Genomic DNA, 114,800 nt, shown 5'->3' on the forward strand with positions numbered 1-114,800 from the left:
CACGTTGTCGTCCATGGCGGCGTGATCGACCCGGCTATGCCCGGAGATCAAGGCGGCTACGCCGCTGAAGCTACACCACGCGGTGGGACACGATCTTGGCAACTTCATCCGCCTTGATAACGGCAGGCTTCCCAATAAGATCAACAAGAGCATTGATCTTAGGCAGGGTGGCAGAGAGGGCTTCAATCTCAGAAGCGATAGCGGCAAGTGTGGTATTCTGGGTCATTGGTTTTTTCCTTGTATGTATTGAGGGGATTGAGATTAGCGCTGTGGAGTAGGCGCAAAGACGCCAATCTTAAGCTTCTCATGGCGGTAGGTTGCGATGGTACCTGTATCTGTATCAGCAGCGGCCATAAGCTTAGCAATAGACGGGCGGCCCGCTGGCTTACATTTAGCGTAATCAGGAAGCGGGATGCCGAGAACATCAAGGCATAAGCGGAACCCGCCACGGATACGGCTATCCACCTTTTCGATATGATCGATAACGCGAGGATCGTTGAGGCGGCTAAGGTCAATAGGAACGGGGTTCATGGTTGGTCCTTCAAATTGGCGGAGTAACTTAGTCAAATATTACAGACAGAGGCCCCTCTTGCCCGTAAGCAAAAGGAACCGGTTAGATTAACGATGTGGAAAGGGCGGCCTGTCAGCTACCAACAGGGCAACGCAATAGCTGACAAGCCTTAGTATCCGCGTCTATCATGGGCGCAACTCGACGGAATTTGGATTTGTCCGGGGTGATAGATACGGAGACTATAGGGAGAGGAGCGGCTAGCTTATGCGCCGTACATATTGCTAGCCATGAAGCGGACCTGTTTAGGTTCAACGCTCCTACATTCCTCAGATTAGCATAGTAGGTAGATCACTGGATAACCAATGACGAAAACCAGAGTATCTAGTTAGTAGCGATATAAAGGCACAGGGTATGCCTCGATATAGCTTACTATGCTAATCTGAAGGATGCGTATGAGATATGCGGATTAGGGCTGTAGAGTACCGATGATATATACATAGATATAATACTATCTATTATCTTCTTAGATTAGGAATACTGAGCTGTATCCGGTCGTCCCCTCGTCCTTCCTTCTACAGATAGATATCCGTATTGAGGCACTTTAGAGGAGCAACTACAGCTATATCATCTTCTTGAGTTAGATCATACGTCGCTTGTATTGCCGGTGTCCCGATACCCATGACATTGACTGCAAAGTCGTCACGCTCGTCGCCTTCCGGCTAACCATTGCTGGCTGTGGTATCATAGCATTTGCGTATGCTCTGCCGCTTTCACGGCTTACGTTCGTAGGGCTTCCTACCTTTGGCGGTAAATCATTAGTGTTCCGCCCGCGAGTAATTCGGGGCAGGCTGGTTTGTATTGCCTAATGGTACTGGAATAGGCGGATGAATTGATCCCGCTCGGGAGGTCAATGTTCCTCTATCCTAACGGTCCTGAAATGCCCGGACACGTTAATCCGTGGTTTTGTTCCATAGGGGACCAAAATGCCGGACGAGTTAATCCGCTTTCGCATCATCCCTGAATAAGCCCCTCTCAGACTCATTCCGGTAATCAGGCTGGGCAAGTACCCGGACCCCTCCTAATCGAGTCTGACGGGGCTGAGGCGGCGCATACGCGGGCCCTCCCGTCACTTGCCCGGTATCAGCTTGGGGAGTACCCCGATCATGCAGCGCAATACCGGGATACCGTGGCCTTCGAGATACCGAAGTGCGCCATCGTCTGACTGATCGTGGCCCCGTTCGCCTTACGCCAGTCGGCTACCTCTTTCGCATCAGCGGCCCACGGACGGCCCAAGCTAGCCTTGCCACGATGCGTCAGGCCCGTTGCAGCTATCGAGGCACGAGCCGCTACCCGGCCAGTCTCACACCGCTCCTTGATCCGATGCCGTTCCATATCAGCCATCTGGGCTAGGACGGCCACGATCAACTCGCCTACGCCACGCCCAATAGGTCCAAGGCCCTTCACGTCTAGCGTTACGCCCCGCTCTAGCAGGCGGCGAACCGTAGCCTGTACGTCCAAGGCATCACGGCCCAACCGATCGAGGGCATAGACGTACAGCGTGTCCCCTTCCCGAATGTAGTCCAGGAGCTTTCCGAAGCCGGGACGGTCTGCCGCCAACGTTGCTCCGCTTACGCCTTCATCGCTGAACTCACGGTCAAAGCCATCACCTAGCGCTTGGCGCTGGGCTTCAATGCTCTGGGCTTCGGTCGATACGCGGAAGTAGGCAATGCGGCTCATGGCTTCATCCTCACAAGATATGCCGGATATCTGAGGCATCCTCTTAACTCTGTCAAGTATGTTGTGAGGCATAGTGAGGATACCGCTGAGGCATGACTCACAAGCTACAACATGAGAGGCAGGCTGTAGAGGGTGATAGCGCTACACTAGGCTAGGGCTTGGCAACTGTGACACGTCATGCAGGGATGAAGAACCACGCGCGATAATGCAGGTCGCGCTAGGCGTGTCATAATCGCCCGAGGCTGTAACCGGGCATACGGGGTAAACCGTGCTCACTCTAATCGGAGTGACCCTCTCGCAAATCTCTATCAAAATTTGGCCGTAGCCGATCGTGATGTGATCAGAAACAACGCCTCGGGCAATCAGCCATAGAACGCTGATAGGCTATCAGTAGGCTTCTGCCTAAGCTTTATCGTATCTTTACCTATACGGTCCAATATATAGCCCCACTTCAAACCAGCTTTTTCTATGTATAGGCGCGCGGAGCCCGGCACTAACTTTAGTGTCGCGTCGACTTCATTAAAGCGCATAGCTTTGGTATTATCGACAGATGGCCTACTACCCATCCAGCTTTCAATGAGCGAAATGCAATCATTCTCATCGTCAGTTAATCCATGTTCCTCAGCAATAGGTTCCACTGCAATAATTGGTGTAGGCACGCGAGGGCCTAATTTGTTGATCCTCGTTCTAATGCGATTGCAAGCTGCACCGAGAGCCGCGAGTTGATTGCCGTCCTGCCTATCTATGTCGTATTCCGCTGGTGTAATACCAAGTAGATCAGTCGGCAAGTGTAGCTCTTCTGCATTTCTAGGCTTAATTATAAAGCAACGCTCTGGGCCCAATCTTCCAGCAAAAAGGCCAAGCTCAAAGATTACGTTATCTCGGACAGTTGAGACGATCCCTTTGCGCATATCCGTCAAATCATCAGGGGCCATAATGAATATAGCAAAGTCGTTAACGTCTAACTGGTCGACTAGGTCCGCCATCGTACTCCTAGACGGCTGGAACACCCCTTGCGTCCATACGGTGGCTTCTACGTCATAATTTAAGCCCTCCTGTACATCGTAGGCCAGATCAACGCGCTCCGCAGAGGAGCCAATAAAGACACGTGGTTTCATGCCCCAAACGTACCGTTCCGCCCCCACCATTGGCAAGCGTCAGAACCAACCGAACTGGTATCGACGCGATCTTGCCTCCTCTCGTACAAAAGGCTAATACAAGCGTCCCGACGCTAAATAATAGTCGTTATATTTCAATGCCTTAGAGGGCATTTAGTAAAGTCCTCTTCCGGGCACCATATCTCGCCAGGCGGGTGAGACGACGGTCAGCGCCTTAGGCGGACCGTCGGGCGACAGATCGGCAATGCCCCAAGCAATCAGATCTTAGCTCACGAATTACCGACCACCTCGGCAACCGAAGCCCGGTCCACCCCCGTCAGATCAGCGCTCCAGCGCCAGGCCTGCTGCCCGGGTTCGATGCACTGCGGCACGCGCGTCCGGCTTGAGCTGGCCGACCTCAGCCACACGCCGCCCCAGACTTCGGAAGGACTGTCAAGGACAGTGACGGGTTCGGGTCAACCGTCCTTCCTCCGCAGTAGCATTCAGGTCCATGGTATCGGTCCCATATTCATTCCACGGATCAATCAGGCCTGATCTGCATCATAGTTAATGAAGATATCGGACATTATCCCCTATAGTAAGTGTCTGCCCGGACCACTTCGCGATCTTCCTGGAGACTGCATCCAAGCCGGGGAAATTGCGTCTTGAGACCGTGCGGCACGGCTTTTGGAAGAAAATGCATAGCAAATGACATAATAGGTTCAAATCGGATGTTGATTATAGGGCGCTATAGGCGTAGGCGTCGATCAAAGACTGGAGCATATCATGTCCGAAGACATTATTGAGCTGAACGCTGTTGAATTGGCGACCGAACTGACGATCGCGTGGCTGACAAACCCCAATACGCGCACGTCCGCCGAAGAGGTTCCGTCGTTCCTCGGCAAGATGCACGACACCGTGTCTGCATTGCTGGGCACGTCGACGGAGGAGCCCGTGGTCGAGCCCGTCGCCGAATACACCCCGGCAGTCTCGGTCCGGAAATCGCTGGCATCGAAAGATCACATCATCTCGATGATCGACGGCAAGCCATACAAGACACTGCGCCGCCACCTGGCGACGCACGGCATGACGCCGATCGAATATCGCGAACGCTACGGGCTGAAGCCGGACTATCCAATGGTCGCCGAGACCTATTCGGAAAGCCGCCGTGCCATGGCCAAGAAGATCGGTCTCGGTCGCAAGCCCGGCGCCCGCAAGACCGAAGCCCCGGCTGCCGCGCCGCAGCGCAAGCGCAAGGTCGAGGCTGTCGCCGAATAAGCAACGCGGGTCGATCGATACGAGCGCCTGCAGGGGCCGGTGGTTCGCCACCGGCCCCTTTTCGCATTAGGCAGGTCGCACGCGCCACTGCCGCCCCTCACCGCCCCGGTTGACACCGGCCGGGGCGTCGCGCCGGACTAGCTGCCGAAACGACCCCGACGGTAGAGCAGGGTGATCGCGACGCGCCGGTTGCGCGGATCGCTCGGGTTCTTGACGATCAGCGGCTCGCGGTCCGCGACACCCTCGATCCGTTCGAAGCGCGCCTCGGGCGTGCCGCCGGCGAGCAGCCGCCGTCGTGTCGCCTCGGCGCGGCCCGACGAGAGCATCCAGTTGTTCATCGCGCGCGGATCGCCATAGGGCACGCTGTCGGTGTGCCCGCGGATCATGATCGGGTTCGCCGACCCGGCGATCGATCCCGCGATCATCCCGATCAGATCCCCTGCCCTGGCGTCGAGCGCCGTCGTGCCCAGCGCGAACATGGAATAATCGGCATCGTCGATCAGGTCGATGCGCATCCCGTCCTGGGTCGGCACGAAGCGGATGTGGCTCGCGAGACGCGACAGGTTCTTCGACTGTTCGATCTGGCGGAGCACCTTGCGGCGCATCGCGTCGAAATTGCGGCGATCCTCCGCATTCAGCGCGTCGAGCCCCTTCTTGTTGCCCTTGGGCCCGGTGCCGGTGTCCGCGCCGCCCGCGCCCGCATTCGGAATGGCGATCTGCGGCAGGCTGGTCTGCCCCGCTTGCGGACCGATCTTGTTCTTCGACAGGATCGATTCGCCACCGAGCAGCGCACCGCCGCCGATCCCCAGCGTGTGCGTGTCGATCAGCGTCGGCGCGAAATAGTCGGCAATGCCCTTGCGCTGTTTCTCGGTCGTCGCGCCGAGGATCCACAGCAGCAGGAAGAACGCCATCATCGCGGTCACGAAATCGGCATAGGCGACCTTCCAGGCACCGCCATGATGGCCGCCATGGCCCTCGATATAGACCTTCTTGACGATGATCTTGGGCGGCTGGTTCGCCCCGTGCGGCGCGCGTGCCATCCTACTTCCCGCGCAGCCCGTCAAAGACTTCAGCGAAGCCCGGCTGGTTGCGGTGCGCGATCCCCGAGCGCGCCGCCTCGATCACCAGCGGCTGCGGATGACCGTGGAGCGAGGCGATGATGATCTGCTTCACCACGCCGTAGATCGAGGCATCGGCGTCGAGCACCTGCTTCAGCCGGTTTGCCAGCGGCGCGACCATGCCATAGGCCAGCAGCACGCCCATGAACGTGCCGACCAGCGCCGACCCGATCATCGAGCCGAGCACCGACGGCGGCTTGTCGATCGATCCCATCGTCTTCACCACGCCGAGCACCGCCGCGACGATACCGAGCGCGGGCAGCGCGTCGGCGAGGCTGGTCAGCGTGCCGTGCGCGCTTTCCTCCTCGTGATGATGCGTCTTGATCGACTGGTCCATCACCTCCTCGACCGCGTGCACGTCGAGCGTACCGCTCGACACCACGACGAGGCGCAGCGTGTCGGCGATCAGGTTGATCAGCGCGTGATCCTTCAGCAGCTTGGGGTATTCGGCGAACACCGCGGAGGAATTGGGATCCTCGACATGCGGCTCGAGCGCGATCGGCCCGTCGACGCGCAACATCTTCATCAGCTTGCTGACGAGGAAGATGACGTCGAGATAATCCTGCTTCTTGTATTTCGGGCCCTTGAACACCTTCATCAGCCCGCCGCCGAGCCCTTTGAGTTCCTTGCCCGAATTGCCGATGATCAGCGCGCCGGCGGCCGCACCGCCGATGATAAGCATCTCGTGCGGGATCGCCTCGAGCACGGGGCCGAGCGCCCCGCCGGTGAACGCGAAGCCGCCGAACACCATGACGAGCAAAACGACGATGCCGATAATCGGAAACATGGTGCTGGAAATTCCCCCAAAGCCCGGAACGCCGGCCCTGTCACCGGAGGATTAACCGGATTTCGTAGCCATCCGGTTACCGGACCCGCCCGATCCGCTCTATAAATGCGCTCAGCGAAGATAATCGAACAGCGACAGCGCGCTGAGCTTCGAGAAGCTCGCCTGAGTCGCCGACAGGATCGTCATCGTCTTCTGCAATTCGGTGATCGTTGTCGTGATGTCGGTGCCCTCGATCGACTGGCGGGTATCCTCGCGGTCGACCGCGACGTCCTTCAGCCGGGCGGTTTCCAGATCGACCCGCGACGCGCGCGCGCCGAGCGACGCCTGGATCGACGACACCTGTTCCGACGCCGCCGACAGATCGTCGAGTGCGGTATCGAGCGCGGCGGGATCATAGCTTTCGGCCTGGAGCGCGGTCGCGATCGCGCTCAATACCGCCAGCGTGTCCTTGCCGTCGGCGCGCAGCACGCGCGACGCCGATTCGTTCGCCTGGACGCTCGCGCCGTCGCCGACCGGGATCGGCGAGACGCTGGTCGCGGCCAGCGCATAGCTGCCATCGGCCTGCTTCACCGCCGCGGGACCGCCATCCGCGCCGCCGAAGATCGGCTGGCCGCGCAGGTCCTTCACGTTCGCGAGACTCGCGATCGTATCGACGATGCCCGCAATTTCGACGCCGATCGCCTTGCGCGCATCGCCGCTCAGCGTGCCGTTGCGCGCCTGCACCGTGAGTTCGGACACGCGCTGCAATTGCGCGGTGATCGCGCTGAGCGTGGTGTCCGACTGTTTCAGCACCGATGCGGCGGTCGTCAGATTCGCGGCATAGGCCTTGTCGTCGACGGCATCGCGCGCGAGCCCCGCCAGCCGCTGATAGGCGGCGCTGTCGGACGAGGGCGCGGTGAATTTGATGCCGGACGAGATCTGCGTCTGCAACGCGTCCGCCTGCTTCGACAGCGTATTCATCGCCTTGGCCGAGCGTTCGTAGAACAGGCTGGTCGCGATCTGCATAAGGCCTACCGGATCTCGAGGATGGTCTGGAGGATGTCGCGCGCGGTCTGGATGACGCGGCTCGACGCCTGATAGGCCTGCTGGAAGCGGAGCAGGTCGACCGCCTCGCTGTCGAGGTCGACACCGCTGCCCGAATCGCGTGCGGTCACTGCGCCGTCGCGGATCGCACCCTGCGCATCGCCGACCAGCCTGCGCTGTTCGAGCGACGCCGCATTGCTCGTGATCATGTTGGTCAGCCGCTGTTCGCTGCCCGTCGTCGGGTCGCGCGTCGCGAGCAGCGCGGTCAGGTTCGACGCATCGCGCGCGCCGCCGGTCGCCCCCGCCGCGGCAATGCCGCGCGGGTCGGTCAGCGCGACGGTGATGCTGGTCGGCGTGTCGCCTGTCTTGAACAGCGCCGCACCCGGATTGCCGTCGAGATCGCGCCCCTGCGCCTGGATGGCGTTGACCTGCGTGGTGAAATCGGTCGCGATGCCGTTGAGCGTGTCGCGCGCCGCGACGATCTTCTGCGCGCCCTCGGCATAGCCGGCCAGCGCGCCACCCGACGGCGTCACCGCCGATGTCGTGCCCGTCCGCTGCACGACGAACCCCACCGCGCCCTCGTCATTCTTCAGATAGCTGACATTGCCCGCATCGGGGCCCGCCACGAATACCGGGCCGCTCGCGCCGCCCAGCCGCACCGTCGCACGGCCGAGATCGTCGAACTCCGTACTGATATCGGTGATCGTGCTCATCTGCTCGAGCAACTGGTCGCGCTGGTCGCCGAGCTGCGCGGCGTTGGTCGATCCCTTCTGGCTGCGCGCGATGCCGTCATTGACCTTGGCCAGCGCGGTGCCGAACGAATTGAGCGTCTGCGTCGCCTGCCGCGTCGCGGTGTCGAGATCGGCCGCCGCGGTGTCGAGCGCCTTGCCCGTCGCGGTGAACGCCGCGGCCGCGCTGGTCGCGGATTCGAGCATCACCGACCGCGCCGGGACCGAGGTCGGGTCCGCCGACAAGGTCTGCGCGGCGGAAAAGAAGCTGGTGAGACGATCGCCGAGCTTGTTGTCGGTCAGCGACGTCTCGATCCGCCCGAGCCAGGCCGCCGCGGTCTCCGTCCTGGCAAGATCCGACCCGGCGTTGCGGACCGCGAGCGAACGGAACGTGTCGGCCGATCGCGAGATGCCGGTGACGGTGACGCCGTTGCTGCCCGTCGCGACGCTCGCATTGATGCCACTGCCGATCGAGGTCACCTGGCCGAGATTCGTCGTCCGCCGGGTATAACCCGCGGTGCCGGTGTTCGCGATGTTCTCGGACACGGTATTGAGGGCGGTCTGATACGCCCGCACGCCCGACGCGCCGATCGACAGGAGGTCGCTCATGGCGACGGCTCTGCCGCGCCCGGGTTAAGATCGGATTGCGATTTGGCGAGGAAATCGGTCATCGCCTTGCCGATGCCGAGCGGCGTGTGCTCGGCCATCGTCTGCGCGACGCGCGCGTCCTGCATCTCGGTAAAGGTGTCGAGCGCCTTGGATTCGAACAGCGAATCGCTCAATTTCGCCTGGCGCATGCTCTTCAGCATCATGCCGGTGAAGACCGCCTCGAACTTCTTGCCCGCCTTGTCGAGATTGTCGTTCGACTTGAGCCGGCTCGTATCGGTCGAGATGCCGCCCGCATCGATCGGGCCGGGGGCTGCGATCGGGCTCACAGGACGATCAACTCGGCCTTGAGCGCGCCGGCTTCCTTCAGCGCCTCGAGGATCGCGACCAGATCGGCGGGCGACGCGCCGATCGCGTTCACCGCCTTGACGATGTCGGCAAGCTTGGGGCCGGGGTTCAGCAGGAACATCGGGCGACGCTCCTCCTCGACCGCGACCGCGCTGTTCGGCGTGACGACGGTCTGGCCCTGGCTGAACGGCGCGGGCTGGCTCACCTGTGGCTTCTCGTCGATCCGCACCGTCAGCTTCCCATGCGTCACCGCGGCAGGCCCCACGCGCACCGCGGAGTTTATAACGACCGTACCGGTGCGCGCATTTACGATTACTTTTGCCGAGGGCTCGGCGGAGACCACGTCGAGATTCTCGATCGTCGACATCAAGGTCGCGCGGATATCGGCGCCGACGGGCGCGCGGACCGCGACCGAGACCGCGTCGATCGCCTGTGCGCTGCCGAAGCCGAGCTTCGAATTGATCGCGCCCGCGACGTTCTGCGCGGTGGTGAAATCGGCGCGCGCCAAGTTGAAGGTCAGCATCGGCGCGCTGTCGAACCCGGTCGCAACCGCGCGCTCGACCGTTGCGCCCTCGGGGATGCGTCCGGTCGAGGGGATGTTGACGACGATCTTCGACCCATCCGCACCTTCCGCGCCGAGCCCGCCGACCGCGAGATTGCCCTGCGCCATTGCATAGATCTGGTTATCCGCGCCGAGCAGCGGCGTCATGATCAGGCTGCCGCCGCGCAAGCTCTTGGCCTTGCCCATCGACGCGACGGTGATGTCGAGCCGCTGGCCGGGCTTGGCGAAGGGCGGCAGTTCGGCGGTGATCATCACCACCGCGGCGTTCTTCATCCCCGGATTGGCGTTGGGCGGCAGCTGCAGCCCGAAGCGCGACGCGACGGCTTTCAGCGACTGGACGGTATATTCCAGATTGTCGTCGCCCGTGCCGGGCAGCCCGACGACGATGCCGTAGCCGGTCAGCTGGTTCGACCGGATCCCCTGGAACCCGCCCAGATCCTTGATCCGGTCGGCAGACGCCGGTGCTGCGATCAGGAGCGAGGCGAAAAGGGCGAGCAGGAAGCGCATGGTCACGGCCTCAGAAAGGGCTGACGACGGAGAAGAAGCGGCTGAGCCACCCCTGGCGGCCGGCGCGGGCGACATCGCCCTTGCCGGTGTACGAGATCTGCGCATCGGCGACCCGCGTCGACAGCACGCGGTTGTCGCGGTCGACATCGGCGGTGCGCACCAGCCCCTTGATCTTGAGGAACTCGTCGCCGCGGTTGAGCGTCACGCGCTTCTGCCCCTGAACGAGCATCGTGCCGTTGGGATAGACTTCGGCGACCGTCACGCTGACCTCGCCCGACAGCGAGTTCGCCTGGTCGGCGGCGCCCGCGCCGTTGAAGTTGCGCCCGCCGCTGATCGTCGCATCGGCGCGGTTGAACAGGTTCAGAGCGCCCGTCGTCGGCGGAGTGATGCTCGCCGAGCCGCTGCTGTCGAGCTTCGAGCCCGAGGATTTCGACGCCGCGGTGCGCTCGACCAGCACGATCGTCAGCGGATCGCCGACTTTCCGCGCACGCCAGCCCTCGTACAGCGCGGCATAGCCGTCCTGCGCCTGGAAGATCGATCCGGTCGCGGGCGACGCCACCGGCACGGGCAGCGGCCGTGCGACTGTGAAGTCCTCGGGCGGCGCCTTCTTGCCGAACAGCCTGGCCTGCGCCGACAGCGGCGCGAGCGTGCCGGCGACAATCGCGAGGAGCGCGATCGACGCGCGCGTGGGGATCGGAAATGCCATGATGCGCCCTGCGATCAGATGTTCTGGTTGACGTATTTCAGCATGTCGTCGGTTGCCGAGATCATCTTCGAATTGACCTCATACGCACGCTGAGTCTCGATCATGTCGACCAGCTCCTCGACGACGTTGACGTTCGACGCCTCAAGCATCCCCTGCCGCACGCGACCGCGGCCATCCTGCCCGGCGACACCCAGATTGGCGGCACCCGACGCGGCGGTCTCGACCAGGTAATTGTCGCCCGTCGCCTGGAGCCCGGCACCATTGGCGAAGCTCGCGACCTGGATCTGGCCGATCTGCTGCGCTTCTGACTGGCCGGGGATCGTCGCCGACACGGTACCGTCCTGGCCGATCGTGATGTTGGTCGTGCCCTCGGGCACGGTGATGCCGGGCATCACCTGATAGCCTTCGCTCGTCACCATCAGCCCCTCGGGGCTGCGCGAGAAATTGCCCGCGCGGGTGTAGCCGAGCGTGCCGCCGGGCATCTGCACCTGGAAATAGCCGTCGCCGTCGAGCGCGAGGTCGAGGCTGTTGCCGGTCGTCTGCATCGACCCCTGCGTATCGATCCGCGCCGTGCCCTGAATCCGGACGCCGGTGCCGAGGTTGAGCCCGGTCGCGTATTTGGTCTCGGACGTCGACTGCGCGCCCGGCGCGGTCACGACCTGGTACGCCAGCGTCTCGAACGCGGCGCGATCCTTCTTGAACCCCGTCGTGTTGACGTTGGCGAGGTTGTTCGAAATGACCCGCATGCGCGTATCCTGGGCATCGAGCCCGGTACGCGCGATATGCATGGCGGAACTGCTCATGGCCTAATCCTTCCTTAGCTCGGCAGGCGCATCAGCGATGCACCGCTTTCATCCATGTCCTTGGCGGACTTCAGCATGTTGGCCTGGACCTCGTAGCTGCGCTGATTCTCGATCATGTCGACCAGCGCCTGCGTCATGTTGACGTTCGATCCCTCGATCGCCCCGCCCTGCACCTTCGCATCGAGATCCTCGGGCAGCACGCCGCCACCGCGCACGCGCAACAGGTTATCGAGCCCCTTGACCGTGTCCGACCCCTTGGTGTCCGCCAGCTTCAGCTTGTCGATCACCTGCGGCGCATTCGCGTCGCCACCCTGCGGCACGATCGAGATCGTCCCGTCGCCCGCGATCGAGAGCGTGTCATAGGGCGGGATCGTGATCGGCCCGCCCGATCCCATCACCGGAAAACCGTCGCCGGTCTGGAGCACCCCCGATGGCGCGATCTCCAGGTCGCCGCGCCGCGTATAGGCTTCGGAGCCGTCCGACGCCTGGACCGCGAGCCATGCGGTCGCGCCGGTGACCGCGACGTCGAGCGGCCGGCCCGTGGTCTGGATCGCCCCCGGCGCGCGGTCGGCGTCGGTCACTTCCTCCGACGTCGGCGCGCGCGCCTCGAACTGCTGGCCACCACCCTTCAGGTCGATCCGGTCGAACACCACGCGGTCGGCGCGGAATCCGGTGGTCGACGCGTTCGCCATGTTGTTGGCGATCGCCGACTGCGCCGCCATGTGCGCGCGCAGTCCCGTCGCCGCGGTGTAGACCAGCTTGTCCATTCAGGTTTCTCCGTCCGCGCCCTGGATCAGCTGCGGATGTTGAAGATGGTCTGCGAGATCTGGCTCGCGGTATCCAAGGCCTTCGAGTTCGCCTGGAAGTTGCGCTGTGCCGCGATCAGCGAGACGAGCTCTTCCGTGATGTCGACGTTCGAGCGCTCGATCGTCCCCGACATCAGCTTGCCGAAGCCGTTGACGTCGGCGATGCCGAGCTTGGCCTCGCCCGAGATGCCGGTCGCTGACCAGTAGCTGCTGCCGAGCTGGCGCAGACCCTCGGGGTTCGAGAAGTTGGCGAGCATCACCTGGCCGAGTGCCTGCGTGTCGCCGTTCGAGAAGCTCGCCTTGACGATGCCGGACTCGTCGATCGTCACGCCCTGGATCTGGCCGACCGCCTTGCCGTCCTGCGCGCGCGCGGCGACGTTGAACGCCGATGCCAATTGCGTGGTGTCGAGCCCGAAGGTGAAGCCGAACTGCTGCGTCGTGCTGCTGCCTGCAGTGGTGAACGGGTCGAACGCGACCGCAGTGGTCGGTGCGGTCAGCTTGCCGGTGGTGTCGAAGTCCAGCTTGACGCTTGCCGCACCGTTGGTGGTCATCGGCTTGTCACCGACATAGCTGAACACTTCCCAGCTGCTCGTATTGCCGTTGGCGGCATCGGGCGTCGTCGTGCGCTTGAAATAATTGGTCAGCGTCTGCGCATTGCCGCTCGCATCATAGATCGTCGTCTGTGCCGACTGGTTGTAGCTGGTCGGGTCGAACCGGTCGAACGTCGTCGTCGACGGGATCGCGGCATTGGCGCTGAGATTCAGCGACATCGACACGTTCGCGGTCGGGACCGCCTTGCCGCTGGTGGCGGGAAGCTGAAGGCTGACCGCGGAATCGAGCCCCGATGCGACGACCTTGCCCGACCCGTCGACCGGATAGACCTGAAGATGGCTGCCGTTCGAATCGACCACATAGCGATCGGCATCGACCAGGAAGCCGCCATTGCGCGTATAGTTGACGTTGAGCGACGTCGTGCTCGGCTTGACCACGAAGAAGCCGTCGCCCGACACGGCGAGATCGAGCGCGTTGGCCGACTGGATGAGATTGCCCTGGCTGAACTGCTGCCGATTGCCCTGCACCACGGTGCCCGAGCCGATCTGCTGCGCAGGGTTCAGCGACACGCTCGACGCGATCACGTCGGCGAATTCGGTACGGCTCTTCTTGAAACCGTTGGTCGAGACGTTCGCGAGGTTGTGCGAGATCGTCGACATTTCGGTCTGCGAGGCCTGGAGGCCGGAAAGCGAGGTATAGAAGGACATCGGGTTACTCCTGGAATTCTGGCAAGCAGCGGGCGATCAGCCGATCTGGCGAACCGCGGTAACGGGGACCTCACCGAGGCCCGGCAGCGTGAGGATGGCGGCACCGGTCGTCGTTGAAACCGACTGGACCGGCGCCCAGACAAGGTTCTGTGATGCAACGGTCGTGCCATTATTCTGAGCGTTGACGATGACCTTGAACGGCCCCGTCCCGGCATCCTCGCCGGTCGCGGTCTTGCCGTCCCAGTCGTAGTTAACGGTGCCCTTGTCGGCGCTGCCGAGCGACATGGTCTTCAGCACGCCGCCATTGGCATCGGTGATCGTGACGTTGACGTTGCTCGCCGCGGCGCCGAGCTCGATCCCGCCGGCCAGTCCGCCACTGGTCCGACCATAGGCCGTGTCGCCTGCGGTCAGCACGGTCTTGCCGACATAGGCCATTGCATCGCTGGCGCTGGTCACGTTCAGCTTGTCGGCGATCGACTTCATCGTCGTGCTCATCTCGGAAATACCGGCGAGGCTCGAGAACTGCGCCATCTGTGCGACCATCTGGGTGTTGTCGACCGGGTTGAACGGATCCTGATTCTGCATCTGCGCGGTCATCAGCTTCAGGAAGTCGGACTGGTTGAGCGTCGTCGAATTGGATGCCGTGGTCGTCGTCGCGGCGGTCGTCGCGCGCGTGATGCCGAGGTTCGAAAGCGTGGAGTCGAAGGAACTTGCCATGATCAGCGGCCTAGCTTGAGGGTATCGATGATCAGCGACTTCGCAGTCTGCATCACCTCGACGTTGTTCTGGTAGCTGCGCGCGGTCTCCATCATGTCGACCAGCTCGCGCGTTTCATCGACCGCCGCCTCGAAGATGTTGCCATCCTTGTCGGCCATCGGGTTGTTCGGATCGTAGCGCTTGGCGGGGGCCTCGCCGGCGGTGACGACCTTCTCGACATCGACCGTCGACATGCCGCTCGCGGCGTCGAAGCTGGTGCGGAACACCGGCTTCATCGTCTTGTACGCAGCCTCCGCAGACCCCGCGACGCCGCCCGCATTGGCGAGGTTCGACGCGGTGGTGTTCATCCGCAACAGCTGCGCGGACATCGCGCGGCCCGCGACCTGGAAAATCGTCATCGGCGCATTGGCCATCGCTTAGTCCCCCTTCAGCGCGCGGGTGACCTGGCTGATCCGCCCGTTCAGGAACGACAGCGTGGTCTGGTACTGCACCGCATTCTCGGCGAACGCGGTCTGCTCCTGGTTCAGCTCGACGGTGTTGCCGTCCATCGAGGTCTGCGTCGGCACACGGTATTTGGTCGCCGCGTCGATCCCGCCGGCGCCGTCCGTCTCGAGTGAAGCGAGCGCCGACTTGAAGTCGATGTCGCGCGCCTTGAAGCCGGGGGTCGAGGCATTGGCGATGTTCGACGCGAGCACCCCCATGCGCTGCGATCGCACCTCGAGGGCCGCACCATGAACGCCGAACAGCGAGTCACCTGACACTGGACCGAACTCCCGCGCTGGATTGCGCAAGCCTTCCAAAGCAATGCCCGTGCCAGTTGGCGCTCGCCGACCGGATAATGCCGCTTTGCCGCCCGGCGGCAAGCACGCGGCAACCCGGCCGGCAACGCCTTGCCGCCCCGGCAGAGGTGGCGGCAAGCGCGCCGGCAGGCATGGTGCCGACCCGTCGCGCAGCCGGCACACCACCGGCCCGCGCGAGTCCGCTCACCGGGGGATCGCGAACTGGCCCGGCCCTTGCAACGACTTGCGGGACATGATCACGCTCGCCCATCTGCTCGACCCTGCTGCCCTCGCCATCGTCGGCGGCGGCACGATCCTTGGCGTCGCCTTGCGGACACCGCTGCGCGATCTGGTCCGCGCGATCGCGGCGCTGAAGACGCTCGGCCGCGCCCGGCTCGACGGCGATGCGCTGCTCCAGCAGATCGTCGCGCTCGGCCGCATCGCCCAGCGCCACGGCGCGATGGCGCTCGACCGCACGGTCGTCGCCGATCCCGACATCGCCGCCGGTATCGCGGCGATCGTCGACGGCGCGACCGCCAGCGACGTGGCACTGCTGATCCGGCATCGCCGCCATGTGCGGATCGAACGCCACGTCGCCGCCGCCGAGGTCTGGGCAGGTGCCGCCGAACTCGCGCCCGCGATGGGCATGGTCGGCACGCTGATCGGGCTCGCGCAGATGTTCGCGACGATGAGCGATCCGACCGCGATCGGCGGCGCGATGGCGATCGCGCTGCTCGCGACGCTCTATGGCGCGCTGCTCGCCAACCTCGTCTTCATGCCGGTCGCCAACCGCCTGCGCGCGCAAGGCCGCAACGAGGCGTTCGAACGTGCCCGGATCGAGGCGCCACTGGTCGCGCTCGCCGCGCGCGAGGCCCCACGCGCACCGTTGATGAGCGTCGCATGACGGTCGGTGATTATCCCGAGCCGCAGCCCGGGCGTCCGCTCTGGCTGATCACGCTCGCCGATCTAGCCCTGCTGCTGGTCGGCTTCTTCGTGCTCCTCCAGGCCACGCAGACCGCAGGTACCCGTCCGCTCGCGCCCCGCGCGCTGGCGGCCGGGTTGCGCGAGGGTTTCGGCGCCTCCGTAACGCCAACCGTCGACACAGCGCGGCCGAGATCGCTCGCCCCTTCCGCGCCACGTGCAGTGGCCCAACCCACGGCCCTGCCCGTTGCGGCGGCCGGCATGCTCGACTTCGCGGTCGGTTCGGCCGCGCTGCCGACGTCACCCGACGCGCTGGCGGCCTGGGCGCGCGACGCGGTGCAGGACCCGCGCGTCCAGATCACCGTCACCGGATCGGTCGACGGCTCGCGCGGCGATGTCGACCCCGTCACGCGCAGCGCGGCGATCCTCGCCTCGGACCGTGCCCGCGCCGTCGCGGCCGCGATCGCCCATGTCGCCCCCGGCCGCGTGACGCTCGCGACCTCGCCGACCACCGGCCGCCGCGCCGCCATCGTCACCCAAGCCTTTGTCGGCGAACCGCCAAGGACCCCCTCATGATGCTCGCCCTGTTGATGATCGCTGCCGGTGCGCCGTCCGCCGGCTTCCAGGATATCGCCGCACTCGATCGCGCGGTCTCGGCATTCACCGGCCGGCCGATCGGTGCCGAGGGTGGCGCGCGGACGACGGTCGATTCGCGGTTGCGGCTCGCGACGTGCCCGACCGTCGCGATGTCGTGGCGGACCGAAGCGCATGACGCGGTGGTCGTCGCCTGTGCGGGCCCCGCCTGGCGCATCTTCGTCCCCGTCATCCGCCCAGCCTCGGCCCCCGGCGCGACGCCCGTCACGACCCGTGCGGCCTATGCCCCGGTCGTGAAGGCCGCCCCCGTCATCCGCCGCGGCGATCCGATCGTGATCGAGGCTGGCACCGACGGCTTTTCGATCAGTCGCGAGGGCGTCGCGCTGGCGGATGCCGCCCCCGGCGCACGCTTCATGGTCAAGGTCGACGACACCCGCACGCCGGTCCAGGCGATCGCGGTCGCCAGCGGCCGCGCGACGCTGCCCGGCTGGACGAATTAATTTTGTTAAAGCTTTTCGCACGCCGGCCGTTTCTCCCTCTGTCAGCAAGAACCAGAGGGTGCAGACATGGTGGAATCGATCGGCTCAAAGCCGTTGACGGGAGGCGAGCGCAGCGTCGCGCGCATCGCCGCGACGACGCCTGTTCAGCCATCCGCCCAGCCTCTGGCGCAGGCGCCCGACCGTGCGGTCGAGGCCGAACCCTCGGCAACCTCGTCGATTGCGCTCGCGCGGACGATGGCCGCCGCCGCCCCGATCAACGAAGCGCGCGTGGCCGCGGTGAAGAAGGCGGTCGCCAACGGCACCTTCCCGATCCTGCCCGCGACGATCGCCGACCGGCTCCTCGCCTTCAAACTGGAATGGGCACCGAATGACCCGGCGTGACGCCCTGGTGCGCGTGATCGACGCGCTGCATGCCGAGATTGCGGCGCTGAAATCCAACGATGTCGCCGGCTTGGAGCGCGCGACGACGCAAAAGCTCGACGGCATCAATGCGGTCGCGACGCTCGGTACCGGCCCTGCCGGTCCCGAATTGCGCGAGCTGGCGGACGAGGCGAACCGCCTCAACGAAACCTGCCGCATCTATACCAACCTGATGGCGGCAAATGTCCGCCGCCGCCTGCAAACCTTGACCGGCGAGGGCGGCATTGCCGGCTATCGCCCGCGCATGGGTGCGGCCTACGCCTGATCCGCGCGGCCGGGCAAGATCTGGCACGCCCCTTGCTGTGTAGTGTCCTGAAACAGGGACATTACTCGCGGGATGACCGTCAATCCTATCACTACCGGCCGGATCCAGTCCGCGATCGCGCTTGCGAGCAGCAAGACGGGCGTGGATTTCGACTATCTGCTCGGCCAGGCGAAGCTCGAAAGCGGGCTTAACGCCAATGCCAAGGCGGGCACGTCGAGCGCGTCGGGTCTGTACCAGTTCATCGAACAGAGCTGGCTCGCGGTCGTCAAGAAGCACGGCGCGGAGCACGGGCTCGGCTGGGCAGCCGACAGCATCGGCCAGTCGTCGGGCGGGCATCTGGGCGTTGCGGATGCGGGCACGCGTCAGGCGATTCTCGCGCTGCGCAACGATCCCGCCGCCGCCTCGATGATGGCGGCCGAACATGCGTCGGACAACAAGGACGCGCTCGAGGGCAAGCTCGGCCGCACCGCGACCGGCACCGATCTGTACATGGCGCATTTCCTGGGGCTCGGCGGCGCGTCGAAGTTCCTGACGACGATGCAGGCCAATCCCGACGCGAGCGGCGCCGCGCTGTTCCCTTCCGCCGCGCGCGCAAATCGCGGCGTCTTCTACGAGTCCAACGGTACGCCGCGCTCGCTGTCGGCAATCTACGAGCGATTCTCGACGAAGCTCGGCGCCGCCGCCGCGGGTGCTACCGGTTCGGCCACGACCGGCTCGGTCCAGTTCGCCGCGCAGGCGCTCGACATGGACGGCAGCACGGTCGTCACCGGCAACAATGAAAGCGCCGAGGACGCGCTCGCCTGGGCGACGTCGACGATTGGCCGGTTCGGCACCCGGAACGCCGGGTTCAATGCAGGCCAGAATTCGGCAAGCCTGCTGCGACCGACGCCCGACACCGCGCGGCTCGCCTATCTGATGCTCGCTAAGATGGGGGGCTGAACCAATGAACCGCCTGCTCTCCAACGCCCGTGCCTCGGTCCTGCCGCTCGCGATCCTGATGCTCGTGCTCGTCATGGTCGTGCCGATCCCGGCATTCATGCTCGACATCTTCTTCGTCGCGAACATCGCGATCAGCCTTGCGGTGCTGATGGTCGCCCTGAACGCGCAGAAGCCGCTCGATTTCTCCGCCTTCCCGACCGTGCTGCTGTTCGCCACGCTGTTCCGCCTCGGCCTCAACGTCGCCTCGACGCGTATCGTGCTCGTCCACGGCCATGAGGGCGAGAGCGCGGCGGGTCACGTCATCGAGGCGTTCGGCACCTTCCTGATCGGCGGCGATTACGTCGTCGGCATCTTCGTCTTCGCGATCCTGATGATCATCAACATGATCGTCGTCACCAAGGGTGCGGGCCGCGTCTCCGAAGTCAGCGCGCGCTTCACGCTCGACGCGCTGCCCGGCAAACAGATGGCGATCGACGCCGATCTGAACGCCGGCCTGATCACCCCCGACGAGGCGAAGGCACGCCGTATCGAGGTGTCGACCGAGGCCGATTTCTACGGCTCGATGGATGGCTCGTCGAAGTTCGTGAAGGGCGACGCGGTCGCCGCGATGCTGATCCTCGCCGCCAACATCATCGGCGGGCTGATTCTCGGTCCGGTCAGCCACGGCATGTCGATCGCCGACGCCGCGCACAATTACATTCTGCTCGCGATCGGCGACGCGCTCGTCGCGCAGCTGCCGAGCCTGATGCTGTCGATCGCCGCGGCGTCGATCGTCACGCGCGTCACCTCGGACAAGGATCTTGCCGGCCAGATCGGCGGCCAGTTCGGATCCCCGCGCACTTGGACGCCGGTCGCGGTCATCCTCGCGCTGCTCGGCGTACTGCCCGGCATGCCGCACATGGTCATCCTGCCCGCCGCCGCGATCGCCGGGTTTGCAGCCTGGAAGCTGCGCCAGATCGAGCGTCGCCCCGCCCCCGTCGTCATCGCCCCCGTCGAGGCGATCGACCAGTCGAAGATCGGCTGGGACGAGGTCACCGACGGCATGCAGGTCAATCTCGACATCGGCTACGGCCTCGTGCCGCTGGTCGACGACCGCCGCGGATCGCCGCTGATGGGCCGCATCACCGGCGTCCGTCGCCAGCTGTCGAAGGAACTGGGCTTTGTCGTGCCGCAGGTCCGCGTCCGCGACGACATCAATCTTGCCCCTTATGTCTACCGCATCATCGTCAACGGCGTCGTCGTCGGCGAAGATAGCGTGTCGCCCGACGACATGCTCGCGCTCGACACCGGCCAGGCGTTCGGCTCGCTGATCGGCAAGACCACCAAGGATCCGACCTTCGGGCTCGACGCGACCTGGATCTCGACCGCGGACGCGGATGCGGCGACCGGGGCTGGCTATCTCGTCGTCGATCCCGGCACCGTGGTCGCGACGCACCTCAACCACCTGCTCGGCCAGAACGCGTCAGAACTGCTCGGCCCCGACGAGGTCCAGGCATTGCTCGACGGGCTGAAGGAGCGCGCGGCGCAACTCGTCACCGCGCTCGCGCCGATCCCGATCACCACGTTGACCCAGGTTCTCAAGGGGCTGCTCGCCGAGAACATTCCACTCAAGGAATTCCGCAGCATCGCCGCCGCGATCGCGGTCGCCGCCCAGCGCAGCCAGGATGCCGAGGAGATCATCGAACTGATCCGCCCGCGTCTCGGCGCACTGATCATCCAGAAGCTGTGCGGGATGCGCGAGCCGCTCCGCGTGATGACGCTCGAGGGGCATCTCGAAGGGCTGCTCGGCCAGGCGATGCGCGCCGACCAGTCGCGCCGCCATGTCATCGAACCCGATCTCGGCCGCCGCATCGTCGAGGCGTTGCAGAACGCCGCGCAGCCGCTGATCGCCGAGGCCAAGCCGTTCGCACTCGTCGTCCAGCCCGCGATCCGCCTCGCGATCCGCAAGCTGGTCCGCACCTGCCTGCCCGACACACCGGTGATGTCGTTCTTTGAAGTGCCCGAGGACAAGGCGGTCGAGGTCGTCGCGGTCATCGGCGCACCGCAGCAGGCACTGGCCGCATGAGCGCCGAACCGATGACCGCGGCGTTCGACAAGGCCCGCCCCGCGCGCGCCGGCGAAATTCCGACGGGGCCCCTCACCTATCGTCCCCAGCAACGCCCCGGCGGCGACCCCGACCAGCTCGTCAAACAGCATCTCGCCATGGTCCGCCGGATCGCGTGGCACGTGCATGGCAGCATGAGCAGCATCGTCGAGGTCGAGGATCTGGTGCAGGTCGGCCTCGTCGCGCTGGTCGAGGCGGCGGCCGGGTTCGAGGAGCGCGGCACGCCGTTCAAGGCCTATGTCGCGACCCGCCTGCGTGGCGCGATGATTGACGAACTGCGGCGCCAGGCGACGACGACGCGCGGCGCGATGCGCCGCCGCCGGCAATATGCCGAAGCCATTTCCACGCTCACCGCCCAGACGGGCAACGCCCCCGGAGACGCCATGATCGCCCAGCATATCGGCGTCAGCATCGACAAGCTGCGCAGCGACTATGTGACCGCGGACGCGATCCGGTTCGATTCGATCGACGAGGTCTATGCCGACGACATGCCATGGTTCGCCGACGACACCCCCGACGCGTTCGAACAGCTCGCCGACAGCGACCTGCGCGACGCGCTGATCGCCGCGATCACCGCGCTGCCCGAACGCGAGGCGCAGGTGATCCAGCTCTATTATGTCGAGGAAATGAACCTCGAGGAGATCGGCGCCGTCTTCGACATCGGCGCCGCCCGCGTCTGCCAGATCAAGGCCTCCGCCCACGCCAAACTGAAACGCGCACTCGCCCGCAAGGTCTGACCGCAAGCCGATCCTGTTCCTCCCCCGCCAGGGGGGAGGATAATCCAGATGCGACGACCGAATGCCGCCGAACCGCGGCCTGCGGATCATGCCGCCGCGCGGATACCCGCCCCCTGCCCGATCGCCATCAAGACCATAGCGTCAGACAACGCGCTCGCGCGCGCAACCCGCCGCCGCCCCAACGCGCAAAACCCCGGCGGCCATGAGGCCACCGGGGTTCGCTGCGCCCCGTTACCGGGGGGCGATCCGACTGGCGCCGGCACCCGATCGGGGGCCGGTGCCGGCGCCGGGATCGGATTACTGAAGCAGCTTCAGCACGCCCTGCTGGCTCTGGTTCGCCTGGCTCAGCATCGCGGTCGACGCCTGGCTCAGAATCTGCGCCTTGGCGAGCGCGGTTGTCTCGGCCGAGAAATCGGCGTCCTCGATGCGGCTCTTGGCGTCCGACAGGTTGGTCGAGTTGGACGTCAGGTTGTTGACCGCCGACTGGAGCTGGTTCTGGCCTGCACCCAGACCGGCGCGTGCGGTCGTGATAGTGTCCAGAGCCGCATCGACGGTAGCAATCGCGCTATTATCCGTTGCGGTCCCCAGGTTGAGCGCCGTCGCCGCCGTGATCGTGGTATTGTCGGTCAGCTTGGTCAGCGTGAGGCTGACTTTGTCGGCAGCGTTGGCGCCAGCCTGAATAGTTACGACGCCAGCGGCCCCCGTGGTACCGTCAAACAACTTGTTGCCGTTGAATTCGGTATTTGCGAGCGTGCTCGTGATCTGCGCAGTCAGCGCCGTGACTTCCGCCTGGATGTTCGTCTTGTCTTCGGCGCTGTAGGTGCCGCTCGACGACTGCACGGCGAGCTCACGAACGCGCTGCAGCATGTTGGTGACTTCGTCGAGTGCGCCTTCGGCCGTCTGCGCCATCGAGATGCCGTCATTGGCGTTGCGGATGCCCTGGTTCATGCCGCGGACCTGCGCCGTCATCGAAGTCGAGATGGCGAGACCGGCCGCATCATCCTTGGCCGAATTGATCCGCTTGCCGGTCGACAGGCGCTCCATCGCGGTCGACAGCATGTTCGACGCGCTGGTCGAAGCATTGGCGGCGCGCAGTGCCGAGACGTTCGTCGCAATAACACTCATGATCAAACTCCTTCATGCCGGCTACCCCGCCGCCCCCGTGGCGAAGGACCGAGCCGTCAGGATGGGTAACGGCCGGCCTGCGCCGGGCTTTAGGGAAAAAAATCCGCCCCTCGCGCACCGGCGTGGCGCGCTCCCGTACACGCGCGCGCGAACGCGCCCGGAAATAGTTTGCCGCGACGCGGCACGATTTAACCGCGCCTTTACCCTCAAGGCCGCATTCCCGAATCGTCACAGGGGGACTTCATGCGCTCGATCTTTCCATCCGCTGCCGTCACGGCGCGCAAATATGCGCTCGTCTCGTCCCTGCGTGCGCAGGGCTTCGGGATCGGATCGCTCGACACCGCACAGCCGGGCGCGAACGACCTGTTCCTCGTCGCCGAGGGCGAGGCCGTCGCCTACCCCGCGCGCACCGTCGTGATCGGCTCCGAAGGCCGCAGCGTCACCCCGTCGCGCAACGGCGCGCCCGCGCGGATCGGCTTCGCCGCCGAGGATACCGCGGTCGGCAACGGCTTTGCCCGCGCGCTGATCGGCGGGCCCGACATGCCGACCGCCGCCGACCCCGAATCGCTCGCACTGCTGGCGCTGGCCGAGCGCGTTGCCGCCGCCGACATCACCGTGCTGATCAACGGCCCGACCGGTACCGGCAAGGAAGTGCTCGCCCGCGCGATCCACAATGGTTCGCCGCGCAAGGCCGGCCCGTTCATCGCGATCAACTGCGCCGCCCTCCCCGAATCGATGCTCGAGGCGATGCTGTTCGGCCACCAGAAGGGCGCGTTCACCGGCGCATCGTCGGGCGGCGAGGGCTTTTTCCGCGCCGCGAACGGCGGCACGATCCTGCTCGACGAGATCGCCGAGATGCCGCTGACGCTGCAGGCCAAACTGCTGCGCGTGCTGCAGGAGCGGGAGGTGGTGCCGCTCGGCGCGACCGTGCCGCAGCCGATCGACGTCCGCGTCATCGCCTGCGCCAACCGCGATCTGCAGGGCGAGGTCGCCGCCGGCCGGTTCCGCGCCGATCTCTATTACCGGCTCGCGGTGTTCCCGCTGACCACCAAGTCGCTCGCCGAGCGGCCGCAGGATATCCCTGCGCTCGCCGCGACGATGATCCTGCGCCATGCCGGCAACCGCAACGTCATTCCCTGGCCGTCGCGCGCGGCGATCGAGGCACTGATGCTGCACGACTGGCCGGGCAATGTCCGCGAGCTCGAGAACGTGATCCAGCGCGCGCTGCTGTTCTGCGGCGGCGACACGATCGAGGCGAGCCATATCCTGTTCGATCGCCCGGTGACGATGACCTTCGCCCCGCGCCCCGCGCCGGTCGTCGCGCCCATCGCCGAACCGCTCGTGCCCGTTGCCGAGACGCCCGCCGAAACGCCGACCGACACGCTGGGCACCATCGTCCAGATGAGCGAGTTCGCCGCGATCCGCGAGACGCTGAAGGCCTGCGGCGGCAGCCGGATCGAGACCGCGCGCCGGCTCGGCATCTCGGAACGCACGCTGCGCTACCGCCTCGCCAAGGCGCGCGAACAGGGTGAGGACTTCGCCCGGGTGATGTCGGCATGAGCGGCGTCAGCGGAATCGGCGGCGGCGCGATGAGCGTCGACCGCGTCATGGCGCTGCGCTCGCAGATTCTCGAGCGCAACCAGGCGCTCGCGCGTGCCAGCCAGACCGGCCCGATGGTCGCGCCGACCGAGACGAAACCCGTCAGCTTCGGCGACACGATGGAAACCGCGCTGAAGAGCGTGAACGAGGGCCAGACCCAGGCCGCCAAGCTCAGCGAAAGCTATGAGCGCGGCGAGACCGTCGACATCGCCAAAGTGATGCTCGCGCGCCAGCAGGCGTCGGTCGGGTTCGAGGCGACGCTGCAGGTCCGCAACAAACTCCTGTCCGCCTACGAGGACATCATGAGCATGCCGGTGTAATGATATGAGCACTGCCCTCATCCCCGCTTCGTCGGCCAATGGCCTCCCCGAGAAATTCGCTAACCCGCTCAAACAGATAAAGTCCGCCTTCGCGCAGCCCGCGGTACGCCGCTCGCTGCCGATGGTGCTGATGATCGGCCTGATCGCCGCCGCCGCGCTCGCGTGGATGACGCTGTCCTCGCCGACGCAAAAGACGCTGTTCACCAACCTGCCCGATGCCGACAAGGCCGCGGTCACCTCCGCGCTGACGACGGCGAACATCAAGAGCCGGATCGACGATTCGACGGGTTCGCTGACGGTCGCCGAGGAGGATTACTCGCGCGCGCGGATGCTGCTCGCCGGCCAGGGCCTGCCCAAGGCGGCACCCGGTGGTTACGCGATCCTCGACCAGCTGCCGATGGGCGTCAGCCGCGCGGTGGAAGGCGAACGCCTGCGCCAGGCGCGCGAATCCGAGCTCGCCCGGTCGATCGAGGAGATCGACGCGGTAGCCGAGGCGCGCGTGCATCTCGCGACGCCCGAAGCCTCGGTGTTCGTCCGCGACAATGCCGCACCCTCTGCCTCGGTGATCCTGAAACTGCAGGGTGGCCGGTCCTTGAGCGACGCACAGGTCGCCTCGATCATCAACCTCGTCGCATCGTCGGTACCCGGCATGAAGCCCGATTCGGTGACGATCGTCGACCAGATGGGCGCGCTGCTGACCAAGCCGGGCGGCGTCGACGGCGTCGGCGCGGCGGGCGACAAGCGGATCGAGATCCAGCGTCGCGTCGAGGACAAGTACCGCACCCAGCTGATCCAGCTGCTGACCCCGCTGGTGGGGGCCGGCAACTTCACCGCCGAGGTCCAGGCCGACGTCAATCTCGACGAGACCCAGGCGACGCGCGAGAGCTATGACAAGCAGGGCGTGCTGCGGGCCGAAACGGGCAACTGGACCGGCAACCAGAAGGACGGCGCCGCGACCCCGGGCGGCATCCCCGGCGCGCTCAGCAACACGCCGCCCGCGGCCAGCACGCTCCAGGCACCGCAGCCCGCGACCGGCAATCCCGGCATGCCGCAGCCCGTCGCCGGCGGCCCCGCCCCCGACGCGATGAAGCAGTCCGACCAGTATCAGCGCGCCTATGACCTGGGCCGCGAGGTGTCGGTGACCCGCGCCACCCCGGGCAGCGTCAAGCGCCTGTCGGTCGCGGTGCTGCTCCGCGATCCCGACAAGACGCGCCGCACCGCGATGGAGATCAACCAGATCACCGACCTGGTGAAGAGCGCGGTCGGCTTCGACCAGACGCGCAACGACAATGTGACGGTGATCAGCCGCAAGTTCGCCGGCGCCGATGCCGCCGCCGATACCGGCCCCGCCTGGTACGACAATGCGTGGCTGCCGGTACTCGCGCGCAACGGAACCGCGATCGTCATCGCGCTGCTCGTCCTGCTCCTCGGCGTTCGCCCGATCGCCAAGGCGCTGATGAAGAAGCGCGAGGACGCGACTTCGCGGCCCGCCTTCGGCCAGACGATCGAGGGTGCCGAGGGCGAGGATGCCGAGGCCCTGACCGGTCCGGTCGTCGTCCCCCCGGTCAGCCTCGACCAGCTCGAAAGCTCGCGCGGCTATGACGAGCGGGTCGGCGCGGTCCGCGGCTTCACGCGCGACAATCCGACCCGCGCCGCGCTCGCCGTGCGCGACATGATCAAGGCGGATGCACGCTGATGGAGGGCTTGCGCACCTATACCGGCGTGGAACGTGCCGCCGTGCTGATGATGCTGGTGGGCGAGGACGAAGCCGCCGCGATCCTTCAGAAGCTCGACCCGGAGGAGGTTCGTCAGCTTGGCGCGGCGATGTTCAAGGTCGCCGATGTCTCCGAGCAGGAGGTCGAGACGGTGCTCGACGATTTCGTCGACCGCGCACGCGAGCGCACGACGATCGGCTTCGACCCCCGTCCCAAGATCGAAGCGGTGATGAACCGCGCGCTCGGCCGCGAAAAGGCCGAGAGCGTGCTCGCGCGGATCACCCCGGCCGAGGCGGCGTGCGAACTCGAACTGCTCGACTGGCTCGATGCGAGCGAGATCGCCGCGATGATCGAGAAGGAGCATCCGCAGATCGCCGCGGTGCTGATCGCCAATCTCGACGCGTCGGTCGGCGGCCAGGTGCTCGAACTGATGCCCGATGCGGTCCAGCCCGACATCCTCCACCGCATCGCCCGGCTCGGGCCGATCACGCCCGAGGCGGTCGACACGCTGCGCACGCTGCTCGCCAACCGCACCGGCACCGGGTCGAGCGGCCAGGGCGTGACGCTGGGCGGCACGCGCGAGGCGGCCAAGATCCTGTCGGGCGCGCGCAAGGCGACCGAACAGCGCGTCATGCCCAAATTGTTCAAGATCGACCGCGACGTCGCCAAGGCGATCGAGGAGGCGATGTTCGTGTTCGACAACCTGCTCGAGCTCGACGACAAGAATCTGGGCACGCTGATCCGCAACGTCGATGGCGAGATCCTCACCAAGGCGCTCAAGGGCGTCGACGAGGCGGTGCGCAACCGCTTCCTCGGCTGCATGTCGGCGCGCGCCGCCGACGGCATTCGCGACGAGATGGAGTCGCGCGGACCGATGCGGCTCGCCGAGGTGCTCGAGGCGCAGAAGGCGATGATCGCGACCGCGCGCGGGCTCGCCAAGGACGGCACGATCATGATGGGCGGAGGCGAGGACGATTATGTCTAAGTTTGTCGGGGCATCCGGTTTCGTCGCGGGTTTCGCCGCGCGCCACGACACCGCGGCGCAGCTGCTCGCGCACGCCTTCGCGCCGCCGATGGGCTTTGCGGCGGCCGATATCCGCGATCGTGTCGCCGCCGCGCCGCGCCGCGCGACCGGGTTCGCGCCGCAGGGTGCCACGCCCACGCCTATGTCGGCCCCGACCGCGCCGCCCACCGGGCCGAAGCATTTCAGTCCCGCCGACAAGGACAGCAATCCGACGGAGGGCTGGGATCCGCTCGACCCCGCCAGCGAGACCGAGAGTTTTCTCGATCCGCTCGCCGCCGCGCATGCCGCGGGCTATGCCGAGGGCCTCGCCGCCGCAGCCGCGGTGGCACAGGGGAATGCCGCGCGCGACCAGGCGCTGCTCGCCTCGCTCGCCGCCGCGCTCGCCACCGACCGGCTCGACCGCGACCGGGTCGCGACGCAGCTTCGTCAGACCGTCCTGCTGCTGGTCGGCAAGCTGGTCGGCGAGATCGGCATCTCGCCCGATCTGCTCGCCGGACGGATCGAATCCGCGACCGAACTGCTCGCCGATTCCGCCGAGGCCGCGTTGCTGCGCCTGCATCCCGACGACGTCGCGCTGATCGAAGGCACGCTGCCCAAGTCGATCTTTGCCGCCGGCGACCCCAATGTCGCCCGCGGCAGCTTCGTGCTCGAAAGCGCGTCGACGATCGTCGAGGACGGCCCCGCCATGTGGCTCGACCAGCTCGCCAGCGCGATCGACCGCGTCGCGGTGCCCGCGAAAGCCGCCTGAGTGCTGAATCGCTTTACAGCCGACTATCTCGAAACGCTCGGCAACGCTGATTTCGTCGCGGCCCCCAGGGTGTCGGGCCGGCTCGCCTCGTTCGACGGGCTGCTGATGGAGGCGGTCGGGCTGACCCTGCCCGTCGGCACCGTGTGCAAGGTCGGTGAGGGCAGCGCGAGCGTCGAGGCGGAGGTGATCGGCTTTCGTAACGGGCGTACGCTGATGATGAACCTCGGCGGTCCCGCCGCGCTCTTGCCGCGCGCGCCGGTCAAACCGATCGGCCCTCCGGGCGAGGCCGAGGTCGGCGCAGCGCTGCTCGGTCGCGTCGTCGACGGCGCGGGCAAGCCGATCGACGGCCTCGGTCCGATCCGCGGGGCCGGCCGCTGGCCGCTCGCGGGCAAGCTCCAATCGCCACTCGACCGTGGCCGCGTGCTTCAGCCGATGGACGTGGGGGTGCGCGCGATCAACGGCCTGCTGACGATCGGCCAGGGTCAGCGCGTCGGCATCATGGCGGGGTCGGGCGTCGGCAAGTCGGTGCTGCTCGGCATGATCGTCCGCGCCGCACAGGCCGACGTGATCGTCATCGGGCTGATCGGCGAACGCAGCCGCGAGGTCGCCGACTTTCTCGAGACCAAGGTCGCCGGCGCCGCCCGCGCGCGCTCGGTCGTCGTCGCGGTGCCCGCCAACCACTCGCCCGTGCTCCGCATCCGCGGCGCGCTGCGCGCCACCGCGATCGCCGAAGGGTTTCGCGACGAGGGCAAGAAGGTCCTGCTGATCATGGATTCGCTGACCCGCGTCGCGCATGCCGGCCGCGAGATCGGCCTCGCGCTCGGCGAACCCGCCTCCGCACGCGGCTATCCGCCGTCCGCCATCGCGATGCTGCCGAACCTGATCGAGCGCGCGGGCGTCGACGTCCATACCGGCGGGTCGATCACCGCGATCTATACCGTGCTGGCGGACGGCGATGACGGCAACGACCCGGTCGTCGATTCGGCGCGCTCGATCCTCGACGGGCATATCGTGCTGAGCCGTCAGCTGGCCGAGCGCGGCGTCTATCCGGCGATCGACATCGGCCCGTCGGTCAGCCGCGTCATGACCGACATCGCCGACGGGGCGCATGTCCGGGCCGCGCGCGTGCTGCGCCGCAATCTGGCGACCTATGAGGAGAATCGCGACCTCGTGCTGATGGGCGCCTATCGTGCGGGTGCCGACCCGGCAATCGACAATGCGATCGCCTGCCACGGCGCGATCATGGAGTATATCCGCCAAGACTCGGACGAGAAGGTGTCGCTGGCGGATTCGGTCGCCGAGCTGGTCGGTGTCTTCGGTGGCTGACGCCCGCGCCAAGACGCTGGCACGGATCCACCGCGTCCGGACCTTGCAGCTCGGCCTGACCCGCGCCGACGAAGCCCGCGCGCACGACAAGGCCGCGAGCGAACAGGCACTGTCCACCCGGATTTCCGGTCTGGCCGCCGCCGTCGCTCCCGTGGAACAGACCGCGGTCGCGGTTTCGCTGGGGGCGTCGGCGCATTACCGCGAACGCCTGCAACAGTCCGCCGACGCCGCGATCGAGCGCGTCCGGTCGGCGGAATATCAGGTCGCGCGCGCCACCGACGCGACCCGCGCCGCACAGCGCGACCAGAGCGCGGTCGAAAAACTCATCGCGCGCGCACAGGCCGATGCCGCGCTGAAGGAACTTCGTGCGCTCGAAGAGGCTCCCTCGGTCAGGACGATCCGGCACGATCCTTGCTGAGTGCGGTGCGACACGCTCGTATCCGAGAGACTGCATGATCCAGCCCGCGCTTGCGCTTACCCCGTCCCCTGCCGCGCCCGCCGCACCCGCCACGCGTAGTGCGGAGCCGACGGCAGCGTTCGGCGTGGCGCTGGCGGGAGTGATCGACGCCGCGGGACGCCGTGACGCGGTGCCGCTCCTGCCTGCCGCGACCGTGACGGCGAACCCGGCGCGGCAGCCGCTCGCCGCCGACGGCAATCCCTTGCCGGTCGCAGGCGAGCCGGCCATGTCCCTGCCGCCTGGCTCTGACGGCCTCCCGGTCGGTGCGACGCCATCATTGCCGCCACACCCGGACGGCGCATCGCCCGCGGCGCTCGGACCCGATCTGCCGCCAGCGCCGCCGCCCGAATTTGCGCCCCTACAGAGCACGCCGCCGCTGCCGAACCACGCGCTTCGCGCCAGCCTTCGTGCGGCCACGCGCGACGGTGCGGATCCGGCGTCCGAACCTGCCGATACCGAGCAGCCTTCCACCGACGCCGAGCAGGCGCCGCTCGTCGCAACGCCAACCGCACCGACCCCCATCGCCATGCCGCTGCTCGCGGTGCCAGTACCGGAGCCTGTTCCAGTGCCGGTGACTGCGGCCGTCGCAGATGCTGCCCCCCCGCCCTTGCCCGCGCCCGCCGCGCCATCCGCCGGCCTGACCGAGACCCCGAAAACCCTCGGCCCTGCAACCACGCCCTCCGCAATCCCCATCGCCCCACGCGCGCCAGCGCCCGCGCCGCCGCCGCCGCACATCACCGACGCCGCGCCGCTGCAATCCGGCATCGCTCCGGCCCCGCCCGCCCTGTCGATTGCCGCCATTCTTGCGCCTGATACGTCTGCACCGGTCGCGTCCACTATGACCGCCGTGCCGACGATGATCGAGGCGGATGCGCTCGCCCGTTCGGTCGAGGACTCGCGCAGGATCACAGCGGCCAATGCCCCGCAGCAACCGCAGGGCCAGCCTCAGGCCCAGTCGCCGCTCCAGCCCGGCACCATCGCCTCGGCAGCGCAGGTGTTCGGCGCGGCGATCCAGGCCGCGTCGCGGCGGCGTGACGAGCCGGACGAACCCGGCGGTGCGCCGACCCTCGGAGCGCTCGCCCCGGTCATGACCGCCACCCCGGGCATCTCGACACAGCCGCCGCTCGACATGCGCCAAGACCGTTGGCCGAGCGCGATGATCGAGCGGATCGACATCCTGCGCGACGCGGCAAACGCGACCGACACGCGGATCCGCCTGATCCCCGATGCGCTCGGCACGATCGACGTTTCGGTCCGCAAGGACGGCGACACGCTGCACGTGCATTTCGCCGCCGAACAGGCCGCCACGCGCAGCCTGTTGCAGGAGGCGCAACCCCGGCTCGCCGAACTCGCCGATGCCCGTGGGCTGAAGCTGTCGCAGGGCAGCGTCGATACCGGCGCCGGCCAGCAGCAGCAGCAGCGAGCTGCGACGCCGCACCAGCCTTCGGCGCCTGCGCGCGCCCGCGCCGGAACCGCGACCGCCGCCGATACCGATCCCACCGACACCCGACTCGCCTGACCCGAAGGACTGCCTAGATGAGCGACAAGACCGAAGCCCCCATGCCCAAGAAGAAGGGGAAGATGGGCAAGATGATCATCGGCGGCGTCGCGCTGCTCGTCCTAGTGGGCGGCGGCGTCGGGGCTGGCGTCTATGCCTCGAGCGCGGGGCTGATCGGCGGCGGCCATGCCGCGGCCGATGACGGCAAGCCGAAGCTCATTCCGAAAAGCGAGCAGAAGTCCGCCGGGGCCGAAGGGGACGGCGAAGGCGGCGGGCATGGCGGCGGCGAGGATGCCGCACCCGAGAATCACGGCATGGCGCCGCCTGCGGGCGAGGGCGGCGACCGCTATGCGTCGACCTATTATGCGCTGGAGAAGGAATTTACCGCCAACCTCCAGGACAGCGCGCACTTTATCCAGGTCGGCGTCGCCGTCTCGACGCCCTATGACAACAGCGTCATCGACCATCTCAAGACCAACGAGATCGCGGTCCGCTCCGCGATCCTGATGGCGCTCGGCGAGGCGACCGAAGACGAGGTCTTCACCGCGCAGGGCAAGCGCAAATTGCAGGGTGAACTGGCCAAGGCGATCAACGCGACGCTCAAGCAGAAGGAAGGTTTCGGGGGGATCGGTAACGTTTACTTTACCAGTTTCGTCGTTCAGTGAGGCATGGTTAACGCCCCCCCAGAAACGACGATGCGCGAGCGGCGCGAGCGCGATCGTCCCCAGGCGGCCCATTCGGGCATGCTGGGGTCGGCCAAGCTCAATCCCTTCGGCGACCTGCACACGCTGCAGCATCTGTCCGCCCGGTTCGCGCGGACGTTGCGCGGCGTGTTCGAGCCGATGCTGCGCCAGGAAGTGCGCAGCTGGGCCGAGCCACTCGTCGTCCAGCGCTTTGCCGATTACCGGGCGGAGCGCGGCGACGGGCTGATCGCCTGGCTGCCGATGGTGATGACGCCGGGCGCCGCGCAGGCGCTGTGCGTGATGGACGGGCGGTTCATCCTCGAGCTGCTCGACCTGTTCTTCGGCGGAACGGGCGCGGTGCCACCGGTGCTGCCGGCCGAATTCTCGCCCGCGGGCGAGGCGATGATCGCGCGGATCGGCCAGCTGATCGCGACCCCGCTCAAGACCGCGTGGGAGCCGATGGCGCGGTTCGAGTTCCAGCCGACCCGTGTCGAGGTGAACCCGGCGATGATCGCCGAGCTCGACGGCGAGGATGCGATGATCGTCACCCGCTTCGGACTGGCGACGGGGGCGGGCAAGCCGGTCTTTCTCGACCTCGTCTATCCGGTCACCGCGCTCAAGCCGCACGCGCCGTCGCTCACCACCAAGGTGCTCGGCAAGACCGCCGAGCCCGATCCGGCCTGGCGCAACGAGCTGACGCGCGCGGCGATGAACATCCGCTTCCCGATCCGCTCGGTGCTCGCCGAACCCGTCGTGTCGCTGCAGATGCTGATGGACCTGAAACCCGGCGACGTGATCCCGATCACGATCTCGGGCGACGTCCCCGTGATGGTCGGCAACGATCGGCTCGGCTGCGGCACGGTCGGCACGTCCAACGGCTTCGCGGCCATCCAGCTCACCTCCATTACCCGTATCGACGAAGGATTCGCAGCATGACCGACATGGCCGGTACTTTTCCGGTCGACGCCGCCGTGGCCGCCAATTTCAGGCTGCTCCAGGACGTCGACGTCAAGCTGACCGTCGAGATCGGCTCGACCAGCCTGACGCTGCGCGAACTGCTCGCGTTGAGCGAGAGCAGCGTGATCGAGCTCGATCGCCAGGCCAACGAGTTGCTCGACGTGTTCGTCAACGGCACGCTGATCGGTCGTGGCGAGGTCGTCACCGTCGGGGAGCGGTTCGGGGTGCGGATGACCGAGCTGGTCAGCCCTGACAAATCGCTCGCGGCGCGCGGCTGATCCGATGCTCTGGTCCTATATCCTGAAACTCGTCATCCTCCTGCCGCTCGTCTGCGGGCTGATGGTCGGCTGTCTGCTGCTGTGGCGCAAGTTCGAGAGCCGGATGCCCGGCAAGCCCACGTCGCGGCTGATCGGCGTCAAGGAAACGATGATGATCTCGCCGGGCCTGCGCCTCGCGGTGATCGATTTCGAGGGCCGCCGGCTGCTCGTCTCGGTCGGTCGCGGCGGCGTGCACCTGATCGACAAGGTCGACGCATGAGCCTGATCGTTACGCGCAAGGGTTCGGGCCCGGCGCTGATTACCGCTGTAGAGGCCAGGACGCAGTCGCGTGGCGCTGCGTGGCTGTGGGTCGGCCTCGCGCTGCTGGTCGCCCTGTTCCTCGCCATGCCGGCCTTCGCGCAGGCCGTCCCCGCCCCTGCCAGCCCCGCGGTCGGCGACGCGGTCGACCGCGCGCTCGGCCAGCTCGGCGGCCAGGCAGCGGGCAATAGCGGGCAGAGCGGCTCGCTGTCGCTGTCGCTGCAGGTCCTCATCATCATGGGGCTGCTCACGGTCCTGCCGGGCATCCTGCTGATGATGACCAGCTTCACGCGGATCATCATCGTGCTGGCAATCCTGCGCCAGGCGCTCGGCCTGCAGCAGACGCCGCCCAACCAGGTGCTGCTCGGCCTGTCGCTGTTCCTCAGCTTCTTCATCATGGCGCCGACGATCACCCAGATCAACACAACCGCGATCCAGCCCTATGCCGCGGGCCAGCTCGCCGGCACGCAGATGATCACCACCGCGGGCGTCCCGCTCCACGCGTTCATGGTCAAGCAGACGCGGATCAAGGACGTCACGATGTTCGCCGAGATGGCGAAGTCGGGCCCCTATGCGTCGCCGCGCGACATCCCCTTCTCGGTCCTGCTGCCGGCGTTCGTCACCTCGGAGCTCAAGACCGCGTTCCAGATCGGCTTCCTGATCTTCCTGCCGTTCATCGTCATCGATCTCGTCGTCGCGACCGTGCTGATGTCGCTCGGCATGGCGATGCTGTCGCCGACGATCATCTCGATGCCGTTCAAGCTGCTGCTGTTCGTGCTCGTCGACGGCTGGGCGCTGACAATGGGCAGCCTCGCCAACTCGTTCGCGACCTGACCCGGTGGATGCACCCACACTCCCGTTCGTGCTGAGCGCAGTCGAAGCACATGAGCCCCAGGCCCTTCGACTTCAGCTCGAACGCCTGCCTTCCAGGCAGTCGATGGGCTCAGGGCGAACGGAAGCATCATAAGCCATGGACGCGCAATATTTCCTGACCATCGCCAACCAGACGATGTGGGTGCTGGCGCTCGCCAGCGCGCCCATCCTGATCCCGGCGCTGCTGGCAGGGCTGATCCTCGGCATGATCCAGGCGGCGACGTCGATCAACGAACAGACCTTGTCGTTCGTGCCCAAGCTGCTCGTCGTCGCGGTGTCGATCATGATCTTCGGCAGCCTGATCCTCGGGCTGCTGAGCGACTTCACCGTCAGCATCTTCGAACGCATCCCCGATCTGGTGAAATAGGCAGGTGCTCGGCTTCGGCCTCTCGATCGAGCCGCAGCTCTGGGCACTGATCTTCGTCATGGTGCGGATCGGCGCGACGTTCATCGCCGCGCCGGTGTTCGGCAACGTGTCGGTGCCCGTCACGGTCCGCGTCACGCTGTCGGGCGCGATCGGCTTCCTCGTGCTCGCCGCGCACCCGGTCCAGCCGCCACAGCAGATCTTCGCGACGGCGACCGTGCTCGCGGTCGCCGCCGAGGCGCTGGTCGGGCTCGCGCTCGGCTTCGTGCTGCAGATCGCGTTTGCCGCGCCGGTGATCGCCGCGGAGATCATCGGCGGGTCGATGGGCCTCGGTTTTGCATCCTCGGTCGATCCGCAGAACGGCCGGTCGAGCCCCGCGCTCGGCCAGTTCTTCTCGATCATGCTGACCTTGCTGTTCCTGTCGATGGACGGGCACCTGGTGCTCGTCGAGATGCTCGTCAAAAGCTATGACGTGATGCCGCCCGGCGCCGCATGGCTCGGCGTCGACCGGCTGCGGGGGATCGCGTTCTTCGGCGGCTATGCGTTTCTCGCCGGTCTGCTGCTCGCGCTGCCGGTCGGCTTCCTGCTGCTGTGCCTCAACATCGTCGTCGGCATGATCAGCCGCGCAGCACCCGCGCTCAACCTGTTCTCGGTCGGCCTGCCCGCGAGCCTCGCGGTCGGTGTCGTCGCGCTCGCGGTCGGCTTCCCGGCGATGGGCGACTATATGGTCGTGATCATCCGCGAAGGCCTCGAAGCCACGCAGAGCCTGGTGCTCGGCTGATGGCGGACGAATTCGGCGAAAAGACAGAAGCCCCGACCGACAAGCGCAAGAAGGATGCGGTCGAGAAGGGCGACATCCTCCGCTCGCGCGACTTCGCGACCGCGCTCAGCATGCTCGCGGGCGTCGCCTGGCTGATCTATGCCGGCCCCTCGCTGATCGCCGCGTGCAAGGCGGTGATGGCGTCGAGCTTCCAGTTCGGGCGCGCGGACGTCGAGGATTTCTCGCCCTGGCGCCCGCTCCAGGAAGCGGGGTGGAAGCTTGCGCCGTCGCTGGTCACCCTGTTCGTGGTCAGCCTGGTCGCCGCAGTGCTCAGCCAGGCGGGGCTCGGTTCGCTCGGCTTCAACGGCAAGCTGCTCGCGCCCAAGTTCACGCGCATCAACCCCGCCTCGGGGCTCAAGCGGATCTTCGGCCCGACCGGCTGGATCGAGCTCGGCAAGTCGCTGCTGAAGGTCGCGCTGCTCGGCACGATCGGCGGCTGGATGCTGTGGCAGGCCTCGCATACGACGATGGGGCTCGCCTCGTCCGCCGATCTCAACCAGGCGCTGACGACGCTCGGCGGGACCTTCTCGTCGATCCTGATCGCGATGGCATTCGGGCTCGTCGCGATCGCCGGGATCGACGTGCCGATCCAGATCATCCGCCGCCTCGGCAAGATGCGCATGTCGAAGCAGGAGGTGAAGGACGAGCACAAGGACAATGAGGGCAATGCCGAGGCCAAGGGTCAGCAGCGCGCCAAGATGCGCGCAATGGCCAGCGGCAACATGCGGAAGGCGGTCGGCGAGGCGCACGTCATCCTGACCAACCCGACGCATTTCGCGGTCGCGCTCCGCTACGACCGCGGCAAGGACCAGGTTCCCGTCGTCGTCGCCAAGGGCCGCGGCGCGACCGCGCTGGCGATCCGCGAACTCGCCGCGGAGACCCGCGTACCCGTGCTCGAATATCCGCTGCTCGCGCGTGCCGTCTATTATACGAGCAAGGAGAACCAGGAGGTTCGCGACGACCTGTACATGGCGATCGCGACCGTCCTCGCCTTCGTCTTCGGGCTGAATGCAGCCGCAGGCGGCACGCCGATGCCGCAGCCCGCGATCACCGTGCCGGTCGATGCGCGGTTCGACGAAAACGGCGTGAAACTTCCCTAAAGATCCGGCGGCCGCGGTCGTTATTCCATTCGAGCGCGCAAGGATTCCGGCATGGCAATTTCGACGACGAGCAGCACCGCGACGCCGACCCCGGCGGCAACGCCGACGCCGACCGCGGCGAGCGTGACGAAGAACGCGGCGCAGTCGCTGCTGACCTCGCTCAATGCCGGCTCGGGGATCGACACCGCAAGCCTGGTGCCCTCGCTGGTCGAGGCGCAGTTCGCGGCCAAGACCGCGCAGCTGACCGCCAAGTCGAAGACGATCACCACGCAGATCTCGGGGCTCGCAACGCTCAAGAGCGCGATCTCGGGCTTCTCGACCGCCTATGCCGCGCTGGTGAAGGGCGGCACGCTGACCAGCCAGCCGACCAGCTCCAACACCGCTGCGCTCGGCGTCAGCGCGCTGGCGGGCGCGAAGGTCTCGGGGCTGTCGTCGACCATCTCTGTGAACCAGCTCGCCGGCGCGCAGACGATCCGCACCACCGCCGCGGTCGCCGATCGCACCGCGGTGATCGGCTCGGGCAGCTTCACGCTCAACTTCGGCACCGCCACCTATGACGCGGCAGGCACCAAGATGACCGGCTTCACCGCAGGCGGTGGCACCGCGGTGACGATCGACGTTACCGACGCCAGCCTCGACGGCATCGCCGCGGCGATCAACGCGAAGGGCGCAGGCATCACCGCCTCGGTCGTGACCGATTCGAACGGCAGCGCCTATCTGTCGATGAAGGGCGCGACCGGCGCATCGCAGGCGTTCACGATGACGGCGACGACCGATACGAGCGGCAAGCTGGCCGCCTATAATGTCGGTCCCGGCGCGACCAACACCAGCGTCACGGCGGCTGCACAGAATGCCAAGCTGACCGTCGACGGGATCGCGGTCGAGCGCGCGAGCAACACGATCAACAACCTGGTGACAGGCGTCAAACTGCAGCTCAACGCCGTGTCGACCGGCCCGGTCACGCTGGGCAGCACGACGCCGACCAGCGCGCTGTCGCAGGCGGTATCCGACGTCGTCGAGACCTATAACCAGGTCATGGCGACGCTCACCGAGCAGACCGACCCGGTGACCGGCGTGCTGCGCGCGGACCCGGCGGCAAAGACACTGTTGTCGTCGCTCAAGGCGCTGACGCTGGCGCCGCTGTCGGGCGACACCGGTGCCGGCAGCCCAACGACGCTCGCGCAGATCGGCGTCGCGACCAATCGTGACGGCACGTTGCGCGTCGATGCCGCCGCACTGTCGAACGCGATGTTGACCAATTCGACCGCGATCGAGACGATGCTGAACGGCTCGGCGGACGGCAAGGCCGGGCTTGGCGCGGTGCTGAACGCGATCACGACCAGCGCGACCAATACGACGATCGGGCTCGGCGCCTCGCAGACGCGCTACACCGCGGCACAGTCCGCGATCGCCGATGCCGAGGCCAAGATCGCGGATCAGTCCGCGGCGATGACCACCCGCCTGACCCAGCAATTCTCAAGCATGAATTCGCGCGTGTCGTCGTACAAGTCGATCCAGAGCTTCCTCACCAACCAGATCGCCGCCTGGAACAAGAGCGACTCGTGATGTACGCAACCACCCTCACGCGCGACCCGTTCGCCACCTATCGCCAGATCGACGCGGTCGGCCGCACCACGACCGATGGCCCGGGCCTCGTCCAGCTGCTTTACAAGGAATTGGTCGCGGCGCTGCGTGCCGCCGCCTGGGCCTCCGACAACCGCCAATATGCGACCAAGAGCGACCGCGTGACACGCGCGACCGCGATCCTGTTCGCGCTTGAGGCGGGGCTCGACTTCGACCGCGGCGGCGCGGTGTCGGAAACGCTCGCGCGGCTCTATGCAGGCGCGCGCCGGACGATCGTCGACGCCTCGGTCGGCCAGGACGGCTCGATCTTCCGCACCACCGCGGACACGCTCGACGAGATCGCGCAGGCCTGGCGCACCGCCAGCGCGGCCTGAGCCGCTACCGTTCGAACCAGTGCCGCTGGACGAAGTAGATCACGATACCCAGCGCGATCACCAGGCAGCCGCCCGCGATCGCATCGAACGCCCAGGGCTCCTCGGCAAAGGGCAGCCCCTTCACGTTCATCCCGTACAGCCCGGTCAGGAACGTCAGCGGCAGGAACACCATCGCCGCGACCGAGATGATCAGCGAGCGATTGTCGATCTGCTCTGCGCGCAGGTCGGTCAGCGCCTCGTGCGTCAGCGCGGATCGCTCGCGGATTGATTCGAGCTCTTCGGCCATCCGCGCCGCGCGGTCCGCCGCCGCCGCCAGATGCAGCCGGTCGTCGTCGCGCAGCCAGTCGCCCGGCAGCGCGGCCAGTTTCTCGAGCGCGGCACGCTGCGGATTGAGAAACCGGCGATAGCTGATCGCCGCCACGCGGACCTCACTGACGGTGCGGCGCAGGGCGAAGACATGCTTGGCGTCGAGCCGTTCCTCGCAATCGTCGAGCTCGTCGCCCAGCGCCGCCACCTCGGGGTCGAGATCGGTGGTGATGGCGGTCGCGAACGCGGTGATCAGGTCGCCGGGATCGCGCACCCGCCCCGCCTCGACCTCTTTTTCAACCAGCGGGATCGCGACCAGCGGCTTGCGCGTCAGCGAATAGACGCGTCCCTTGACCACCCAGATGCGCAGCGACGCGAGCAGGTCGGACGAATCCATCTCCTCGTTCGTCCGCCCGCGCAAGTTGAGGAACGCCCCCTCGCCGACCGCCTCGCAGCGCGGCCGCGTCTCGGTCGCGGTCAGCGCGTCGATCACATAGGATTCGAGCCCGGCCTCGTTGCGAAGCCAAGCCTGCGCCTCGTCCTCGGTGGTCGACAAATGCACCCAGACCAGATCGCCGCTCGCGGCCGGCGCCGCCTCGACCGCGAGCCGCGACGCGACTCCGTCAGCGACCTTGAACCCGAACCCGCTCACGTGCGCATCGCCACATCGACGACCAGCCCCGAACCCTGCGCATCGGGCGGCGCATCGCACGGGATCCGAGCGGCATCCGCGCGCGCGCGATCGAGGATCGCCGGCGGCACGTCGCTGCGGTGATAGACGCGGTCCGCGCTGGCGAGCGCCCGCGCGTGTCGCAATGTCAGATCATCGGGATCACGCGATGCGAGTGTCATCCGGACGATCGTCCCGTCCTGTACCGATCCCCCTGCCAGCCAGCCGGCCACGTCGCGCGACGATCCGAGCGGATCGAGCACGCCCCCCGGCGCGAGCGCATCGGCCAGCGCACGCCGTCTGGCGCCGCTATTGGGGAAGCGCGTGCGCATCGCCCCGCGTGCGCGCTGCAGTGCGCTTGCCAGCCCGCCCAGATCCGCCGGCACCAGCGCCTCGAGCCGCTGCCGCAGTGCCGCCGCCAGCCCGGCCGACGCGCCGCCGGTCCCGATCGCGATCAGCACCGGCTCGCGGTCGACGATCGCGGGCAGCGTGAAGTCGCAATGCTCGGACCGGTCGACCGCGTTGACGAGCACACCGCGCGCCTTCAGCCGCGCGACCGCCGCGAGCGCCTCCGCCTCGTCGTCGATCGCGACGATCGCCAGCGCGGCCATGGCGGCCTCATCGGTGACGACATGCGCGCCGGCCCGGTCGAGCAGCCGACGTTTCGCATCCGCCGCCTCGCCCTCGCCCAGCAGGATGACCGGGCGACCCGCCAGCCGCACGAACAGCGGCAGGCTGTGCAGGCTCACCGCTTGAGCCATTCGGGGACGCGCTCGGCGGCCAGGATCGTCTCGGGCTCGATCCGGTCAGCGACCACCGCGAACCGGTCGCCATCGACCAGCACCTCGGGCACCAGCGCGCGGCTGTTATAGGTCGACGCCATCGTCGCGCCGTACGCGCCTGCGGTGCGGAACACGCCCAGATCGCCCGACTTCACGACGTCGATGTCGCGCCCCATCGCGAAGGTGTCGCCGGTCTCGCACACCGGCCCGGCGATGTTCGCGGTCATCCGCTCGCCGCCCGGCTCGACCGCGACGAAATCATGATAGGCATCGTACATCGCGACGCGCGCGAGGTCGTTCATCGCCGCATCGACGATCACATAGGGGTTGGTGACCCCCGGCTTTACCCAGATGACCTCGGTCAGCAGAACGCCGGCATTCCCTGCGATCACGCGCCCCGGCTCGAACATCAGCTCGACGTCCCAGCCCGCAGTCGCGCGCACGACCATCGCACCGTACTCGGCCGGGCTCGGCAGCACGTCGTCGGGCTTGTAGGGCACGCCGAGACCACCGCCCAGATCGACCCGGCTGATGACGTGCCCCGCCGCGCGCAGTTCTGCGACGAGTTCGCCGATCCGCGCATAGGCCGCCTCGAGCGGGGCGAGATCGGCGAGCTGGCTGCCGATATGGATCGCCACCCCGCGCAGGTCGAGCCCCTCATGCTTCGACAACCGGTCGAACATCGCCGGCGCCTGGTCGATCGGCACGCCGAACTTGTTCTCCTTGCGCCCGGTCGAGATCTTGGCGTGCGTGCCCGCATCGACATCGGGGTTCACGCGCAGCACCGCCGGTGCACGAATGCCGCGATCGCGGGCGAGTGCGGCGAGCACCTCGCCCTCTTCCTCGAGCTCGAGGTTGAACTGGCCGATCCCGGCATCAAGCGCGCGGGCGAGCTCGTCGCGGGTCTTGCCGACGCCCGAAAACACGATGTCCGACGCGGGGATGCCCGCCGCCAGCGCGCGCGCCATCTCGCCCGCCGACACCACGTCCGCACCGTAGCCCTCATCGGCCAGGACGCGCAGCACCGCGACGTTCGGATTGGCCTTGATCGCATAGGCCAGATGCACGCGCCCCGCGCCTTTCAGCGCGTCGCGGAACACCTGCGCGTGACGGCGGAACGTCGCGGTCGAATAGACATAGACGGGCGTCCCGACCGCCTCGGCGATCGCGGGAAGCGCGACGTCCTCGACATGGAGGACGCCGTCGCGATAGTGGAAATGGTCCATGCTGGCCTGTGATCAGTTGGAAGGCGGCAGGTTGAATTCGTCGCTCCGCCGCTCGCGCGAGCTGGTGAGCAATTCATCACTGCGTTCGGGTCGCTGCTGCGGCGTCGGCGTCAGCAGCGCGGTCGGCGTCGGTGTCGTCTTCGCCCCGTAAGGCGCGACCGGCAGCGATTTGCCAGGCGCGGGCTCGAGCCCGTCGGCCGCCCCGCAGGCGGTCAACGACAGACCCGACAGGGTCAGTCCGGCGAGAAGGATCAGGCGTGTCATTCGCTCGTCTCCCGTGCGGCGCGGATCGCGGCGCGTACATTGTCGGGTGCGGTGCCACCGAAGCTGGTCCGGCTGGCGACCGACGCATCAACCGACAATACGCCGTACACCCGGTCATCAATCCGCGCATCGATCGCCTGCAGATCCTCGATCGACAAAGCGTCGAGCGCGATGCCCAGATCCTCCGCGCGTTTCACCGCACGCCCGGTCACGTGATGCGCCTCGCGGAACGGCAGCCCCGCCTCGCGCACCAGCCAGTCGGCAAGGTCCGTCGCGGTCGCAAAGCCCGCCTCGGCCACCGCGCGCATCCGCTCGGTCCGGAACGTCGCGCTCTCGACCATCCCGGTCATCGCCGCGATCGACAGCGCGAGCAGGTCGTGCGCCTCGAACACCGGCGGCTTGTCGTCCTGCATGTCCTTCGAATAGGCGAGCGGCAGCCCCTTCATCGTCACCATCAGCGCGGTCATGCACCCCATGATCCGCCCCGAATGCCCGCGCACGAGCTCGGCGGCATCGGGATTGCGCTTCTGCGGCATGATCGAGCTGCCCGTCGACCATTGGTCGCTGAGCGCGACGAAGCCGAAGGGCTGCGACGCCCAGAGCACGAATTCCTCCGCCAGCCGCGACAGATGCAGCGCGCACTGCGTGGCTGCTACGAGGTAATCGAGCGCGAAATCGCGGTCGCTGACCCCGTCGAGCGAGTTGGTCATCGGACCGTCGAAGCCGAGCGCATGCGCGGTCATCTCGCGGTCGATCGGGAACCCCGTCCCCGCCAGCGCCGCCGAGCCGAGTGGCGAGCGGTTCATCCGCACGCGCGCATCGGCGAACCGGCTGACGTCGCGCGCGATCATCGCGTGATACGCCATCAGGTGATGGCCGAGCGTCACCGGCTGCGCGGATTGCAGATGCGTGAACCCCGGCATCACGCTCGCGGCATGCTCCTCGGCACGCGTCAGCAACGCCGCCTGGAACCCGCCGAGTGCCGCGAGCACCTGGTCGATCGCATCGCGAACCCAAAGCCGGAAATCGGTCGCGACCTGGTCGTTGCGCGAGCGCGCGGTGTGCAGACGCCCCGCGACCGGACCGATCGCCTCGGCCAGCCGCGCCTCGGTCTGCATATGGATATCCTCGAGGACGAGGTCCTCGGCGACGCCATTGGCGGCATAACGCGCCGCGACCTGGTCGAGTCCCGCGGCGATCGTCGCGGCGTCGTCGGGCGAGACGATACCCTGCGCGCCGAGCATCGCGACATGCGCCTTGGAGCCGGCGATGTCCTGCTTCCACAGTCGCTTGTCGAAGGGGATCGAGGCGTTTATCTCCCGCATGACCGCGGCCGGACCCTCGGCGAAGCGTCCACCCCACATCGCATTGGAGCCGTCCATGTCCTCCCCTTCTCTGCTCTCAAGGGCGTCGATCGTCTGTCTCCTGGGTAGCGCAATGCTGATTGCGGGCTGCGATAGGAAATCGCCGGCTCCGGAGCAAGCAAACGCGGCAGGCGCCGCAATGGGCAATGGCGCCGCATCGGACGAAGTCGCGGCCTCGCCCGACGAAGCGACCGGCACCCCCGCCGCCCCGGTCGACAAGATCGACCGCAGCCACAAGGGGGAAACGGGGCCGACGTCCAGCTTCACCGCCCCCGATGGAAAGTCCGTCACGCTCGCCAGCTTCAAGGGCAAGCCGCTGCTGCTCAACCTGTGGGCGACCTGGTGCGCGCCCTGCGTCGCCGAGATGCCAACGCTCGATGCGGTCGCGGGCAGCCTGAAGGACAAGGTCCAGGTCATCGCGGTCAGCCAGGACCTTCAGGGTGCCGAGAAGGTCACGCCGTTCTTCGCGCAAAAGGCGTTCACGACGCTGAAACCCTATCTCGACTCCAAGGCCTCGCTCAGCATCGCCTATCAGGCGAACCTGCCGACCACGATCCTCTACGATTCGGACGGGCGTGAAGTCTGGCGCATGCTGGGTGGCTATGAATGGAACACCCCCGCCGCCGCAAAGCTGATCGCCGAAGCCCGCTGAACGCCCCGCACGACGACGCGCCGCTCCGCCGCGAAAGCCGGAACGGCGCGTCGGCGGCATTCAGGCTAAGCGTACCCTTCTGTATCACGCGTGTCGCTTGTTCTGCATCTCGTCCGTGCGCCTCATCTCCCCATCGGGATCCTAAGGAACATCCGACGCCAGACACGAAAACGTCTGCTGCCTGCTTGATGACTAGCCTGCGAGTATCGCGCGGATGCGATCGGCCATATCGGGATCGACCGGGTTGTAGACGATCATGCCCAGGTCCGGACGACCATCGACCGCAAAGCCCGAATATCCCAGCTCCATCGCGCCCAGAACGGGGTGGTGCAGCCGCTTGGTGCCCTCGCCGTGGAAGCGCACGTCATTGTCCGCCCATAACGCCGCGAATTCGGGACTGGTCGCGCACAGCTCGGTGACGAGCTGGCCAACCTCGGACAGCGATTCCCTACCGCGCGATTGCCGAGAAGATCGGCAAAACCTTCGGCCTGCCGTGACGTCGGTAAGCGCAGACGAAGCCGGCGCGCATTTCGGCTGGCTCGCTGCCTTCGTGTCGAAGGACATGGCGGCGTCGAGCGCGCTGACCCGCGAGCGGCCGGGCTAGAACCCCGACGGGCCGACGCTGCACGCCGACATCCGCGCGATGACGGGCAGGACGTGACACCACGGGCGGCGAGGAAGCGGTCATCCCAGGATCCGCAACGCTTCGGCATGGAGTGCCGGAGTCGCGGCGACCAGCACCGCGCCGCCTTCCTCGGCCCTGCCGCCGTCCAGGCGCGTGACGACACCGCCCGCGCGCTCGATGATCGGGATCAGCGCGACGATGTCATAGGGCTGGAGCGAGGGCTCGATCGCGAGGTCGATCCGGCCTGCCGCGATCATCGCCATCGCAGAGCATTCGCCGCCATAGCGGATCATCCGAACAGCCGCCTTCAACCGTGCGAAACCGGGCGCGAGGTCGTCGCCGAAATGCTCGGGCGAGGTGGTGTGCAGGATCGCGCGATCAAGGCTGCCGACGTCGCGCGTCGCCAGCGGGCGGCGCACACCGTCCCGCTCGGTCCAAGCGCCGTCGCGATCCGCCCAGAAGCGTTCGCGCGTGAAGGGCTGGCTCATCATCCCCAGCTCGGCCCGGCCGTCGACCGTCAGCCCGATCAACGTCCCCCAGACGGGCAGGCCACAGATGAACGGGCGAGTCCCATCGACCGGATCGAGCACCCATCGAACACGCCCGCTGCCCGTCAGCCCGAATTCCTCGCCGAGGATGGCATGGCCGGGGAAATGCGCACCGATCTCGGCGCGGATCGCGACTTCCGCCTCCCGGTCCGCCTCGGTCACGGGGTCGAAGCTGTACCCCTCCTTCACCTTGGTATCGACCGCGATGTCGATGCGGTAGCGGGGCATCGTCTCGGCATCGGCAAGGTCGGCAAGGCGATGCAGGAACGCGGTGTCGGGAAGGATCATGATCTACGTCCATTGGCGGTGGCGGCCTTCGCGCACAGCGGCACGAAACACAGAAGGGCCGTGAGCAGCCAGAAGGCGGCGGGCAGGCCGATGCCCTGCGCGACAAAGCCGATCACGGCGGGACCGGCGAGAATCCCGGCATAACCGATCGTCGTGACCGCGGCGATCGCGAGGCCCGCCGGCATGACGGTCTGCGTGCCGGCCTGGCGGAACAGGATCGGCACGACGTTCGACGCACCAAGACCGATCAGCAGGAACCCGAGGAGCGCGACCGATGCGACCGGCGCGAGCAGCATGACGCCATAGCCAAGCAGCGAGAGCAGCCCGCCCCACAGCATCGTCCGCCGATCCCCGAGTCTCGCGACGATCGCATCCCCGGTCAGCCGCCCGGCGGTCATCGCCACCGCAAAGACGCTGTAGCCGAGTCCCGCCTGCGTGACCGGCAACAGGCCCTTGCCGCTCAGCAGCAACGCCCCCCAGTCGAGCATCGCGCCTTCGGTCAGGAAGGTGATCGCCGCGAGCGCCGCGAGCAGGATCACGATCCCGCGCGGGATCACGACCAGCGGGGCCTCCTCGGTCCTGGGGGTCGGGATCAGCCGGGGCGCGGCCAATGCGAGCGTCGCGATCATCAGGACCGATGCTGCGACGGCCCCGGCGACCGGACTGATCCTTAACGACAGGACGGCGGTCAGCAGCGCCGATCCGACGAAGCCGCCGACGCTGAACAACCCGTGAAACCCGGACATCAGCGGCGTGCCGACCTGCTTCTCCACTTCGACAGCATGCACGTTCATGCCGACTTCGATCACGCCGAGGAACGCGCCGAACAGCAGCAGCGCGACCGCCATGGTCGGCACCGTGGGCGCAAAGGCGAGGAAGGGCAGCAGGATCGCCTGCCCGATGCCGCCGACGAGGATCGCCGGTCGTGCGCCGAGCTTCGAGGTCAGCGGCCCCGCAAGCTGCATCGCGCCCACCGAGCCGAGGCCGAGACACAACAGCAGCAGCCCGAGCGATCCGTCCCCGACCGCCAGCCTCTGCTTGGCAAGTGGAACGAGCGGCGCCCAGCAGGCGAGCCCGAAGCCGGACACGAGGAAGGCCAGGCGCGTCGCAAGGCGCGCGCCGGAATTTTGAATCGTCACTGGCGGATATCCTTGGATCAGCGCGGGTCGGCACGCGCGATGGTGGCGCCGGCCTTCGTCAGATCGCGCACAAGGTCGGCATCGGCGTCGTGCTCGACGACGATCTGCGTAAGGGCATCGACGCCGAGGACCCGGTGCGGGGCGTGCTGGCCGAGCTTGTCGTTCGTCGCGAGGACGATCGTGCTGCGACTGCGCGCGGTCAGCGCACGTTTGAAATTGGCGTCGGCCGGGTCATAAGCACTGACGCCCCCCTCGGCGGAAACCGCGCACGCGCCGAGGACACACAGGTCGATATTGAGCCGCGCGATCGCCTCGAGCGCCGTACCATCGACGGCGCCGCCGACCATCCGGTCGATCATGCCCCCCACCACCAGCAGATCGATGTCGTCGCGATGCTGGAGTGCCGCGGCGATCGTCACCGAACTCGTCGCGATGGTCAGATTGAGATAGGACGGCAGCGTCTCGACAAGGGCGAGATTGGAACTGCCGTTGTCGATGAAAACAAGGCTGCTCGGTTCGATGTGTCTAACGGCGGCGTCAGCCAGCGTCCGCTTCCTGTGCACATCTTCGCCGACGCGCTCGGCCATCGGCCTCGCCCCTTCGACGACGGGCAAGGCGCCGCCATAGACGCGGCGACACAGGCCCTCCGCGGCAAGACCCCGCAGATCCCGCCGGATCGCATCCTCGGAAACGCCGAACTCCTTGGCAAGCGCACCAGCATGAACCGGTTCGCCCAGGGATAGACGGGCAAGGATCGTATCGCGACGGCTGGACGGGATGTCATTTGGCATCCGCTGTTCCTAACCCTCACACCGTGCATAAACAAGATGGTTATCGATCAATCATGCATGATCGGGCATCGTGTCCACATCGGTGAGACTGATTACTCCCGATGTCCCATCTCGCGGATGGGAGATCGGGAAGCCCTGTCAGGGGCTTCCGATCGGGACCGGGTAAGCGCCTCAGGTCACCCCCCTCGACTCACGGTACACAGCCTCAATATTGTTTCCGTCGGGATCATACATGAAGGCCGCATAATAGCCCTCGGGATAGCCATCCGAACGCAGACCGGGTGCGCCGTTATCCACCCCTCCCGCAGCCAGCCCGTGGCGGTAAAAGTCTTCGACAGCTTCGCGCGATGTAGCGCGGAACGCCGTGTGTTGCCTCGCGCCGGTTGGATGGAAAACGTCGAGCCAGAACGCGGGATATTCGGTACCGAAAGCGACGCCTGCCAAGTCGGCGTCGCCCTCGTCCGCCGGCCCCATAGTCGCGTTGATCCGCATGACGACTTTAGCCCCGAGGGGGCGAAGTGCTGCTTCGTAGAACCGCGCCGATCGAACGATGTCAGTGACACCGATGCCGGTATGATCAAGGAGCCAATTGGAAGCGTCTGCCACCGGATCTCTCCACCAGATTGCTGCTCGTTATCTTATCAGATCATGCCCGGCAAAATCGTCGCTTCGCAAGCTCAACTGGGTTCGTCGCGCCTCCCAAAGTGCCTTAACCTTCGGCAAAGACGCCGCGTTCGGTGTGGCTAGCTACGCCCCCCCTCAGATGCTGCCGTTCCGCTTGCCGCTCCGCCCCGAATATTCCGCGTCGTCCCCATTGCGAATGGTCGACCGATATGGAATTCTACAGCGATGATGACCAGCACTGGAGGATGTCAGTGTGGCGCGGTGCGGTTCCGGATTGACGCCGATCTGGAAGACGCCTCCATCTGCCATTGTCGAATGTGTCAGAAGGCAACGGGCGGACTGTTCGGGCCTTATGTCGGAGCGCCCTTGTCTGCCGTGACCTGGACCCGTGGTCAGCCCGGTCACTTTCAGAGTTCGAACAAGGCTCGTCGCGGGTTTTGCCGGGATTGTGGCACGCCGCTCACCTTCGAATATGGTGAGGGAAGCATCTGTTTCACGCTCGGTGCCATGGACGAACCACGCCTGGTTCATCTGACCGAACAGCTCGCGTCGTCCGAGCGCATCGCCGACGTTCAGGCATTGGCGAATCTCCCCGAACACCCGCTAGATGAGCCACGAGCGGCGGAGCATCTGGCAGGAATTAGATCCCTTCAGCATCCTGACCATGATACCGTTGCGTGGCCACCGAAGACATAGACCGCAGTCCGCTTTCTTGCGGCTCCGATCCGTCGCTTGACGCAGCAGAGCATGCGCCTGCAATCTGCTGACACTTCCCGCGATGTAAGGACAAGATGATGGTTCTCATGTTCGCGCTCCTGCTCGCAGCACCGCAAGGATGCATCGATACACGCCGCGAATGCCGCGCCTGCACGACGACCGATGGCAAGCAGCGTTGCTCGAGCCTGGGCATAGCGTGCCAGCCTCTGACCCGCCTGTGTCGCCCGAACACCGACAGAGCCGCTACGGAACGCCCAAAGACTGCAAAGCCAGACCACCGCTGAGTCCGCAGCGATGGTCCAAACCGACAATGGGGCATCAGCAAATATGCGGCAGAACTGCACCCGGCCGATCCCACAGGACGGCACGCCGTCGCATACCTCTGTCATGGAGGTTCGGTCTAGGCGTCGAGAAGGTGAAGCGTGTCCTTTGACACATAAACCTGACCGCTCACGTCAGAACAGAACATGATCTGTCAAAACCAGCTGACAGAATTGTTGACCGATCACGCAATTTTTTGACAAGATTTTGTCCTAGACGATCACCCAAGCCCCTGCCCTCCGGCATCTCGCGTGGCGGATTGGCGAATTATGGGGTCGAAGCAGTAGCAAGCAGCGCCTGGTACGAGCGGCATGGTGGCAATTGACTACCCGGCGGCTTCGCGCCCCGATGTACTCTCGCTCACCAACAAATAACATGGCCGCGATTTATCACTGACCGAGGTTGAAGCCCGTAGCTAACGCACCGCACCTGATCGCGCTTGCCATTCCGATCTTCCGCCAGAGCATGTTGAGACATGACACGGCCCCGTATCATCCTGATGATCGTGCGATGGCCAAGTCGGGTGCCGCCCTTACCATTTTTGGCAAGACGCTCACCTAGGCACGCCCGATGCGGGCCAAAGCTGTCGCCGCCTCTCTTAACTCCGCTATGAAGGGCGAGGCTTCGGCTACGCTGCCTTCTGCAGATCGCTCAATTTTTGAAACTCTGTGAGAATGTCGGCGTGATGCTGCGCCAAGTAGCGGACTATGCGGACGTTACCAAGCAATCGGTTCACGTAGCCGGCTGCAAGCATCAGGTCGAACTGATCAGAACTGTAGGTCTGCTCAACCGCGCGCAGCTGCCGGTCGACGTTCTCGCTTTCGCGCTGCATTGTCGCCACCTGATCCTCGGTTAGGCCGGCCATGCGCCGCGGCTTGCCGGCGACGAGTTGATCATCGGGTGTGGAGGCGACTAGCGAACGGGCATAGCTTACCGAGAACCGGTTCATAGTGACCATAGCCATGGCGGCTTCGACTTGGCGGACGGGCTTCATAAAACGAAGCTCGGTGAACACGTGGATGGGCACGTGCCGGTCTTTAAGTAGCTCAGCCGCCTCAGGGCAAATCCCAACCAACAGGTTCCGCTTCTTTCGAATGCTGGCAATGTCGACGTTCAGCGCCCGCGCGAGCCTTTCCTCAGATACCCCCTTCTTGACCGCGTTCAGGATCATCCGATGCTCTTGAATGGTCGCGATCCGGCTGACTCGCTTGTTATAGGTGAAGGCTTCGTCGTCGGTCGCAACTAGGCATACGAGCTCAGTGTCGCCGCGCTCCCGCACGATCTCAACACGCAGATGTCCATCAAGCAGATGGTAGCGTTCGGGATCGGTTGCATCTCGAGCGACCACGGGCGGCTCGATGATACCGACCTCGGCGATGGAAGCGGCGATCTGCCCGTACTTTACCGACTTCTTCACCGACGCGGAGATCGTGCGAAGCGGCATGATGCAGTCAATAGGAATGCGAAGGCTCGCCTCCTCAAAAGCCAGCTTGACTGGGATGGCCGTGTGCCGACTGCTCACGACGAGGCTTCCATGCGATCAAGGTGCAATGCGAGATTCTCGGGCATGGTCCCGAGCCCCTCATCCTCGATTAGGGCCGTAAACTGCTCGCTGAGACTAAGCCGGCGCAGCGCCTCGGTAACAAGAAGAAGTCGGTCACGTGCAACGTTAGCCCTTCGGATCAGGCCGCGCTTCCGATCGACGTCTTCCTGGTATGCACGGATCAGCGCTGCCGGCGACAGTTTCTGGTTAACTGGCGGCTTACCGGTCTGCTGTCTTAGGTGCTTACCACGCCGGCGCCGCTCTTCGACGATGCGTTTTGCCGCCATCAGCTTACGTCCGCGCAGCGTTCCCTTTTCATAAGCCAGTTGAAGAGCACGCTGTACGTCGTGATCTTCCGCCTCAGCGATATCAACGGCAACGCTTAATGGAATAGTCCGCGCTTCGACCGAACGTAGCAAGCGCTGTTCGCCTTTTTCGAGGAGGCGACCGACGCCACTTACATATTCGAGCGTGAGGCCGGTCTTGCGAGCAATCTGGGGCAAGCTGTGCCCGCGCTTGCGCATGCCGCCGATGTCCTGGAGCAAGTCAATCGCACTGTGCTGGCGCCGGGCACAATTCTCGACCAGGCTGGCGATCAGACAATCCTCGGGATCGGCTAACACGACGAGGGCAGGCACCTCGATCTGTCCGAGTTCCTGATACGCTTCAAGGCGTCCTTGACCACAAACGAGATCGTAGAAGGGCCCGTCTGCCTCCACTCGACGCGTGACAGTAATCGGTCGTTTGAGCCCGACTTGAGCGATATTGTCGACGATTTCCGTAAACGAACGCTTGTTGCGGACTCGCGGATTAACAACGGTAATCCGCTCGAGCGGAATCCATTCCACCCGCTGAGCGGGGCGGGCGGTGCTCATGCGGCAGCCCTCCACAAACGTCGCGCCGCCATGCGGTGAAAGGCGGACAGATCGTCAAACCGATATGCGTCGAGCGACAGGCCGTTATGCTCACATAGGCGCAGCACGGCGTCACCGATGTCGAGCCGGGGCAGGAGATAGTAGTCGCGGGGAAGCTCGTTACCCGGTGCCATACGTACCGCAACCGTCAAGTCGGGTTTGAGTGGAGTATCAAGCCTGACCTTCCAGCGGAGTGTACCTGCCGCGGTCTGGGCACAGCGCACCACTACTAGCGACGCAGTGAACTCGCCGTTGATGGTGAGTAGGTCGGTGTCAGCGTCGCGAACAACGGTGCCGCCGGCCTGCTCCAGCGCGGCCATTGTATCGTAGACAATCGCGGGATGGAGCTGCCGCAGCTTCCGATTGATTTCTAAATAGCGATAGTCACGATCGGGGGCGAAGCCGACCAGCTCGTAGGCGCGCAGCAGGCTGCCGAAGCGGCTACGATAGGCGCTACTTGACGGTGCCTCCTCGGCTTCGTCGATGATAAGACCGGTCAGCATACCCTTGGTGCTGAAGATAGATGCCAGCAGCGCAAGCATCATCTCGTCGCTCAACCTTGCAGAGCGCGCGTCGATGATGGCGCGTGTTCGCGCGAAAACGACCCGGTCGACGACGGGCGTGAACGCGCCCTCGGCCCTGATCCACTCATCTTCAGTGTTCAAGACGTGCTTCCGTTTGAGCTTAAATGATGTGCGCGCCCAGACGTTGTCGCCGACATATTTTTCGTTGATGAGTAGCTGGTGGACGGTGCCCCTGGTCCAGGCGCGTCCAAGATCGGTGACGAGCCCGCGCTTGTTGAGCAGGTTAGCGATGTCACGCTCCGACTTCTCCGCATCGGTGAACAGTCGATAGACTTCTCGGACTAGGGCCACCTCATCAGGCGGCCCTGGCACGAGGATGACGCGATCGGTCGCAATGCTCTTGTGTTCACCGCGGCCGAGCTCGCCCTTAGGTTCGCCATTCACGTCGACGAGGAGCCGGCGCAGCCCGAAGCCGGCGGCACCGCCTTGGCGGTAACCGCGCCGTATAAGGTTGGCCTGTCCCGCGAACACCTTAACCGAAAGCTCGCGGCTGTATTCGGCTGCCATGGTGCGTTTGACGGTCTTGATTATCGATGAGCTGATGCTGCCGTCATTGCGAAACTGCTCAGCGCAATATTCGACCTGAATGCCGGCAGCGCGAATACGCAGTTCATGCGTAGCGGCCTCGTCCGGATCCTGGAAGCGGCCGAGCCTGCTTACGTCGTAAACGAGCAACGCCTGAAAGTCGGTACGCCCTGCCTCGATGTCAGCGAGCAGCAGCTTCAGACCTGTGCGGCCAGAGAGATTGAGGCCACTCTTCCCATCGTCCTTGTAGGTGTGGACGATCTCATAGCCATGCGTGTCAGCGAAGCGCCGGATCGCAACCCCCTGGTTGTCGGTCGAGTATTGCTGATGCTCGGTCGACATGCGGACGTATTCAGCCGCTCGTATGCGTGGTGGCACCGGTGACTCGTCATTGTCGGGTGTGTTCCAGTTGATAACCATTAGCGGCCTCTCACCAAAGGCGCGCGCGCCCGCCGCCGCCACTATCCTGAAAGGGACGGCAACATGTTTCCGAAAACCGGCAAGGGATTTCAAAATGAGGGAGGGAGGCTGACCGAAGCCGCTTATATTGCTGCGATCAGCGAAGCCCTGCGGACCGAGATTGGAACAGGCGCCGGAGCCTCTAAGCAGATTCAGCGATGGACAGAAGCGTCCGACCGTACGGCGCGGAACTGGCTGAGCGGGAATGTCGGACCCAGCGGCCATCATCTGGTGAGGCTAGCGCGCGAGTCCGATGCTGTGCTCTCTGCCGTGCTCACCATGGCTGCGCGACCTGAGTTGGGACTTGCAAGTGATCTGCACGCGGTGGAGGTTGCGCTCGCTAAAGCAAGCGGAGCATTCGAGGTACTACGCCGACGGCGAGCTCTCGGAACGCGGTAGCCCGTTTCATCGCGTCCCGGCTTCTGCATCCGAATCGTTACGACCGTCCATCTCGAACCGCCTGATCAGAGCATCGGCCTTTTGAAGTATACTTATGAGAGACGCCCGTGCGAGAAGAACCCAAAGCCGACCAGGGACTTAAGTTTTCGTCTGCGCGGTCCAGCCGATCCGTGCAAGCGTCCCAAGTAGGGTGGAGCGCGGCACTTTAAAGGTTCGGCAGACAGACGCCTTACTGGCCCCGCCATCTAACGCGGCCGTAATTCGTTCGAGTGTTTCAACGTCAATCATCGGCGGGCGGCCGCCCTGGCGGCCCCGGCGTTTGGCCGCGGATAGTCCCGCCATCACCCGTTCGCGCGTCAGCGCACGCTCATATTGTGCCAATGCGCCGAACATAGAGAACAGTAACTCGCCGTGGGGAGTGGTTGTATCCATCTGCTCAGTTAGGGACCGGAACGCGATGCCTCGCCCCTTCAGGTCTGTAACGATCGCCAAAAGGTGGGGTAGCGAGCGTCCGAGCCGGTCGAGCTTCCAAACGACCAACGTGTCGCCTGCGTTCAGATAGTCGAGACAGGCTTTAAGCCCCGGTCGATCGTCACGCGCGCCTGATGCTTTGTCGGTATGAAGATGACGATGATCGACGCCAGCTGCAACCAGCGCATCGCGCTGAAGATCGACCGTCTGGCGATCGTCGGCCGACGATACCCGCATGTATCCGACCAGCATGTACGACAAACCCTCAAAAGCATGTTTCCACACAAACTATCAAAGCGACAGGGTTTGTCGATTGTTAAAGCCTACGGGGCGTTTGGTTTGGCAAAAGCTTACGCCCGGGTGTCGCCTATCATGTGTTTCCCGTCATCACCTTGGATAGCATCTAGTGCCTGCAATATACGCCAGTCGCCATCGACGTTTCACAGCGCGGTTCTTCTCACAGATGTCGCGAAAATCGGGTTAAGCGACGAAGGGCTGCAACGATCATACCGCTGTGGTTCCTACCACGGTGTCAGCTAACGAGCAGACCCGGTAAGAGCTGTTCGGCCTCAGTACGGCTGAACAAGCCCGAAGCCTGAGGTTTAACTCCATGAGTTCTAGCGAAATTGCCAACTGCGCGCCGGTACAAACCTAATTTTCGGCTCATCTCACTCGTGCTGATATACCTTCGGGCTAATTCATGGGCCGTATCCATAGTTATCTCCCGAAAAGCGGGGCCGGGTCCAAGCAGGAACTCCGAATGGCGACTAAAATGCGGGGGGCTGATGTTCATCATTTCAGCAAGGTCGGATTTTGTTACCATGCAGCCGCTCCAATCCATGCCTTCGGTCTGCTGAAAACATTCGAGTGAAAGAATGCTCTCAGATCTAACCGTTATACGTTGCGCCAATGGCTCGTCCCCATCAACCGAGCTTGCCGCCAAGTCGCCCTCCGCAATCGCTTCAAGCACTCTCGCCCAAGGCTTTGAATACCCGCCAATCCCCCGCAATGCCTCTGTAAGCCTAATTGGATACCCCCCTTTTGACGGGCTTAAACGGCGAGACAACTTGCCGTGGAAGGCCTCCAAACTGTCTCGGCACACTGCGAGCTGCTGAGAGTCTCCACGGCCCGGCGGTACGGATGCAACTGCTACCAAGCCGAGATGAGCCAATTCGCGGATAGCGTACGTCGGCGTACCGAGCATCTCGGCGGCATGAACTAAACGCAGGCGAGTCTTTTTGCGGGTGAGCATTGGCGCCACCGCTTCTCGATCGACGAGAACCTGCAACCTGATCCCGTCGAGCGCCAGGAACGAAGGCAACTTGCCCGCTTTGCGCATTTCGAAAAGGGTTGGCCGGTCCGCACCGGTCAATTTCGTCATTTCCGCGATGGTAACGCCACTTGAGCGTGCGGCCCGGCATCGCTCAACGAGTTGGGAAAGAACCTTCTGGACGACAGGCGACAGTCGCGGATCGTCGCGATCGCACAGCACCTGATAAAATGCTTTGCGGGTACTCCCACCTTTCTCGCGACCACCGACGTTGAGCTTTTCGGCGACATGCTGCTCGATCGCGCCAGGCCAGCCAGCTAGAAAGGGCCATGTCGCTGCAAGGGCCGGAACGACATGGTTCCGAGCGCTGTCGAGACAAAGCGATCTGTCGCCGAACAAGGAAGTCACCCGCCGGTCGACGACTGGAGCGAGCGTGCAAGCGAGTTGGAGATGTCCACCGTTCAACTCGGCCAAATCAGGTGGCAGATGACACCGGGCGATTCGTCGCCTGTCCGGGTCATGGTGTATCAAGCCGACGAGCATCCCGAGGCATTCACGCAGGTTTTCGGGCACTGGTATTGCCTGGGCACGCGTAAGTGGTTCTGCGCAATAATCACATAGGTCGATGCCTGCCGTGCGTCGCCAGATCTGACGGCGACGGCAGGACGGGTTCGGACAGTGCTCTTCAAGATACTCCCATGTTTCAGTGCATATCGGGAGTTGGCGGACCTGCCATAGGCCACGATGATGCGCGGACATCGACAATGCCTTGGGTGAAAAGCGCCTGTAGGAAAATTGTAGAAATTCCCGAGGTACGACCGTCCCGAAGAGATTGAGCATTCTTGCATCGGGTGACCATAGCGGGGAATGCAACCGGGTGATTTCAGGACTGACCCCCAGACAGTCGGCAAGGATTTCCAGACCCGTATCGTCGCAGAAGGAGGCATGAGGGCGGTCCGATTGAATGTCACCCGTGACCTCGGTGATCTTCGCCATTCGCGGCATGTGATGAGCCGCCGCAACGCGCGCGACATAGCCATCCAACGATTCCCCCGGGATTATCGGAAGAACGCGCGTTACGCGCCAAGGCGAAAGAGCGGTGCTCATTGCCCAGACTGCCTGAGAAACGGGTTGCTCAGGCAGAAATCACGGGGGATGCAGTAGCTATCGACTGCCTCTGCCAAATCGTTCCGATCGATGGAGCCCCGGCCATCGTGCAGGGCAACCGCCATGGCGGCACGCACGATCTTGCAGATGCGCCGCACCCTGCCCGCCGATGCTTCCCAAAGCGGTCGCGCAATACCCTCGTGCGTAAGACCCGACAGGCAAGCCAGAATGCCTGCATCCACCATCGCATCGTCCAGATCGGCCAGGAAGCTAACGAAGAGGGCGCGGTCCCCTTTCGTGTCCCAGCGTAGCGGCGACAGATCGATGTCATCGTCAAGCCGCTCCATTAATTCAGGTACTTGGGCCAGGACCGAACCGGCATCTTCCGAGCCGACAAAGGCTACCGGCGCGATACCAGCGTCCATGATCTTTTCGCGGATCGCCGTGGCGATCGAACGGCTCATTCGAGGTCTACGTGCGGCGCGGTTGAACTCATCGAAGACGACGATCTGCACACCGCAGCGCCGCATCTCAGCGATCGCTCTTGGCCAGCGCGCCTTTTCGGTGCCAACATCCGGCCTAGCTGCTCCGAGAGCCTGCAGGATTGAGGTTGGCAGGGAGTCGGTCGTCCCTGCCCCAGCTGTCTCGACATGGAGCAACGGTTTGCAGCCCTCGTCGGCCGATATTTCCAGGAGACGGCGAAGTGCAACGATGGACTCGGTTTTGCCGCAACCATGGGGCGCGACAAGCATGGCTCCCCCGCAAGAAGCGTGTGCCGGACGGCCTATCGCTGCAATGCGCATCTCATCAAGCGCTGCAACAACCGCCGTCTGAGGTGGGTAATCTACGCGAATGGCATCAAACCGCGCCTTGGCCTTGCCGACGCGGGTGGCTGCGTTGGCGGTCGTCTCCTGCTCGGGGGCAGAGCTGAACCGTTCGGTCATTGGTACCCCCCTTGGTCATAGGCAGCCGGCGCTTGCGAGCCGGGGCGTCGAGTTCGATTTGCCCCGTCGCAGCATGCTCACGGCGACGTTCGAGCGCCGATTTGGCCGGTTTGGTACGCGGATCAGGTCGTGATGAGAGGATGTCCTGGTCGAGCGAGGTCAACCGTGCGCGGTCATTGGCGATGAAATCACCAAGCGTTACCGAAGAGGGCGTCGCGTGAGCCAGATCAACGATGTTTCCTGTAGTTTGCCTTATGCGTGGCACTTCGATGAGGGTGGCCAGGCGCTTTCGTGAAGCTGCAAGGTCGCCAGGGCTGATGTTACGGATAGCGTCAATGAGATGCCCGCGGGCGTTCATCCGCTCCTCTTGCGTGTTGAACGCCAACCCCTGCTTTTGCGCCTCGCGTTCGATCTGCTCGTGCAGCCACAAGGGCATGCCGCTGCTGTACTTCTCGTCGGCACACATCAGTTCGACATATTTCCGGGTCTTGCGGTTCCAGACATGGATGCGACTGATATCCATACTGTCGTAGCGGAACTCGACGGTCGCGGTGGCATCGCTGCGCCGCTGGCGGCGCGGCTCGATGGGCACAAGGTCGCGCAATAGTTCCGGCACCCCCTGAATCTCATGATAGCGCAGGTTGAAGGCACGAATGCCGGAGGGGGAAAGCTGCGCGCCGGAGCGCACCTCCATCACGTCGCGTGCAAACGAAGCAAAGTCCGCGAAGTCATTGATGCCGAAGCGATTGATATCACGTTCGAATACAAGCGCAGGCTGCTGGCTACCCAGGCCGTCATGCGGCTCGACATTGTAGGATGCTATGATCTGGTTCGCGATCGCCTCCAGCTCATCGAGCATGACGATGGCTTGAGCCTCGGCGTCGTAACCCCAACGTCTGGCATCGTTCAGCGTTAATGCTCGCCCTGGCAGCAGACGGGTTGTCTGATCATTCAGGGTTTTGATCGCACGCTCGCCGATCGCTCGGTAGGTTGGCTGCTTGATCGGACAGAACCGAACGGAAAATCCCGCATCCCGCGCTGCCGCTTCGAGCGTGTGGCTACGAAATTCGACGGCGTTATCGAGGATCAGGCAGCCCGGCTTGCCGCAAAGCATCGCAAGAACCGGATATCGGCTTGTCATGGCCGGCGGGGGACGTTTGGGCAGCACGATGCGCCGCAATATCTCGCTGACCGACCATCGGCACGGATCTTGGAAGGTTATCAGATGGCCGACGATGGCGCGACTTTTGACGTCGATAGCGAGTGTCAGCCACGGTCGTCCAAGAACCATCTGAAGGGCCGGACATACGACATGTACGTCGAGCCAAGTGTGATCCACTATCACATACTGCATGACGAAATCAGCCGCGAGCGGCTTGCCCGCTCCTGACCAATCCTGCTTGACGGCCTCTACCTCTATGGAGGTAGCCAAGGTCTTGTCCGACTCTAGTTCGTTGAAACGGCGTCGCACGGTGCGCTCTGAGCAGACCTCAAAAGGCTCGTGCGGCTTGTCGATGGACGGGTGACGCCCGTCATTCACCAGATTGAGCCGATAGGCATAATCGGCATGAATGTCCGCGACGTGGCGCCCCGCCTTCCTGCCCTCGAGCACGCATGTCCAGAGGAGCTGCTGATCGATGCTGCCGTTCGGCGAACGCACGATGCGCCTGCCGGACAGCGGGACCATGTGACGAGGATGGCGATTTCCGATGCTGCCGCGGTTCTTTCGCCAATTCTTCACCGACGATGCGGAAGGTTTTTGTCCGAATCGATGGGCCAACTCGGGCGTCCAGCAGTCGTCGAGGGCGGCTTTGATCGCACCAGTGCCTTGCGGAACGCCCCGTTCGTCCAGCATTTGGCAAGCGGTCGCCATACGCAAAGCGCGGGAAGAGATCGCGCCCGCCTGATCGCGGGTCCATTCTGCGCTATCGTTGTAATTGCGGATTGTGTCGGATGAACGCGGCGTTCGAGTCACAGCATCTCCACCGTGCTGCATAAGCTGGAATTGCTCGACGGTCGGCAATTCGAGCGATCCGTCCTTCTGCTCGTACTTGAGGATCTCGCCCGTGATCAGGTGGGTAAGCTGGACGCGGCCGTGAGCATAGGCAGGATGATATTCGGCTCCGCGAACGTCGACGATTGCGCCGGGAAAAAAGCGGATGTGCGCCATGGAATTCTAACCTTTCGGAACGCGCCGGTAGGTGGCCGGCAGCGAGATGATGCCGGCGACAGGCGCTTCGGATATAGATTGGATAGTGGCCCAGACCATTGAGGTGACCGGATCCTGGGCAAATACCGGCGCCTCAGTGGATGGTCACCGGCGTCGTATCCAACAGCGAACGGGTAAGGTCGATTTCAATGCGCCGAGCAACCGTTAGCGCCTGAAGCACGGCTTCGCCGGTGCGTGGGCAGTTAGGCGCGATCGCTTTGACGGCGCTTCCGAAGGTAGCATCCGTCCCTACCTGCCTTTCGTGAGCTCTTAGACGCTCCAGATGCTCCGGTAGGATCGTCACGAACCTGCGTGAACCAAACAGCATCACATTGCGCCGATGAACGAGACTGTCCCATATCTGGTGACGAAGGATGACCTTGAACCGGATGCCGTGCTCATCACAAATTTCGTGGACCGCCGTCAGCTTCGCGCGGTACTCCGGGTCGGCAAGGTCACGCTGATCTCGATGAACGTGACGGTGCCATCAGGTGCAACCAATTCGACGTCGATGGTGTAAACCTGCTTTTTACCTCGCCGCGTGAATTCGAAACGTACCGACTCCGATGCGACCCGAACCACGGCGAAATCCACCTCGGCGCGTGTCAGGAAATCGTACTGCGCCGCACCCTGCCAATGGAGAACACGTCCGGCCTTGCGGCTTGTGTACCAGCCATTTTCATGGGCGAGTCCGCCGTTGAAGGTGCGCAGGGCACCTCCATAGTCAGCCCGGATCATTCGGACATGGTGCGCATCGCTATGTTTGTCGCGGGTGAACTTGGGTATTGAGCCGCTGTTCGGGTCCAGAACGGGCTCCGGTAGGTGATCGTGGTCTGCGGTATTGATTGTCATCGATCGTTCCTTCGATCTCGCAATCGGATGCGATAGACGTGAGGGGACATGGTCCGGGACGGCCTCGAACCTTGACAGGTTTCACGGAATGAAGGAGATCAGCGCTCGTAAGGTCTCTGATCTTCTATGGGCCTCGCTGGTTGCACCCGGCGGGGCCTTTTCATTTCCGTAGCTTGGGAATGTTTCCGCGCGTCAGCGCGACCATCTGCTACGACATCATCGATCTCCTCCATCCGGTTGAGGATAATGCGAGGGCCAAAGCTGGGCTGGGGTGAACGCGGCCGCTTCGGCAATGGCCTCTTCCACCCGGCGTGAGCGCACCAGGCCTTTGGAAACTCTAGTGACTGTACTTGGACTGACGCTCAAATCACGGGCAATCTGCGACAACGAAGTCCCACGGCGTTCCAACGCCCATTTGATGTGCCCGTGCCAACTTTCGCCGCCCATTGCCTGCCTCACTGGGAAGTGATTTGCGCCAAGTCGCAGCGGCAGTTTGCCCTCACGACATGTATGCGATTCGAATCATGATTCGACCTTCCCGTCAAGCGCAACAAATTAACGCAAACTATTGACGGCTATTTACAAGGTTATGATACGTAGACTTAATATTCGAAAAGGTTGTTTTTGCTATGCAAATAATCTTTGTATTAAAATGTGTGCCTTACCTTTTGTGATTAAATATATTTTATTGTCCTATGATTCTAATTAGCGAAATATTGCGTTTTTAGAAAAATGCCATCGAAGTCTGTTGGTATTTGGCAAAACCATCTTTTGCTCGAACATGTTCTAGCAAATGTTAAAACTTATACCGCACGTGACGGGCCTAGATATCAGCTGTTTTTAAAAGCTGACTTCGGCAATGTCTCAGCCTATCGAAAGACGATTTAAGCCACTGTGAATAGGCCTTTTTTAGATGTTGCCGGAGGTGGATATCCGGCGGGGCGGCTGTCTACGTCAAGATTGATTACGGAGCCTGGTGGAGAACGGCCTAGCCGCTTACGGGCGCTTCGGCGGAGTAAGCGGACGCTTGTTCATCAAGCTCCCGATGGCAGCTACGCGCCCATAATTGGCTGCTGTGGCGGCGGGTGTGCAACAGGGGGCGGTGGGGGCCAAGCGCCTCTGGGCGATGCGGCGTGCGCGCCTCTCGCCTTGCTACACGACGCGGCTTGGGGATGTGGTGAAAGCGCAGGCGTGACTGCTTACTGAAATGAACCTCACGTCGGTGGTTCCGCCTTAAGCCCCAGTCTGACATGATGGAGCATGACGATAGGAATCGACGGCTCAATTCTAAGTGCTAGCGCTGACTATCCGCTGCATCGGCTGGGCTGGAAGTCGTTTCAGGACCTGTGCGTCAGTGTGGCAGAGGAGTGCCTTCGCCGACCCGTGCAAAACTTTCTGCCATCGGCAGATGCAGGGCGTGACGGTGCGTTCGTAGGCAAGTGGGACGGCGACGATCCAGCGTCAGGCGAATCGACCATCCAATGCAAATTCACCTCCAAGGAAGGCTTGAACCTTAGCCTCTCAATGTTGTCCGACGAACTACCGAAGGCAGCCAAACTTGCGGCAAAAGGTCTAGCGCACGACTATATTATACTGACCAACCACCCGGTCACCGGTGCAAGCGATCTTGCCATCCGGGAGGCTTTCCAGAAGGAAGGTGTAGGGCGGTGCCGGATTTTCGGTAGCGACTGGATCAGCCGCCAAATTAAGACGTCACCGCGGCTCCGGATGATGGCTCCGCGCTTATATGGAATGGGCGATCTCACTGAACTGATAGACGCGCGCGCCTACGAGCAGGCGCAGTTGATCCTGAGCGCAATGGGAAACGATCTGGAGCGATTGGTTGTGACCGATGCTCACCGTCGCAGTGTCAGGGCGATAAGCGAACACAACCTTGTGCTGCTCCTAGGCGCACCAGCGGCCGGGAAGTCTACCATCGGGGCTAGCGTTGCGATCGGCGCGGCCGACATTTGGCAGAGCAATACCATACGTGCGACCTCGCCCGAGGACGTCCAGCGGCATCTCGACCCGAAAGGCTCCCAGTTTTTTTGGATCGACGACGCTTGGGGTAATACCCAGTATCAACAGCAAACGGCAGAGCGCTGGAACCAGGTCTTTCCCCTTATGCAGGGTGCTATGCGCCGGGACACGCGGTTTCTGATAACCTCTCGTGACTACATTTGGCACGCAGCGCAACGTGACCTGAAGCTCAGCGCCATACCAACGCTGCGCCAAAGCCAGGTTATCATCAATGTTCAGGAGCTTTCGACCGCTGAGAAGGCACAGATGCTCTACAATCATCTAAAAATGGGCGATCAGCCCGCCGAATTTCGAGCAGCCGTAAAGGATTTGTTGCCGACCTTGGCTGAGCGCAAAGATTTTTTGCCTGAGACGGCCCGGCGCTTTGGTTCACGATTCTTCGCTGACGGCTTAAAGACGGATGCAGCGAGCGTCGAAAAGTTTTTTGCAAAGCCGCAGGACTTTCTCTTTGACACGGTGGTATCTCTCTCGATCGACTGCCGGGCAGCGATCGCGACCGTTTTCCTGAATGGCGGGACCGCTCGGTCTCCCGTCAGTTCAGAGAATATCGCTGCAGGCGCGACGGCCTTCGGCGCGGAGCCTGGGGCTGTGCGTGCACAGCTGGAAGCCTTGGACGGAAGCCTACTGCTGTTAGCGCAAGACAAGGCGGGCGGCTTTTGGACGTATAAGCACCCAACCGTCAGCGACGCTTTTGCCAAGTATCTCGCTAGCAAGCCTGAATTGGTGGAAATTTACTTGCGTGGAGCTAAGCCCTACTCAGTCATCTACGAAGTCGTTTGCGCGGGTATATCAATCAAAGGGGCTCCGCTCGTCATTCCCGATACCTTGGTCAACATGCTTGTCGAGAAAATTGCAGGGATCGACAAAGGCTTTCTCAGAACCTTCGTAACATACCGTGGAAATCGGACGTTTACCGAGGCGGTGATCGAGCGACGGCCGGACCTGATGAGTGGGTTAAGCAGCTTTGTCACTCCCATCAAGGACGATCCCGACTCACAGTTGTTGGCGCGATTACATGCCCTCGGTTTGCTGGATGAAGAAACTCGCGCCAATTTCGCCGCAGCCGTAATTGATGCAATTGCCGACAGCGCAGACAGCAGCATCTTCGAGGAGTCTGGCCTAAAAAGCGTTTTGAATACCGATGAGTTGACCATCGCTCGGCAGACAGCAAAAACGGAAGTTCTCGATAAGGTTGGCAATCACGTGGCTCGCCTGAAAGTAGAATGGGATAAAGAATATCCACCTGAAGATTATTTCTACGATCTTGAAAAGGCCGTTAAAAAAATCGCAGAAGACGTGTCAATCAATGACACCGCTGCGCTAGCGGCGCTTGGAAAAGCGGTGCAGATTGCCGTCGCCTCTATGGAAGAAGACTATGAGCCTGCGTCTTCCACATCCGCGCCTGTAAGCAGTTCGACGCCGCGGTCGTCAGGCCTGGCTGCACTCTTTCGCGATGTGGATGAGTGAAATTTTAAGGCAGCGCGAGCGTATGCTAAATAGGTCGACCCGGCCCTCTTCGATCAGAGTGATAGCTTATAAGCTTGGCCGCCCATCTATATGAGTTCGTATCGTTGTCTTGGATCGCGGACAGCCAGAGAGAGGGCATGGAGTCATCCCGCGCAATGATCATGGACACCCACGGCCCGTTCCAGCAGGTCGATGTCGAGGAAGTGAACAAATACATGTTAGGCGAGCGGCGTTGGCTTCGCAGCGATTCCGAGGTGCTGTTTGTGCAGGATTCGTCAGTTAACTAGGGCATCCCCAGGCTTCATTATGACTAGCCGGACCGCTTCTCCGGGCCCAAATCGTCGGGGACCAGCGGAGGCCTGCCCTGGCATCGGCGTAAAATAGACGAGACATCTCACTGGCTGATCCGCGGGTACGCAGGAGAGCTGTCATATCAGGCCGCCTCGCTGTCTGGATTGAGATCGATCGCGGCCCAAGCAGGCAATTGATCGAGATCAGCGAGTTCCGCGCGCAGCAGCCCGTCGTAGACTTCGGGAAACAGCCGTTCAGCCGCGTCCCATATCGGATGGCCTACGGCAACCTGCTCCGCTTCGGCGCGGGCTTTCCCGAGCGCGGTCTGGAGTGAAGGTCGGGTCAGCACATGCCGTGCGGCTGTCCCGGCAAGCATGGTCTCAATCAGATCGGCATAGCGCTTGTAGAATTCGCCGGAGAGGCGGGCGTTGAGCATCTCCAGCAAGGCGTGGTCGCTCTTGTAGCGCGTCACATAGACCTGCTCGCGGCCGGTCTCGGCGCTGCGCTGGATCGAAAACAATATCGCCATCAGGTCGAGGAAATGCGGGCGACCGCGCCGCAGATGCTTGCGATACCAGGCATCCTTCCAACCCGAGAGTCTTGGCACGAACATGCGGATTGAATCCCAAGCCGGGCCGAACTGGTTGTCGATCGGTGCGTCCTCGAAATCGAACGGTGCTCCAGCCTCAAGGATGTCGAGCCATTTGGCGCGGCCGGCAGCGCAGTGGTCGAGAAGCTTCTTCGTGCGGCGATCATCAAGAAACATCGCGCGGCCATTGCCGCGATCGAGATCGGTGAGTGCGACCAGGCGGGGTTTGAGCCAGCCGCCGTCGCTTTCTAGATAGCAGGACAGCACCAGCCCGCCGCGTTCGAGCGAGGCGGCATGAGCGACGGCATCGAATAGGAAGGCGTTGCCGCGCTGGAACCTGACGACATCGCGAAACCCTTGCGGCAGCTCGTCGGCGAGATCGCTGAACACCCAGATTAGCGACACGCCTTCGCTGCGATAATGGAGGTGGCGGGCGGCGATCTCGAACGCGAAGGGCTTAGAGAGCTGCACTTCGACGGCGAACTTTCCGATATTGCCCAGATCGGCGAAGACATCCGGATAGCGGCCGCGCTCCTCGATCGCGGGTTTCAGATATTGGTCCACCGTCACCTTGATGGCGCGCGGGTCCGCCCGGAAGATGTCGGCGATGGTGTCGCACATCCAGCGGTGCCGGGCGCATTCCTGCTGCCCCCTATATTGCGCGGCGCGCGCGTCGTCCGGGACGAGGGGTTTGCCCTGATACCAGGGGCAGTCCGGCTCGGCGTCGGCGTAATGTGCGAACAGCGGGACATTGCCCGCCGCCGTCGCCTGCGCCTTTATATAAACCGGGCTCTTGCAGATCAGGCACCGCGCGAGCGGTCGATCGGGCGCGCTGCTACGCCGCAGGTTGATCTCGCCACGCAGATGCTCCCAGGCGGCCGGCTCCATCGCCATCAAGGCATTGATCGTCACCTCACCGCGTGGCGCTTCAAAAATCGCGGACTGGATCGTGCGCTGGCGTTGCATCTCGCATTTCCAACTGTTGATATTGGTGCGGCGACTCGCAATAGTGTTCAATATTTGTTCTCACGGCATCGCACTTGAGTCAAACCTAGACCAACCGGGCAGCGACCCAGCATCGCGTCGAAGGTTTCGGAGTTTGCGGTCGGGCTTTCTGAAGGAGAATCGTGACGATGGCCGAAGGCGCTTCCCGCGAACAGCAATGGGACTTTTATGCCCGCCAAACTGACGTGGCGAAGAAGCGTGCGATGAACCGACTCACGCTGATCAATCAGATCGAGGCGCTCGTGGAAGCGGGCATGACCAAGTCCGCCGCGGTCACTGCGCTCTCCGGCCTTGGCGATGCAAGCGCGGCGAGCATCTGGAGCTGGCTCAGTGCCGTCGCTGGGATCAACCGGCATGATCGCCTCGCCTATCTCGTGCCGCGGTTCAAAGGGGGAGGGTGCCCCGCCGCGATCGAGACGCGGCTGCTGGATCGTCTCGCCGCCGACTATTTGCGGCCGGAGCGACCGAGCTGGGCCGCGTGCGTGCGCCGGGTGAGAGTGTTCGCCGAGAGCCAAGGGATCGCGCTCCCGCATGCGCGCACGCTCTGGCGGCGCCTCTGTAAACTCTATGACGGCCCGACCATAGCGCTGCATCTTGGCGAGCAAGTGCCCGCCTGGCTGGTCCGACGATTGCCGGCAAACGACCGCTAGGGCCGCGCTAGGTCCAGCGCGTCGGTATCGCCGTTGCGACGTCGGAGAAATAATAGTGTAGTCGGTCGACCTGCTTCACCGCTGACGTGCTCTCGTCATACTCGAATGCCCAGGGATCGAAGGCGCAAAGATTGATGCCGCTGCCCACCGAGCTCCGGTAAATGACGCCCTCGAAGCCGTGACGAATGAGGACATCGGCCAGGAGCTGCGTCGCGGCGTAACGATGCCTCTCCTCAGGGATCACCGGCGCACTCAGCAACGAGTCGATGTGATAGATCAGCGCGAAAAGGTCCAGGCGGGTTTCGGAGGACGAGAACGGCCCGATCGGGAGATCGAACCGTGCCACACGCAGATCCTTTCGGGCGCGAAAACCGCCCACCGAAATCAGATGGCTCGGATGCGGCCGAATCTCCGCCAGCGCGGTCTCGATCTCCGATGCGATATACAGGACGGAAACGCCTTGCCGGTTGGTTCGCCCAGCGGACGCTCGCGGTGGCAGCAAGGCCCCAATGTCTGACCCCTTGAAGGGGTATGCCACGCGGGTGATCTCGTTGAAGCCGACATGGGTGAGCCTCTCGACGACGCCGATCCGGCCTCGATACCAGAGCGAACCCGAGGATACCTCGGCGGCAATGTCACCTTCGATACGCGCCACCAGCGCTTCCATCGCAGATTCGACCTCATGAAAATTCTGGCGCTCAAGCCGACGCTCGATGTCGTCGAGTTCTGAGTTGCGCGTTTCGGGAATGGAATATTGAATGAGGCGGCCAGTCTCGTCGCTGCCTGCGTAGAGGCAGATGCCCTTGTCGGAGTCTGGATAGATGTCGCCCTCCCAGGTGATCCGGTGGATCAGGTCGTCATTATAGTCGGGCGACGTTGCGACCCCGACGATTGGGTTCTTCTGGTTGAGCAGGATGTCGTCGATCGAGGTGCCGCCCCAATGGCCGTTATAGTCCTCCTCATTGAAGTGGAGCCGGATCAGCGCGCGGATGAGATTGCGCAGCGGCTCGAATTGCGCGGGGTTGAACACGCCCTTGTCGGACGACGCGCAGGCGCCACACACGCCCTCGGTTATGTCGCTTTCGACCAGCGCCTTCACCTCGGGATGCTTGGCGCAGGCCGCGCACAGGCTGACCTGCTCAGGCGCCCAAACAGGTTCGTCGCTCATTATCGTCATGCTTCCAGTTGGTCCTGTTTCGGCTTTCTGGCGCGCATCTAGCTGTCACCGCCGAAGGGGCTGGCCGGCCGCTCAAATCCAAAGGCGAGCCAGAAGGACCGTAATAGCGGGAGCAGGGCGGCGCGGTTCATTCGTTCGATCATCAGCGGCGGGAGCGTCGCCTGGTCCCGCCACGCCGGGTCTGACCAATATTCGCTCGAGACGACCAGACGGTAATCCTTGATGCCGGTGATCGTCGCCATCACCAGCCAAGGGCCGTCGATCCCGTAGTGGTTGAGCCAGGAGGCGCCCGAAATGGCGGCATCGAGCAGCCCGTCTTCGAACCGCTGCGGCCAGACCAGCTTGGTCTCGGACTTCTTGAGCTCGTCGACCACCCGGCCGATCGTCCAGACCATATCGGTGCGGCCGGTCCGGTGCGTAACCGCATAGGACCTCACTGCGCCCTGTTCGCCAGGATTGGTGTGCAGCAGCACCCCTTCGATCATCCGGATCGCTTCCATGTGACCCGAGGGCTTGTGCGGGGCTAGGGCATGTTCCGGGGTGACATCGAGGTCGCGCGCCTCGCGAAAAGTCGTGGTAGGGATCAGCGAGACGATGGCGGTCGGTTCGCCGCCAAGGAAGATCGGCAGATCGCAGCGCAGCGCTGCATCGACCGCTTCGAGATGGAGCGCGCGGAGCCGCGTCGGCAACGCCTCGCTCGCTGTGAAAGCGTCACGCAACTCCTGCGTGTCCATCTCATATTTGCCGTTGCTCTTGCGGCCAAAGAAACGATTGGTGCGCGCGAAGATGACTCGATGCGGCGCGATCGTGCTGGCGGGCACACGGATCAGCATCACGCCGCCTGCTTCACCGCAATCGATCCAGCGCAATTTGATACCGGGCAGGCGAGGCTCGACGCCGGCGAGTAGCACTTCCTCCCAGCGCAACACTTCCTTATCGGGGTTGTCGATCTTCATACCGGCGATGATCGTGGCCACGCCCTTGGGCGCGTCGATGCCGAACAGAATGTCGCTGCCCTGCGCATTGGCGAATGAGGTTACATCGGCGAGGAATTCCTTGCGATCTTTCTCGCTATTGCCGGGCAGGTCGCGCTTGAACTCGAGGGTACGGCGCTCGGCGACGCCGTTGGCGATCAGCGCCTCAATATCGCTCTTGGCGATGTCCTCGAAACTGCGCGGTATCATGCTAGGGAGGCTCCGGCGGTGTTGGCTAGTACGGACATTTGGCTGCGCAGGCGAGTCCATTCGGGGACCTGCTGATCCTGCCGTAGGCGCAGGCGCCGCCATTCGAGCGCGGTGTAGATGTCATCGAGGCTGGGATCACTCTCCACCGTCAGCGCTGCCGCAGCTTCGCGCAGGAACCGCGGCCCGAGGCTCGCATCGTCGAGCCAGGCGGTCTGCCACCAGGCGAGGATGTCGCCACGCGCGCCAGCCATGGTCGCGAGCGAGGGCAGGCGATCGCGCTTCTCATGCTGGTTCACGCGCCGGTCGCTCGGCATCAGATTCCAGAGATCGCCGCACGGCCAGGCCGACCACGGTAAGCAATGATCGATATCTAGCCGGCCGCGATTAAGCGTCGCGCCCGACCAGACGCAGGTGATCGGTGTCCCTTGTTGTTGAAGCCGTTCCGCCGCGGCTCGGCCGAGAGCGGTGTCGCGGAGCGGCTCTTCCCAGACCAATGCCGCCTCGGCCTGCCCGTACGGGATGGCGCGCGCCATGCGATCGCCGTAGCCGCGCATCAGCCGCGCCCACTCGTTGACGAGCACGGGCTCGATCCACGCGCCGAGGCGGGTGAGCGCGCGCCAGATATGTCCGGGCACGGTCAGACTACCCCATAGGCGCAGCGTCTCGACGTCGAGCGAGAGACTATTTATAGTTCGCGGCGGCCGCGTCCGGGTCGCATCGAAAATCCGCCGCTCGCTGGCCGGATAGCGCGTGAAGTTGACAGGCATGTTGGTGATCGTGTTGGCGGCTTCTGTGATCGCCGCGGCCACCGCCGAAGCGCGGGGGCCGGCGAAGCTCGCACCGGGGCGCAGATCGAGTGCACCGACCTGGTCCGCTAGCAGGGCTCGGAAGCCCGCTTTAGCAAAGCCGAGGCCGTCAGGTCCGCTGTTCTTCGGCGCCTGGGGCAACTGCGCGCGCACCAGCGGCACATACATGCGGATCCAATTGAGCGCGACTAGCCCCAGCGGCACCTCGACCACATCGGCGTCGGTGTCCGATGGCCGGGCGGCGGCGTGCGCCAGGTCGGCGATCCTTGCGACCGCGCGCAGCAATGCCAGCTTATAGGTCGAGGATTTGTCGTCGCCGAGGATGATGCCGCGGAGCAGCGGCAGCGCGCCGCTGCTGTCGTCGGGCATCCGGAGTACGACATGGGTCCATCTAACGTCACCCCGACCGATCCGGTCGCCGCTCGGGGCCGCGCGCAGCACCGCCACGCCGTTGAAGCGCGCCAGCGCTTCGACCTCGCCCAAGCTGACCGCGAACATGGGCCGGTCCGGTGGTGGCTCGCCGTCGCGAAGCGACAGGAGCAAAAGCCCGCCGGGCTTCAGGAGCGTGGTAAGCTTGCGGAACGCGCGGGCGCGGTCGGCCGGCGCGATATGCTGCCACACCGCCGACACCAGGATCAGATCATAGCCGAGCCCGAGGCCATGGACCTTGCCCAGACCCGGCAGGCGATCGTCGAGCCAACGAATATTCGGCTCCGTGTGCCGGCGCATCGCTTCAGCGCGCATCGCACTCGCAGGTTCGACCGCGACCACCCCATAACCAAGGCTGGCCAGCCAGGCGGCGTCACGGCCCGATCCTGCGCCGATATCTAGCGCGAGCTTGCCGGCCCCGGTCTCGGGCAAATATGCGAGCACCGGGTCATGGACACGGACCAGTTCGGGATTATCGTAGCGCTTGGCGAGCTCCGCCGCATGTGCATCATAGACAGCAATCGACGAGTCGCTTGCGCTCATGCTGGGGCACTGGTCCGGTATATGAGCGCTTCTAGCCGGGCGGCGATCTGGCGGAGCCGCTCGACCCCGTCTGTGTCACCGGCAAGTGCCAGGGCGCCGATCCGGTCGGCGACGAAGCGCGGCGCGGCTTCGCCGCGCAGCTTCTCGAGCGCGAGGGCTTCGGCCCAGCGGAATTCACCCGGTGTCATCATTGAGGCGCCAAGCTATCAGATTCGCGGTCGCGCCCATAGCGGGCATAACGCAGACCTCCCCAAGCGCTGACCGTCGTCGCGAAGCCAGTGTCCGGCTGTTCGGACGAGTCCGCTTTCGAGAACCACTAATGCGCCCAAGGTGTCTGCAAGTGGGTCTTCGCGACGTTGATGTCGAGCGGGTGATAACACGCCGCTGATACACGCCTGCGGTGAATTCTTCGGCGCGGCCACGTCGGTTACGATGTCGAAAGAATCAACTGAGAGGATAGATGTTTTTCAGCTCAACCCCGCTGCGGCTGTTCCCGTCCAGCTCGATGACGCTGAGGGGCCGCACTGACCCTTCGGCCGTTTCGACGCTGTCTATGCCAGCAAATTTCTCGATGAGATGACGCGCCAAGGCCCGGCTCGATGTGGTGATGACCAGATTCACCGACCGGCTTTCCTCGAGCACCGTGGCCCGCAGAATGTCGAGCAGGCCGACGCGATTGAGGTCGTCGAGATGGGCCACCGGTTCATCGAGGAAGAACGTCCCGCCGAGGCTGCGCGCACGCGCCAGGAAGAGGGCAAGTGCAAGGTCCTGGCGCTGTCCCTGGCTGAAGTCCTTGCCCGGGTCGAGCTGTGCGTCGCCGGCATGCGCCAGCCAGTGGAGAAATTCGCTGTCCTCGCCGAGATTGATGCGATCATAAACGCGGTTGGCGTGCATGCGCGCGAACAGCGGGTTTACCACCTTGGCAAGATCCTGGACCTGCCGCTTGCTGATCGTGGTGTAAGTATCCTGAAACATCGCCTGCGCGCGCGTCGCAGCGGCAATACGCGCCGTCATCCGCGTCTGCTGCTCCAGCGCGGGTTCGATGGCGGCTCGTAGCGAGACCAATTGCGCACGGCGCGCTTCGGCGGTCCAGGCGGCTCGCGCGGCTTCGATATGCGCCTCCGCGCGGGCGAATTTGTCCTGCTCGTTCTTCAGCTCGGTCTTGAGCTCTGCAAACGCAGCCTCGCTCCAGGTCTGCTCCGGTGCGGCGACGTCCCACAAGGCCTGGAGTTCGGCCAGCTCGCTTCCCTTCGCCGCCAACTGCTCGCGGCAGTCCCGCAGTCGCTGCTGGATGCCGGCATATTCTGCGCGCAGCCGATCCCGCAGCGTTGTCGCGTCCTCACTGTCGCGGGCCAATCCCGCCAGATGCAGCTGCAACACATGATCGCGTGCGCCGATCTGAGCCAAGACTCGTTCGACCAGGTCGGAAAGCGGTGCCTGCTCTGGGAGCAACTGCGCTGTGTCGACGGGAACCATGGGACGCGCGATCGCGATCTCTTCGTCGAGCGCAGCGAGCGCGTCGGCGATGTCGAGGCGCAAGCGCTGCAGGCCCAGTTCGCCCGCAGAAACCGACGCCGGCAGCCCTGCACTCTGCAGCGAAAGTGCGCGGCGTTCCGCGGCGTCCGCAAGCGCTGCACGCTCACGGTCCAGCGTGGCAAGCCTGGCATTTGCCGCCTGCGCGGTCGTCAGCTTCTCTGTCGCCATTCGGGCTGCTTCCATCGCAGCCTGCGCCACCGCTTCGGCCTGGTTTGCAAGCTCGGGGATAGTCGAAAGCGCCGCTGCGATTGCATTGCGTAGCGCATCCGCGGTCTGCCAGTCATGCGCGCAAACTGGACAGCTGCTTGCTGCATGGCCATGATCATGCGCGAGCAGGTCGCGCGCCGCCGATTGAAGCCTGGACAAGGGTGCAGCCGCGGCGTCGCGCTGCTGGTTCGCAGTTGCCGCCAAGCGTTCCGCATCGGCAGCCTCGGCCCGCAAGGCAGCGAACGCCGTTTCGGAGACAGTGGCCCCACTGGCAGCCTCGCGCTCGACGTCGAGCAGACGCAGCCGTTCGGCCTCTCGGTCAGCCTGTTCCAAGCCGGCGGAAAGGGCAGTCAACAGTGCGCGGCGCTCAGCGCGCGCATCGATGGTCCACCCTGTCTCGGGCAGACCGGCGCGCAGAGCGCCAAGCGTGACGGGGACAGGATCGAACACCGGTGCCCTGTGTATGATCGAGAGCATCGCAGCGCCCCGCCGCGCCAGCCGGTCGCCAGCCGCCGCGAGCGCCTGACTCGCGGCGGTGACGCTTTGGCGTTCGGATTCGCTCGCGGCGACCTTGGCAGCGGCGGCCTGACCGTTCTTGCCCATCTCGGCAAGTTCGGCATCGAGCTTCAGCTCTGTTGCCTTTGCGGCGGCAACGGCCTGCTCGAGCGCCGTGCGGCTGGTGCGACGAACCTCTACCGCACTGAGGGCATTGCGCCGGCGTTCATTCTCATGCCGGCCGCGCCGTTGCAGCGCCGTCAGCGCCTCCAGCCTATCGGGGAACGGCGCATCGGAAGGGGGCATATCCGCAGCCGTCGGTTCGAGCAGGACTTCGGCTTGCGCGGCCTCGCCGATCGCCGACGCCGCCGTCGTAGTCGGCGACGTACTGCGCTTGAGTTCCTTTTCGATCGCGTCGGCCTCGGCCGACCGTTGCTGGGTTAGCTGAACCTTGGCGCGCAGCCTCGACGATAGCTCGGCCGCATATTTCTCGAACTGCCGTTCGGCGTCGAGCAGATGTCGGATCCCCAACAGATCGGCAAAGACCTGCGTGCGCCGCTCGATCGTTTCATCGTCCGTATCGACCAGGGCGGCCAGTGCCTCCGCACTCAAGAACCGGGTGCCCTTGAGCCAGCGCTGACGCAGGCTGATCGCAGTAAGGTGATGGGCCTCATTGGCAGCGGCGGCCGGTGCGAGCAGCGCTAGGAGATCGTTCGGCCGTTGCGGCACCATGAGCCCGTCGATCTCGAACGCCGCCGGGGATTGGCTGCCCTCGGCGATGCGCGAAAGTTGATAGGCCTTTCCGCCGACCCGGACATTGGCAGCGACGTGGGGCTTGTGCTCGAGCCCGGTAAACTTCGAGCGCAACACCTCGGCGTCGAAATCCTTCTTGTCCTTCAACCGGTCGACCTGGCCGGTCAGCAGCCACTCCGCCGCTTCGCACATCGTTGTCTTGCCGGTGCCGTTGGGCGCAAACACCAGCGTCAGCGGCGCGCGCAGATCGAACTCGAGCACCTCCCCGATTCCGCGAAACGCACCGACCGTGAGCGACGAAAGGCGGACCCCGCGCGTCATGCCGTTTCGTCCTGGATAACGGTCGCGGGCAGGCCCAGCGCGGCGAGGTCTTCCCACACCGCCTGAGCTTCACTGTCGATCTTGGGCCACACCAGCTCGCCACCACTCGACGGCATCGTGTCGGGTAAACCAACGACGGTCACGTCGGCCACGCGCAGCCACGTACCTGCAGCCTCATCGGGGTCAGCCTCGCCCGCTGGCCAGATCAGGTGCTTGCGGCAAACCTGCGACGACAATTCAAGGCGCCTAACGTCCTCACTGGCATCCGCTGCCGGTGCGGCCGGCAACGCAAGCACAAGATAGCCGTCGATCGGCCCTCGCGATTGCGCCTCGCCGCGCACGAGCATCTCGTCGAACCAGCCTTGCCCATCGCGGGCGGCCGCAATCACGCCGGCAGCATCGCTCGCACCGCACGGCCACAGGACAAGTCGGGCATAGCTCGATGTCCACAAAGTCGTCCCCGTCGGGACCGCATGCTCGCCCGCCGCCACGGGCAAGTCAGCTTGCTGTAACCCAACCTTCGCGCAAAGCTCGTCGACCTGCGCCACGGCAAGGTAGAGATTTCCGACGGCAGGCTGGATATCTGTCATTCCGCAACATCCTCGGCAAAACATGCGTCGATCTGCCCAAGCAACGTCGCGACGCGCCCGGCATCGGCGCCTTCTTCGAAATCGGCATAGACGTCCGCGACGTTGGCGAGGCCGAGACTCGCAACCCGCCGCAGGCTTCGCGCCGCGGTGAAGTCGTCCGCGCGCGCGGCGAGCGATCCGCCTGCGGCCAGTTCGGCACCCGACGAAGGCGCGGTGCTGATATCGTCACGGCGGTCCTGCGGGATCTCGCCCGCGACCAGATCGCCGTTCGGTCCCGCGCCCAGCACGATCAGATCCGGATGTTCGCCGCCGGGCAGCATGCGCCACGCGGCAAGATCGCGCCGCATCGCCAACCGCGACTTGTCGGGCGAACGCCAAACCAGCAGATGCTTCTCATTTGCCAGCCGCAATTGGCCGGTCAGCTTGGGGTTGGCCTGCCAAGAGATTCCGTCGATCGACTTAAGTGTGGCAACGGCGTGGATACCCGCCTTGAACGCGACGCTCGTCTCCGCGACGTGGAGCCTGTCAGGATCTTGCGGCCGGGCGGGAGCGACCCCGCTCAACGTCGCATCAAGCAGCGCTTCCGGCGTCGGCTCTGCCGCCGCGTGCAAATGCTCGACGAGCAGATTGAGACCAAGCTGCACGCGCGGCGCTGATGTGGCAACCGGCGGATAACGGCGCAGGAAGCGCGCAATCTCGCCCGCCGCGGGCGGCGGCGTCGGGCCAGTAAGTGTGGCAAGCCCGGCATTGCCGATCGGGCAACTCATATTGCCCCGCCAGGCGAACTTGCCCTTTACTGGCGTAAACGGTCCCCATGTCACATGCCCGGTGGTCGCGCAGGCTTCAGTAACCCGGACCACACCGCCTGCGATGCCCATATCATTGAGCGCGCGTACTGCCGGCAGATCGTCCTGCCCCTTGGGCAGCGCATCGAACGGAACGTAAAGACCGCTCAGACTGCGCCATTTATCACGGGCTTCATCCGCTTTTGGTGCATCCGCAGCAATGTTGCACAAGGCGACTGCTCCCGGCCGCCCGGCGAGCACCGTGTTGAGCAGCGAGTTCACCGCGGCGACCCAGTTGACGTTGTACCCGCTCTGCAGCAGCGATCCTACCACTAGCGCAGGTCGGTCGGCGGTAGTCGCTGCAAGCGCGTGCAGGATCCGCGCTTGCGGCGAGCCTGCATCCTGCGCCGCCGGCTGCAGCAGATCCGCGCAGATCAGCGGAAAGATATCGACGTCGCCGAAAGCGAGATGGAGGATGGCGCGGCCTTCCTGAAGATCGGGCAAGTTTACCGCTTCGACCGACTGCTCCAGCACATTCTTGAGATAAGCAATGCAGTGCGTGGCCTCGCCTGGCGCATGCAGCCAGCACCATCCACCGTTCACGCGCTGGATATCGCTGATCGCGCCATCGGCTTCGCGCCAGCCAAGGTGGCGTTGCGTGGCTTCACCGGCACCTGCGGCCTGCCAGTCGAGCACCGACTGGCCGATTGTCGCGCCGAAACCGGCCAGCAGGATGATCGGGCGCGTCGACGCACGAACTAGCGCGTCGATCGCGGCCCAATCGCCCGACCCAAATGTATATTCTGGAGCGACGACCAAAACCGGATCCGCGCCCGGGATCATACGCTGCAGCGCCGGCACCGCATGGTCCGGGCCCCCTACCAGCAGATCGCGCACCGCGCCGATCGCCAGAGGCCGGGGATGATCGCCGTCGACCGCGGCCGCCGATGACGGCAATTGCAGCAGACAAATTCCGAGGCGGCTGGCTGCCAACAGCGGAGCCGCGACATCTACCCGCGTGACGCGATCGGAAAAATGGAAAGTGACGTCGGGCACTTACTAGGGTTAAACTCGCGTTTTGGGAGGGATGATCTTAGCGCGAAAGAAAATCTGCGTCATGCGTCATTGACGTTGGATTTACATACCGAAGCGGCACCGGACATTAAATGCCCATAGACGTCAGCTAGCACGCATTGTCGATTCAAAAGCAGTCAGTCCGGTGTCGGCCAATTCTGTCGTTCGTTGATCCCGATTATGCAGGCGCCAAGTGGCGGCTCTTGGCAAGATTTTCCATTCGACACGTCGCTGGCGAGCGGCAGAAAAGTCCTCACTTCTGGTCATTCCACGGCCGTTCGTCGAGACGTCGAGCGGACATTAACGAATGGCAGAAGTTGGCCGTTCGAAAGGGCTGCTCGAATGACCGCAGATAGGTCTCGGTCGCCTCGGCACATTTCGACCAGCTCAAGACATTCAGCGTTGGCGATGGGAGCGTCGGCTTTCGCTGAAACTCGCCATTCGGCTTCAGCAAACCGGCCGGTCGGCTTTGCGCCCCAATTTCGGCCTTTCGGAGCGAGCTTACGCGATCAAAAAAGCGGTCATTTGGTCAATGCCTGTCGAACAGATTTCCGCGGACGCCGACCGGACTTTTGCAGTCCGATCACCTCCACATCATACCTGTTTGCGCTTGTCCCTCTCCGCTTCCGCGACCTTTCGAACATCACTTCGCTGATCGCCCAGCGCTGCCGTAAGTGCGGCATCGTCCAGGTCCCCCAAAGCGATGCGCAGTTTCAGCAGCGCCTCGAGCGGACTTGGCCCCTGGACATTCTTGTCCGGCTTTTTCGCCTCATGAGCTTGCCAATCGGCGTAGGACGCCGCGGCAGGCGTCGCATCGATTACCTGACCGTCCTCGACCAAAGCTAGCCCGAGCTCCGCTGCCGCGGTTACCGTCGAGGCGTAGCGATCATCGAGGCCCAGTGCGATCGCGGCACTGAGACCTTCTGTCACTGGCGGCCTGAGGCGCTCCAGCACGCCAAAAATATACTCAGCGCCCCATGGAAGCGGTGACGAAAGGCGCTCGACAAGCACCTCGGTTGCACTCTTTGCCGAAAGTTTTGCGTGGGCGATCTCCGCCCCAGCCCAAAGCGAAGCCCCCCGCGCACCCGCCAATATCCGGCGCGCATCATCCTGGGTAATCTCGACCGACTCCAAAAGGTTGCCCGCGACATAGGCCAGCCATTTCGACCCGTGCCGGACAGCGGTTTCGAGGTGCCCCTTCTCCATGGCCAACGCGCTCGCCTTGTCCCACTCAAGCCTTGGCATGTCGATGGTCGGGAAATGTAGCGCGTAAGGCTTCGCGATCGGGTCGAGATCGAGGAAGCGGACTACTTCGCGCGCCTCCTTCGCCAGCGTTGCACCGTCGATGGTCGAGATCGCCACCATGGCCCGCATCGCGGTTTCAACCGCACTCTCGTCATACGGGTCGGACCACTGGCCCAAATCGCGCTCGTTCACCCGACCGAACTGCGACAAGGAATAATATCCGGCGAACTGGAGAAACCGTTCAAAAGGATAGTCAGGCTTGGGCTGAGCGCTGTCCTCGTCCAGGGCCACGGCAACCGCGAGGGCGCGCAGCGCTCTGTTATGCGCTCGGCACTCGTCCTCAGGCGGATTGAGGAACCGATCCATCAGACTTTTCCCGCCTGTTTCCAGCGCGCGTAACGCGCTGTAACTGAGCCCGTGCGCACCTAGGATACGAGCAATGCGCGACTGGGTATTCGACCCCTGGAAGGCCTCATGCCGCAGATATAGCTCTGCAAAGGCTTCCATGGCAGCGGGCGGCTGAGCTTCGAGCGCCGCGATGCCGACGGCGCCAACCAGATCTAGATCGTCCGTCGGGCGCAGTACGAACATCCCACCTTTGCTATATCGCGAATCGGTATTGGGCAGCAGGTCCGCAAGCGCTGCCTCGAGACGATCCGCGCTGAACCCCGTCTTGTCGGCGGAGACGCTACAGGCCCAGGCGGTCAGCCGGGTGGGGAAGTCCTTGGCTCTCAGTCGCTCCGCCGCCAGCGGCAGGACAACAGTTGACCGCCGAGCCGCCAGCTTCATTACGGCGACGCCAATCGCAAACTTCTTCTTCGCCCCCGCTTCGATCGCATCGAAGGCCATGATCGCGAGCTCGCTTGCGACCGTGTCGTCGGTCCGCGCGTCCGGGTCGATCGCCACGGCAAGCGCGCGTTCCACTTGCCCGTCATATCCAGCAGAGCCGCGCGCCAGGAACTGGCGTGCGATATCGTTCCCATAGCCCAGCCCGCTGGCAAACGTCGTCACCTCGGTCCAGTCCGGCAATTCAATGATACGCGCCAGCTCGCCTGCCCGGGCCTCCGGTTCCATGCCCACGATATGACGCGCGGCTGCGAACTCGGCGAAGGTCTTATGCACGAAGGTCAGCATCTCGACGCCGTCATGGTGAACGGCCTCGATCAGCCCGGCGCGCTCCCAATAGCGAAGCGCAGCCTCGACAATGCTGGTCGTGGCGAGCTTGGTCTTGCCCAGCGCGGTCGCCAATTCCTGTGCGCCGCGATCCACCAGGCTGACCTTTGCGACAAGCGGGTCCCCGACCACCGTCCAGCCCAGCACGTCGAGCACATAGCCTGCGATCTGCGCCGACAGATCCTCCGGGCGCTCAATCCCGTCGCCGCTTTCGAACAACGCGATAAGCTGTTCGTAGAGTTTGGGCCGTGTCTCCGGAAGACGCCCTTGGCGATGGAGAAGCGACGCCGCCATGCCGAGAGCCAGCGGACTTATCGCTATCGCATTCGGGTTGGATGTGCCCTCGAGTTCCTTGCGCGCGAGTTCGTGCGCTTCCCCGCGCGACGACTCATCGGACAGAGCAGCCAGCAAACTGCCGAGATTGTACGAGCCGGAACTGCTGCTCGGTGCGATGAGCCGATAATGCTGCCACTTAGAAAGCTGCGTCGATGTGTATCCGATCGGCCTCGTCGTGACGATAATTCGCGCCCTGGGATGGCCCACCGCATAGGCCTGGATTCCAGCGGCCACCGCTTCGTGCCGGGCGCCGCAATCGTCGAGACCATCCGCGATCACCACGATGTCCGAAAGGCGTGCGCGATCGAAAGCCTCGACCGTGACAGGCGATCCATCTAGACCGAGCGTCTTGAGCGCGGACTCAAACCCTTCGCCGCGCAGCATTGCCGCAGCCACCTGCTTCAAAGAGACGAGCAGGACCGGATAACCGTCCGACGCGTACTCATATGCCAATTTTGTCGCGAGGGTCGATTTGCCGAGACCGGGTCCGGCCTGGATCACAGCCCGGCGGCGAAAGCGTCCCGTCCACTCAGCGTCATATTCCCGGTCGGAACGCGGACCGCCCAGTGACCCGTCGTGATAACGAGCCAGGGCTTTGTGGGCACTTTCGGCGGTTGGCAGCTCGAACGGTATCTTGACCATCAGCATGTCGAGCAGCGCCGACAGTGGGAGCCGTTTGCGCGTCGCCGAAAGCGTGAACCCGTCGCGGGTCTCCATGACCCAACGCGCTAGACGTGAGGCAATTCCCGCCGCACCGTCACTGTCGCTCAGCACAATGCCGTTCGATGTCAGCAGACGGATCAGGCGCGGCATGTCGGCACGGCCGCGCTGCTCCATCATAGTCACGGCATCTTCGTACAAAATCTGCCAGACGTGATCCGCGTCCGCCGCAGTTTTGCACGTCGCGGCGAGCAAAGTGCTGGCCAGCCGTCGGTCCACGTCATCTGCGGCCAGCCCGTGCACGACCTGCACCCGCAGCCGGGAGCATACCCGCTGAGGATCGAGCCCGTCCTTTAGAAGCCGTGCGAGCCAGTCCTTGCCGATCCCGGACAGCATGTCAGTACGCCCCTGGCCAATCCGCTCGATGTCTCGGGCCAATTCTCCGCGAACCGTCCCGCTGCTGTCGGGAGCCACAGCCAGCACACCATAACCGAGGCTGCCGCTCGCCAAGGCCAATGCAAGGGCGTCGAGGGCTTCCCAAAGCGCTGCGCCTTTCTGCAGGCCCTTCTTGGCCTGGACCTCCACGACACGACCGTCTGCGAGCTCGAGACGAAGATCATCTCCCGGGCCCTCGGATTCAGCCCAGATCGCGATAGGCGTGTCATCGACTACGCCCCGCAGCCAGCCAAGCGGCTTGCCCGCCAGAAGATGGGCCGCCGCGACTGCGGTGAGGGTCGCCTGGAAATTGGTGCCGCCCGCGGCGGCAATTCCACCGCCCGGCTTCTTCGCCTTGGACGCAGTCTTCTTTACAGGGACGGATGCGCCGGATTTCTTTGGTAGGGCCATGGTGAATTCTCGATAACGACGTGACCGCGCACGGTCACCGCAGTGCAGGGTGGCCGGCCGACATACTAGGCAGGCGGTGGGCCGGATTTTGATTTGGGTGAACGGCCTGCGCGCTTGGGCGCCGGCGCCTTGGTGTTCGCCTTGCCGGTCTTTCCAGCCTTTGGCTTGGCCTTCACCTTGACGTTGCGCTGACCGTCAGGCGAGCCGGTGACGTTGATCACGTAGACGTCGATCTGGGATCTCCGACCTTCAGGAATACGATCGATCAGCATCCGTCTGAGTTCGCCAGGGCTCGTCGGCATGGTCTCCCCGGCCGGGTGCGCCGGGAGGTTTTTTCCGGGCACGTCTCCGAACCACAACACGATATAGACGCCGCGCCCGGATGCCCGCCAATCATGCGTGTAGCGCGCGTCGAGCTGTTCGACCGGCGCATCCCAGACATCCTTGTGCCACTGCCCCTTGATCTCGACAGGGAGCCCGAGCGGATCCTTGGCAACAGAAATGTCGGCGCGGGTTTGCCCGGGCATCTGCTCCTCGGGTCCGAAGCGCACCGATTTGGGAAGCTCGCCCGAAATCTGCTCGATCAAGCGGTTCCGGCAGTAGTTCTCGATATGCGGCTTTTCATCCTTCCAATAGACAACCCAGCTGTCGAGGCCGCTTCCCTCCAGCTTCCTGCTCAGCAGCGCGATCCTATCCCCGAGGAATGCGCGCAGATCGTCCACGCTCTGCGGATCGTCCTGCATCGCGACCGCGCGCAAAAGGACGACGTCGCTTGGCCTGTAGTCATGATCGCTACGCACGCGTAGCTGAAGCTTCGCAGCGTGCCGAAGCGACTCTTCGTGACCATTTGCCACCGTCTGACCGAGATGCGCTAACATATCAGTGGCAGCTGCCTCGGGCATCGCGCCCAGCTGATAGATACAGGCGTCGATGAAGCGGCTGGCGTCCCATTTGTTCGTATCGCCCGACGTGATCCCATCGGGGCGAGCCGTATAGGGCCAAAGCGGCGCGAAGCTGGTGACCAAAAAGCCGAGCTGCGCGATGGACAGCCGCGAGAGATTGAGATTTCCCCAGCGCGTCAGGGCTCGCCTCACGCCCCAGAGCAGTTCCCGATTGTCGCCAATCGCTTCGCGCAACACGTCGGCCCGTGCCTCGAAATCGAGGACGAACTCGGCGCATAGCCAGAGATCGACGGCATCCCGGTCGGCGCAGATCAGGTCGCGGGATGCAACGACCACCTTGCTGGCAGCTACGTAATCGGCGGAGGCAAGGATGGCCAGCAAAAGATCTGCGAGTGCAAAGCTTGGAACCTGCGGAAACCGCAGTAACCATTCGCCGGCCAACTTGGCGGCCAGTTCGGTGAAGTCCGGCGTGTGTGTCAGCAGGTAAAGGTCCATCACATGGGCTGCGCTGACCTCAAGCTGCGGCTCGATACTGTCCCTGAAGAATTGCTCGGTCGCCGCCTCATCCGGTAGTGCTGCGGCCTGCAACGGTTCGCCGATGCCGAAATGGTCGGTACCATTCGACTCCGGATCGCGGCGCCAGGCCATCCAGGCCGATGCAAGCGTTGCGTACGGTAAATCAGCGATATCCTCACCGCGGCGGAGCATTTCGATCACTCCGACGACTAACGGAAGCTCGGCATAGTACCGACCGTTTCCGGCATGCTCCGTGGCGATCTCGCGCGCCGTTGGAAGGTCGGTGCGGTGAGCCGCCGCGACGAAGCCGTCCAGGACATTGCCCGCCAGTGCCTCGCCCAACAGAACTGCTATGCGCTTCGGCCCGTCGTCCCCGTCCTCGTTCAATTCGTGGAAGCGCCCGAAATAGGCTCGGGCCGGCGTGTCCAGCGTGCCACCATGCCCTTTGGCGATGTCGTCAAGATGGTCAGCGAGAAAGGTGCGGTGTGAGGCAAAGACCTCCGACCGCCGCGCTTCCTCCTCGGCCTCCCATTCCAGATCCTGGGGATCCTCCTCCTCCATTGCGGGCGCGTAGGCCTCAATCAGCGCTAAACGCGCAGCGTCTCCATGCGCGCCAGCGATCGCAGCTGCCCTGACCTTCTCGGGTAGCCCGTCTCGCTGCCGCGCAATGCGCAAAAGGTCTTCCCAGACTTTGTCATTTCGCCCCTCAGTCGCTTCCGTGGCGTGCCACTGCTGCAGCAGGAAAACTATGTCATCCTCGCTGGGCAGCAGACCGAGGCTCGAATCGGCGAGCCTGAAATAAGCCCGCCATGCATCCTGGTCCTTTGCCTTGAGCAGTAGCTCTGCGAGTACCTCGCGACGCAAATCCAGCTGCTCGCTGAAAAATTCACGAAGCCTCGTGCGGCGCTTTTGATCATAGCCCTGCCTGCCGTCGAGCCAGCACAGCCAGCGAATGCACTGGCTTGCGCTCGGCGGCGGCGCATGGCCAATCCGTGCGATCGCCAGCGCGCGCACCAGATCGCCCACCAGCCCCGCGGATTGCCCGGCGCCGCGCATGAACGGCTGTGCCTGCGCGGCGATCTCGTCCAGCCACGCATCCAGGACTGCGGGTCTCCGCTTCGCCAGCGCGCGGGTCGAGAAATGGACGCTGCGAATCTGCCGGGCCTCCGCTCGGCTCATCGGCTTCAACGTAAGCTGTGCTCGCGCAAGGACGACTGCGACCGCCTCCGCGACAGGCACGTCCTCGGTGCCGTCGTTCACCAATTCGTCAGCGGCAAGCCGGATGGAGTTCTGATCACCCAATTGCCAGAGCGCCCGGACCAGGTCCGCCCAGCTCTCGATCAGCCCAGCCGCCTTCATCGCGTCGAGAGCGGCATCACGCTGGTTGAAGCTGCGCGCAGGGTCGAGCAGCAGTGCGGTCAACTCAGCCTTCATGTCCGCCGCTAGGGCACTTCCCGCCAAGGCTTCGAGGAGTAGCGCGCCGAGCGCGACGTGCCGGTCCCGGACCGCGAGCAGGCCAAGTATCTCGGACTTCAATTCGGGGCGCATCAGCGCGCTGGCGGGATGACGAGACCAATCTTCCGACCGGAAATAGGGATCCTCGTGCGACAACGCGGCCAGCGCCTTCAACAACGCGCGCGCATTCGCGAGCGGCATGCTATCGCCATCGCCGTAGCGCAGCACCCCATACGGATCGGCGGCGATGCATCGCTCCGCCAGCTCGGCGCTGAAATGGGCCGTCCAGGCGTGCAGCCCGCGAAGCGAGGTGGGCACATTCGCGCCCTGCAGCATCAGCGCGTGCAAACGGGCTGCCGATGCACCTCGCCCGGCGCAACCGGCAATCCATCTGGCGGCCAGGAATTCGGCGATCACCCGGTGCACGGGTACGAACAGGCCCTCGCCATCACGCTGGAAGAGGCGCGTCTTCAGCGCATCCTCTATTGCCTCGCCCATCGGCAGGGTTCGGATACCGGACGCCGCCGCATACCCGGCGGGCGCCTTGGCAGGCGGACCGACGAAGACGCCGAGCTTGTCGCCCAGCAGGATCGCGGCACACGCGGCACCGGCCGCCTGGAGCAATTCCTCCGGATCGCGCAGCGCATGCGCCCGATCCTGATGCCGCGCATTTTCCTCGCTTAGCAGCAACCTCGATGCGGCATCGAGCAATCCTGCCCGGCTGGCCGGCAATTGCTGCTCGGACTCCGCGATCTCGCCGATCAGTCGCAATGTGAGAGGGTTGCCGTAAATGTCCCGCAGACCATGCGTTACCAGATGCTCAAGCACCGCGTCGGCGTCGACCGACGGGAAACGCGTCTGCAAATAGTCGCGTGCCTGGTCGACGTGGAACGGCTCGAGCACCAGCACAACCGCATCGCGTCCATAGTCGTCGCTGATCCTGGCGCGGTCGGTCGCTCCTCGCCAATCCGCCGCTCTGCACGACAGGATGAAAGCGGGATTGCCGAGCTCGGACAATTTGGTGAGCACCGCCTCGACGCCCCCGCCAGCGACATTCGCTCCGATTTCGTCGACCCCGTCGATGACCAGCGTGGTGGCGTCACCAACCAGCAGCTGCGGATTGGCATTCCGAACAAAGCTGCCCGCGCGCAGAAGCACATGGCCCGTGGTATCGCCGAGCGTGTTCATCAGCACACTCTTCCCGGCGCCCGGATCTCCGACGATCACGATCGGAGCGGGCAGCGCCGCGATCTGGTCTTCGCCGAGACCGCTTATGCCGTCTGCACCCCGGTCCCAGGATAGTCGGCGCGCCAGAGGGGGAAGGTCGGACATGGATGAATCTTTACCGGGCCAACCTTGGATACGAAACCTGTTCGGTTGCTTCGTCCACAGCTTTCACCGCCGATTCCGATTACTTCTCGTGTAGCTCTACGTTTCAGCGCGTGCTCGGGGCGGGGGCTTCCTCTGAGGCCGAGCCCCGTGGTCTCGGCGCACCTTATCTGCGGGGAGCGTCCCGCAACAATGCGCACGGTCCGTTTTGGCAGTTTGGCGACTATGAGCAGTCAGGCCGCAATCGGCCCATCTCCAGTCGATTTCCGATGGCCGTTCGGGGAAGCACTGGACGTCCGCTACTAGCGCGACCTGCCGTTCGAGGCATCACCTCGTAAGGGCAGGAAAGTCTCACATTTCGCCGTTTAGCCGGGACCAGCCGGAGCCGACGGGTCCGTTCTGCTAAGATGAATGAACGGCCGAAGTTGGGAAGCGGGAAAGGCGGTCTGAATGGCCGGTTGTGGGTCTTAGGGACCACAGCCCCCTAATCCGGCGCATATGATCTTGTAGGCATATCTCTCGGGACGAAGCGCGCACCTCATCCCAGCGACTTTACCTCTTACCAGCCATCTCAGCCGCTCATCCCAGCGAAACACGACGATCTCCCGCCGCCATGGGGAAGCACGCCCAAGGCGTACTCCTGTCACGGAGGTCCGGTTTCAGCGTCAAAGGATAAAGCGCTGGATGCCCCGTGAGGATTCGAACCTCAATAGGCGGTATCAGAAACCGCAGTCTTACCATTAGACGACGGGGCATCAGCGAGGGCGCGATCTAAGCGGGGGTTTGCGCCGTGTCAACGCCCTGATGGTGCCAATTCGCCACGTCGCTTGCGTAATCGCCGCGCTGCGCTACATTCGTCGCCAAGCACCGGGCGGGTATTTTCCCGCGGCGGCAGATATAGATAGTGAGTTTTACGGCGATGGGGGATGTTTCCGCCCGAATGCCGTCCCGGCAGGCTGGTCCTGCCCGTCCGGCGGCGACCCGGCCCGGTCGAGGGCGGTGGGCCGATGCGCAGGCGTTTGCCGCGCTGGATCTCGGCACCAACAATTGCAGATTGCTGATCGCGCGCCCGCAGGCAGGCGGATTCGCGGTGATCGACGCATTCTCGCGGATCGTCCGGCTCGGCGAAGGGCTCGCGTCCACCGGGCAACTGAGCGACGCCGCGATCGAGCGCACGATCGCCGCACTGCGCGTGTGTTCGGACAAGCTGAAGCGCCGCAACGTCACGCTGGCGCGTTCGGTCGCGACCGAAGCCTGTCGCCAGGCGCGCAACGGCCCCGCCTTCATCGCCCGCGCGCTTGCCGAAACGGGCATCCATCTCGACATCATCACCGCGGAGGAAGAGGCGCGGCTGGCCGTGCTCGGCTGCCATGCGCTGATCGAACCCGGCAACGACCCCGCACTGATCTTCGACATCGGCGGCGGTTCGACCGAGCTTGTGCTGGTCGATACGTCGACGCCGATCCCGACCGTGCTCGACTGGCATTCCGCCCCCTGGGGCGTCGTGTCGCTGACCGAACATGCGGGCGGCGGCAAGGGCGAGGCGGGCCGGCGCGCAGCCTATGCGCGGATGCGCCAGGTCGTCGCGGACAGCATCGCGCCGTTCGCCGCGCGGCTGCCGCTCGACGTCGAGCGCCCCCGACTGCTCGGTACCAGCGGCACCGTGACGACGCTGGGCAGCGTGCATCTCGGGCTCAGCCATTATGACCGGTCGGAGGTCGACGGGCTGATCGTGCCCGCCAGCGCGATGCGGCGGATCAGCGCGGACTTGTCGCACATGGCGATCGAGGAACGGGCGAAGCTCGCCTGCATCGGAAACGAGCGCGCCGACCTGGTGGTCGCGGGCTGCGCGATATTGGAGACGATCATGGACATCTGGCCCGCCGAACGGCTCGGCATCGCCGACCGCGGCATTCGCGAGGGCATATTGCGCCGCCTGATGGGGAGCCCCAGGCCATGAGCCGCGGCGGCTCGGGCGGGCACACCCGCGTCCTCACCGCACGCAAGCGGACCGCGCAGTCGACGCGCTGGCTCGAACGCCAGCTGAACGACCCGTACGTCAAGCGCGCCAAGGCGGAGGGCTATCGCAGCCGTGCGGCGTACAAGCTGACCGAGCTCGACGAACGGTTCGAGGTCATCAAGGGGTCGAAGCGTGTCATCGACCTCGGCATCGCGCCGGGTGGCTGGGCACAGGTGATCAAGCGGCGCCTGCCCAAGGCGGCGGTGGTCGGGATCGACCTGTTGCCGGTCGATCCGATCGACGGCGTAACGATCTTCCAGATGGATTTCATGGACGACGCAGCACCCGCGATGCTGATCGACGCGCTCGGCGGCGCGCCCGACCTGGTGCTGTCGGACATGGCCGCGAACACCGTCGGCCATCCACAGACCGATGCGCTTCGCACGATGGCGCTGGTCGAGGCGGCACTCGATTTCGCCTGCGACGTGCTGGAAAAGGGCGGGACCTTCGTGTCGAAGGTGTTCGCGGGGGGCGCCGATTCCGCGCTGGTCGCCGAGATGAAGCGCAACTTCACCAGCGTGAAGCACGCCAAGCCGCCGGCGAGCCGCAAGGGCTCGGTCGAGTGGTTCGTGGTGGCGCAGGGGTTCAAGGGGCGATCCGTGGATCGGGAGCGCTGATCCACCGATCGACGCGGCCAACGCCGCTGTGCGGCTCCTGACGACGCGGCTTTGCCGCGGAGGGGTGGTTTTAGGCATGATGGCCGCGGCATGGCCGGGGGCGCGCTTGCGTTGAGCCCTTCAGACTAAGCCCGGTAGCCCGCCCCCTCCCCCCGTTCGTGCTGAGCGCAGTCGAAGCACCTTTAGTCCCATGCCCTTCGACTACGCTCAGGGCGAACGGTACGGCGGTGGCGAACGGTGTGCGGGTTTTGAACGGCGTGGGGGTGACGCACGGTGTGGGATGGCGACCGGTGTCGGGGTGGCGGCCGGTATGAGGGTAGCGTCCGGTGGCCACCGTGACGGCGAATGTGAACCGCCCCCGCTACCCCCCCGCTTCACCCCCAACGACACCCACGCAAAGAAAAGGCCCGCGGACCTTCAGGTCCACGAGCCTTTCAATCACATCAACCAACCGATACCGCAGCATCGTTCGCCGGAGACCGATCAGGGTCAGATCACAACATGGCCCGGCTCACGCAGCTCCACGTCCGTGCCATCAACCCTCGTAATCGGCACCCAGATTCTGGTTGCGCGGCGGGGCGGCGGCGGTGAGGCGCAGCGCCTCGGCCGATGCCGCGAGGCTGCCGACGGCATCGACCTCGTCGTCATCGTCGACACGAACCTTCTGCAGGCCCTGAATGACCGATTCCTTGAGATGCGCCGGCTTGACGTTCTCGTCGGCGATCTCGCGCAGCGCGACCACCGGGTTCTTGTCGCGATCGCGGTCGAGCGTCAGTTCGGCGCCGCCCGAGATCTGCCGCGCACGCTGCGCTGCGAACAGCACCAGGTCGAACCGGTTGGGGATCTTGTCGACACAATCTTCGACGGTAACGCGCGCCATGACGCTTCCTTCGCAACAAACACCGATAGGGAGACACAGGCGCCTACCCACACCGCGCCACAAAGTCAAGATTTTGCCGGTTGGGTGTCCGGCGCTACCCCGTGTCGGCCCGCCGCAAGGTTGCATCGGCCCGATGCTATGTCCACTACCCGGGCCATGACCATGCCCGCCCCCGAGCTCGATCGCACCACGACCCCGCAGGCGGCGGAGTCGGTCTTCACCGTCGATGGCAACCGGCTGACGCTGCTCGAGGCGGGCCCCGAACGCCTGACGGCACTGATCGGGCTGATCGACGGCGCGCGGCAGTCGCTGCGCATCCTCTATTATATCTATGCCGACGACGATGCCGGCCAGCGCGTGAACGCGGCGATGATCGCGGCGGCGAAACGCGGCGTGACCGTCGCGCTGATCGTCGACGGCTTCGGCAGCGACGATGCGGCGAGCGCCGATTTCTTCGACCCGCTCGAAGCGGCGGGAATCGCGGTGTGCCGGTTCTCCGCGCGATTCGGGCGGCGATATCTGCTGCGCAACCACCAGAAGCTCGCGCTGGCGGACGGCGAACGGGACGACGCACGGATCATCGTCGGCGGCTTCAACGTCGAGGATGACTATTTCGGCACGATTGCCGACAATGCCTGGCGCGATCTCGGCCTGCTGATCGAAGGCCCGGCCGCGGGGCGGCTGACGGGCTATTTCGATGCGTTGAGCAGCTGGATCCACCAGCCCAAGGGCAAGCTGCGCAAACTGAACCATGCGCTGCGCCGCTATAGCGAGACGCAGGGGCCGACGCGCTGGCTGATCGGCGGACCGACGCGGCGGCTGTCACCCTGGGCGCGGGCGGTCCGCGACGACATGCGCAGGGCGACACGGATCGACATCATCGCCGGCTATTTCACCCCGAGCCCGACGATGTTGCGCAGGCTGGATCGTGCTGGGCGTCGCACCGACCGCGTGCGCATCGTCACCGCCGCGAAATCGGACAACAACGCGACGATCGCCGCCGCGCGGTTCACCTATGCCGGACTATTGCGCAAGGGCGTGCACGTCTTCGAATATCAGCCGACCAAGCTGCACACCAAACTGTATGTCATCGACGACGCGGTCCATATCGGCTCCGCCAATTTCGACATGCGCAGCCTGTTCATCAACATGGAGCTGATGATCCGGATCGAGGATCCCGGTTTCGCCGCGCATGTCCGCCGCTATGTCGACGCCGAAATCGCCGCTTCGACCGAGATTACACCGGCGCTCTATAAGGCAAAGACCGGCTGGCTGCAGCGCGTGAAGCAGTTCGGCGCCTATTTCGTGGTCGCGGTCGTCGACCCCAATGTCTCGCGCGGATTGAACTTCGGGATCGAGGACTAGGACGCCGCTGAACGGCGGCGCCCGTTACTGCGCCGCCGTGCCGCCGACGGTCAGGCCGTCGACCAGCAGCGTCGGCTGGCCGACGCCCGCCGGCACCGACTGCCCGCCCTTGCCGCACATGCCGATGCCCTCGTCGAGCGCGAAGTCGTTGCCGATCCCGCGCACCTTGGTCAGCGAGCTGGGGCCGTCGCCGATCAGCGTCGCGCCCTTGATCGGCGCACCGAGCTTGCCGTCCTCGACCAGATACGCCTCGGTGCAGCTGAACACGAACTTGCCCGACACGATGTCGACCTGCCCGCCGCCGAACGCCTTGGCGAAGATGCCCTTCTTCACACGGCTCAGCAGCTCGGCGGGATCGTCGTTGCCCGCCTTCATGAAGGTGTTGGTCATCCGCGGCATCGGCGCGTGGGCATAGCTTTCACGGCGGCCATTGCCGGTCGCCTCGACGCCCATCAGCCGCGCGTTGAGCCTGTCCTGCATATAACCCTTGAGGATGCCGTCCTCGATCAGCACGGTTTCGCGCGTCGGCGTGCCCTCGTCGTCGATCGTCAGCGAGCCGCGGCGATCCTGGAGCGATCCGTCGTCGACCACGGTCACGCCCTCGGCCGCGACGCGTTCGCCGATCCGCCCCGAAAAGGCCGACGTGCCCTTGCGGTTGAAATCGCCCTCGAGCCCGTGGCCGATCGCTTCGTGCAGCAGGATGCCGGGCCAGCCATTGCCGAGCAGCACCGTCATCTCGCCCGCCGGCGCCGCGATCGATTCCAGATTGACCAACGCCTGCGACAGCGCCTCGTCGATCGCCCGGTTGTACGTCTCGGGCTCGAAGAGGTCGGTATAAAGATAGCGGCCGCCGATGCCGTAGCTGCCCGTCTCGCGACGACCATTCTGCTCGGCGACGATCGACACGTTGAGCCGCACCAGCGGTCGCACGTCGGTCGCGATGAAGCCGTCGGCGCGGACGATCTCGACCACCGACCATGTCCCCGACAGGCTGACCGACACCTGCGCCACGCGCGGATCACGCGCGCGCGCGGCGGCGTCGATCGTCTGGCACAGGTTCACCTTGTCCGCGAACGGCACGAGGTCGAGCGGATCGGCGGCGGTGTAGCGGTGGCGGTTGGTGCCCTGGGGGGGGCCGGCCTTGGCGGCGACGCCCGGCTCGATCAGCGCCATCGTCTCGGCGGCGCGGCGGATCGCAGCTGGGGTCATCTCGTTCGAATGCGCGAACGCGGTCATCTCGCCCGACACCGCGCGCAGGCCGAAGCCCGAGCTGGTGTCGTAGGAGGCGGTCTTCAGCCGGCCGTCGTCGAAGCCAAACGCCTCCGCCTTGCGGTACTGGAGATAGAGTTCGCCGTCATCGGCCTTGGCGAGCGCCTTGGCGGTGAGTGCCTGCGCCTGCTCGGGGTCGAGTGTGTCGCGGTAGAGGAACGAGCGGGGGTCTGCAGCTATCGTCATCCGATAGATATAAGCGGCTTAGCGCCCCGCGCCATCCCCATGGTCGCGCAATGTCGACTGGTCCGCGCCATCGGCGGCCCCGCCGACCAGGATGAAGCGCCGATCGCAATAGCCGCAATCGACATAGCCGGTCTCGTCGATCTGCAGCCACACGCGCGGATGGCCGAGCGCTGCACCGCCGGGAATGTCGGTGGCGCCATCGCAGGCGACGCGGGCGTGGGTGACGCGGGTGGTTTCGAGCGGCGGATGCATGCGGGCGCGATAGCAAGCGCGGGCGGGGCGGGCAATTGGTTCTTCGGTGGTGATCGGAAGGAAGGATTTGTTCACGCGGAGGCGCGGAGGTGCGGAGGTGTTGCGCTTCTCGCGAAGCGACCTTCACATCAGATGCGGCGGAACAGGAAGTGGGTCTCCCGACCGACAGGCTGGATGCGACATCTCCGCGCCTCCGCGCCTCCGCGCGAACAAATCTTCTTTGCCATGCCCGAGGGGATGACCCGCCCTCCCCGCCCCGCTATGCCGCAACCATGACCGAAGCCGCGATCGCAATCTCGAACCTCTGCAAGACTTACGCCGGCGGCAAGCGCGCGCTGGACGGGGTGACGTTCGACGTCCCGCGCGGCCAGATCTTCGGGCTGCTCGGCCCCAACGGTGCTGGCAAGTCGACGCTGATCAACATCCTGGCGGGGCTGGTCAACAAGACCGACGGCAGCGCCGCGATCTGGGGCTTCGACATTGACGGCCACCCGCGCAACGCCAAGGCGTCGATCGGGATCGTCAACCAGGAGATCCTGTTCGATCCCTTCTTCTCGCCGTTCGAGACGCTCGAAATCCAGGCCGGGCTCTACGGCGTGCCCAAGGCGAAGCGCCGGACGATGGAACTGCTCCGCGCGGTGCATCTGGAGGACAAGGCGCACGCCTATGCACGCACGCTGTCGGGCGGCATGAAACGCCGGTTGATGGTGGCCAAGGCGATGGTCCATTCGCCCCCCGTCCTCGTCCTCGACGAGCCGACCGCGGGCGTCGACATCGAATTGCGCCAGCAGCTCTGGACCTATGTCCGCAGCCTCAATGCAGCGGGCGTCACGGTGATCCTGACGACGCATTATCTCGAGGAAGCCGAAGAGCTCTGCGACCGGATCGCGATCATCAACAACGGCCGCCTGATCGCCAACGAGCCGACCCGCGAGCTCGTCGGCAAGGCGCAGGAAAAGATCGTCGCCGTCACCGTCGACCGCGATGTCGGCATGGTCCCGGCGAACGCCTGCTTCCAGAAGATCGCGCTCAAGGGCACGCGCACGCTCGAAATCACTTATGCCAAGGACCGCGTGAACGCCGGCGAAGTCCTCGCCGCGGTCCAGTCGGGCGGTTTCGGGATCGTCGACGTCTCGACCAAGGAACCCGATCTCGAGGACGTGTTCCTCAGCCTCACCCGCGCCGCCAACGCCTGAGCGCGCACGGCCCCGAGCGCAGCGGCCGGGGCCGATTCGGCTCACGCCGTGGGGCAGACCACCGTCGTGCCCTGGCCACGGTTGCTCAGCGTGGCGCGGTAGAAGAACGAGTCGCTGCCATAGGTCTGGTTGGGGCCGAATACGAGATCGACCTTGTCGCCGATTTCGAGGCCGAACTTGACCCCGTTGACCGTGGCGGTGTCGACGACGATCCCCGAGGCGACGGTCACGCCGTTGCGGGTAATCCGGTAATCGACGCCGTCGCCCGTATTCGCCTTGCTGAAACAGGCGGACAGTTCGACCTGCATCGCGCGCGGCGCGGTATAGCGGATCACCGCGCGTATCGGGTTCGCGCCATCGCCTGCCGGTGCGGCGGTGGTATTGTTGATGCGCAGCGGCTTCGACCAGCGATCGCCGAAATGGCTCGCGAAATCGGTGTCGAACACGCCGAGCCGGGTATCGACATTCGCCTTGTCGCGACGCCAGTAGCTCCAGGATCCGCTGCCATATTGCAGCATCGTGTCGGCAACGACCTGCGACGCGGTGATCGTATAGCCGGTGGCCCCGGTGACGATCAGCGGCTCGGACCCGATCTTGACCGGACCAGCGGGCAACGCCACCCCGTACATGTCGCGAACAACACCGCCGGTGAAGCTGATCGTGCCGCGCAGCCCCCAGACGACCCAGCGATCGGCACCGATCCGGTAGAGGTTGAACGGCTGGTCCCCGGTATCGACCCGCACCGGCTGGCCGTATGGCAACAGCGAATCGATGACGTTGCGATAGGCCCTGCCCTGCGGCTTGATCAGCGATCCGGTAAACAGCCCCATATACGGAAAATGAGTCTGTTCGACGAGCGCGTACCAGGACGCATGCCGGACGCCGGCGGCATAGAGCTCGACGACCGATTTCACCAAACCGGCCGAGGCGCGCCGCGTATCGGCATATCCGAAGCTGAATTCGGTTGCCCAGATCGGCTTTGGCGTCCCGTAGCGGCTCATGGCGGCGTTGAGATTGGCGATCTCGAAATCAATCCCCTCCGCATCGGGGCGATAGGGATGGACCGCGACGCCGTCGATCACGTCGAGCATGCCGACCGCGAACAGCGAGGTCAGGAACCCCGTCCCGATCACGTTGGTCGATCCGCCGAGGATCGCGACCTGCGGGTTGGCGGGCTTCACCCGGGCATAGAGGACCCGCAGCATGTCGACATAGGCGCGGAACTTGTCGACGCCGGCCGGATAATCGAGCGCGCCGGCACTGTTGACTTCGTTGCCGACCTCGATCGCCACGACACAGGATCCGAACCGCGTCAGCAGCGCGGCGATATAATTCGCATAGGCGGTCCGGCCCGCCGCCGACGACACCATCCGCCCGCCGTCGTAGAGCGCGTTCTTCGGCGTGATCGTGAGCGTCAGCGCACCGCCGCGTCCGCAAAATGTGGCGAGCGTTTGAACCGGGGTACCGGAAAAGTCGTACACGCCCGCCGTCCGCTCGACACTGGCCCAGTTGACCGTATCGCGCACGGATTTGGTCGCGAGCGGCGTCGTTAGATCGAGCCACGCGGGGCTCCATCCCTGGCTGAAATGGGTCTGCACGCCGAACGCGAACCCGGTCTCGCTCGGCAGAGCGCTCGTCGCCGCAGTGCCGGTCGTCACGCCTGGGGCCTGCTGGCCACTTGCCGGTTGAGACGCCGTCGCGGATGTCGAGACGACCGTGATCGCCGGGTCGGACACAGATGCGCCGCTCGCGCCGATCGCAAATGCCGTGACCCCGTACAACAACGTCGCCGCTGCCAGACCGACCGCTAGTTTCGCCTGCATTCGAACGCCCCCCGCGCCAAACATGCCCGTCGCCCTCACGACGAGTCGCCGCACTTTTCCTACCCCACTTGTAGAACAGATGAGTCTAAAATGGATGAAGTCGGCATTTTTTGGCTTGAATATCGTATTCTTGCAGTACTGCTGAATAATAAGACTGCCGACTACTGGCAAACAGCAGTTTTGCTGATCTAAGTACTGATATCTCGGAATTGGTTGTCAGAGCCAGCCAACGACCAGTCCGAGCAGCACCCAGGCACCGACCCCGCACCCGACCATGACGACGGCGCGCACGGGTCGCGGCCAGGGTGTGATGTCGGGCACGGACTCAGCCACGGATGCATCGTGCGCCGCCGGGTCCTTTTCGAACATCGCATGGACGATCGTCTGGCCGGAAAAGGCCTTTGCGAACGTCTCTTCTGGAATGGGCACCGCGAAGACACATCCATAGCCGCCAGGTGCGAGACGGACGACGTCTGCTTCGACGGTCGCGCCGCCGCCGCTCAGTGCGAGACGCAGGCGCGTCCCCACGGTCATCGGGATCGAGGACCGGAGGCGGCACCCTGTCATCGAGAAATCCTCGACGATCACGTCATGCGCGACACCCGGCATGAGCCGTAATGTGCTGTCGGCGGAGACGACGCGCCGTGTGGCACGGCTTTCGCGCATCGTCAGCGCATCGATGGGCATGATCTGCATGGTTGCGGTGAGTGACATCGGTCCTCCAGGTTAAGGGCCGTATAAGTCGCGGCTCTTAACACAAGATTATCAGCGCAGTCCGGCATCATCATTTTTGCAGTTAACCCCCTAACAAATGCCATTATACAGATTCTTAGCAAATCAACATTTGTTTTCTTAAACAATAACCTCAGAGATTAACGCTGAAACGTCCAATAATGACCCGCGTCATTGCTGATCATTGCACACTGCCTTAGGCGGAAAGACTATATGGTGTGCCGATGACAGATACCCCAAGCTCCCCGATCGACGCGCATCGGCATGACATCGCCAGGATCGATCCGACGGCCTGTAACGCCGCTTCTGGGATCGCGCTGCGCATCACGACGGTACGGGCATGACCTTGTGAATTGGCAGGAAGCACGGGCCTTCGTCATCGCATTCTGCCTGTTCAAGCCGCGCGCGTCGCTCGCGACGGGCCTGCTCGTCGCGATTGCCGGCCTGGTCGAGGCGCTTGGCCTCGTCCTCATCATTCCACTTCTCCAGATTGCCGGGGGGACGGGCGCTCGCGGACACTGGTCCACACTGCTCGCCCGGCTGCATCTCGACAGCCGCCCGGAGCAGATCACGCTCGTGCTCTCGGCCTTTGCCGTGCTCATGCTCGTGCGCGCCGCGCTGATCTCGATCCGGCAGAGCGCGGTCATCCGGCTGGAGCTGGAATTCCTGTCCTCGCTGCAGATCAGGCTGATCGAACGCCTGGGGGCAGCACCCTGGAGTGCGATCGTCGGGCTGCGGCATGCCCGGGTCAATCGTATCCTCGGAAGCGACATCCAGCGGCTCGGCCAAGCTGCGATCGGGCTCGTCCAGTCCATCGTGGCGGCGATCACATTGACGGTGCAGCTGACCATCTCGATGCTGCTCAGCCCGCTGCTCACGCTGCTCGCGGTCCTGTTCGTCGCGACGGGCGCGCTGCTCAGTGCCCCCTTGTTCCGCGCCGCCAGACAGGTCGGCGACAGCGTGACCGATGCCAATCTGATGATGGTGAACGAAGTCGGCCAGTTTCTCGGGGCCCTCAAGCTCGCGATGAGCCAGAACCTGGCCCCCCGGTTCGTCGCCGATTTTTCGAACGCCATGACCGACTCGGTCCAGGCCGAGCTGACCTTCGTCGCGCGGGAAAACCGATCGCGGCTCCGCATGACGGTGGCGGGCATCGTGATGGCGGGCGGGATCGCCGGGATCGGACTGGGCGTGGTCGCAGTCCCCGTCCCGACGCTGGTCGCGCTGCTGCTGATCCTGTCGCGGATGGCCGGACCAGCGCAGGCGCTGCAGACCCAGGCGCTCGAGGTCGTTCGCGCGCTGCCGGCCTATGCGCAGATTCGCGAGCTGGAGGCCGAACTCGCCAGCGATCGCGGTCTTGCGACCGACGCGATCCTGCCGGCGCTGGAGGTCCTGTCGTTCGACCGGGTCGGCTATCGTCACCCGCGCGGGGCCGACGGCGCGGGTTCCGGCGTCGACGCGCTTGATCTGGAACTCCGGCGCGGCGAGTTTTTGGGCGTTGCGGGGCGATCGGGCGCGGGCAAGACCAGTTTCGCGGACCTGCTCGTCGGCCTCTACCACCCGCAGGCTGGGCGCATCCTGCTCAACGGCACCCCCGTCACGCTGGCGAACCACAGCGCCTGGCGCGACCGGCTCGCCTATGTCGCGCAGGATCCGTTCATGCGCCATGCGAGCATTCGCGAGAACCTGCTCTGGTCCAACCCGGGCGCGAGCGATGCGGCGATCGCACGGGCGCTATGGATCGCCGACGCGGACGACCTGCTCGCACGACTGCCCGAGGAGCTCGCCACCTGGGTCGGCGAACGCGGCAGCCTGATCTCCGGGGGCGAACGCCAGCGGCTAGCACTCGCCCGCGCAGTGTTGCGCGATCCACAATTGCTGATCCTCGACGAGGCCACCAACGCGATCGACATCGACGGTGAACAGATCATTCTTCACCGGCTGCGCGAGGCGTGTCCCGACACGACCATCCTGATGATCGCGCACCGGCTCGAAAGCCTGCGCCGGTGTGACCGGATCCTCCTGTTCGATGCCGGGCGCGTCGTTGCACAGGGATCGTTCGAAACGATGCGATCGCGGCTGGTCGCGGTCGAGCGAGACGATGCGGCTGCCACGGCGCCGCACGCCGGACAGACGCAGGGGGCATCGTGAACTTCTATCGCGCGTTCGGACTGGTGTTTCGCTCGGACATCCCGCTCGGGTCGCTTGCCGCGAACCGCATCGCGGCACAGCAGCCCGATGTCGATATCCGACGCGGCACCCCGGCACGTCCCGATCCGGGGGTCGCGGTCGACGATATGCGGGTCGAGATCAACGCCGACTCGTTGCGCTTGTCCGTGCCCGAGTGCGGCTGGTTCGACGTGACGGGGGGCGCGCGCATCATCTACGAAGCGCGCGCCGGCATCCCGGCGGAACACATGCCACCTTATCTCCTGGGGACCGCGCTGGGGGCGCTGCTCCATCAGCGCGGGCTGCTGCCGCTGCATTGCAACGCGATCGTCCATGACGGCAGGGCCTATCTGTTCTGCGGGGACTCCGGCGCAGGCAAGTCGACGCTGGCCGCGGTGTTCGAAGCGCGCGGCTATCCCCTCCTCACCGACGATCTATGCGCGGTCGCAGTGGATGCGGAAGGCCGGTTTTCGGTCACCCCGGGAATCCCACGGCTCAAGCTCTGGATCGAATCGCTCACCGCACTCGGCCGCGAAGGCGCGGAGGTCACCCGCATTCCTTGGTATGAGGACAAGTTCGAGGTCGCGATGTCGCGCGCCGCCGAGGATCGCCGCTATCCCGTCGCCGCCATCTATCATCTGCGTCAGGCCGGCGAAGATGCGCCGCCGGGCATCCACCGACTGCAGGGGCTCGAGGCTGCCAATGCGGTGACGGCAAACATCTATCGCCGCCGCATCGCCGACCTCCTTGGCCGCGCGCCGGGCTATCTGGCCGAATCGATGGCGCTGATCCGCAGCGTTCCCATTTTCCGGTTCAATCGACGATGGGGGCTGGAGAACGTTGTCGAAGATGCCGCCGTTGCCGAAGCCCATCTACTCGGCGTCAAGGTGACCCAATAAGGGACGCAATGCTGCCATTGTAAGTAAAACGGTTGCGAAGATTTCGATAATGTGTGCGACGACCGGTTAACAACACGTAATAATATTAAATCGCACTGAAACACTATCTTTGGGAATTAGTCATGACACAGCATCGCAAGACATGGCAGCGTCCAGTACTTGTTCGCATGGATGCCGCCGATGCCGATAACGCATCGCTGATGTATAATCGGGATTATTATCACCGCCAGATGGGCCCGTCTTGATTCCACAGTCCCGGTGGGTCGACGAAGCGCACCGGGGCGCGTCGACCTCGGGAACCCAGTCACGATCATAGCGGTGCCGCGCCCAGGAATGTGCGGTCACCCAGCTCCGAACTACGCTGAACTTGCATTCCGGTTCGATAATGACGGTGCATGATTTCGCTGACTTCCACAGCCGCTCGATTACGCCACCGGGATTCTTCAAGCAAATCCGGCTGGTTCACGGGTAACAAATCGCCACGATCATTCATACGAGCCGCGAATTCATAAATGGTAAGGAAAACTATTCACGCCTTTTGGCCCGTTCATGCAATTATTGCGAAAGCCGGAAGCTGATCGACATGCCGCCGATACAGCAAATGCTACAAGGGGTATCGATATGGTCAAGACTCGCAAGACATGGCAGCGCCCTGCACTTGTTCGCATGGACGCAGCAGATGCCGAGAATGCTGGACAGCCCTATAACCGTGATACGTTCCGTCGTCAGATGGGCCCATCCTGATCTTCAGGCCTGAACAGGCACGGGAAATCGCGCGGCGATAATGCCGCGCGATTTTTTGTTGGGTATCGATCGGCCCACCAGGCGCGCCGCCTCCGCGGACGGCCTGCGAAACGCTTCAAAAAGCATGGGAATTCTGTTTGGCTCGTGCAGATTTGGATACGCCGGTCCGCCGCAGCACATCGGCGGCAACGGCGGAGATTGACGGGCAGCTGGTCGCGCTCGATATCAACAAGGGCGTTTGCTACGGCCTCAACGAGGTCGGTACGCGCATCTGGGGCCTGATCGATGCCCCTATGTCCGCGCGAGCGATCAGCGCGATCCTCGTGGATGAATATGACGTCGACCAGGCGACCGCCGAGGAGCAGACGCTCGATCTGATCCTCGAGCTGCTCGCGGCGGAGTTGGCGATATCCGCCTGATCCGCGGAGGCACGCGCATCGATCGGGAGCGCATGGCGTGACAGCGATCTATGGCCTGACGCACTGGTCCGACCGGGACGTCGATGCCGATGCCGACCGCATGGGCACGGTGCTGGCCCGCTATGGCCGCGACGCGCACGAGATCTGGCGGGGAGGGACGATCGCGCTGGGCGCGCGTCACGCCTTCCTGCTCGACGAGGACCGGTTCGTCGCCCCGATCCACGCCCGCGACCGCCGCTACGCCGTGGTGGCGGACGTGCATCTTACCGAGCGTGCGGGGCTGGAACGCGAACTCGGTCATTCGGGCGGGTCGGCGGCAGCGCTGTCCGATGCGATGCTGGTCGCCGATGCGCTCGAACATTGGGGCGAGTGCGCGTTCGACCGCCTCTATGGCTGGTTCGCGATCGCCGCCTGGGACACGCAGGACCAGCGGCTGCTGCTCGCGCGCGACTTCATCGGCAAGCGCCCGCTTTATTATCTGCGCGCCGAGGACGGCACACTCGCCTTTGCCTCGATGCCCGCCGCACTGCACGCGCTCGGCATCGTCCCACGCGCGGCGGACGAGGACCAATATCTGCGCCTGTTTCGCCGCGCGCCGCTTTCGCCGGATCGCACGCCGATGGCCGGTATCTCGCGCATCATGCCGGGCTATTACGGCGTCTTCACCGCGCAAGGGGCGACGACGCATGCCTATTGGAAACCCGATCTGACGCCGTTGCGACGCCAGACGCAGCGCGACTATGAGACCCAGATGCTTACCCGGCTCGACGCCGCGGTCTCGGCGACGCTGCGCGGCGCGGGCGACGAGATCGCCGCGCACCTCTCGGGCGGGTTCGATTCGACCACGATCGTCGTGACGGCGGCGCGGCTTCTCGCGGATACGACGAAACGGATCGTCGCCTATACCGCCGCCCCGCATCACACGCCGCAGACCTACCAGACGCATCATTTCTCCGACGAAAGCGCGCTCGCCGCCGAAACCGCGGCGATGTACCCCAATGTCGAACATGTGGTGATCCGCAGCGATACCCCGACGCTTGCGGCGCTCGACCGCACCGTCGATCTCTATCCCGAACCGATCCCCAATCTGTGCAACATGGTGTGGGTCGACGCGATCAACGCAGCGGTGCAGCGCCGCGGCATCCGGGTCCTGCTCGAAGGCACGATGGGCAATCTCTCGATCAGCGCATCGGGCGTCGCGGCGCTGCCGTCGCTGGTGCGACGCGGACGGTTACTCGCCTGGGCGCGGCTCGGCCGGGGGCTGGTCCGGTCGGGGTGGATGCGCTGGCCGGGCGTCGGCTGGAACACCATCGGCCCGCTGTTGCCCGTATCGCTGTGGAAACAGGTGATGCGCGCCCGCGGCATCGTGATGCCGTCGGTGGCCACCGCCATCCCGCTGCTCCCTGAGACGCTCGCCCGGGTCGAGGCGCGCATCGCCGCGGAGAACCCGACGATCGACCCGGCGCATGCGGCGGACCTGTCCGACGCGATGCGGTACGGCACCGATCCTGTCGGCGCCAATCTGCGCATGGTGGCCGGCAATGAGGACGGCAGCTTTTTCAAGGCGATGCTGGCGGAGTTCAAGATCGACGTCCGCGATCCGCTTGCCGACCGACGCCTCGTCGAATGGGCGCTGCGCGTGCCGGTCGAACGCTGGGCCTGGGGCGGCGAGCCCCGCGCGATCCTGCGCGAGGCGATGCGGGGCAAGGCACCGCCGAGCGTGCTCGATACCCGGCTGCGCGGTTATCAGGGCGCCGACTGGCCCGTCGCGCTCGTCGCCTCGCGCGACCGGCTGCGCGACGAGATCGACCGGATGAAGATGTTCGAGCAGACCGCGGGGACGATGGATGTCGACCGGCTCCAGAAGCTGGTCGACGACATGCCGCCCGCCGATTCACCGCTTTGGACGGATATCGCCTATGAGATCGCCTATCGCGAGAATCTGCTGCACGCCGTCGCACTGGCCAGCCACATGCGTCGGACCGCCGGGAGCAATTATTGATGACCGCGGACGAGCGTCTCGATCCGGGTATTCAGCGGCTGATCGCGGCGGTCGACGGCCGCCCCGATGCGATGGTCGCGCTGGCCCTGACGCTGCTGCTGCCCCGCGGCTTGGCACAAACCGCGCGACGGTTGTGCGACGCTGCGCTGGCGCTCGCCCCCGATGATCGCGAGATCGCGGCGCAGGCGCGCCGGATCCGATCCGCCGGGGTCGGCAAATGGTATTTTACGATGGTGCAGGACGATGATCGCCACGCGCTCTACGCCGCGGCGCTGCGCAGCGTGATGCCCGCCGACGCGACGCTGCTCGATATCGGCGCCGGGACCGGCCTCTTCGCGATGATCGCGGCGCGAGCCGGTGCCGCGCGCGTCATCGCCTGCGAGCGGGATTCCGCGGTTGCCGCGGCCGCATCCGCGGTCGTCGCCAAAAACGGCTATGCGGACCGCGTCACGATCGTCGCGAAGGACGCGCGCGACCTGCAGATCGGAGTCGATCTGGCCGCCCCTGCGAATCTGCTGCTGTGGGATAATCTCGCGAACAACCTGATCGGTGCGGGCGGACTGAAGACGGTCGAGGATGCGCGCGCGCGCCTGCTTACGCACGACGCGGTGATCATGCCGTACCGGGCCGAGATCATGGTCGGGCTCGCCACGCATCGTCGCCCGGCCGATTATGCGATGGGCATCGTCGACGGCTTCGACATGACCCCGTTCAACCAGCTTGCGGTCGCCCATGATACGCCGGACCGGGGGGCGATCGACCTTCGCTCGAACGGCGTCGCGATCTTCGACATGGACTTTACCGGCCCGCCGATCCCCGCGGCGCGCAACGCCGTCACGGTCCACGCCACCGCAGGTCGGGTGCACGCGATTGTCCAGTGGATCCGGTTCCATCTGGCCGAGGGGATCGTCTACGACACGATCGATCCCGGCGTTCGGGCGTTCGAAACCGAGGTGACGCCGGTCGAGCCGTTCGACGTCGCCGACGGCCAGGCGGTGGTGATTTGCGGCCGGCACGACCGTGACGTGCCATGGTTCTGGCTGGAGGCGTGATCGTGCCTCGGCGCCAGGACGGATTCTGGACCAAGTTCGGACGCTTTTCGTGGGAGGAACGGTTTGCCCTCGCCGAGGCGACCATCCTGCTGACGGTCTCCGCGCCGCTGATCCGCCACGCGGCGCTGCCCCGGCTCGGCCGGATCGCCTCGCGCCCGCTGCCCCGCCCGCTCCCGCCCGGGCCACGCCGGCGCGACCTGGCCGAGATCATCGCCTGGGCCGTCGATCGCGCGGCCAAGCGCAGCCGCCTGCGCGCGCTGTGTTTCGAGCGCGGGCTCACCGCACAGGTCATGCTGCGGCGGCGCGGGGTCGATTCGACGCTGTTCTATGGGATCCGCCCCGGTTCGAAGATGCCGCTCGACGCGCATGTCTGGGTTCTCGATCAGGGATTCGACGTGACGGGCACGCCGCCCGATGGAGGCTATGCGATCCTGGCGTCGTTCCCGCCGGGTCGTGAGGCGAGCGGATTTCAGCCGTGTTGAACCTCGATGCGCTGATCGACGGCGATGCCCAGATCGCTACCCCGGAATTCGCGCTCGTCGTAGCAGCAACGCGGTGGCCGCATGATCCGCGCGGGGCGGCACGGATTCGCGAGCTGGCGGCACGGGTCACCGATTGGCCGCGCGTCGCGGCGATCGTCGAGCGCCACCGCGTTGCCGGCCTGTTTGCGGCAGGCCTGAACCATGCGGGCCTGCCGGACATCGACGCCGGGACCGACGCGCGCGCCGCGATCGGGGCGCTCGCGCGGGACAGTGCGGTGCAGGAGCTGCAATCCGTCTTCGAAACGCTACACCTGGTACGCATGCTGGAGGGGGCCGGCATTCCCGTCCGGGTGCTGAAGGGCGCGACCGCGGCGATGCTCGCCTTTGGCCGTTATGGTGTCCGCTACAGCATGGACATCGATCTGATCGTCGCCAAGGACCAGGTCGCGCACGCCGCCAGCCTGCTCGATGCGCGGGGCTATGTGCGGATCGCGCCGGCGGCCGATGCGAGCGCGGCGACGATGCGGGCGCGGATGGCGCGCTACAAGGATCTCGCATTCGAACATCCGGATTCGGGGCTGATGGTCGAGCTGCACTGGCGCCTGTTCCAGAATCCCTATCTGCTGCGCGGCGATGATCTCGATGCGCGCGAGCCGATGCAGCTCGTGCCGGGCGCCAGCGTGGCGGTTCTCCCGCGCGCGCCCGCGATCCTGTACCTGTTCGCGCACGGTACCGAACATGGCTGGGCGCGATTGAAATGGCTGGCCGATATCGGCGCGATCCTTGGCGCCGAGACGCCCGCCGACCTCGATCAATTCTATGCGCGTGCACAGAAGCGGGGGGCGGCACGACTGGTGGCGGCGGGACTTATTCTCAGCCATGCCCTGTATGAGACCGCGCTGCCCGGCGCGATCCGGGACGACCTGGCACGTGACTGGCGGCTGCGATCGCTGGTGCGCACCGCTTATGCGAGCCTGATCGGCGACGAGGATGGCCGCGAACTCGAGCAGGTCGCGCATGCGACGACGCGCAAGAACCTCAGCCACTATCTGATCTCGCGCGATCCGCGTTTCGTGATCCACGAACTGCGCTACGATCTGCTCGACCGCAGTGCGGAGGGGCTGAAGGGGGGCTCGCGGCTAGGCCAAGTGTCGCGACGGCTTTGGGCACTGTCCGGCGGCCGACGCCATGCCCAAAATGGCTAGGGCTCGATGGCTTTTACGATGATCTCGGGCCACGATGATCAATGTACGCCTGCCGCTGACGATTTTCAGTTCATATGTCCGTAATGTTTCAGATCTCTAGTATCTGTCGGCATGTTGTGCAATTACCAGATTTTATCAAATATTTAGCGATTTGATTGATCATTTTTAGATTATATTTACTCGCAACGCTGCTCTGATGTTGCGCGCAGGATATTTCTTCGATAGGTTTGATCCAATCGGCGCGATAAAGTCTGATTACTCATTCGCGCCAACCGCCGGGTCCCCGTCATAATCTGCTGTCAGCCTAGGAGGCGCTGCTTTGAAGGTCGCGCTTTTCAATGTGAAATACAGCCCGAATCTGGGCGATGGGCTGCTGTCCGAATGCACCGAGCTCGAATTGCACCGCGCCGGGATCGATGCGGTCTCGATCGATCTTGCCGGCAGGACGGGCTACGCGCCCGGTAATGCCAGCCGGGGCAGGATGCTCGCCGTGCTCGAGGGAATGCCCGCGCCGCTGCGCCGCGTCGCGACCCGCACGATCCTCTCGGCGCTAGCGGCGATCCGGCTGCGCCCGGCGTTTCGCCGCCAGCTCGTCGATTGCGATGCGGTCGTCGTCGGCGGCGGCAATCTGTTCAGCGACAGCGATCTCAATTTTCCCGTCAAGATCCACGCCGCGCTGTCCGAAGCCGTCAATTTGCCGGCCGCGGTCTTTGCGGTCGGCGTGGCGCGGAACTGGTCCGCGACCGGTAGGCGATTGTTCGCCGACGGACTGCGAAATGCCACGATGGTCTATGCGACGGTGCGCGACGGACGATCGCGAGAGATCTGGGACGACCTCCTTCCCGCACCGATCCCCCGGGCGGGGCTGGTTCGCGACCCGGGTCTGCTGGCCAGCCGGCACTATCCGCGAGGCCCCGCCTCCACCGATCGCCGTAGCGTCGGACTGTGCATCACCGATCCGCTCGCGCTGCGCTATCACGGCCATGACACGGATGCCGGAGACATGGCGCACTGGTATGGTGGCGTGGCGACGGCGCTCGCCCAGGCGGGATGGACCGTCGGGCTGTTCACCAACGGCAGCCCCGAGGACCGGGCGTATCTCAATCGCAACGCGGCCGACTGGATCGCGGCAGCCGCGCCGACCCGCATCACCCGCATCGCCGATTTCGCCACGCCCGGTGACCTCGCCACGTTCATCTCGAGCTGCGACCTGATGGTTGCGCACCGCATGCACGCCTGCATCGCCGCGCATTCCTTCGCGGTTCCGACGATCCTTCTTAAATGGGACCCGAAGCTGGAAAGCTTTGCCGAGATTGCGGGCCGATCGGCCTATTTCGTCGACCCCGCGACGATCACGCCGACCGCGCTTGCCGAGCTAGCCGCACGGGCCGAGCAGGCCGGGGTCGATCGGGCCGCGTGCACGGCATTGATCGATGCGGCGGCCGGCGACGTTGCGGCGCTTGCCCGCGCACTCAGGGCGGCGGTCGCGGCGCGTTCATGATCGATCATATCGTCGTCATCAACGACCTGTCGGTACCCAAGGGCGGGGCGACCGCACTCGCGCTGGCATCCGCATCGGCGTTTCGCGCACGCGGCTACCGCGTCACCTTCGTTACCGGCGATGATGGCGACAACCCGGCGCTTCGCGACCAGGGTGTCGAGATCGTCGCATTGGGAAGCAAGCGGCTGCTGTCGGGCGGCGCGCTCACCGCGCTGACCCGCGGCGTCTATAATCGCGCGGCCGCCGACATGGTCGCGCGCTGGATCGCCGCCAATGATCGCCCGTCGACGGTGTATCATGTGCATGGCTGGGCACAGATCCTGTCGCCGTCGCTGTTCGCCGCGATCGCACCGGTGCGGGCGCGGCTCGTCTATTCGGCGCATGATTTCTTCCTGGCCTGTCCGAACGGCGCGTTCGCGTTTCTGAAGACCGGCGCGGTCTGCACGCTGACGCCGATGTCGCCCGGCTGCATCGGCGCGAACTGCGATCGTCGCAGTTACGCGCACAAGCTCTGGCGGGTCGGTCGGCAGGCGGTGCAACGCCATCATTATGATCCGCGCCACTCGCCGCCCGTTCTGGCGATCCACGAATCGATGCGCCCGTATTTGATGCGCGCGGGCATTCCGGACGCGGCGATCGAAGCACTGCCCAATCCGGTCGTGCCCTGGTGCAGCACCCGGGTCGAGGCCGAACGCAACGCCGAAATCCTGTTCATCGGCCGCCTCGAAGCGACCAAGGGTCCCGATCTCGCCGCCGCGGCGGCGCGGGCGGCGGGGTGCACCTTGCGCGTGATCGGCGACGGCGTCCTGCGCGAGTCGCTACAGGCCAGCTACCCCGAAATGTCCTTCATGGGCCAGCAGCCGCCGGCGGCGATCCGCGGCTATGCGGAACGCGCGCGGATGCTCGTCATGCCGAGCCGCTACCCCGAGCCCTATGGGTTGGTCGCGGCGGAGGCGCTGTGGAGCGGTCTGCCCGTCATCATCACCGATACCGCCTTCCTCGCAGACGATATCGTCGCAGCGGGCGCCGGGCTGGCGATCGAACCGCGCGACACGCTCGCGTTTGCCGCCGCGATCCGGCTGATTGCCGAGGATGATGCGCTCGCACGCCGGATGAGCGAGGCGGCCTATGGCCACACCCGCGGGCTCGCGCTGACGCCCGACGCGTGGATCGACCGCCTGCTCGACGCCTATACGCGTCGCGTCGCTATGGCAGCGTGACTGACGCCGGCGCGGGAAGCAGCAGCGGCAATGCGCCCCCGCGTGCGCCCCGGCGGTCCGCCCGGGCGGTCCTGGCCGCGGTTGTCGTCGCATAGCCGGTCTTGACGACGCCCTTACCGTCGTCGGCCATAGTGGTTTTTCCGGCGCGGACGCTGCCGGCGCCACGGCGCTCGCTACCGGCAAGGACCCGATAGGGATTGGCGAGCGCCGTCGCGCGTAGCCGTTGCGCACGCATCGGCAGGATCGCCGCGCCCAAGGCCGCCATGCCATAGAGCAACCGCATCGCGTCGATCGAATGATGGAAAAACGCCGATCCCGCGAATTCGCCGAGCGTCAGGCCGATCGCGCCAAGCCCGGCGATATCCGCGCTGCGCACCATCGGCAGGCCGAGCAGCAGCAACAGCGCCAGCGCATAGGCGATGATTGCGCCCAGCGGAGCCGCGATCAGATCCGCGGCAGACAGCAGACCCGCCGCGATGACGAGCAGCACCAGGCCGCCGCGCGCGGCCATGACCACGTCTGCGCCGGTGATCCAGTGGGAGGGTCCTCGAATCATGGCTATAGCCATAACCGGGACACCTCAATTTCGGGTTAAACCCGTCGTGGATCGCGATCAGAAATAGCGTTCGCCGACGCGGATCGTATCGCCGGGCTGGACCTCGATCGGCTGCTCGCGAATGACGACGGTGCGCTCCTCGGTCGCCCGTGCGCGACGGATATAGATACGGTTGCGATTGGCCCGATAGGAGAACCCGCCCGCGGCCGCGACCGCCTGCTCGATCGTCATGCCGTTCACGAACGGAAACTCGCCCGGCCGCACGACTTCGCCCAGGATGTAATAAGGGCGGTAGTTAAGGACCTCGACGCTGACGTGCGGATTGTTGACATAGCCCTGGGCAAGGCTTGCCGTCACCGATTGCGACACCTGCTCGATCGTCTGGCCACCCGCTTTGATCGCGCCGATCAGCGGGAACGCCACGGTCCCCGACGGCGTGATGCTATATTCGCCGGTCAGATTGGGCTCGTTATACACCGTGATCCGCAACTTGTCGCCGGCACCCAGCCTGTATCCCTCAACGATCGCCATGTCGGACGCGGAAAGAACCGGCGGCTCCGCCTGCGTGCATCCGGTCGCCACCGCCAGGGATGCAATGATGACGGCCCGAAAATAGACTATAGGACGCATGATTTTCCCCAAACTATGATTGTCATGACTGTATCGGAATTGCCGACAAAGAGAAATACAGAGATATCAGCTTGGGATAACCGTCGCCGACAATGGCATGGCCGATTCCCGGCGACGGTATCGTCTTGATAGCCATACCCGAACCGGTCCATCATAATAGCGCATGGCGACAATCGAGGCGGCAATTACGAACGCCAGGGATGCCACGATAATGGTCGCGGGCGCGAAACCCTGTCGCAACCCGATAAATGCGACCGACAACACTATCGGATAGTGAAGGATGTACAGCGGATAGGAGAGGTCGCCCAGGAACGCGGCCACCCGCCGCCATCGGGGCGGCACCTCGAACCGGCTCCCCGCCCAGACGAGCAGCGGCCCGCCCGCCAGAACGAACGCGAGATCCCTCGCCAGCGACGCCGCGCCGGTGAGCGGCAGCGCGAGGCAGAACAGCAGCACCGCTGCCAGCGCCATGCTCGCTTTGGCCGATGGGCGCGCGGTGATCGCCGGCAATCGGGCCAGCAGCATCCCGATCGGAAAGCCGTACAACACCCGCGCCAGCCCGAACGGCAGTCGATCCGCGGTCGATCCGGCGATCAGCCGGTCGGTCCCGTAGAGCATCGGCCCCGCGGCGATCACCACCGCCGCAGCGACCGCGAGCGCGACGATCCACGGGGTTCGGGCGCGGAACAGGATCCATGCGTAGAGCAGGTTGACGAACAGCTCGAACGACAGCGACCAGGCTGGCGCGTTCAGCGGAAACACACTGGGATAGGGAAGGAGATAGGGCAGCATCAGGAGGTTGCTGACCGTGGCGAGCACCAGCTGCCCGCCGTCGAGCGCAAACCGCGCGTGCAGATGCGACTGCGCCAGAACCTTGACCAGCCCCAGGCCTGCCCCGACCAGGAACAGCGGATAGAGCCGGATGAACCGCATCCCCACGAACGGCCCGAACCGCATCGTCGTCGACAGGCGGCGGTCATACGCCGTGGCGATGACATAGCCGCTGAGCACGAAGAAGAAATCGACCGCCAGATACCCGCCGGGCATCAGCGGCACGAAGACGATATCGCCGACGTGCAGCGCGATCACAGCGATCGCCGCGAGCCCCCGCAGAAGATCGAGCAGCAACTTGCGGTCATGATCGGCCCCGGTACGCGCGGGCGGGGTAAGGGCCGTCATCGTCGCACCGCCCGCTGCGCCGCAACGGGGAATCGATTGCCGCGCAACGCGGCGCAGGGCTGACGATCGACGTGGCGGCCGACACGCGTGCCGCGCCGCCGCGTACCCGCAATCAAACGCGTGATGATCGCCGTCATGATTCGCTTCGCCCTTCGGTTCGACAATGAGACGGCGACAGGATCAGGGATCCGTACGGCGTTGAGAACAGAAACTTTACTGCCAAAGTTCCAGACACAACCAGACCCGGCCTGCCCGACATCATGTGCTTTGACGACGGTATCTACGTTTTCTTCGGGCAAGACATCGCTATTCATGACCATTGTAAATAATCGCCGCTTTCATTGCAGCGAGGCGTCTCGGCCGGGACGGAAATGGCGATAGCATCGGGACCGCCGATGCCGACCGGCGCCCGGTCCGCGGACATGTCGTACCGCGGACGCATGATGCCGATGCGGCCAGGCCGAAGAGCGCCCGGCTTGCAAAAACCCCAAGGGGTCCGGCGCGCACAACTCAAAGTCTTCCTATACAGTTCAGGTGCTTATCGGTGAAACACCCGCTCACCGCGGATCAGCAAGACCTAGCCCAGATTGCCGTCATCGTCTGGTATCATGTTCCGATCTAGCCCGAAGGCAGGACGTCTGATCATATGTCATCTGGCCTTATCCCGCCTTCACAGCCTCCCCATACACCCCCGCCTACATCATAAAATGTATTGAAGCCTGCTTCACAGGACGCATGTTACAGCATCGAATGTAAGATCAACTTTTTTACCAAACGAGACACCAACTGTAACTTGCATACAATAACGATCATTTGCCGCATCGACAGAATATTGTAGTTATACGGATGTGATGGGGCACGGCTTCTCCGATCCTGCCGAAGTTCGACACAAAGACGGCGGCGGGGCCGGGCAGAGCTCTTGGGGGGCGGCGTATTGGTTGAGCGTAAGAAGAGTGTCGCGCTGATCGCGCGGGCAGTGTGCGCAACGTTGCTCATCGGCGGCGGCGGCAGGCCCGGCAGTGCGTCGGCGCAGATGTCGGCGGGCCGGTTCGGCGCGCAGTCGGTGCTCGAGCGTACGCGGCCGGACTATGATCCGATCGGGCTTCGCCTCGGGACGTTCACGATCCTGCCCTCGCTCGACGCGAACACGGGCTACGACAGCAATGTCCGCGCGCTGCAAAGCCCGGTGCTCGACGACCTCATCTTCACGCTGCGCCCCGCGGTCGTCGCGCGCTCCAACTGGTCGCGCAATGCGGTCACGGTGCGGGCGAGCAGCGACATCCAACGCTTTGTCGACCGTCCCGTCGAAAATGCCGAACAATATCAAATCGGCGCCGATGGTCGCTTCGATATCGGCAGCAGGACGCATCTGGTCGCGGACGCCCGCGTCGGCCGGCTCATCGAAGCACGCGGCAGCACCGGCGACACGGCGCTGGACGGCGAACCGGTCAATTTCATGGACTATCATTTCGGCACGGGCGCGGACCATGATTTCGGGCCGCTTCTGACCCGCGCCAGCTTCACGTTCGACGAATTCCGCTATGGCGATCGCAAAGCCGCGGGCGGGCGCAAGGTCGACAACAGCCAGCGCAATTACCGCTCGATCCTCGGCGACATCCAGCTGACGATGCCCGTCGCGCCTGCCGCCGGCGTGTTCGTTCGCGGCACCGTCAATACGGCCGATTATATCAACGAACCTGCCGGGCCGAGCGGCGATTCGACAAGCTATAGCGCCTTGACCGGCATCGCGTTCGGCGTGACCCCGCTGCTCTACGGCAGCATCGGCATCGGATATTTCGCCCAGACCTACCGCGAGCCCTCGCTCGATGGCACCAATGGCCTGAACTATTCCGCGGCGATCACGTGGAACCCGACCCCGCTCGCCACCGCGTCGTTCACGCTCAATCGCGCGCTGCAGCGCGCGCCCAGCCCGACGCTGGGCGCGATCACCACGACCACCGGGACGCTGCTCGCCGACTACGAGCTCCGCCGGAACCTGATCGTCGGCGCGACCGCGGGCTATTCGCGCAATCTATACGGCCTGATCGACCGCACGCAGACGCAGATGACAGGCTCGGCGCGTGCGACCTATCTGTTCAGCCGACTGATCTCGTCGACGCTTCGGCTCGACTATCTTCGAACCCGCCCCGATCAGGCGAGCGGAGTCGACAGTCTGGGCATTGGCCGACGCTTCGACAAGACCCGAATATTTCTCGGCATGCGGCTTCAACTATGAGCCCCGCGCCGATGATCCGACCAGCAAACGACATTCCCGGGATATGGAGAATGAGCAAGTGACAACCGCGATCCAAGTCTATGGCGGCGGCAATGCCATGCCGATCAGCCCCTATACCCCGCAGGCTAGCGAGGTCGCGCAGGATCGGATCGATGCGCGCGCGCTTGTCGCGATGTTCCGTCGGCGGCTCGGCATCTTCCTCCTGGTCTTCCTCAGCATCCTGATAATCGGCCTGGTACTGACGTTCCGGCAGACGCCGTCCTATACCGCGGTCGCGCAGGTGTCGCTGAACGTCAAACAATCGGCGCTCACGCCAGCGGGGGTCGGCGAGCGGCCGGATCTCGACCGCGCCGAACCCAGCGCGAATTTCGTCGATACCCAGGTCGAAATCATCCGCTCCGAGGCCTTTGCCCGTCGCGTCGCCTCGGCACTGGCGCTGCCGTCGGATCCGCGCTTCACATCGTTGCAGGAGCCCCGTGGCATCCGCACATGGATCACAAGCTGGTTCACGGCACCGCCGAAAGTCGCGCGACCGACTGCGGCGGAGGCGGAAGCCGCGGCGATCACCTATGTTCAGGACGGCGTCACCGCGACGCGGCTGAACTCGACCTACGCACTCCACATCTCGTTCAGCGACACCGACCCGGCGATGGCGGCGCGGATCGTCAACGAATTCGCGCGGCAATATACCGAGGGGTCGCTGGCGAAGAAGCAGGTCGAGAACCGCGATTCGACCGCGATGATCGCCCGCCGCGCAGAGGATCTGCGCGCGCGCTGGCAGGCCGCCGATGCGGCCGAACAACGCTATCGCATCCAGCACAACCTGACGAGCACGCAGGGCCTGTCGCTCACCGAGCAGGAGATCTCGACGTACAACCAGGCCGTCGCCGCGGCCCGCGCCGCGCTGGCCGAGGACCAGGCCCGCCTGTCGACCGCGCGGGCGCAGCTTCGTTCCGGCTCGCGTGGCGATGATGTCGGGGAGGCGCTGGGGTCGTCCGTCGTGTCGGGTCTGCGCGCGAACCAGTCGGCACTGAGTGCTCAGGTCGCCGAGCTCACGACCCGCTATGGCGCGCGTCATCCCGACGTGCTGCGCGCGAACAGCCAGCTCGCCGCGATCGACAAGCAGATCAGCAACGAAATCGCGCGCGTCATCTCGAACCTCGCGGCGAAGACGCGGGTGTCGGAGGGCCGTCTCGCGTCGCTGTCCGGAACGCTGAGCGGCGCGCAGGCCGAACTGGCCGGCAACAACGCCGCCACCGTCGAACTCAACAACCTGGCGCAGAACAACAAGACCGCGCGGTCGACCTATGAATCCTATCTGACGCGCTATCAGGAGCAGCTGGCCCGGCTCGGCACGGAGCAGGCCGATGCCTCCGTCCTGAAGCTGGCGGCGATCCCCGACACCCCGACCAGCCCCAATATCCTGCTCAACCTGATCCTGACGACCGTGCTTGGGTTCGGCTTTGGCCTGGTCGCCGCCTTCCTCACCGAGATGGCGTTCACGGGGCTGACCACGGGCGACGATATCGAACAGCGTCTGGGGGTCCGCTATCTCGGCGCGGTGCCGCTGCTCGCCTCGGTGACCAAATCGGCGAAGTCCCCGCCCTCGGCGATCGCGGCCGAGCCGCGCTCGGCGTTCGCCGAATCGATCCGCAGCCTGCGCGCGTCGATCACCTTTGCCGCCCACGCCCCCGCCAAGGTGATCGCGATCACGTCCGCGCTCGCGCAGGAAGGCAAGACGACGACCTCGATCTGCCTGGCACGGTCGATGGGTCTGGCCGGGGAAAAGGTCGTGCTCGTCGATTGCGACCTTCGCCGCCACGGCGTCAGCCGGTTCCTGCGCACCGAAGCAGATCGCCCGGGCCTCATGCAGGTGCTTCGCGGCGAGGCGACACTCGAAGCCGCGCTGGTCGAGGACACAGCGACCGGGATGATGGTCCTGCCGATCGCGGCGGATGATGATTTCGACGGCGACCTCATGATCGGCGACAAGATGGACGGATTGCTCGACGCGCTGCGTGACCGGTTCGACGTCATCGTGCTCGATACAGCGCCGGTCCTGCCGATCGCGGATGCGCGGCTGATGCTCGGCAAGGCGGATGTCGCGGTGTTTGTCGCGCGGTGGCGCAAGACACCCGATCATGCGATCCGCTCGGCACTGCGGCTCCTGCCGCTCGACCGCATCCACCTTGCCGGAATCGCGCTGACCAAGGTCGACATCCGCAAACAGGCGCGGTTCGGCTATGGCGACTCGACCTATTATTACCACGACTACAAGGGCTATTATGCCTGAGCTGGTCGTCGATGCCGGCATCGGCAGTCTGGCCCGCCAGGCTGAAGCGATCATGCCCGGTGCCCCGTGTCGTGACCCGTGTCGCGCCCCGTCCGTCCCGAATTGCAGCCGCCCGGAAGGGTGGCCGCAGCGGGTGGCGATCGTGCATTACTGGCTCGTCACGATGCGCGGCGGCGAACGGGTGGTCGAGCGGCTGCTGCACCTGTTTCCGCACGCCGAGATCTTTACGCATGTCTATGACGCCAGCGCGGTGTCTGAAACGATCCGCGAGCGCCCGGTCCATACCAGCTTCATCAACCGGCTACCGGGGGCCCGGCGTCACTATCAGAAATATCTGCCGCTGATGCCGATGGCGCTCGAACAGCTCGACCTGCGCGGCTTCGACCTCGTCATCAGCAGCGAATCGGGCCCGGCAAAGGGCGTGATCACCGATCCCGATACGGTGCACCTCTGCTATGCGCATTCGCCGATGCGGTATCTGTGGGATCATTACCATCAGTATCGCGGCAGCGCGGGACGCCTGACCCGGCTGATGATGACCTTGCTGTTCGGCCGGCTGCGCCACTGGGACATGACGAGCGCGGCGCGGATCGACATCGTCGTCGCGAATTCGCAGTTCATCAAGAAGCGGATCGCCAAGGCGTGGCGCCGCGATGCAGTCGTCGTCCATCCGCCGGTCGACACGAGTCTCTTCACCCCGGCCGCCGTGGTTGGCGACGAATATCTGTGGGTCGGCCAGATGACGCCCTACAAGCGTGCCGACCTGGCGGTGGATGCGTTCAACGCGCTGCAACTGCCCCTGCTGATGGTCGGTGACGGCGAGATGGCGGCCGAGCTGCGCAAGCGCGCCGGCCCGACGATCCGGATCATCCCGCGGATGC

General features: G+C 64.7%; 105 protein-coding genes, 1 tRNA gene and 2 pseudogenes (1 of these 108 running past the window's edge). 50 read left to right on the forward strand and 58 right to left on the reverse strand.

All coding sequences use genetic code 11. The features are described 5' to 3' along the window. Positions 1 to 70: 70 nt before the first annotated feature. The 4 genes from FHY04_RS06300 to FHY04_RS06315 all read right to left on the reverse strand — a co-directional run bounded on the left by FHY04_RS06300 (position 71) and on the right by FHY04_RS06315 (position 3,366). Positions 71 to 226, reverse strand: a complete 156-nt coding sequence (locus tag FHY04_RS06300; protein WP_183935869.1) for a hypothetical protein — start codon at positions 224 to 226, stop codon at positions 71 to 73. 35 nt (positions 227 to 261) lie between these two features. After that, the gene (locus tag FHY04_RS06305; RefSeq protein ID WP_183935870.1) at positions 262 to 531 is read right to left on the reverse strand and encodes a hypothetical protein; all 270 of its coding nucleotides are present in this window, start codon (positions 529 to 531) and stop codon (positions 262 to 264) included. A 1,141-nt stretch (positions 532 to 1,672) separates the two neighbouring features. Continuing rightward, the gene (locus FHY04_RS06310) at positions 1,673 to 2,248 is read right to left on the reverse strand and encodes a recombinase family protein (RefSeq protein WP_183935871.1); all 576 of its coding nucleotides are present in this window, start codon (positions 2,246 to 2,248) and stop codon (positions 1,673 to 1,675) included. 362 nt (positions 2,249 to 2,610) lie between these two features. Continuing rightward, positions 2,611 to 3,366: a nucleotide-binding protein gene (locus tag FHY04_RS06315; protein WP_183935872.1), complete on the reverse strand. Its 756-nt coding sequence runs from the start codon at positions 3,364 to 3,366 to the stop codon at positions 2,611 to 2,613. A 765-nt stretch (positions 3,367 to 4,131) separates the two neighbouring features. On the opposite strand from FHY04_RS06315, the gene FHY04_RS06320 reads away from it, so the two are divergent. Continuing rightward, positions 4,132 to 4,623 (forward strand): MucR family transcriptional regulator, encoded by a 492-nt coding sequence (locus tag FHY04_RS06320; protein ID WP_031394198.1) that lies wholly within the window; start codon positions 4,132 to 4,134, stop codon positions 4,621 to 4,623. A gap of 137 nt (positions 4,624 to 4,760) precedes the next feature. Here the strand turns inward: FHY04_RS06320 and FHY04_RS06325 are convergent, their stop codons facing one another. From FHY04_RS06325 to FHY04_RS06385, 13 genes are all read right to left on the reverse strand, one after another. Continuing rightward, positions 4,761 to 5,663, reverse strand: coding sequence for a flagellar motor protein MotB (locus tag FHY04_RS06325; protein WP_031441540.1), 903 nt, complete (start codon positions 5,661 to 5,663; stop codon positions 4,761 to 4,763). A 1-nt stretch (position 5,664) separates the two neighbouring features. Beyond that, positions 5,665 to 6,528: a flagellar motor stator protein MotA gene (gene motA / locus FHY04_RS06330; protein ID WP_031394196.1), complete on the reverse strand. Its 864-nt coding sequence runs from the start codon at positions 6,526 to 6,528 to the stop codon at positions 5,665 to 5,667. Positions 6,529 to 6,639: 111 nt separating this feature from the next. After that, positions 6,640 to 7,533, reverse strand: a complete 894-nt coding sequence (locus FHY04_RS06335) for a flagellin (protein WP_183935873.1) — start codon at positions 7,531 to 7,533, stop codon at positions 6,640 to 6,642. A 5-nt stretch (positions 7,534 to 7,538) separates the two neighbouring features. Continuing rightward, positions 7,539 to 8,888 carry a flagellar hook-associated protein FlgK gene (flgK, locus tag FHY04_RS06340; protein WP_183935874.1) on the reverse strand — a complete coding sequence of 450 codons (1,350 nt, stop codon included), beginning with the start codon at positions 8,886 to 8,888 and terminating at the stop codon, positions 7,539 to 7,541. Further along, positions 8,885 to 9,214, reverse strand: a complete 330-nt coding sequence (locus FHY04_RS06345) for a rod-binding protein (RefSeq protein WP_031440261.1) — start codon at positions 9,212 to 9,214, stop codon at positions 8,885 to 8,887. The genes flgK and FHY04_RS06345 overlap by 4 nt, the downstream gene beginning before the upstream one ends. Further along, the gene (locus FHY04_RS06350; RefSeq protein WP_183936158.1) at positions 9,211 to 10,302 is read right to left on the reverse strand and encodes a flagellar basal body P-ring protein FlgI; all 1,092 of its coding nucleotides are present in this window, start codon (positions 10,300 to 10,302) and stop codon (positions 9,211 to 9,213) included. The genes FHY04_RS06345 and FHY04_RS06350 overlap by 4 nt, the downstream gene beginning before the upstream one ends. 10 nt (positions 10,303 to 10,312) lie before the next feature. Further along, positions 10,313 to 11,008, reverse strand: a complete 696-nt coding sequence (locus FHY04_RS06355) for a flagellar basal body L-ring protein FlgH (RefSeq protein WP_107931259.1) — start codon at positions 11,006 to 11,008, stop codon at positions 10,313 to 10,315. A gap of 14 nt (positions 11,009 to 11,022) precedes the next feature. Next, on the reverse strand, positions 11,023 to 11,811 hold the full coding sequence (gene flgG / locus FHY04_RS06360) for a flagellar basal-body rod protein FlgG (protein ID WP_031394684.1): 789 nt from the start codon (positions 11,809 to 11,811) through the stop codon (positions 11,023 to 11,025). Between the two features lie 14 nt (positions 11,812 to 11,825). Beyond that, a complete protein-coding gene (locus FHY04_RS06365) occupies positions 11,826 to 12,578 on the reverse strand; it encodes a flagellar basal body rod protein FlgF (RefSeq protein WP_031394683.1) in 753 nt (250 codons plus the stop codon). Positions 12,579 to 12,604: 26 nt separating this feature from the next. Further along, positions 12,605 to 13,876, reverse strand: coding sequence for a flagellar hook protein FlgE (locus FHY04_RS06370; RefSeq protein WP_056672988.1), 1,272 nt, complete (start codon positions 13,874 to 13,876; stop codon positions 12,605 to 12,607). Between the two features lie 36 nt (positions 13,877 to 13,912). Then, positions 13,913 to 14,593 (reverse strand): flagellar hook assembly protein FlgD, encoded by a 681-nt coding sequence (locus FHY04_RS06375; protein WP_031394681.1) that lies wholly within the window; start codon positions 14,591 to 14,593, stop codon positions 13,913 to 13,915. A 2-nt stretch (positions 14,594 to 14,595) separates the two neighbouring features. Then, positions 14,596 to 15,006 carry a flagellar basal body rod protein FlgC gene (gene flgC, locus FHY04_RS06380; protein ID WP_031394680.1) on the reverse strand — a complete coding sequence of 137 codons (411 nt, stop codon included), beginning with the start codon at positions 15,004 to 15,006 and terminating at the stop codon, positions 14,596 to 14,598. Positions 15,007 to 15,009: 3 nt separating this feature from the next. Then, complete coding sequence (locus FHY04_RS06385) at positions 15,010 to 15,354, reverse strand: flagellar basal body protein (protein ID WP_031440256.1); 345 nt, start codon at positions 15,352 to 15,354, stop codon at positions 15,010 to 15,012. A gap of 271 nt (positions 15,355 to 15,625) precedes the next feature. Here FHY04_RS06385 and FHY04_RS06390 point away from each other — a divergent pair, with 271 nt between their 5' ends. The 8 genes from FHY04_RS06390 (at position 15,626) to FHY04_RS06425 (ending at position 21,852) form a co-directional block, all read left to right on the forward strand. After that, on the forward strand, positions 15,626 to 16,276 hold the full coding sequence (locus FHY04_RS06390) for a motility protein A (protein WP_183935875.1): 651 nt from the start codon (positions 15,626 to 15,628) through the stop codon (positions 16,274 to 16,276). Next, positions 16,273 to 16,869 carry a flagellar motor protein MotB gene (locus tag FHY04_RS06395; RefSeq protein ID WP_183935876.1) on the forward strand — a complete coding sequence of 199 codons (597 nt, stop codon included), beginning with the start codon at positions 16,273 to 16,275 and terminating at the stop codon, positions 16,867 to 16,869. Before FHY04_RS06390 ends, FHY04_RS06395 begins: the two co-directional genes overlap by 4 nt. Beyond that, positions 16,866 to 17,387, forward strand: a complete 522-nt coding sequence (locus FHY04_RS06400; RefSeq protein WP_311723915.1) for a flagella basal body P-ring formation protein FlgA — start codon at positions 16,866 to 16,868, stop codon at positions 17,385 to 17,387. The genes FHY04_RS06395 and FHY04_RS06400 overlap by 4 nt, the downstream gene beginning before the upstream one ends. Before the next feature lie 66 nt (positions 17,388 to 17,453). Next, entirely contained in the window at positions 17,454 to 17,768 is a 315-nt protein-coding gene (gene flgM, locus FHY04_RS06405) for a flagellar biosynthesis anti-sigma factor FlgM (protein WP_031394267.1), read from the forward strand. Further along, on the forward strand, positions 17,755 to 18,072 hold the full coding sequence (locus FHY04_RS06410) for a hypothetical protein (protein WP_031394268.1): 318 nt from the start codon (positions 17,755 to 17,757) through the stop codon (positions 18,070 to 18,072). The genes flgM and FHY04_RS06410 overlap by 14 nt, the downstream gene beginning before the upstream one ends. A 72-nt stretch (positions 18,073 to 18,144) precedes the next feature. Further along, a complete protein-coding gene (locus FHY04_RS06415) occupies positions 18,145 to 19,011 on the forward strand; it encodes a lytic transglycosylase domain-containing protein (protein ID WP_183935877.1) in 867 nt (288 codons plus the stop codon). 4 nt (positions 19,012 to 19,015) lie between these two features. Next, complete coding sequence (gene flhA, locus FHY04_RS06420; RefSeq protein ID WP_183935878.1) at positions 19,016 to 21,076, forward strand: flagellar biosynthesis protein FlhA; 2,061 nt, start codon at positions 19,016 to 19,018, stop codon at positions 21,074 to 21,076. Beyond that, positions 21,073 to 21,852 (forward strand): FliA/WhiG family RNA polymerase sigma factor, encoded by a 780-nt coding sequence (locus tag FHY04_RS06425; protein ID WP_183935879.1) that lies wholly within the window; start codon positions 21,073 to 21,075, stop codon positions 21,850 to 21,852. Before flhA ends, FHY04_RS06425 begins: the two co-directional genes overlap by 4 nt. 297 nt (positions 21,853 to 22,149) lie before the next feature. On the opposite strand, the gene FHY04_RS06430 is transcribed toward FHY04_RS06425, so the two are convergent. Next, positions 22,150 to 22,977 carry a flagellin gene (locus FHY04_RS06430; protein ID WP_159512022.1) on the reverse strand — a complete coding sequence of 276 codons (828 nt, stop codon included), beginning with the start codon at positions 22,975 to 22,977 and terminating at the stop codon, positions 22,150 to 22,152. Positions 22,978 to 23,220: 243 nt separating this feature from the next. Here FHY04_RS06430 and FHY04_RS06435 point away from each other — a divergent pair, with 243 nt between their 5' ends. The 18 genes from FHY04_RS06435 (at position 23,221) to FHY04_RS06520 (ending at position 38,994) form a co-directional block, all read left to right on the forward strand. Beyond that, a complete protein-coding gene (locus FHY04_RS06435; RefSeq protein WP_183935880.1) occupies positions 23,221 to 24,537 on the forward strand; it encodes a sigma-54-dependent Fis family transcriptional regulator in 1,317 nt (438 codons plus the stop codon). Beyond that, positions 24,534 to 24,896 (forward strand): flagellar hook-basal body complex protein FliE, encoded by a 363-nt coding sequence (gene fliE, locus FHY04_RS06440; RefSeq protein ID WP_183935881.1) that lies wholly within the window; start codon positions 24,534 to 24,536, stop codon positions 24,894 to 24,896. The genes FHY04_RS06435 and fliE overlap by 4 nt, the downstream gene beginning before the upstream one ends. 4 nt (positions 24,897 to 24,900) lie before the next feature. After that, a complete protein-coding gene (fliF, locus tag FHY04_RS06445; protein WP_183935882.1) occupies positions 24,901 to 26,592 on the forward strand; it encodes a flagellar basal-body MS-ring/collar protein FliF in 1,692 nt (563 codons plus the stop codon). Beyond that, a complete protein-coding gene (gene fliG / locus FHY04_RS06450; protein WP_031394705.1) occupies positions 26,592 to 27,596 on the forward strand; it encodes a flagellar motor switch protein FliG in 1,005 nt (334 codons plus the stop codon). Before fliF ends, fliG begins: the two co-directional genes overlap by 1 nt. Then, a complete protein-coding gene (locus FHY04_RS06455) occupies positions 27,589 to 28,383 on the forward strand; it encodes a FliH/SctL family protein (protein ID WP_056673009.1) in 795 nt (264 codons plus the stop codon). The genes fliG and FHY04_RS06455 overlap by 8 nt, the downstream gene beginning before the upstream one ends. Next, on the forward strand, positions 28,384 to 29,709 hold the full coding sequence (locus tag FHY04_RS06460; RefSeq protein WP_183935883.1) for a FliI/YscN family ATPase: 1,326 nt from the start codon (positions 28,384 to 28,386) through the stop codon (positions 29,707 to 29,709). It abuts the gene before it with no gap. Further along, complete coding sequence (locus tag FHY04_RS06465; protein ID WP_183935884.1) at positions 29,702 to 30,127, forward strand: hypothetical protein; 426 nt, start codon at positions 29,702 to 29,704, stop codon at positions 30,125 to 30,127. Before FHY04_RS06460 ends, FHY04_RS06465 begins: the two co-directional genes overlap by 8 nt. A 34-nt stretch (positions 30,128 to 30,161) precedes the next feature. Then, the gene (locus FHY04_RS06470; RefSeq protein ID WP_183935885.1) at positions 30,162 to 31,685 is read left to right on the forward strand and encodes a flagellar hook-length control protein FliK; all 1,524 of its coding nucleotides are present in this window, start codon (positions 30,162 to 30,164) and stop codon (positions 31,683 to 31,685) included. A gap of 17 nt (positions 31,686 to 31,702) precedes the next feature. Further along, a complete protein-coding gene (gene fliL / locus FHY04_RS06475; protein WP_183935886.1) occupies positions 31,703 to 32,329 on the forward strand; it encodes a flagellar basal body-associated protein FliL in 627 nt (208 codons plus the stop codon). A gap of 3 nt (positions 32,330 to 32,332) precedes the next feature. Beyond that, on the forward strand, positions 32,333 to 33,283 hold the full coding sequence (locus tag FHY04_RS06480; RefSeq protein ID WP_183935887.1) for a flagellar motor switch protein FliM: 951 nt from the start codon (positions 32,333 to 32,335) through the stop codon (positions 33,281 to 33,283). Next, complete coding sequence (gene fliN / locus FHY04_RS06485; RefSeq protein ID WP_031394024.1) at positions 33,280 to 33,582, forward strand: flagellar motor switch protein FliN; 303 nt, start codon at positions 33,280 to 33,282, stop codon at positions 33,580 to 33,582. The genes FHY04_RS06480 and fliN overlap by 4 nt, the downstream gene beginning before the upstream one ends. A gap of 4 nt (positions 33,583 to 33,586) precedes the next feature. After that, entirely contained in the window at positions 33,587 to 33,841 is a 255-nt protein-coding gene (locus tag FHY04_RS06490) for a flagellar biosynthetic protein FliO (protein WP_031394023.1), read from the forward strand. Then, entirely contained in the window at positions 33,838 to 34,713 is an 876-nt protein-coding gene (gene fliP, locus FHY04_RS06495; RefSeq protein ID WP_037528688.1) for a flagellar type III secretion system pore protein FliP, read from the forward strand. The genes FHY04_RS06490 and fliP overlap by 4 nt, the downstream gene beginning before the upstream one ends. Before the next feature lie 136 nt (positions 34,714 to 34,849). Then, a complete protein-coding gene (gene fliQ / locus FHY04_RS06500) occupies positions 34,850 to 35,119 on the forward strand; it encodes a flagellar biosynthesis protein FliQ (RefSeq protein ID WP_031395965.1) in 270 nt (89 codons plus the stop codon). 4 nt (positions 35,120 to 35,123) lie between these two features. Beyond that, positions 35,124 to 35,897, forward strand: a complete 774-nt coding sequence (fliR, locus tag FHY04_RS06505; protein WP_159512196.1) for a flagellar biosynthetic protein FliR — start codon at positions 35,124 to 35,126, stop codon at positions 35,895 to 35,897. Continuing rightward, the gene (flhB, locus tag FHY04_RS06510) at positions 35,897 to 37,036 is read left to right on the forward strand and encodes a flagellar type III secretion system protein FlhB (RefSeq protein WP_037528692.1); all 1,140 of its coding nucleotides are present in this window, start codon (positions 35,897 to 35,899) and stop codon (positions 37,034 to 37,036) included. Before fliR ends, flhB begins: the two co-directional genes overlap by 1 nt. A 51-nt stretch (positions 37,037 to 37,087) precedes the next feature. Continuing rightward, positions 37,088 to 38,602 (forward strand): flagellar filament capping protein FliD, encoded by a 1,515-nt coding sequence (gene fliD, locus FHY04_RS06515; RefSeq protein ID WP_183935888.1) that lies wholly within the window; start codon positions 37,088 to 37,090, stop codon positions 38,600 to 38,602. Beyond that, entirely contained in the window at positions 38,602 to 38,994 is a 393-nt protein-coding gene (locus tag FHY04_RS06520) for a flagellar protein FliS (protein WP_043158241.1), read from the forward strand. Before fliD ends, FHY04_RS06520 begins: the two co-directional genes overlap by 1 nt. A 4-nt stretch (positions 38,995 to 38,998) precedes the next feature. On the opposite strand, the gene FHY04_RS06525 is transcribed toward FHY04_RS06520, so the two are convergent. Genes FHY04_RS06525 through argH form a run of 5 tightly spaced genes read right to left on the reverse strand, consistent with a single transcriptional unit; the run spans position 38,999 to position 43,606 of the window. Then, positions 38,999 to 39,952, reverse strand: a complete 954-nt coding sequence (locus FHY04_RS06525; protein ID WP_107931217.1) for a zinc transporter ZntB — start codon at positions 39,950 to 39,952, stop codon at positions 38,999 to 39,001. Continuing rightward, a complete protein-coding gene (locus FHY04_RS06530) occupies positions 39,949 to 40,719 on the reverse strand; it encodes an NAD(P)-dependent oxidoreductase (protein ID WP_183935889.1) in 771 nt (256 codons plus the stop codon). The genes FHY04_RS06525 and FHY04_RS06530 overlap by 4 nt, the downstream gene beginning before the upstream one ends. Beyond that, positions 40,716 to 41,978 (reverse strand): diaminopimelate decarboxylase, encoded by a 1,263-nt coding sequence (lysA, locus tag FHY04_RS06535; protein WP_183935890.1) that lies wholly within the window; start codon positions 41,976 to 41,978, stop codon positions 40,716 to 40,718. The genes FHY04_RS06530 and lysA overlap by 4 nt, the downstream gene beginning before the upstream one ends. A 12-nt stretch (positions 41,979 to 41,990) precedes the next feature. Then, positions 41,991 to 42,242, reverse strand: coding sequence for a hypothetical protein (locus FHY04_RS06540; protein ID WP_031394336.1), 252 nt, complete (start codon positions 42,240 to 42,242; stop codon positions 41,991 to 41,993). After that, positions 42,239 to 43,606, reverse strand: coding sequence for an argininosuccinate lyase (gene argH, locus FHY04_RS06545; RefSeq protein ID WP_183936160.1), 1,368 nt, complete (start codon positions 43,604 to 43,606; stop codon positions 42,239 to 42,241). The genes FHY04_RS06540 and argH overlap by 4 nt, the downstream gene beginning before the upstream one ends. 139 nt (positions 43,607 to 43,745) lie before the next feature. On the opposite strand from argH, the gene FHY04_RS06550 reads away from it, so the two are divergent. Then, positions 43,746 to 44,258, forward strand: a complete 513-nt coding sequence (locus FHY04_RS06550) for a TlpA disulfide reductase family protein (RefSeq protein WP_260171367.1) — start codon at positions 43,746 to 43,748, stop codon at positions 44,256 to 44,258. A gap of 192 nt (positions 44,259 to 44,450) precedes the next feature. Here the strand turns inward: FHY04_RS06550 and FHY04_RS06555 are convergent. The 6 genes and pseudogenes from FHY04_RS06555 to FHY04_RS06575 form a co-directional block, all read right to left on the reverse strand. Beyond that, positions 44,451 to 44,702, reverse strand: a pseudogene (locus FHY04_RS06555) (transcriptional regulator); the annotation flags it as partial. Positions 44,703 to 44,942: 240 nt separating this feature from the next. Then, entirely contained in the window at positions 44,943 to 45,719 is a 777-nt protein-coding gene (gene hisN, locus FHY04_RS06560; protein ID WP_183935893.1) for a histidinol-phosphatase, read from the reverse strand. Continuing rightward, positions 45,716 to 46,858, reverse strand: coding sequence for an MFS transporter (locus FHY04_RS06565; RefSeq protein WP_183935894.1), 1,143 nt, complete (start codon positions 46,856 to 46,858; stop codon positions 45,716 to 45,718). The genes hisN and FHY04_RS06565 overlap by 4 nt, the downstream gene beginning before the upstream one ends. 17 nt (positions 46,859 to 46,875) lie before the next feature. Continuing rightward, the gene (locus FHY04_RS06570) at positions 46,876 to 47,445 is read right to left on the reverse strand and encodes a DeoR/GlpR family DNA-binding transcription regulator (RefSeq protein WP_260171368.1); all 570 of its coding nucleotides are present in this window, start codon (positions 47,443 to 47,445) and stop codon (positions 46,876 to 46,878) included. Positions 47,446 to 47,484: 39 nt separating this feature from the next. Next, positions 47,485 to 47,649: pseudogene (locus tag FHY04_RS23025) on the reverse strand (HTH domain-containing protein); the annotation flags it as partial. A gap of 171 nt (positions 47,650 to 47,820) precedes the next feature. Next, positions 47,821 to 48,255, reverse strand: a complete 435-nt coding sequence (locus FHY04_RS06575) for a VOC family protein (RefSeq protein WP_183935896.1) — start codon at positions 48,253 to 48,255, stop codon at positions 47,821 to 47,823. 243 nt (positions 48,256 to 48,498) lie between these two features. Here FHY04_RS06575 and FHY04_RS06580 point away from each other — a divergent pair, with 243 nt between their 5' ends. Continuing rightward, a complete protein-coding gene (locus FHY04_RS06580) occupies positions 48,499 to 48,969 on the forward strand; it encodes a GFA family protein (protein ID WP_159512185.1) in 471 nt (156 codons plus the stop codon). 970 nt (positions 48,970 to 49,939) lie between these two features. Here FHY04_RS06580 and FHY04_RS06585 read toward each other — a convergent pair. The 9 genes from FHY04_RS06585 to FHY04_RS23030 form a co-directional block, all read right to left on the reverse strand. Continuing rightward, positions 49,940 to 50,833 (reverse strand): plasmid partitioning protein RepB C-terminal domain-containing protein, encoded by an 894-nt coding sequence (locus tag FHY04_RS06585; RefSeq protein ID WP_242197624.1) that lies wholly within the window; start codon positions 50,831 to 50,833, stop codon positions 49,940 to 49,942. Then, positions 50,830 to 51,729: a plasmid partitioning protein RepB C-terminal domain-containing protein gene (locus FHY04_RS06590; protein ID WP_056409769.1), complete on the reverse strand. Its 900-nt coding sequence runs from the start codon at positions 51,727 to 51,729 to the stop codon at positions 50,830 to 50,832. The genes FHY04_RS06585 and FHY04_RS06590 overlap by 4 nt, the downstream gene beginning before the upstream one ends. Next, positions 51,726 to 53,297, reverse strand: a complete 1,572-nt coding sequence (locus FHY04_RS06595) for a recombinase family protein (protein ID WP_133029722.1) — start codon at positions 53,295 to 53,297, stop codon at positions 51,726 to 51,728. Before FHY04_RS06595 ends, FHY04_RS06590 begins: the two co-directional genes overlap by 4 nt. A gap of 576 nt (positions 53,298 to 53,873) precedes the next feature. Next, entirely contained in the window at positions 53,874 to 54,458 is a 585-nt protein-coding gene (locus tag FHY04_RS06600; protein ID WP_056409626.1) for a recombinase family protein, read from the reverse strand. 280 nt (positions 54,459 to 54,738) lie between these two features. After that, a complete protein-coding gene (locus FHY04_RS06605) occupies positions 54,739 to 56,583 on the reverse strand; it encodes a TniQ family protein (RefSeq protein WP_260171369.1) in 1,845 nt (614 codons plus the stop codon). Continuing rightward, positions 56,580 to 57,527 (reverse strand): TniB family NTP-binding protein, encoded by a 948-nt coding sequence (locus tag FHY04_RS06610; RefSeq protein ID WP_183935898.1) that lies wholly within the window; start codon positions 57,525 to 57,527, stop codon positions 56,580 to 56,582. Before FHY04_RS06610 ends, FHY04_RS06605 begins: the two co-directional genes overlap by 4 nt. Further along, positions 57,442 to 59,697, reverse strand: a complete 2,256-nt coding sequence (locus FHY04_RS06615; RefSeq protein WP_183935899.1) for a DDE-type integrase/transposase/recombinase — start codon at positions 59,695 to 59,697, stop codon at positions 57,442 to 57,444. Before FHY04_RS06615 ends, FHY04_RS06610 begins: the two co-directional genes overlap by 86 nt. Positions 59,698 to 60,159: 462 nt before the next feature. Then, positions 60,160 to 60,588 (reverse strand): hypothetical protein, encoded by a 429-nt coding sequence (locus FHY04_RS06620; RefSeq protein ID WP_183935900.1) that lies wholly within the window; start codon positions 60,586 to 60,588, stop codon positions 60,160 to 60,162. Between the two features lie 216 nt (positions 60,589 to 60,804). Then, positions 60,805 to 61,035, reverse strand: a complete 231-nt coding sequence (locus FHY04_RS23030; RefSeq protein WP_183935901.1) for a helix-turn-helix domain-containing protein — start codon at positions 61,033 to 61,035, stop codon at positions 60,805 to 60,807. Between the two features lie 640 nt (positions 61,036 to 61,675). Between FHY04_RS23030 and FHY04_RS23035 the strand changes: the two genes are divergently transcribed. From FHY04_RS23035 to FHY04_RS22470, 3 genes are all read left to right on the forward strand, one after another. After that, a complete protein-coding gene (locus FHY04_RS23035; protein ID WP_349983892.1) occupies positions 61,676 to 61,783 on the forward strand; it encodes a DUF4113 domain-containing protein in 108 nt (35 codons plus the stop codon). Positions 61,784 to 61,848: 65 nt separating this feature from the next. Beyond that, a complete protein-coding gene (locus FHY04_RS06635) occupies positions 61,849 to 64,095 on the forward strand; it encodes a hypothetical protein (protein ID WP_183935903.1) in 2,247 nt (748 codons plus the stop codon). Between the two features lie 155 nt (positions 64,096 to 64,250). Then, entirely contained in the window at positions 64,251 to 64,382 is a 132-nt protein-coding gene (locus FHY04_RS22470; RefSeq protein WP_260171370.1) for a hypothetical protein, read from the forward strand. A 146-nt stretch (positions 64,383 to 64,528) separates the two neighbouring features. On the opposite strand, the gene FHY04_RS06640 is transcribed toward FHY04_RS22470, so the two are convergent. Continuing rightward, positions 64,529 to 65,941, reverse strand: coding sequence for a hypothetical protein (locus FHY04_RS06640; RefSeq protein WP_183935904.1), 1,413 nt, complete (start codon positions 65,939 to 65,941; stop codon positions 64,529 to 64,531). A gap of 167 nt (positions 65,942 to 66,108) precedes the next feature. On the opposite strand from FHY04_RS06640, the gene FHY04_RS06645 reads away from it, so the two are divergent. Then, positions 66,109 to 66,630 carry a DNA-binding domain-containing protein gene (locus tag FHY04_RS06645; protein WP_260171405.1) on the forward strand — a complete coding sequence of 174 codons (522 nt, stop codon included), beginning with the start codon at positions 66,109 to 66,111 and terminating at the stop codon, positions 66,628 to 66,630. 7 nt (positions 66,631 to 66,637) lie between these two features. Here FHY04_RS06645 and FHY04_RS06650 read toward each other — a convergent pair whose 3' ends face one another. From FHY04_RS06650 to FHY04_RS06695, 10 genes are all read right to left on the reverse strand, one after another. Further along, complete coding sequence (locus tag FHY04_RS06650; protein WP_221211689.1) at positions 66,638 to 67,798, reverse strand: RES family NAD+ phosphorylase; 1,161 nt, start codon at positions 67,796 to 67,798, stop codon at positions 66,638 to 66,640. Positions 67,799 to 67,845: 47 nt separating this feature from the next. After that, on the reverse strand, positions 67,846 to 68,991 hold the full coding sequence (locus tag FHY04_RS06655; RefSeq protein ID WP_183935907.1) for a helix-turn-helix domain-containing protein: 1,146 nt from the start codon (positions 68,989 to 68,991) through the stop codon (positions 67,846 to 67,848). After that, positions 68,988 to 70,769 (reverse strand): class I SAM-dependent methyltransferase, encoded by a 1,782-nt coding sequence (locus FHY04_RS06660; protein WP_183935908.1) that lies wholly within the window; start codon positions 70,767 to 70,769, stop codon positions 68,988 to 68,990. The genes FHY04_RS06655 and FHY04_RS06660 overlap by 4 nt, the downstream gene beginning before the upstream one ends. Next, the gene (locus tag FHY04_RS06665; protein WP_221211690.1) at positions 70,766 to 70,957 is read right to left on the reverse strand and encodes a DUF6961 family protein; all 192 of its coding nucleotides are present in this window, start codon (positions 70,955 to 70,957) and stop codon (positions 70,766 to 70,768) included. The genes FHY04_RS06660 and FHY04_RS06665 overlap by 4 nt, the downstream gene beginning before the upstream one ends. Before the next feature lie 256 nt (positions 70,958 to 71,213). After that, on the reverse strand, positions 71,214 to 74,081 hold the full coding sequence (locus FHY04_RS06670) for an ATP-binding protein (RefSeq protein ID WP_183935910.1): 2,868 nt from the start codon (positions 74,079 to 74,081) through the stop codon (positions 71,214 to 71,216). After that, entirely contained in the window at positions 74,078 to 74,671 is a 594-nt protein-coding gene (locus tag FHY04_RS06675) for a hypothetical protein (protein ID WP_183935911.1), read from the reverse strand. Before FHY04_RS06675 ends, FHY04_RS06670 begins: the two co-directional genes overlap by 4 nt. Beyond that, complete coding sequence (locus FHY04_RS06680; protein ID WP_221211691.1) at positions 74,668 to 76,449, reverse strand: ABC-three component system protein; 1,782 nt, start codon at positions 76,447 to 76,449, stop codon at positions 74,668 to 74,670. The genes FHY04_RS06675 and FHY04_RS06680 overlap by 4 nt, the downstream gene beginning before the upstream one ends. A 675-nt stretch (positions 76,450 to 77,124) precedes the next feature. Next, a complete protein-coding gene (locus tag FHY04_RS06685) occupies positions 77,125 to 80,790 on the reverse strand; it encodes an NACHT domain-containing NTPase (RefSeq protein ID WP_183935913.1) in 3,666 nt (1,221 codons plus the stop codon). A 65-nt stretch (positions 80,791 to 80,855) separates the two neighbouring features. Beyond that, entirely contained in the window at positions 80,856 to 84,995 is a 4,140-nt protein-coding gene (locus tag FHY04_RS06690; protein WP_183935914.1) for an NACHT domain-containing NTPase, read from the reverse strand. Between the two features lie 678 nt (positions 84,996 to 85,673). Then, positions 85,674 to 85,747: transfer RNA gene (locus FHY04_RS06695), tRNA-Gln, on the reverse strand. A 185-nt stretch (positions 85,748 to 85,932) separates the two neighbouring features. Between FHY04_RS06695 and FHY04_RS06700 the strand changes: the two genes are divergently transcribed. Continuing rightward, complete coding sequence (locus FHY04_RS06700; RefSeq protein WP_031439729.1) at positions 85,933 to 86,952, forward strand: Ppx/GppA phosphatase family protein; 1,020 nt, start codon at positions 85,933 to 85,935, stop codon at positions 86,950 to 86,952. Continuing rightward, positions 86,949 to 87,629 (forward strand): RlmE family RNA methyltransferase, encoded by a 681-nt coding sequence (locus FHY04_RS06705; RefSeq protein ID WP_031393473.1) that lies wholly within the window; start codon positions 86,949 to 86,951, stop codon positions 87,627 to 87,629. The genes FHY04_RS06700 and FHY04_RS06705 overlap by 4 nt, the downstream gene beginning before the upstream one ends. Positions 87,630 to 88,164: 535 nt before the next feature. Here the strand turns inward: FHY04_RS06705 and rpoZ are convergent. Continuing rightward, the gene (rpoZ, locus tag FHY04_RS06710; protein WP_031439727.1) at positions 88,165 to 88,509 is read right to left on the reverse strand and encodes a DNA-directed RNA polymerase subunit omega; all 345 of its coding nucleotides are present in this window, start codon (positions 88,507 to 88,509) and stop codon (positions 88,165 to 88,167) included. Positions 88,510 to 88,665: 156 nt separating this feature from the next. Between rpoZ and FHY04_RS06715 the strand changes: the two genes are divergently transcribed. Beyond that, positions 88,666 to 89,874 carry a phosphatidylserine/phosphatidylglycerophosphate/cardiolipin synthase family protein gene (locus FHY04_RS06715; protein ID WP_260171371.1) on the forward strand — a complete coding sequence of 403 codons (1,209 nt, stop codon included), beginning with the start codon at positions 88,666 to 88,668 and terminating at the stop codon, positions 89,872 to 89,874. Between the two features lie 24 nt (positions 89,875 to 89,898). Here FHY04_RS06715 and tldD read toward each other — a convergent pair whose 3' ends face one another. Further along, a complete protein-coding gene (gene tldD, locus FHY04_RS06720) occupies positions 89,899 to 91,329 on the reverse strand; it encodes a metalloprotease TldD (RefSeq protein WP_031439725.1) in 1,431 nt (476 codons plus the stop codon). Between the two features lie 18 nt (positions 91,330 to 91,347). Then, on the reverse strand, positions 91,348 to 91,581 hold the full coding sequence (locus FHY04_RS06725) for a zinc-finger domain-containing protein (RefSeq protein WP_031393477.1): 234 nt from the start codon (positions 91,579 to 91,581) through the stop codon (positions 91,348 to 91,350). A 272-nt stretch (positions 91,582 to 91,853) separates the two neighbouring features. Here FHY04_RS06725 and FHY04_RS06730 point away from each other — a divergent pair, with 272 nt between their 5' ends. Further along, entirely contained in the window at positions 91,854 to 92,777 is a 924-nt protein-coding gene (locus FHY04_RS06730; protein WP_183935915.1) for an ABC transporter ATP-binding protein, read from the forward strand. A 41-nt stretch (positions 92,778 to 92,818) separates the two neighbouring features. On the opposite strand, the gene FHY04_RS06735 is transcribed toward FHY04_RS06730, so the two are convergent. Continuing rightward, positions 92,819 to 94,600: a hypothetical protein gene (locus FHY04_RS06735; RefSeq protein ID WP_183935916.1), complete on the reverse strand. Its 1,782-nt coding sequence runs from the start codon at positions 94,598 to 94,600 to the stop codon at positions 92,819 to 92,821. 216 nt (positions 94,601 to 94,816) lie between these two features. Beyond that, a complete protein-coding gene (locus FHY04_RS06740) occupies positions 94,817 to 95,314 on the reverse strand; it encodes a PilZ domain-containing protein (protein WP_183935917.1) in 498 nt (165 codons plus the stop codon). A 366-nt stretch (positions 95,315 to 95,680) separates the two neighbouring features. On the opposite strand from FHY04_RS06740, the gene FHY04_RS22875 reads away from it, so the two are divergent. The 10 genes from FHY04_RS22875 to FHY04_RS06785 all read left to right on the forward strand — a co-directional run bounded on the left by FHY04_RS22875 (position 95,681) and on the right by FHY04_RS06785 (position 107,025). After that, positions 95,681 to 97,483: an ABC transporter ATP-binding protein gene (locus FHY04_RS22875; RefSeq protein ID WP_183935918.1), complete on the forward strand. Its 1,803-nt coding sequence runs from the start codon at positions 95,681 to 95,683 to the stop codon at positions 97,481 to 97,483. Then, entirely contained in the window at positions 97,480 to 98,400 is a 921-nt protein-coding gene (locus FHY04_RS06750) for a hypothetical protein (RefSeq protein ID WP_183935919.1), read from the forward strand. Before FHY04_RS22875 ends, FHY04_RS06750 begins: the two co-directional genes overlap by 4 nt. Before the next feature lie 122 nt (positions 98,401 to 98,522). Then, positions 98,523 to 98,645 carry a hypothetical protein gene (locus FHY04_RS22480; RefSeq protein WP_260171372.1) on the forward strand — a complete coding sequence of 41 codons (123 nt, stop codon included), beginning with the start codon at positions 98,523 to 98,525 and terminating at the stop codon, positions 98,643 to 98,645. 636 nt (positions 98,646 to 99,281) lie between these two features. After that, positions 99,282 to 99,563 (forward strand): PqqD family peptide modification chaperone, encoded by a 282-nt coding sequence (locus FHY04_RS06755; protein WP_037528629.1) that lies wholly within the window; start codon positions 99,282 to 99,284, stop codon positions 99,561 to 99,563. Positions 99,564 to 99,600: 37 nt separating this feature from the next. Continuing rightward, positions 99,601 to 101,565, forward strand: coding sequence for an asparagine synthetase B (locus FHY04_RS06760; protein ID WP_183935920.1), 1,965 nt, complete (start codon positions 99,601 to 99,603; stop codon positions 101,563 to 101,565). After that, positions 101,565 to 102,617 (forward strand): 50S ribosomal protein L11 methyltransferase, encoded by a 1,053-nt coding sequence (locus tag FHY04_RS06765; protein WP_183935921.1) that lies wholly within the window; start codon positions 101,565 to 101,567, stop codon positions 102,615 to 102,617. The genes FHY04_RS06760 and FHY04_RS06765 overlap by 1 nt, the downstream gene beginning before the upstream one ends. A gap of 2 nt (positions 102,618 to 102,619) precedes the next feature. Beyond that, on the forward strand, positions 102,620 to 103,099 hold the full coding sequence (locus FHY04_RS06770; protein ID WP_183935922.1) for a lasso peptide biosynthesis B2 protein: 480 nt from the start codon (positions 102,620 to 102,622) through the stop codon (positions 103,097 to 103,099). Further along, positions 103,093 to 104,304: a nucleotidyltransferase family protein gene (locus FHY04_RS06775; RefSeq protein WP_183935923.1), complete on the forward strand. Its 1,212-nt coding sequence runs from the start codon at positions 103,093 to 103,095 to the stop codon at positions 104,302 to 104,304. Before FHY04_RS06770 ends, FHY04_RS06775 begins: the two co-directional genes overlap by 7 nt. 319 nt (positions 104,305 to 104,623) lie before the next feature. After that, positions 104,624 to 105,805, forward strand: a complete 1,182-nt coding sequence (locus FHY04_RS06780) for a polysaccharide pyruvyl transferase family protein (RefSeq protein WP_183935924.1) — start codon at positions 104,624 to 104,626, stop codon at positions 105,803 to 105,805. Next, entirely contained in the window at positions 105,802 to 107,025 is a 1,224-nt protein-coding gene (locus tag FHY04_RS06785) for a glycosyltransferase family 4 protein (protein ID WP_183935925.1), read from the forward strand. The genes FHY04_RS06780 and FHY04_RS06785 overlap by 4 nt, the downstream gene beginning before the upstream one ends. Here FHY04_RS06785 and FHY04_RS06790 read toward each other — a convergent pair. From FHY04_RS06790 to FHY04_RS06805, 4 genes are all read right to left on the reverse strand, one after another. Continuing rightward, entirely contained in the window at positions 107,012 to 107,593 is a 582-nt protein-coding gene (locus FHY04_RS06790) for a hypothetical protein (RefSeq protein WP_221211692.1), read from the reverse strand. The genes FHY04_RS06785 and FHY04_RS06790 overlap by 14 nt on opposite strands. 45 nt (positions 107,594 to 107,638) lie before the next feature. Then, entirely contained in the window at positions 107,639 to 108,163 is a 525-nt protein-coding gene (locus FHY04_RS06795) for a polysaccharide biosynthesis/export family protein (RefSeq protein ID WP_311723959.1), read from the reverse strand. 114 nt (positions 108,164 to 108,277) lie between these two features. Further along, positions 108,278 to 109,390, reverse strand: a complete 1,113-nt coding sequence (locus FHY04_RS06800) for an acyltransferase (RefSeq protein ID WP_183935928.1) — start codon at positions 109,388 to 109,390, stop codon at positions 108,278 to 108,280. Then, complete coding sequence (locus FHY04_RS06805; RefSeq protein ID WP_183935929.1) at positions 109,387 to 109,704, reverse strand: hypothetical protein; 318 nt, start codon at positions 109,702 to 109,704, stop codon at positions 109,387 to 109,389. Before FHY04_RS06805 ends, FHY04_RS06800 begins: the two co-directional genes overlap by 4 nt. Positions 109,705 to 110,324: 620 nt before the next feature. Between FHY04_RS06805 and FHY04_RS06810 the strand changes: the two genes are divergently transcribed. The 3 genes from FHY04_RS06810 to FHY04_RS06820 form a co-directional block, all read left to right on the forward strand. Continuing rightward, complete coding sequence (locus FHY04_RS06810; protein ID WP_183935930.1) at positions 110,325 to 111,626, forward strand: outer membrane beta-barrel protein; 1,302 nt, start codon at positions 110,325 to 110,327, stop codon at positions 111,624 to 111,626. 58 nt (positions 111,627 to 111,684) lie between these two features. After that, the gene (locus FHY04_RS06815) at positions 111,685 to 113,919 is read left to right on the forward strand and encodes an AAA family ATPase (protein WP_311723967.1); all 2,235 of its coding nucleotides are present in this window, start codon (positions 111,685 to 111,687) and stop codon (positions 113,917 to 113,919) included. A 163-nt stretch (positions 113,920 to 114,082) separates the two neighbouring features. After that, a protein-coding gene (locus FHY04_RS06820; protein WP_260171409.1) for a glycosyltransferase crosses the window boundary here: on the forward strand, positions 114,083 to 114,800 show its 5' portion. Its footprint extends 323 nt past the window's final position; 718 of the gene's 1,041 nt are visible here — the first part of the coding sequence; the start codon lies at positions 114,083 to 114,085; the stop codon falls past the right edge of the window.

The sequence above is a fragment of the Sphingomonas sp. BK481 genome, assembly GCF_014194875.1.
Lineage (GTDB): Bacteria > Pseudomonadota > Alphaproteobacteria > Sphingomonadales > Sphingomonadaceae > Sphingomonas > Sphingomonas aerolata.

What these genes read in the sequence shown, in the direction of transcription:
- FHY04_RS06490 (WP_031394023.1), top strand. Translation starts at nt 33,587, where the DNA reads ATGCTCTGGTCCTATATCCTGAAACTCGTCATCCTCCTGCCGCTCGTC.
- FHY04_RS06375 (WP_031394681.1), bottom strand. Translation starts at nt 14,593, where the DNA reads ATGGCAAGTTCCTTCGACTCCACGCTTTCGAACCTCGGCATCACGCGC.
- flgC (WP_031394680.1), bottom strand. Translation starts at nt 15,006, where the DNA reads ATGGCCAATGCGCCGATGACGATTTTCCAGGTCGCGGGCCGCGCGATG.
- fliQ (WP_031395965.1), top strand. Translation starts at nt 34,850, where the DNA reads ATGGACGCGCAATATTTCCTGACCATCGCCAACCAGACGATGTGGGTG.
- FHY04_RS06415 (WP_183935877.1), top strand. Translation starts at nt 18,145, where the DNA reads ATGACCGTCAATCCTATCACTACCGGCCGGATCCAGTCCGCGATCGCG.
- FHY04_RS06590 (WP_056409769.1), bottom strand. Translation starts at nt 51,729, where the DNA reads ATGAGCACCGCCCGCCCCGCTCAGCGGGTGGAATGGATTCCGCTCGAG.
- FHY04_RS06400 (WP_311723915.1), top strand. Translation starts at nt 16,866, where the DNA reads ATGATGCTCGCCCTGTTGATGATCGCTGCCGGTGCGCCGTCCGCCGGC.
- FHY04_RS06665 (WP_221211690.1), bottom strand. Translation starts at nt 70,957, where the DNA reads ATGACACCGGGTGAATTCCGCTGGGCCGAAGCCCTCGCGCTCGAGAAG.
- FHY04_RS06730 (WP_183935915.1), top strand. Translation starts at nt 91,854, where the DNA reads ATGACCGAAGCCGCGATCGCAATCTCGAACCTCTGCAAGACTTACGCC.
- FHY04_RS22470 (WP_260171370.1), top strand. Translation starts at nt 64,251, where the DNA reads ATGATCATGGACACCCACGGCCCGTTCCAGCAGGTCGATGTCGAGGAA.
- FHY04_RS06610 (WP_183935898.1), bottom strand. Translation starts at nt 57,527, where the DNA reads ATGACCGAACGGTTCAGCTCTGCCCCCGAGCAGGAGACGACCGCCAAC.
- FHY04_RS06615 (WP_183935899.1), bottom strand. Translation starts at nt 59,697, where the DNA reads ATGGCGCACATCCGCTTTTTTCCCGGCGCAATCGTCGACGTTCGCGGA.
- FHY04_RS06785 (WP_183935925.1), top strand. Translation starts at nt 105,802, where the DNA reads ATGATCGATCATATCGTCGTCATCAACGACCTGTCGGTACCCAAGGGC.
- fliF (WP_183935882.1), top strand. Translation starts at nt 24,901, where the DNA reads ATGAGCACTGCCCTCATCCCCGCTTCGTCGGCCAATGGCCTCCCCGAG.
- hisN (WP_183935893.1), bottom strand. Translation starts at nt 45,719, where the DNA reads ATGATCCTTCCCGACACCGCGTTCCTGCATCGCCTTGCCGACCTTGCC.
- fliL (WP_183935886.1), top strand. Translation starts at nt 31,703, where the DNA reads ATGAGCGACAAGACCGAAGCCCCCATGCCCAAGAAGAAGGGGAAGATG.
- FHY04_RS06410 (WP_031394268.1), top strand. Translation starts at nt 17,755, where the DNA reads ATGACCCGGCGTGACGCCCTGGTGCGCGTGATCGACGCGCTGCATGCC.
- FHY04_RS06320 (WP_031394198.1), top strand. Translation starts at nt 4,132, where the DNA reads ATGTCCGAAGACATTATTGAGCTGAACGCTGTTGAATTGGCGACCGAA.
- FHY04_RS06355 (WP_107931259.1), bottom strand. Translation starts at nt 11,008, where the DNA reads ATGGCATTTCCGATCCCCACGCGCGCGTCGATCGCGCTCCTCGCGATT.
- FHY04_RS06310 (WP_183935871.1), bottom strand. Translation starts at nt 2,248, where the DNA reads ATGAGCCGCATTGCCTACTTCCGCGTATCGACCGAAGCCCAGAGCATT.
- FHY04_RS06800 (WP_183935928.1), bottom strand. Translation starts at nt 109,390, where the DNA reads ATGACGGCCCTTACCCCGCCCGCGCGTACCGGGGCCGATCATGACCGC.
- FHY04_RS06705 (WP_031393473.1), top strand. Translation starts at nt 86,949, where the DNA reads ATGAGCCGCGGCGGCTCGGGCGGGCACACCCGCGTCCTCACCGCACGC.
- FHY04_RS06735 (WP_183935916.1), bottom strand. Translation starts at nt 94,600, where the DNA reads ATGCAGGCGAAACTAGCGGTCGGTCTGGCAGCGGCGACGTTGTTGTAC.
- argH (WP_183936160.1), bottom strand. Translation starts at nt 43,606, where the DNA reads ATGTGGGGTGGACGCTTCGCCGAGGGTCCGGCCGCGGTCATGCGGGAG.
- FHY04_RS06480 (WP_183935887.1), top strand. Translation starts at nt 32,333, where the DNA reads ATGGTTAACGCCCCCCCAGAAACGACGATGCGCGAGCGGCGCGAGCGC.
- fliP (WP_037528688.1), top strand. Translation starts at nt 33,838, where the DNA reads ATGAGCCTGATCGTTACGCGCAAGGGTTCGGGCCCGGCGCTGATTACC.
- flhB (WP_037528692.1), top strand. Translation starts at nt 35,897, where the DNA reads ATGGCGGACGAATTCGGCGAAAAGACAGAAGCCCCGACCGACAAGCGC.
- flgG (WP_031394684.1), bottom strand. Translation starts at nt 11,811, where the DNA reads ATGAGCAGTTCCGCCATGCATATCGCGCGTACCGGGCTCGATGCCCAG.
- rpoZ (WP_031439727.1), bottom strand. Translation starts at nt 88,509, where the DNA reads ATGGCGCGCGTTACCGTCGAAGATTGTGTCGACAAGATCCCCAACCGG.
- FHY04_RS06655 (WP_183935907.1), bottom strand. Translation starts at nt 68,991, where the DNA reads ATGATACCGCGCAGTTTCGAGGACATCGCCAAGAGCGATATTGAGGCG.
- motA (WP_031394196.1), bottom strand. Translation starts at nt 6,528, where the DNA reads ATGTTTCCGATTATCGGCATCGTCGTTTTGCTCGTCATGGTGTTCGGC.
- FHY04_RS06635 (WP_183935903.1), top strand. Translation starts at nt 61,849, where the DNA reads ATGACGATAGGAATCGACGGCTCAATTCTAAGTGCTAGCGCTGACTAT.
- FHY04_RS06325 (WP_031441540.1), bottom strand. Translation starts at nt 5,663, where the DNA reads ATGGCACGCGCGCCGCACGGGGCGAACCAGCCGCCCAAGATCATCGTC.
- FHY04_RS06690 (WP_183935914.1), bottom strand. Translation starts at nt 84,995, where the DNA reads ATGTCCGACCTTCCCCCTCTGGCGCGCCGACTATCCTGGGACCGGGGT.
- tldD (WP_031439725.1), bottom strand. Translation starts at nt 91,329, where the DNA reads ATGACGATAGCTGCAGACCCCCGCTCGTTCCTCTACCGCGACACACTC.
- FHY04_RS06620 (WP_183935900.1), bottom strand. Translation starts at nt 60,588, where the DNA reads ATGACAATCAATACCGCAGACCACGATCACCTACCGGAGCCCGTTCTG.
- FHY04_RS06470 (WP_183935885.1), top strand. Translation starts at nt 30,162, where the DNA reads ATGATCCAGCCCGCGCTTGCGCTTACCCCGTCCCCTGCCGCGCCCGCC.
- FHY04_RS06790 (WP_221211692.1), bottom strand. Translation starts at nt 107,593, where the DNA reads ATGGCTATAGCCATGATTCGAGGACCCTCCCACTGGATCACCGGCGCA.
- FHY04_RS06390 (WP_183935875.1), top strand. Translation starts at nt 15,626, where the DNA reads ATGATCACGCTCGCCCATCTGCTCGACCCTGCTGCCCTCGCCATCGTC.
- FHY04_RS06430 (WP_159512022.1), bottom strand. Translation starts at nt 22,977, where the DNA reads ATGAGTGTTATTGCGACGAACGTCTCGGCACTGCGCGCCGCCAATGCT.
- FHY04_RS06305 (WP_183935870.1), bottom strand. Translation starts at nt 531, where the DNA reads ATGAACCCCGTTCCTATTGACCTTAGCCGCCTCAACGATCCTCGCGTT.
- FHY04_RS06550 (WP_260171367.1), top strand. Translation starts at nt 43,746, where the DNA reads ATGGGCAATGGCGCCGCATCGGACGAAGTCGCGGCCTCGCCCGACGAA.
- FHY04_RS06715 (WP_260171371.1), top strand. Translation starts at nt 88,666, where the DNA reads ATGACCATGCCCGCCCCCGAGCTCGATCGCACCACGACCCCGCAGGCG.
- FHY04_RS06700 (WP_031439729.1), top strand. Translation starts at nt 85,933, where the DNA reads ATGCCGTCCCGGCAGGCTGGTCCTGCCCGTCCGGCGGCGACCCGGCCC.
- FHY04_RS06425 (WP_183935879.1), top strand. Translation starts at nt 21,073, where the DNA reads ATGAGCGCCGAACCGATGACCGCGGCGTTCGACAAGGCCCGCCCCGCG.
- fliG (WP_031394705.1), top strand. Translation starts at nt 26,592, where the DNA reads ATGGAGGGCTTGCGCACCTATACCGGCGTGGAACGTGCCGCCGTGCTG.
- flgM (WP_031394267.1), top strand. Translation starts at nt 17,454, where the DNA reads ATGGTGGAATCGATCGGCTCAAAGCCGTTGACGGGAGGCGAGCGCAGC.
- fliN (WP_031394024.1), top strand. Translation starts at nt 33,280, where the DNA reads ATGACCGACATGGCCGGTACTTTTCCGGTCGACGCCGCCGTGGCCGCC.
- FHY04_RS06650 (WP_221211689.1), bottom strand. Translation starts at nt 67,798, where the DNA reads ATGAGCGACGAACCTGTTTGGGCGCCTGAGCAGGTCAGCCTGTGCGCG.
- FHY04_RS06300 (WP_183935869.1), bottom strand. Translation starts at nt 226, where the DNA reads ATGACCCAGAATACCACACTTGCCGCTATCGCTTCTGAGATTGAAGCC.
- FHY04_RS06595 (WP_133029722.1), bottom strand. Translation starts at nt 53,297, where the DNA reads ATGGTTATCAACTGGAACACACCCGACAATGACGAGTCACCGGTGCCA.
- FHY04_RS06660 (WP_183935908.1), bottom strand. Translation starts at nt 70,769, where the DNA reads ATGAGCGCAAGCGACTCGTCGATTGCTGTCTATGATGCACATGCGGCG.
- FHY04_RS06675 (WP_183935911.1), bottom strand. Translation starts at nt 74,671, where the DNA reads ATGACAGATATCCAGCCTGCCGTCGGAAATCTCTACCTTGCCGTGGCG.
- fliE (WP_183935881.1), top strand. Translation starts at nt 24,534, where the DNA reads ATGAGCGGCGTCAGCGGAATCGGCGGCGGCGCGATGAGCGTCGACCGC.
- FHY04_RS06335 (WP_183935873.1), bottom strand. Translation starts at nt 7,533, where the DNA reads ATGCAGATCGCGACCAGCCTGTTCTACGAACGCTCGGCCAAGGCGATG.
- FHY04_RS06315 (WP_183935872.1), bottom strand. Translation starts at nt 3,366, where the DNA reads ATGAAACCACGTGTCTTTATTGGCTCCTCTGCGGAGCGCGTTGATCTG.
- flgK (WP_183935874.1), bottom strand. Translation starts at nt 8,888, where the DNA reads ATGAGCGACCTCCTGTCGATCGGCGCGTCGGGCGTGCGGGCGTATCAG.
- FHY04_RS06350 (WP_183936158.1), bottom strand. Translation starts at nt 10,302, where the DNA reads ATGCGCTTCCTGCTCGCCCTTTTCGCCTCGCTCCTGATCGCAGCACCG.
- FHY04_RS06640 (WP_183935904.1), bottom strand. Translation starts at nt 65,941, where the DNA reads ATGCAACGCCAGCGCACGATCCAGTCCGCGATTTTTGAAGCGCCACGC.
- FHY04_RS06670 (WP_183935910.1), bottom strand. Translation starts at nt 74,081, where the DNA reads ATGACGCGCGGGGTCCGCCTTTCGTCGCTCACGGTCGGTGCGTTTCGC.
- FHY04_RS06570 (WP_260171368.1), bottom strand. Translation starts at nt 47,445, where the DNA reads ATGGCCGAGCGCGTCGGCGAAGATGTGCACAGGAAGCGGACGCTGGCT.
- FHY04_RS06805 (WP_183935929.1), bottom strand. Translation starts at nt 109,704, where the DNA reads ATGAATAGCGATGTCTTGCCCGAAGAAAACGTAGATACCGTCGTCAAA.
- FHY04_RS06645 (WP_260171405.1), top strand. Translation starts at nt 66,109, where the DNA reads ATGGCCGAAGGCGCTTCCCGCGAACAGCAATGGGACTTTTATGCCCGC.
- FHY04_RS06540 (WP_031394336.1), bottom strand. Translation starts at nt 42,242, where the DNA reads ATGACACGCCTGATCCTTCTCGCCGGACTGACCCTGTCGGGTCTGTCG.
- FHY04_RS06605 (WP_260171369.1), bottom strand. Translation starts at nt 56,583, where the DNA reads ATGAGCACCGCTCTTTCGCCTTGGCGCGTAACGCGCGTTCTTCCGATA.
- FHY04_RS06765 (WP_183935921.1), top strand. Translation starts at nt 101,565, where the DNA reads ATGACCGCGGACGAGCGTCTCGATCCGGGTATTCAGCGGCTGATCGCG.
- FHY04_RS22480 (WP_260171372.1), top strand. Translation starts at nt 98,523, where the DNA reads ATGACACAGCATCGCAAGACATGGCAGCGTCCAGTACTTGTTCGCATG.
- FHY04_RS06370 (WP_056672988.1), bottom strand. Translation starts at nt 13,876, where the DNA reads ATGTCCTTCTATACCTCGCTTTCCGGCCTCCAGGCCTCGCAGACCGAA.
- fliD (WP_183935888.1), top strand. Translation starts at nt 37,088, where the DNA reads ATGGCAATTTCGACGACGAGCAGCACCGCGACGCCGACCCCGGCGGCA.
- FHY04_RS06580 (WP_159512185.1), top strand. Translation starts at nt 48,499, where the DNA reads ATGATGACCAGCACTGGAGGATGTCAGTGTGGCGCGGTGCGGTTCCGG.
- FHY04_RS06520 (WP_043158241.1), top strand. Translation starts at nt 38,602, where the DNA reads ATGTACGCAACCACCCTCACGCGCGACCCGTTCGCCACCTATCGCCAG.
- FHY04_RS06435 (WP_183935880.1), top strand. Translation starts at nt 23,221, where the DNA reads ATGCGCTCGATCTTTCCATCCGCTGCCGTCACGGCGCGCAAATATGCG.
- FHY04_RS23030 (WP_183935901.1), bottom strand. Translation starts at nt 61,035, where the DNA reads ATGGGCGGCGAAAGTTGGCACGGGCACATCAAATGGGCGTTGGAACGC.
- FHY04_RS06365 (WP_031394683.1), bottom strand. Translation starts at nt 12,578, where the DNA reads ATGGACAAGCTGGTCTACACCGCGGCGACGGGACTGCGCGCGCACATG.
- FHY04_RS06725 (WP_031393477.1), bottom strand. Translation starts at nt 91,581, where the DNA reads ATGCATCCGCCGCTCGAAACCACCCGCGTCACCCACGCCCGCGTCGCC.
- flhA (WP_183935878.1), top strand. Translation starts at nt 19,016, where the DNA reads ATGAACCGCCTGCTCTCCAACGCCCGTGCCTCGGTCCTGCCGCTCGCG.
- FHY04_RS06740 (WP_183935917.1), bottom strand. Translation starts at nt 95,314, where the DNA reads ATGTCACTCACCGCAACCATGCAGATCATGCCCATCGATGCGCTGACG.
- FHY04_RS06600 (WP_056409626.1), bottom strand. Translation starts at nt 54,458, where the DNA reads ATGCTGGTCGGATACATGCGGGTATCGTCGGCCGACGATCGCCAGACG.
- FHY04_RS06395 (WP_183935876.1), top strand. Translation starts at nt 16,273, where the DNA reads ATGACGGTCGGTGATTATCCCGAGCCGCAGCCCGGGCGTCCGCTCTGG.
- lysA (WP_183935890.1), bottom strand. Translation starts at nt 41,978, where the DNA reads ATGGACCATTTCCACTATCGCGACGGCGTCCTCCATGTCGAGGACGTC.
- FHY04_RS06455 (WP_056673009.1), top strand. Translation starts at nt 27,589, where the DNA reads ATGTCTAAGTTTGTCGGGGCATCCGGTTTCGTCGCGGGTTTCGCCGCG.
- FHY04_RS06685 (WP_183935913.1), bottom strand. Translation starts at nt 80,790, where the DNA reads ATGGCCCTACCAAAGAAATCCGGCGCATCCGTCCCTGTAAAGAAGACT.